This window comes from Bacillus sp. FSL W8-1202 (genome assembly GCF_038006165.1).
Classification (GTDB): Bacteria; Bacillota; Bacilli; order Bacillales; family Bacillaceae; genus Bacillus; species Bacillus subtilis.
Window position 1 is genome coordinate 1 of the sequence record NZ_JBBOUR010000001.1, and the last position, 115,343, is coordinate 115,343.

At 44.1% G+C, this 115,343-nt stretch carries 113 protein-coding genes, 1 tRNA gene and 3 pseudogenes (1 of these 117 running past the window's edge); 39 read left to right on the top strand and 78 right to left on the bottom strand.

Translation table 11 applies throughout. The features are described from left to right. Positions 1-150 precede the first annotated feature (150 nt). The 9 genes from NSQ09_RS00005 to NSQ09_RS00045 all read right to left on the bottom strand — a co-directional run bounded on the left by NSQ09_RS00005 (position 151) and on the right by NSQ09_RS00045 (position 4,779). Complete coding sequence (locus tag NSQ09_RS00005; protein WP_341030231.1) at positions 151-993, bottom strand: recombinase RecT; 843 nt, start codon at positions 991-993, stop codon at positions 151-153. Between the two features lie 2 nt (positions 994-995). Beyond that, positions 996-1,946 (bottom strand): YqaJ viral recombinase family nuclease, encoded by a 951-nt coding sequence (locus NSQ09_RS00010; protein WP_041057275.1) that lies wholly within the window; start codon positions 1,944-1,946, stop codon positions 996-998. After that, positions 1,946-2,134 (bottom strand): hypothetical protein, encoded by a 189-nt coding sequence (locus NSQ09_RS00015; protein ID WP_041344346.1) that lies wholly within the window; start codon positions 2,132-2,134, stop codon positions 1,946-1,948. The genes NSQ09_RS00010 and NSQ09_RS00015 overlap by 1 nt, the downstream gene beginning before the upstream one ends. Before the next feature lie 102 nt (positions 2,135-2,236). Beyond that, entirely contained in the window at positions 2,237-2,437 is a 201-nt protein-coding gene (locus tag NSQ09_RS00020) for a YqaI family protein (RefSeq protein ID WP_015382933.1), read from the bottom strand. 129 nt (positions 2,438-2,566) lie between these two features. Then, complete coding sequence (locus NSQ09_RS00025) at positions 2,567-2,824, bottom strand: YqaH family protein (RefSeq protein WP_033884313.1); 258 nt, start codon at positions 2,822-2,824, stop codon at positions 2,567-2,569. Continuing rightward, on the bottom strand, positions 2,821-3,390 hold the full coding sequence (locus tag NSQ09_RS00030; protein WP_121591656.1) for a helix-turn-helix domain-containing protein: 570 nt from the start codon (positions 3,388-3,390) through the stop codon (positions 2,821-2,823). The genes NSQ09_RS00025 and NSQ09_RS00030 overlap by 4 nt, the downstream gene beginning before the upstream one ends. Before the next feature lie 132 nt (positions 3,391-3,522). Further along, entirely contained in the window at positions 3,523-4,284 is a 762-nt protein-coding gene (locus NSQ09_RS00035) for a phage antirepressor (RefSeq protein ID WP_121591655.1), read from the bottom strand. A gap of 64 nt (positions 4,285-4,348) precedes the next feature. Further along, the gene (locus tag NSQ09_RS00040) at positions 4,349-4,540 is read right to left on the bottom strand and encodes a helix-turn-helix domain-containing protein (protein WP_010329848.1); all 192 of its coding nucleotides are present in this window, start codon (positions 4,538-4,540) and stop codon (positions 4,349-4,351) included. A gap of 11 nt (positions 4,541-4,551) precedes the next feature. Continuing rightward, positions 4,552-4,779 (bottom strand): helix-turn-helix transcriptional regulator, encoded by a 228-nt coding sequence (locus NSQ09_RS00045; protein ID WP_010329849.1) that lies wholly within the window; start codon positions 4,777-4,779, stop codon positions 4,552-4,554. A gap of 163 nt (positions 4,780-4,942) precedes the next feature. On the opposite strand from NSQ09_RS00045, the gene NSQ09_RS00050 reads away from it, so the two are divergent. The 5 genes from NSQ09_RS00050 to NSQ09_RS00070 all read left to right on the top strand — a co-directional run bounded on the left by NSQ09_RS00050 (position 4,943) and on the right by NSQ09_RS00070 (position 8,359). Further along, on the top strand, positions 4,943-5,326 hold the full coding sequence (locus NSQ09_RS00050; protein WP_072565180.1) for a helix-turn-helix domain-containing protein: 384 nt from the start codon (positions 4,943-4,945) through the stop codon (positions 5,324-5,326). A gap of 329 nt (positions 5,327-5,655) precedes the next feature. Further along, entirely contained in the window at positions 5,656-6,177 is a 522-nt protein-coding gene (locus NSQ09_RS00055) for a hypothetical protein (RefSeq protein ID WP_033884321.1), read from the top strand. 12 nt (positions 6,178-6,189) lie between these two features. Further along, entirely contained in the window at positions 6,190-6,537 is a 348-nt protein-coding gene (locus NSQ09_RS00060; RefSeq protein WP_072565182.1) for a DUF4064 domain-containing protein, read from the top strand. A 71-nt stretch (positions 6,538-6,608) separates the two neighbouring features. After that, positions 6,609-7,112 carry an ImmA/IrrE family metallo-endopeptidase gene (locus tag NSQ09_RS00065; protein WP_072565183.1) on the top strand — a complete coding sequence of 168 codons (504 nt, stop codon included), beginning with the start codon at positions 6,609-6,611 and terminating at the stop codon, positions 7,110-7,112. A 20-nt stretch (positions 7,113-7,132) separates the two neighbouring features. Beyond that, the gene (locus NSQ09_RS00070; RefSeq protein ID WP_063334566.1) at positions 7,133-8,359 is read left to right on the top strand and encodes a tyrosine-type recombinase/integrase; all 1,227 of its coding nucleotides are present in this window, start codon (positions 7,133-7,135) and stop codon (positions 8,357-8,359) included. Positions 8,360-8,471: 112 nt separating this feature from the next. Here NSQ09_RS00070 and NSQ09_RS00075 read toward each other — a convergent pair. The 3 genes from NSQ09_RS00075 to NSQ09_RS00085 form a co-directional block, all read right to left on the bottom strand. Continuing rightward, positions 8,472-8,544 (bottom strand) — tRNA-Ala (locus NSQ09_RS00075). Between the two features lie 107 nt (positions 8,545-8,651). After that, on the bottom strand, positions 8,652-9,482 hold the full coding sequence (locus NSQ09_RS00080; RefSeq protein WP_014477785.1) for an undecaprenyl-diphosphate phosphatase: 831 nt from the start codon (positions 9,480-9,482) through the stop codon (positions 8,652-8,654). Between the two features lie 92 nt (positions 9,483-9,574). Next, complete coding sequence (locus NSQ09_RS00085; RefSeq protein ID WP_341030245.1) at positions 9,575-10,741, bottom strand: AI-2E family transporter; 1,167 nt, start codon at positions 10,739-10,741, stop codon at positions 9,575-9,577. A 181-nt stretch (positions 10,742-10,922) separates the two neighbouring features. Here NSQ09_RS00085 and iolU point away from each other — a divergent pair, with 181 nt between their 5' ends. After that, entirely contained in the window at positions 10,923-11,909 is a 987-nt protein-coding gene (gene iolU / locus NSQ09_RS00090) for a scyllo-inositol 2-dehydrogenase (RefSeq protein WP_017695496.1), read from the top strand. A 40-nt stretch (positions 11,910-11,949) separates the two neighbouring features. Here the strand turns inward: iolU and rhaA are convergent, their stop codons facing one another. The 9 genes from rhaA to mcpB form a co-directional block, all read right to left on the bottom strand. Further along, the gene (rhaA, locus tag NSQ09_RS00095) at positions 11,950-13,224 is read right to left on the bottom strand and encodes an L-rhamnose isomerase (RefSeq protein ID WP_017695497.1); all 1,275 of its coding nucleotides are present in this window, start codon (positions 13,222-13,224) and stop codon (positions 11,950-11,952) included. 25 nt (positions 13,225-13,249) lie between these two features. Then, positions 13,250-13,564, bottom strand: a complete 315-nt coding sequence (gene rhaM / locus NSQ09_RS00100; protein ID WP_014480666.1) for an L-rhamnose mutarotase — start codon at positions 13,562-13,564, stop codon at positions 13,250-13,252. Positions 13,565-13,581: 17 nt separating this feature from the next. Continuing rightward, positions 13,582-15,039, bottom strand: a complete 1,458-nt coding sequence (gene rhaB, locus NSQ09_RS00105; protein WP_003228920.1) for a rhamnulokinase — start codon at positions 15,037-15,039, stop codon at positions 13,582-13,584. Between the two features lie 4 nt (positions 15,040-15,043). After that, a complete protein-coding gene (gene rhaR / locus NSQ09_RS00110) occupies positions 15,044-15,820 on the bottom strand; it encodes a rhamnose catabolism operon transcriptional regulator RhaR (RefSeq protein ID WP_009968057.1) in 777 nt (258 codons plus the stop codon). Positions 15,821-15,877: 57 nt separating this feature from the next. Then, positions 15,878-17,947: a bifunctional rhamnulose-1-phosphate aldolase/short-chain dehydrogenase gene (locus NSQ09_RS00115; RefSeq protein WP_014480667.1), complete on the bottom strand. Its 2,070-nt coding sequence runs from the start codon at positions 17,945-17,947 to the stop codon at positions 15,878-15,880. 135 nt (positions 17,948-18,082) lie between these two features. Beyond that, a complete protein-coding gene (gene tlpB, locus NSQ09_RS00120; RefSeq protein ID WP_341030248.1) occupies positions 18,083-20,071 on the bottom strand; it encodes a methyl-accepting chemotaxis protein TlpB in 1,989 nt (662 codons plus the stop codon). A 113-nt stretch (positions 20,072-20,184) separates the two neighbouring features. After that, complete coding sequence (mcpA, locus tag NSQ09_RS00125; protein ID WP_438800802.1) at positions 20,185-22,173, bottom strand: methyl-accepting chemotaxis protein; 1,989 nt, start codon at positions 22,171-22,173, stop codon at positions 20,185-20,187. Between the two features lie 122 nt (positions 22,174-22,295). Beyond that, entirely contained in the window at positions 22,296-24,287 is a 1,992-nt protein-coding gene (tlpA, locus tag NSQ09_RS00130) for a methyl-accepting chemotaxis protein TlpA (RefSeq protein WP_341030252.1), read from the bottom strand. A 174-nt stretch (positions 24,288-24,461) separates the two neighbouring features. Continuing rightward, complete coding sequence (mcpB, locus tag NSQ09_RS00135; RefSeq protein WP_041054291.1) at positions 24,462-26,450, bottom strand: methyl-accepting chemotaxis protein McpB; 1,989 nt, start codon at positions 26,448-26,450, stop codon at positions 24,462-24,464. A 157-nt stretch (positions 26,451-26,607) separates the two neighbouring features. Here mcpB and NSQ09_RS00140 point away from each other — a divergent pair, with 157 nt between their 5' ends. After that, a complete protein-coding gene (locus tag NSQ09_RS00140; RefSeq protein WP_017695504.1) occupies positions 26,608-27,345 on the top strand; it encodes a protein-glutamine gamma-glutamyltransferase in 738 nt (245 codons plus the stop codon). A gap of 13 nt (positions 27,346-27,358) precedes the next feature. Here NSQ09_RS00140 and NSQ09_RS00145 read toward each other — a convergent pair whose 3' ends face one another. From NSQ09_RS00145 to NSQ09_RS00180, 8 genes are all read right to left on the bottom strand, one after another. Continuing rightward, a complete protein-coding gene (locus NSQ09_RS00145) occupies positions 27,359-27,613 on the bottom strand; it encodes a hypothetical protein (RefSeq protein WP_038828455.1) in 255 nt (84 codons plus the stop codon). Positions 27,614-27,704: 91 nt separating this feature from the next. Then, positions 27,705-27,842: a hypothetical protein gene (locus NSQ09_RS00150; protein WP_157794908.1), complete on the bottom strand. Its 138-nt coding sequence runs from the start codon at positions 27,840-27,842 to the stop codon at positions 27,705-27,707. Between the two features lie 23 nt (positions 27,843-27,865). Beyond that, positions 27,866-28,264 carry a secondary thiamine-phosphate synthase enzyme YjbQ gene (locus tag NSQ09_RS00155; RefSeq protein WP_003243483.1) on the bottom strand — a complete coding sequence of 133 codons (399 nt, stop codon included), beginning with the start codon at positions 28,262-28,264 and terminating at the stop codon, positions 27,866-27,868. After that, entirely contained in the window at positions 28,224-28,358 is a 135-nt protein-coding gene (locus tag NSQ09_RS00160; protein ID WP_003243642.1) for a hypothetical protein, read from the bottom strand. The genes NSQ09_RS00155 and NSQ09_RS00160 overlap by 41 nt, the downstream gene beginning before the upstream one ends. Positions 28,359-28,383: 25 nt before the next feature. Next, positions 28,384-30,048: a glycoside hydrolase family 13 protein gene (locus NSQ09_RS00165; RefSeq protein ID WP_017695506.1), complete on the bottom strand. Its 1,665-nt coding sequence runs from the start codon at positions 30,046-30,048 to the stop codon at positions 28,384-28,386. A 126-nt stretch (positions 30,049-30,174) separates the two neighbouring features. Next, a complete protein-coding gene (locus NSQ09_RS00170; RefSeq protein ID WP_341030260.1) occupies positions 30,175-31,464 on the bottom strand; it encodes a hemolysin family protein in 1,290 nt (429 codons plus the stop codon). A gap of 43 nt (positions 31,465-31,507) precedes the next feature. After that, complete coding sequence (locus NSQ09_RS00175; RefSeq protein WP_003228889.1) at positions 31,508-32,185, bottom strand: zinc metallopeptidase; 678 nt, start codon at positions 32,183-32,185, stop codon at positions 31,508-31,510. Positions 32,186-32,226: 41 nt separating this feature from the next. Further along, entirely contained in the window at positions 32,227-32,490 is a 264-nt protein-coding gene (locus NSQ09_RS00180; RefSeq protein ID WP_015483620.1) for a membrane protein, read from the bottom strand. A 46-nt stretch (positions 32,491-32,536) separates the two neighbouring features. Between NSQ09_RS00180 and mstX the strand changes: the two genes are divergently transcribed. Then, on the top strand, positions 32,537-32,869 hold the full coding sequence (gene mstX / locus NSQ09_RS00185) for a biofilm formation protein MstX (protein WP_003228886.1): 333 nt from the start codon (positions 32,537-32,539) through the stop codon (positions 32,867-32,869). After that, positions 32,866-33,852 carry a potassium channel protein KbfO gene (kbfO, locus tag NSQ09_RS00190; protein WP_341030264.1) on the top strand — a complete coding sequence of 329 codons (987 nt, stop codon included), beginning with the start codon at positions 32,866-32,868 and terminating at the stop codon, positions 33,850-33,852. Before mstX ends, kbfO begins: the two co-directional genes overlap by 4 nt. Here kbfO and NSQ09_RS00195 read toward each other — a convergent pair. The 5 genes from NSQ09_RS00195 to NSQ09_RS00215 form a co-directional block, all read right to left on the bottom strand. Then, a complete protein-coding gene (locus NSQ09_RS00195; RefSeq protein WP_272516017.1) occupies positions 33,849-34,253 on the bottom strand; it encodes a YugN-like family protein in 405 nt (134 codons plus the stop codon). The two genes, kbfO and NSQ09_RS00195, sit on opposite strands and share 4 nt — an antisense overlap. A gap of 59 nt (positions 34,254-34,312) precedes the next feature. Next, positions 34,313-34,684 (bottom strand): hypothetical protein, encoded by a 372-nt coding sequence (locus tag NSQ09_RS00200; RefSeq protein WP_080031058.1) that lies wholly within the window; start codon positions 34,682-34,684, stop codon positions 34,313-34,315. Between the two features lie 58 nt (positions 34,685-34,742). Next, positions 34,743-36,095 (bottom strand): glucose-6-phosphate isomerase, encoded by a 1,353-nt coding sequence (locus NSQ09_RS00205; protein ID WP_003243401.1) that lies wholly within the window; start codon positions 36,093-36,095, stop codon positions 34,743-34,745. Between the two features lie 111 nt (positions 36,096-36,206). After that, positions 36,207-37,379 (bottom strand): iron-containing alcohol dehydrogenase, encoded by a 1,173-nt coding sequence (locus NSQ09_RS00210; RefSeq protein WP_003228872.1) that lies wholly within the window; start codon positions 37,377-37,379, stop codon positions 36,207-36,209. A 101-nt stretch (positions 37,380-37,480) separates the two neighbouring features. Next, entirely contained in the window at positions 37,481-38,644 is a 1,164-nt protein-coding gene (locus NSQ09_RS00215) for an iron-containing alcohol dehydrogenase (protein ID WP_017695513.1), read from the bottom strand. A 229-nt stretch (positions 38,645-38,873) separates the two neighbouring features. Between NSQ09_RS00215 and NSQ09_RS00220 the strand changes: the two genes are divergently transcribed. Further along, positions 38,874-39,110 (top strand): DUF378 domain-containing protein, encoded by a 237-nt coding sequence (locus tag NSQ09_RS00220; RefSeq protein ID WP_003220771.1) that lies wholly within the window; start codon positions 38,874-38,876, stop codon positions 39,108-39,110. Between the two features lie 78 nt (positions 39,111-39,188). On the opposite strand, the gene yugI is transcribed toward NSQ09_RS00220, so the two are convergent. The 3 genes from yugI to NSQ09_RS00235 all read right to left on the bottom strand — a co-directional run bounded on the left by yugI (position 39,189) and on the right by NSQ09_RS00235 (position 41,443). Further along, positions 39,189-39,581, bottom strand: coding sequence for a S1 domain-containing post-transcriptional regulator GSP13 (gene yugI / locus NSQ09_RS00225; RefSeq protein WP_003228864.1), 393 nt, complete (start codon positions 39,579-39,581; stop codon positions 39,189-39,191). A gap of 200 nt (positions 39,582-39,781) precedes the next feature. Beyond that, positions 39,782-40,942, bottom strand: a complete 1,161-nt coding sequence (locus NSQ09_RS00230; RefSeq protein ID WP_003228862.1) for an aminotransferase — start codon at positions 40,940-40,942, stop codon at positions 39,782-39,784. After that, positions 40,943-41,443 carry an Lrp/AsnC family transcriptional regulator gene (locus NSQ09_RS00235; protein ID WP_009968070.1) on the bottom strand — a complete coding sequence of 167 codons (501 nt, stop codon included), beginning with the start codon at positions 41,441-41,443 and terminating at the stop codon, positions 40,943-40,945. Positions 41,444-41,590: 147 nt separating this feature from the next. Between NSQ09_RS00235 and NSQ09_RS00240 the strand changes: the two genes are divergently transcribed. Next, a complete protein-coding gene (locus NSQ09_RS00240) occupies positions 41,591-42,412 on the top strand; it encodes an alpha/beta fold hydrolase (protein WP_014480683.1) in 822 nt (273 codons plus the stop codon). A 25-nt stretch (positions 42,413-42,437) separates the two neighbouring features. On the opposite strand, the gene NSQ09_RS00245 is transcribed toward NSQ09_RS00240, so the two are convergent. Beyond that, the gene (locus NSQ09_RS00245; protein WP_032722422.1) at positions 42,438-42,698 is read right to left on the bottom strand and encodes a YugE family protein; all 261 of its coding nucleotides are present in this window, start codon (positions 42,696-42,698) and stop codon (positions 42,438-42,440) included. A gap of 86 nt (positions 42,699-42,784) precedes the next feature. On the opposite strand from NSQ09_RS00245, the gene patB reads away from it, so the two are divergent. The 3 genes from patB to kapB all read left to right on the top strand — a co-directional run bounded on the left by patB (position 42,785) and on the right by kapB (position 45,792). After that, positions 42,785-43,948 carry a cystathionine beta-lyase PatB gene (gene patB, locus NSQ09_RS00250; protein ID WP_041052872.1) on the top strand — a complete coding sequence of 388 codons (1,164 nt, stop codon included), beginning with the start codon at positions 42,785-42,787 and terminating at the stop codon, positions 43,946-43,948. 125 nt (positions 43,949-44,073) lie between these two features. Next, a complete protein-coding gene (gene kinB, locus NSQ09_RS00255) occupies positions 44,074-45,360 on the top strand; it encodes a sporulation sensor histidine kinase KinB (RefSeq protein ID WP_341030276.1) in 1,287 nt (428 codons plus the stop codon). Between the two features lie 45 nt (positions 45,361-45,405). After that, complete coding sequence (kapB, locus tag NSQ09_RS00260; protein ID WP_041052868.1) at positions 45,406-45,792, top strand: kinase-associated lipoprotein KapB; 387 nt, start codon at positions 45,406-45,408, stop codon at positions 45,790-45,792. Positions 45,793-45,818: 26 nt separating this feature from the next. Here kapB and kapD read toward each other — a convergent pair whose 3' ends face one another. Both kapD and NSQ09_RS00270 read right to left on the bottom strand, forming a co-directional pair. Next, positions 45,819-46,436 (bottom strand): 3'-5' exonuclease KapD, encoded by a 618-nt coding sequence (kapD, locus tag NSQ09_RS00265; RefSeq protein ID WP_041052866.1) that lies wholly within the window; start codon positions 46,434-46,436, stop codon positions 45,819-45,821. Between the two features lie 75 nt (positions 46,437-46,511). Further along, complete coding sequence (locus NSQ09_RS00270; protein ID WP_003243502.1) at positions 46,512-46,715, bottom strand: hypothetical protein; 204 nt, start codon at positions 46,713-46,715, stop codon at positions 46,512-46,514. Here NSQ09_RS00270 and NSQ09_RS00275 point away from each other — a divergent pair. The 3 genes from NSQ09_RS00275 to NSQ09_RS00285 all read left to right on the top strand — a co-directional run bounded on the left by NSQ09_RS00275 (position 46,618) and on the right by NSQ09_RS00285 (position 50,227). Further along, positions 46,618-47,826, top strand: coding sequence for a multidrug efflux MFS transporter (locus NSQ09_RS00275; protein WP_371929879.1), 1,209 nt, complete (start codon positions 46,618-46,620; stop codon positions 47,824-47,826). The genes NSQ09_RS00270 and NSQ09_RS00275 overlap by 98 nt on opposite strands. A gap of 92 nt (positions 47,827-47,918) precedes the next feature. Further along, positions 47,919-49,793 (top strand): transglycosylase domain-containing protein, encoded by a 1,875-nt coding sequence (locus tag NSQ09_RS00280; RefSeq protein WP_341030282.1) that lies wholly within the window; start codon positions 47,919-47,921, stop codon positions 49,791-49,793. Positions 49,794-49,813: 20 nt separating this feature from the next. After that, a complete protein-coding gene (locus NSQ09_RS00285) occupies positions 49,814-50,227 on the top strand; it encodes a thiol-disulfide oxidoreductase DCC family protein (RefSeq protein ID WP_014480691.1) in 414 nt (137 codons plus the stop codon). Between the two features lie 202 nt (positions 50,228-50,429). Here the strand turns inward: NSQ09_RS00285 and NSQ09_RS00290 are convergent, their stop codons facing one another. Continuing rightward, on the bottom strand, positions 50,430-50,987 hold the full coding sequence (locus NSQ09_RS00290) for a YufK family protein (RefSeq protein WP_017695520.1): 558 nt from the start codon (positions 50,985-50,987) through the stop codon (positions 50,430-50,432). 177 nt (positions 50,988-51,164) lie between these two features. On the opposite strand from NSQ09_RS00290, the gene maeL reads away from it, so the two are divergent. From maeL to maeN, 7 genes are all read left to right on the top strand, one after another. Next, positions 51,165-52,766, top strand: coding sequence for a two-component system sensor histidine kinase MaeL (maeL, locus tag NSQ09_RS00295; RefSeq protein ID WP_021480489.1), 1,602 nt, complete (start codon positions 51,165-51,167; stop codon positions 52,764-52,766). Beyond that, positions 52,759-53,466, top strand: a complete 708-nt coding sequence (maeM, locus tag NSQ09_RS00300; RefSeq protein ID WP_014477821.1) for a two-component system response regulator MaeM — start codon at positions 52,759-52,761, stop codon at positions 53,464-53,466. Before maeL ends, maeM begins: the two co-directional genes overlap by 8 nt. Positions 53,467-53,937: 471 nt before the next feature. Continuing rightward, on the top strand, positions 53,938-55,017 hold the full coding sequence (nupN, locus tag NSQ09_RS00305) for a guanosine ABC transporter substrate-binding protein NupN (protein ID WP_041052879.1): 1,080 nt from the start codon (positions 53,938-53,940) through the stop codon (positions 55,015-55,017). 75 nt (positions 55,018-55,092) lie between these two features. Beyond that, entirely contained in the window at positions 55,093-56,625 is a 1,533-nt protein-coding gene (gene nupO, locus NSQ09_RS00310; RefSeq protein WP_121572473.1) for a guanosine ABC transporter ATP-binding protein NupO, read from the top strand. Beyond that, entirely contained in the window at positions 56,618-57,664 is a 1,047-nt protein-coding gene (nupP, locus tag NSQ09_RS00315; RefSeq protein WP_101501414.1) for a guanosine ABC transporter permease NupP, read from the top strand. Before nupO ends, nupP begins: the two co-directional genes overlap by 8 nt. Continuing rightward, a complete protein-coding gene (gene nupQ / locus NSQ09_RS00320) occupies positions 57,665-58,624 on the top strand; it encodes a guanosine ABC transporter permease NupQ (protein WP_017695525.1) in 960 nt (319 codons plus the stop codon). It begins immediately after the preceding gene. A 153-nt stretch (positions 58,625-58,777) separates the two neighbouring features. After that, positions 58,778-60,124 (top strand): sodium/malate symporter MaeN, encoded by a 1,347-nt coding sequence (maeN, locus tag NSQ09_RS00325; protein ID WP_129137871.1) that lies wholly within the window; start codon positions 58,778-58,780, stop codon positions 60,122-60,124. A gap of 35 nt (positions 60,125-60,159) precedes the next feature. Here the strand turns inward: maeN and NSQ09_RS00330 are convergent, their stop codons facing one another. After that, positions 60,160-60,375, bottom strand: a complete 216-nt coding sequence (locus NSQ09_RS00330) for a hypothetical protein (protein ID WP_015251336.1) — start codon at positions 60,373-60,375, stop codon at positions 60,160-60,162. A gap of 229 nt (positions 60,376-60,604) precedes the next feature. Between NSQ09_RS00330 and NSQ09_RS00335 the strand changes: the two genes are divergently transcribed. Genes NSQ09_RS00335 through mnhG form a run of 7 tightly spaced genes read left to right on the top strand, consistent with a single transcriptional unit; the run spans position 60,605 to position 66,373 of the window. Further along, on the top strand, positions 60,605-63,010 hold the full coding sequence (locus tag NSQ09_RS00335; protein ID WP_341030294.1) for a Na+/H+ antiporter subunit A: 2,406 nt from the start codon (positions 60,605-60,607) through the stop codon (positions 63,008-63,010). Continuing rightward, positions 63,003-63,434 (top strand): Na(+)/H(+) antiporter subunit B, encoded by a 432-nt coding sequence (locus tag NSQ09_RS00340; RefSeq protein WP_003228819.1) that lies wholly within the window; start codon positions 63,003-63,005, stop codon positions 63,432-63,434. Before NSQ09_RS00335 ends, NSQ09_RS00340 begins: the two co-directional genes overlap by 8 nt. Further along, complete coding sequence (locus NSQ09_RS00345; protein WP_003220730.1) at positions 63,434-63,775, top strand: Na(+)/H(+) antiporter subunit C; 342 nt, start codon at positions 63,434-63,436, stop codon at positions 63,773-63,775. The genes NSQ09_RS00340 and NSQ09_RS00345 overlap by 1 nt, the downstream gene beginning before the upstream one ends. After that, positions 63,768-65,249, top strand: a complete 1,482-nt coding sequence (locus NSQ09_RS00350; RefSeq protein WP_129137872.1) for a Na+/H+ antiporter subunit D — start codon at positions 63,768-63,770, stop codon at positions 65,247-65,249. Before NSQ09_RS00345 ends, NSQ09_RS00350 begins: the two co-directional genes overlap by 8 nt. Positions 65,250-65,254: 5 nt before the next feature. Beyond that, a complete protein-coding gene (locus NSQ09_RS00355) occupies positions 65,255-65,731 on the top strand; it encodes a Na+/H+ antiporter subunit E (protein ID WP_003228815.1) in 477 nt (158 codons plus the stop codon). Continuing rightward, on the top strand, positions 65,731-66,015 hold the full coding sequence (locus NSQ09_RS00360) for a Na(+)/H(+) antiporter subunit F1 (protein WP_003228814.1): 285 nt from the start codon (positions 65,731-65,733) through the stop codon (positions 66,013-66,015). The genes NSQ09_RS00355 and NSQ09_RS00360 overlap by 1 nt, the downstream gene beginning before the upstream one ends. Next, positions 65,999-66,373 (top strand): monovalent cation/H(+) antiporter subunit G, encoded by a 375-nt coding sequence (gene mnhG / locus NSQ09_RS00365; RefSeq protein ID WP_041332992.1) that lies wholly within the window; start codon positions 65,999-66,001, stop codon positions 66,371-66,373. Before NSQ09_RS00360 ends, mnhG begins: the two co-directional genes overlap by 17 nt. A gap of 38 nt (positions 66,374-66,411) precedes the next feature. Here the strand turns inward: mnhG and NSQ09_RS00370 are convergent, their stop codons facing one another. The 7 genes and pseudogenes from NSQ09_RS00370 to degQ all read right to left on the bottom strand — a co-directional run bounded on the left by NSQ09_RS00370 (position 66,412) and on the right by degQ (position 72,818). Then, positions 66,412-66,792 carry a hotdog fold thioesterase gene (locus NSQ09_RS00370; protein ID WP_017695528.1) on the bottom strand — a complete coding sequence of 127 codons (381 nt, stop codon included), beginning with the start codon at positions 66,790-66,792 and terminating at the stop codon, positions 66,412-66,414. Positions 66,793-66,810: 18 nt separating this feature from the next. Further along, on the bottom strand, positions 66,811-67,455 hold the full coding sequence (gene comA / locus NSQ09_RS00375) for a two-component system response regulator ComA (RefSeq protein WP_003220716.1): 645 nt from the start codon (positions 67,453-67,455) through the stop codon (positions 66,811-66,813). 173 nt (positions 67,456-67,628) lie between these two features. Then, a complete protein-coding gene (locus NSQ09_RS00380) occupies positions 67,629-68,987 on the bottom strand; it encodes an IS1182 family transposase (RefSeq protein WP_041339714.1) in 1,359 nt (452 codons plus the stop codon). 128 nt (positions 68,988-69,115) lie between these two features. Beyond that, positions 69,116-71,425, bottom strand: coding sequence for a two-component system sensor histidine kinase ComP (gene comP / locus NSQ09_RS00385; protein ID WP_341030300.1), 2,310 nt, complete (start codon positions 71,423-71,425; stop codon positions 69,116-69,118). Between the two features lie 14 nt (positions 71,426-71,439). Next, positions 71,440-71,607 carry a competence pheromone ComX gene (gene comX / locus NSQ09_RS00390; protein WP_100505762.1) on the bottom strand — a complete coding sequence of 56 codons (168 nt, stop codon included), beginning with the start codon at positions 71,605-71,607 and terminating at the stop codon, positions 71,440-71,442. Next, positions 71,595-72,493, bottom strand: a pseudogene (locus NSQ09_RS00395) (polyprenyl synthetase family protein). The gene comX and the pseudogene NSQ09_RS00395 overlap by 13 nt, the downstream one beginning before the upstream one ends. A 184-nt stretch (positions 72,494-72,677) precedes the next feature. Further along, on the bottom strand, positions 72,678-72,818 hold the full coding sequence (gene degQ, locus NSQ09_RS00400) for a degradation enzyme regulation protein DegQ (RefSeq protein WP_003220708.1): 141 nt from the start codon (positions 72,816-72,818) through the stop codon (positions 72,678-72,680). A gap of 221 nt (positions 72,819-73,039) precedes the next feature. Here degQ and NSQ09_RS00405 point away from each other — a divergent pair, with 221 nt between their 5' ends. Continuing rightward, the gene (locus NSQ09_RS00405; RefSeq protein WP_003228793.1) at positions 73,040-73,165 is read left to right on the top strand and encodes a hypothetical protein; all 126 of its coding nucleotides are present in this window, start codon (positions 73,040-73,042) and stop codon (positions 73,163-73,165) included. Positions 73,166-73,278: 113 nt separating this feature from the next. Beyond that, entirely contained in the window at positions 73,279-73,647 is a 369-nt protein-coding gene (locus NSQ09_RS00410) for a hypothetical protein (protein ID WP_014477834.1), read from the top strand. On the opposite strand, the gene pdeH is transcribed toward NSQ09_RS00410, so the two are convergent. From pdeH to NSQ09_RS00445, 7 genes are all read right to left on the bottom strand, one after another. Next, positions 73,623-74,852, bottom strand: coding sequence for a cyclic di-GMP phosphodiesterase (gene pdeH, locus NSQ09_RS00415; protein ID WP_014480707.1), 1,230 nt, complete (start codon positions 74,850-74,852; stop codon positions 73,623-73,625). The genes NSQ09_RS00410 and pdeH overlap by 25 nt on opposite strands. Positions 74,853-74,988: 136 nt before the next feature. Then, entirely contained in the window at positions 74,989-76,461 is a 1,473-nt protein-coding gene (locus NSQ09_RS00420; RefSeq protein ID WP_003228788.1) for a nicotinate phosphoribosyltransferase, read from the bottom strand. A gap of 15 nt (positions 76,462-76,476) precedes the next feature. Beyond that, positions 76,477-77,028 (bottom strand): cysteine hydrolase family protein, encoded by a 552-nt coding sequence (locus tag NSQ09_RS00425; RefSeq protein WP_014480709.1) that lies wholly within the window; start codon positions 77,026-77,028, stop codon positions 76,477-76,479. 96 nt (positions 77,029-77,124) lie between these two features. Beyond that, positions 77,125-77,523, bottom strand: a complete 399-nt coding sequence (locus NSQ09_RS00430) for a YueI family protein (protein ID WP_017695530.1) — start codon at positions 77,521-77,523, stop codon at positions 77,125-77,127. Between the two features lie 71 nt (positions 77,524-77,594). Next, complete coding sequence (locus tag NSQ09_RS00435) at positions 77,595-77,843, bottom strand: YueH family protein (protein ID WP_003228783.1); 249 nt, start codon at positions 77,841-77,843, stop codon at positions 77,595-77,597. A 72-nt stretch (positions 77,844-77,915) separates the two neighbouring features. After that, complete coding sequence (locus tag NSQ09_RS00440) at positions 77,916-78,137, bottom strand: spore germination protein (RefSeq protein ID WP_014480711.1); 222 nt, start codon at positions 78,135-78,137, stop codon at positions 77,916-77,918. An 89-nt stretch (positions 78,138-78,226) separates the two neighbouring features. Continuing rightward, a complete protein-coding gene (locus NSQ09_RS00445; RefSeq protein ID WP_341030312.1) occupies positions 78,227-79,306 on the bottom strand; it encodes an AI-2E family transporter in 1,080 nt (359 codons plus the stop codon). Between the two features lie 114 nt (positions 79,307-79,420). Here NSQ09_RS00445 and NSQ09_RS00450 point away from each other — a divergent pair, with 114 nt between their 5' ends. Further along, positions 79,421-79,810 carry a DUF2283 domain-containing protein gene (locus tag NSQ09_RS00450; protein ID WP_015251329.1) on the top strand — a complete coding sequence of 130 codons (390 nt, stop codon included), beginning with the start codon at positions 79,421-79,423 and terminating at the stop codon, positions 79,808-79,810. Positions 79,811-79,850: 40 nt separating this feature from the next. On the opposite strand, the pseudogene NSQ09_RS00455 reads toward NSQ09_RS00450, so the two are convergent. The 9 genes and pseudogenes from NSQ09_RS00455 to NSQ09_RS00495 form a co-directional block, all read right to left on the bottom strand. Next, positions 79,851-80,087: pseudogene (locus tag NSQ09_RS00455) on the bottom strand (YuzF family protein). 176 nt (positions 80,088-80,263) lie between these two features. Continuing rightward, positions 80,264-80,794, bottom strand: a complete 531-nt coding sequence (locus NSQ09_RS00460; protein WP_017695534.1) for an HD domain-containing protein — start codon at positions 80,792-80,794, stop codon at positions 80,264-80,266. Positions 80,795-80,991: 197 nt separating this feature from the next. After that, positions 80,992-81,723 (bottom strand): (S)-benzoin forming benzil reductase, encoded by a 732-nt coding sequence (locus tag NSQ09_RS00465; protein WP_017695535.1) that lies wholly within the window; start codon positions 81,721-81,723, stop codon positions 80,992-80,994. A gap of 62 nt (positions 81,724-81,785) precedes the next feature. Continuing rightward, positions 81,786-82,241, bottom strand: a complete 456-nt coding sequence (gene essA / locus NSQ09_RS00470; RefSeq protein ID WP_010886603.1) for a type VII secretion protein EssA — start codon at positions 82,239-82,241, stop codon at positions 81,786-81,788. Between the two features lie 31 nt (positions 82,242-82,272). After that, positions 82,273-85,519, bottom strand: a pseudogene (esaA, locus tag NSQ09_RS00475) (type VII secretion protein EsaA). Then, positions 85,516-90,003 carry a type VII secretion protein EssC gene (gene essC, locus NSQ09_RS00480; protein WP_341030315.1) on the bottom strand — a complete coding sequence of 1,496 codons (4,488 nt, stop codon included), beginning with the start codon at positions 90,001-90,003 and terminating at the stop codon, positions 85,516-85,518. The pseudogene esaA and the gene essC overlap by 4 nt, the downstream one beginning before the upstream one ends. A 60-nt stretch (positions 90,004-90,063) precedes the next feature. Then, on the bottom strand, positions 90,064-91,419 hold the full coding sequence (essB, locus tag NSQ09_RS00485) for a type VII secretion protein EssB (RefSeq protein ID WP_341030316.1): 1,356 nt from the start codon (positions 91,417-91,419) through the stop codon (positions 90,064-90,066). Positions 91,420-91,433: 14 nt separating this feature from the next. Then, a complete protein-coding gene (gene yukD / locus NSQ09_RS00490) occupies positions 91,434-91,673 on the bottom strand; it encodes an ESX secretion system protein YukD (RefSeq protein ID WP_003228763.1) in 240 nt (79 codons plus the stop codon). 69 nt (positions 91,674-91,742) lie between these two features. Continuing rightward, entirely contained in the window at positions 91,743-92,036 is a 294-nt protein-coding gene (locus NSQ09_RS00495) for a WXG100 family type VII secretion target (protein ID WP_003220661.1), read from the bottom strand. Positions 92,037-92,557: 521 nt separating this feature from the next. On the opposite strand from NSQ09_RS00495, the gene adeR reads away from it, so the two are divergent. The 3 genes from adeR (at position 92,558) to NSQ09_RS00510 (ending at position 95,853) form a co-directional block, all read left to right on the top strand. Continuing rightward, positions 92,558-93,826, top strand: coding sequence for a sporulation transcriptional activator AdeR (gene adeR, locus NSQ09_RS00500; protein WP_341030317.1), 1,269 nt, complete (start codon positions 92,558-92,560; stop codon positions 93,824-93,826). A 101-nt stretch (positions 93,827-93,927) separates the two neighbouring features. After that, positions 93,928-95,064, top strand: a complete 1,137-nt coding sequence (ald, locus tag NSQ09_RS00505) for an alanine dehydrogenase (protein ID WP_341030319.1) — start codon at positions 93,928-93,930, stop codon at positions 95,062-95,064. 111 nt (positions 95,065-95,175) lie between these two features. Beyond that, complete coding sequence (locus tag NSQ09_RS00510) at positions 95,176-95,853, top strand: YukJ family protein (protein WP_341030322.1); 678 nt, start codon at positions 95,176-95,178, stop codon at positions 95,851-95,853. Between the two features lie 43 nt (positions 95,854-95,896). On the opposite strand, the gene NSQ09_RS00515 is transcribed toward NSQ09_RS00510, so the two are convergent. The 8 genes from NSQ09_RS00515 to NSQ09_RS00550 all read right to left on the bottom strand — a co-directional run bounded on the left by NSQ09_RS00515 (position 95,897) and on the right by NSQ09_RS00550 (position 109,760). Continuing rightward, the gene (locus NSQ09_RS00515; protein WP_015384531.1) at positions 95,897-96,106 is read right to left on the bottom strand and encodes an MbtH family protein; all 210 of its coding nucleotides are present in this window, start codon (positions 96,104-96,106) and stop codon (positions 95,897-95,899) included. Between the two features lie 15 nt (positions 96,107-96,121). After that, positions 96,122-103,258 (bottom strand): non-ribosomal peptide synthetase DhbF, encoded by a 7,137-nt coding sequence (dhbF, locus tag NSQ09_RS00520; RefSeq protein ID WP_341030325.1) that lies wholly within the window; start codon positions 103,256-103,258, stop codon positions 96,122-96,124. A gap of 19 nt (positions 103,259-103,277) precedes the next feature. Continuing rightward, positions 103,278-104,216 (bottom strand): isochorismatase, encoded by a 939-nt coding sequence (locus NSQ09_RS00525; protein ID WP_124059018.1) that lies wholly within the window; start codon positions 104,214-104,216, stop codon positions 103,278-103,280. Between the two features lie 27 nt (positions 104,217-104,243). Next, positions 104,244-105,863 carry a (2,3-dihydroxybenzoyl)adenylate synthase gene (locus NSQ09_RS00530; protein WP_341030328.1) on the bottom strand — a complete coding sequence of 540 codons (1,620 nt, stop codon included), beginning with the start codon at positions 105,861-105,863 and terminating at the stop codon, positions 104,244-104,246. Positions 105,864-105,880: 17 nt separating this feature from the next. Then, on the bottom strand, positions 105,881-107,077 hold the full coding sequence (dhbC, locus tag NSQ09_RS00535; RefSeq protein WP_017695545.1) for an isochorismate synthase DhbC: 1,197 nt from the start codon (positions 107,075-107,077) through the stop codon (positions 105,881-105,883). 25 nt (positions 107,078-107,102) lie between these two features. Next, entirely contained in the window at positions 107,103-107,888 is a 786-nt protein-coding gene (locus NSQ09_RS00540; protein ID WP_069837731.1) for a 2,3-dihydro-2,3-dihydroxybenzoate dehydrogenase, read from the bottom strand. A gap of 192 nt (positions 107,889-108,080) precedes the next feature. After that, entirely contained in the window at positions 108,081-108,950 is an 870-nt protein-coding gene (gene besA, locus NSQ09_RS00545) for a ferri-bacillibactin esterase BesA (RefSeq protein ID WP_144453004.1), read from the bottom strand. Between the two features lie 213 nt (positions 108,951-109,163). Continuing rightward, complete coding sequence (locus NSQ09_RS00550; protein ID WP_144453006.1) at positions 109,164-109,760, bottom strand: sulfite oxidase-like oxidoreductase; 597 nt, start codon at positions 109,758-109,760, stop codon at positions 109,164-109,166. 102 nt (positions 109,761-109,862) lie between these two features. On the opposite strand from NSQ09_RS00550, the gene NSQ09_RS00555 reads away from it, so the two are divergent. Beyond that, positions 109,863-110,465, top strand: coding sequence for a biotin transporter BioY (locus NSQ09_RS00555; RefSeq protein WP_144453008.1), 603 nt, complete (start codon positions 109,863-109,865; stop codon positions 110,463-110,465). A 68-nt stretch (positions 110,466-110,533) separates the two neighbouring features. On the opposite strand, the gene NSQ09_RS00560 is transcribed toward NSQ09_RS00555, so the two are convergent. After that, positions 110,534-111,862 (bottom strand): Na+/H+ antiporter family protein, encoded by a 1,329-nt coding sequence (locus tag NSQ09_RS00560; RefSeq protein ID WP_003228736.1) that lies wholly within the window; start codon positions 111,860-111,862, stop codon positions 110,534-110,536. Positions 111,863-112,008: 146 nt separating this feature from the next. Then, positions 112,009-113,511 (bottom strand): leucyl aminopeptidase, encoded by a 1,503-nt coding sequence (locus tag NSQ09_RS00565; protein ID WP_015251314.1) that lies wholly within the window; start codon positions 113,509-113,511, stop codon positions 112,009-112,011. 157 nt (positions 113,512-113,668) lie between these two features. Between NSQ09_RS00565 and NSQ09_RS00570 the strand changes: the two genes are divergently transcribed. Beyond that, the gene (locus tag NSQ09_RS00570; RefSeq protein ID WP_003228732.1) at positions 113,669-114,145 is read left to right on the top strand and encodes a divergent PAP2 family protein; all 477 of its coding nucleotides are present in this window, start codon (positions 113,669-113,671) and stop codon (positions 114,143-114,145) included. Positions 114,146-114,174: 29 nt separating this feature from the next. Here NSQ09_RS00570 and spsC read toward each other — a convergent pair whose 3' ends face one another. The 3 genes from spsC to NSQ09_RS00585 form a co-directional block, all read right to left on the bottom strand. After that, entirely contained in the window at positions 114,175-114,831 is a 657-nt protein-coding gene (spsC, locus tag NSQ09_RS00575) for a stationary phase survival protein SpsC (RefSeq protein WP_072557257.1), read from the bottom strand. A gap of 103 nt (positions 114,832-114,934) precedes the next feature. Beyond that, positions 114,935-115,255, bottom strand: a complete 321-nt coding sequence (locus NSQ09_RS00580; RefSeq protein ID WP_003228728.1) for a YuiB family protein — start codon at positions 115,253-115,255, stop codon at positions 114,935-114,937. Positions 115,256-115,308: 53 nt separating this feature from the next. Further along, positions 115,309-115,343, bottom strand: partial view of a YuiA family protein gene (locus NSQ09_RS00585; RefSeq protein WP_003243733.1) — the end only. 109 nt of this gene lie beyond the right edge of the window; only the last 35 of its 144 coding nucleotides appear in the window; the start codon falls outside the window, past its right edge; its stop codon occupies positions 115,309-115,311.

The following is a 115,343-nucleotide window of genomic DNA, read 5'->3' on the forward strand; positions in this document are numbered from 1 at the left end:
ACACAGTGCTGTCATTCCGCTGATGCGGACTAAACGTAAGCCAGGTTCATTTGTTCTGAGATAGCCTTCGACATAAGCACGGAACAGCTGCGCGCGATTGGGCGCCCCTTCCCTTCCGTCAGCCACTTGTAACAGAAGGGGATGCTGACCTTAATCAAATGGGAGGTCATCGTCGCTGATGTCTACAGGTTTGCCATCAAAGGGATCAGCATCCTGCGCACTTGGTTTTTCCTCTGATACTTCTGCGTCAATGATTTCTGGCTCAGACATTTCGTCAGTGATGTCAATGCGGTCTCGTGCCTCATCGTCCTCAATGACAGCCTTCTGCATTTCTACTGATAAGATGCCCCATTTGCTCAGAATTGCTTTCAAAACAGTTTTTAATGCCATTGCATCCCAATCGTTTTTCCAGCCGAAGTCCGACTTACTAAACTTCTTTTTATGCTTTTCAACTTGCGCCTTTGTCCAATACACTGTTTTCCGGAAACCGTTTAAAAGCTCAAAGTAAGCAGCGTAACCAATAACCGCATCTGATTCCCGTTTTTCAAAATCAATTTCTATTTCCTCAGTTAATGGGTTCCACTTTTGCAATTCTCCTTCATGGACCGGTATGCAATTGATGAATTTATACTGACCCGTACGTAAAGCCAACTGAATGTACCCTTTGTAACCAAGCTGAAATTGTGCACGGCCACCATACGGAACGATCCAGGCATAACCCAAGTTTTTATCCACTGGCAGATCAAGCGTAGCCGCCACCATAGCCGATGAAATTACGCTCATAGGCTCTGCCTTTTGGAGCATTTTTTCACCGTTGTAAAGGCTCAGAATTGACGCTGTGAATTGGGAAGCCCTTTTCCCTAGAACTTCTTCGAAACGATTCATGACTGCCGGAGAAGAAAGCAGACCTTTCATTGTTGTTCCTTGCTGTTGTGCTGGGGCACTGTTTTGTTTCTTCTGGATATTGCTTTTTAGCGATTGATTTGTAGCCATATTCAGCTAACCTCCTTGATTCCAAAGCGTCTAAATTGGACTTCTTTAGTGACTTTCTCGTATACGTCCGGAAACTGCTCTTTTAGTTTCTTAGAGTCGATCCGATTAGTTGAAACTGACTTCCAACTAGTTTGATAGTTTCCGATGAAGCCGTATTCAGCTTCCTTCATTTCGTGCTTAATCTGATTTTCTAATTCCTTCGCTTGCAATTGGAGTTCGTTTATCTGATCTTTAAGCTGCAAATATTGCTGAATGCGTGTTTTATTCGCTGAAGTGAGATCAACGACTCTACCGCCCTCTGCCTCGGCATAACGTTGCTTGAGATATTCTTCTGCTGCACTCGAACCATCAAGCACAGGGGCCTGTCCGCCCAATACATTTTCATTCCAAAATTCAATCTCAGCTTGAAAGATCATCGCAATGAGCTCATCATCACGCTCAATCTCTTTCCAAATGAATTTATTGCCGCCGATTAGGACAGCGAAGTATGCTTTTTTATATTCAGGCCCCAGCACTCCTAAATAGTGTTGAACCTGCACAATATAGCTGTCGGGAATCTCGTCATCTTCCCACTCTTTCAGGTTGTATGCCGACGTGGTTTTGCACTCCAAAATGGCTTTTTCACCAACAATCATTCGGTCAACATTCGCCAGTATAAAATCGTGCTTGGGATGCCTGAGCATTGCTTTTTTCCGTCTAACTTTTTTGCCGCTACGAATCTCAAACTCTTTTGCAACAACGTCTTCAAGAAGCGAGCCAAAGTATGCTGCTTCACTGCCTGATTCACTTACAGGTACTTGGCCTGTTTTGTCTAACCACAATTCAAACGGTGTTTGCCATTTGTTTATGCCTAAAATAACGGAAGCATCAGAACCGCCTATGCCCTTCCGTCGCTCAAGAAGCCATTCGTCCCGACTCATGTCCGCTGTCGAAGCGAAAACCTCTGCTTGCATCAGAGCAGCCCCACCTTTCTTTTGTAAGCTTCTGTTCCAAGCCGCTGCCATTCCCGATAGTGATCCATAGAAGGGAAACTAAACTGCGCCTTACCGTTTTTGGCGAATACAATAGAACCTCCAACCTGTCTTAAACGTTGCTGATCCTCCCCACGCTCGCTGAATGCCACTTTAACTGCTTTAGCCATGTATAAAACCTCCATTGATTTTCTTGAGGCTATCTGGTAGAATATTCTTACTTGAGTTTTCAGAAAGCCTTTAATTAAGTCCACTTGCCAGAGTGGGCTTTTTTAATGCTCATTTCTAAATTCAAAACCAAGATGCTCCTTTAGATAACGTTCAAGGTTTTCCCTCAAGATGACTTCACCCTCGGCACTATCTATCACGTAATCATCGAAAGGCGTCACTTCATCCCCGAAAAAATCCTTTTTCGTTTCCGGCTCAGTCAGCTTGTCGTGCCAGTTGTTTAGAATCATTGGATTTTCGATCATTCATAATCTCCTTTCTGTAATTTGCTGTGCGTTTATCCCAAATCAAGTACAGTTCGCTATGATTTCGGATTCTTTCACACCATGCTCTGACCTCCAACGCTGTTGCTGGTTTGTGGACAAAGTGAACCATCATCCCAAACACCTACTTATCACTGCCAAGTTGATGCCACGCTGTTGCATTTTCATAGCTGTTTCATATAAACGTCCTTTATTAGCCAGTCGGCTGATATCCTCTGTAAGAACTTTGATACTTCCAGCAAGACTGATCGCCTCTTCATAATCACCATCACGTAATGCCTCCGAAAGCATGATAGAGAGCTCTTCTGCTGATTCGATTTTTCTTTTCGCCGCATCTACATCTGACTTCAAAAACTGATTAGTTTTCATGCGAAAACCGCCTTCCTTTCTTCTTGTTTTGACATAGCTACCTGATCCATCAACGCTTTGCGGGTCCACCTATCGGCCAGCTCTTGCATGCTTAAACCGTGACTCCGCACTAATGAATAAATCAGCGTTTTATTTGCTGGGATCAGATCAAATATTTGTTTAATATCTCCCATCGGTAGATCGTTTGAACGGCCCGGTCGATCACTTGCCAACCATCGTGCCAACTGCTTAGTAGCCTGCAATGCTTCTTCAAGCTGATGAATCATATTTATTACTGCAGCGCTTGCGCTTTCATTTAATGCGGGATCAATCGGTGCAACCGCTGTCGGATGTAGCTTAAACAAGTAATGTACGAGATCAATATGTTCGTAGGCTTCGCAGGCTTCAAACCACTTAATGCACAACTCAGGTGTTAGCCTGCTAAAACCGTTTTCAACATCTGAGACATAACGCTGATCTTTTCCACCGATTAGAATTCCTATTTGATACTGTGCAAGACCTGCAGTCTTGCGGGCTTTGCGCATAATCTGCGGTAAATTCCGCAAATTGTATGGGTTGTTCTCCATATGTTTGCCTCCTGATATATAAGTTATTTATTGGTAAAATTTAATTAATGAAGGGATGGGGTTGTCCCTTGCTGCATCTCCCCAAAATTGTGGAGATCAGCTCACTCCTCAAAGTTGTGGAGTGAAGTGCGATTAAGCCGATTGAGACGACATGAATTTATTCACAAAATAAATCTGACCTTTACCGGTTACCTTTGGTGTGCGTGTGGTCCTGATAGAACCGTCAAGATTGCTTACAGTTCTTTTCTTGATTTCAAAAAGGCCCATATCCATACTGCGTTGGGTCGGGAGGTTAAATGATTCACCCTTTTTACGAATCAGATATCCATTGTCGCGCAACCATTGAAATAATTTGTTCGGCCCGATATCTACACCGTTTTGCTGAATGATTTTCGCTAATTCTCCAACAAGAACAGAGGACTCAGACGATTCAACCGCCTCAGCGAAAATCACTTTCGGTTTCATGGTTTCTATTTGCTTGCTTTGCTCTTTCATAGTGTGAAGAGTAGTTTTGAAAAGCAGCTTTATATGTTCATCAGCTTGCGGCAAATATGTTTGGATGAATAACTCGTCATTTGCAACGTAGCCGCCTGTTTTTCTGATTGCCGGGATAACTTCATGAGTGATCCAGCGTTTGAACTGTTTGGCTTCGGGTTTGCGGCTACTCAGAATTAAAGTGTAAAGCCCCGGCTCGTTCACAATATTTGTATTGCCTTGTCGACCTATGTTCAACATAGCCCGTTCGTCATTATCCAGTTTTGATACTGCTTGGGTGGCGTTTTTAATCCCTAGAATCTCGCAGACATCTTTTGCGACAAACCAAGGTTGTCCATCCTTTACAACTGTCCGAACCTGGTGATCTTGATAATTGAATACTTTTTGTAATTGATTCATTCGTGAACCTCCTTAATAGAGTTGTCATTCACTAAACGGAAATTTTCGTTCAGTAGGTCCTTTGCTATTGCGCTTGTTTCATATTTGCTTGTTCCTGTGCTTCGATCCACGCATCTATGTTGTGCTTAGTGAAGAAAATACGTGTGCGCACTCGGAAGTGTGGAATTTCTTTTTCACGAACCATTGTGTAAATCGTATCGTGGTGAACACCGAGGTATTCAGCAGCTTCCTGCACGGTCATTGTATTGCGTGTCATTTCGTAACCTCCTATGCTGTATTTGTCGTTTGAGTTTCTTGGACTTTCAAATTTAAAAAAAGCTCGTTTATATCACGTCCAAGTTTTTCAGATAGCTTAAATGCGATAGGCAATGTAGGATTTGATACCCCGTTCTCCCAGTTGCTTATTGTTGTCTTTTTGCAATTTAAAATCAAAGCTAATTCATCCTGGGTATAGCCTTTTGCCTTTCTAGCTAAAATCAAATTTTGGTTTTTCATTATTTCACCACCTAAAATCCAAGTTTGTTGAACTGTTAAGCTTAGTATAAATCCAACTTTCTTGGATGTCAACCTAAAAGTTTGATTTTTTTGGACTTATATTTATTTTACATTATATTGATGTACAATATATTTGAACTTATGTGATAGGTTGTGGTAGATAATGCTTCCTAAAAGATTAAAACAACGAAGAAAAGATTTGGGTTTAACCCAAACCCAACTGGCAGAAAAAGTTAATACGAAGAAAACTACAATCTCAAACTATGAGACTGGATACAGCACTCCTTCTAACGAAATGCTTAGTGATTTAGCAGACGCTTTACAAACTACAGCAGATTATTTACTTGGAAGAACGGATAATGATTCAATGACCGTTAACACTCCGGTTTCTCCAGACCTCATTAATGATCCGGATCTGCAAATAGCTTTTAAAGAAGCAGCAGATTTTTCTGAGGAAGCACGCAGACAAACTATTGACTTTATCAATTACCTGAAAGAGAAAGAAAAGGCGAAAGGTCGTAAAATTCCAAATTCATCTGATGAGTAAACAGAAGCAAAAAATAATTACATAACAAACACATTATTCTTTATTTATTATTATTGTTTTGTTTAGTTTAATTAATGCTGAACACTTCACCTCAAAATTTGAGGTGAACTATTCAGTTGAAATCATTTCAACCTCAAAAATTGAGGTGATCTTTGAGGTTATATTCTCTTTCAACCGCAAATTTTGAGGTGATCCGTTAAGTGAATTCACCATCTTACCCCCGTTAATATTATGAATCTATTAACATTTTTGGCAAAATCCTCTTGAATTTTTGGCAGTTTTAGTCGATTATTAATAAGTATTCTAATTTATGAACTGGGGGAATTAGGTTGAAAAAGTGGTTCGTTTTATTCATGTCTTTGGGACTAGCACTTGCGTTAGCAGCATGTAGCTCGACAGATGATGTCTCTACAGGGAGTAGTGATTCAAAAGACAAAAAAACTGAAGAGACTAAAGATGACGGCTCTAAAAAAGTCGATGCGAGTAAGCAATCTGCTGAAGTTCTCGGAATGAAAGTTAACTTGGGCGACGTAAAGATCATGAAAGACAAAATAAACGTTGGACTAAACATTGAAAATACTACCGACAAGGTCCTAACTTTCTATCCTGACCAAGGAAATGCAGTTATTGGCAGCATGCAGTTATCTGCAAACATGTTCTTAACAGATGGAGAAGTTGGTGGAGAAGTTCAAGGTGGCGTTAAACAAGAAGGAGTTCTTGAATTTACGGCTCCTGAAGGAAAAGAGATTGACGTTGATAGCGTTAAAGAAATCAAATTGAACTTTGGTGAAGTTATAACTGAAGACTTTATGAATAACAAAGCAGTATCAATCACAGTACCAGTTAAATAAGGAGATTTTGAAATGAAGAGAACAACTGAATTTGTTTTAGGTCTAATCGGGAGTATTTTTGGTTTTTTCGGAGCAATAATCGCTTTATTTGTAGGTGGAATTGATGCCTCTATTAATTCGACTGGAACAAGTGAAATTATTGGATTAGGTTGGGGCGCCGTGTTCCTATCAATTCTTGGTATTGTTGCCTCTATCCTTGTCAAAAGCAAACCTAAACTAGGTGGAGTTTTACTTATTATTTCTGGTGTTGGCGGATTAATATGCATATTCTTGTTCTACTTACTGCCTGCTGTACTTCTTATTATCCCTGGTATCATGGGACTCGTTAGAAAAGACAAATCTCAGACAACAGCAGCGTAACGAAGAGCCCTTCAAAGGGCTTTTCTTTCACACCAAAAACAGAACATACATTCCCATCAGGTGGTGCTATTATGACAATTCAGTTATCTCATCTAGAAGAAGAAGTAAAGAAGATTTATACAAAATTGAATATGTTTACTCCTGAAGAGGTTGACATGGAACGGATTGCGGCTGCTTTTCAGATTTGGATTCACTACGAAAGAAAAGGCAGCAGCATGTTTTGTATAAATGGTCTTTATAGCATGGTTTTGGATTCAAGGACTTCTCGTCAACAACAATGGGAGGACTTTGTACATGAGCTCGGGCATGTGATTAAACACTGCGGGAACCAATTCAATATGAATCGTATGTTCCGCCAGTTGCAAGAGTATCAGGCCAATAGTTTCATGTATCACTTTTGTGTACCGACATTCATGCTCGAAAAGATTTCGTTGCCGCGCATGCAATCGGAGGCTATAAAGTTAATTGGAGATACCTTTAACGTCACATACCCTTTCGCAGCTAAACGGCTTGAAATGTACAAAAGAAAACAGTTTTCTATTCTCTGGCATCAAAAGCTCTATCAACTAAATTAATAGAACAAGGAGGTAGCCACATGGCTAGTATTGAAAGACGCAGTGAAAAATCTTTTAGATTAATAGTCGAAAATGGTTATGACGCAAACGGTAAAAGAGATAGAAAAAAGAAATCGATTCGTATCGAAGATCCAAAAATATTAAAGTCTAAACGGAAATTACAGGAGTATCTAGAAGATCAGCTGCACCGTTTCAGAATTGAAGTAGAGGCCGGCGAGTATATTGCTCCTGAAAAAGCTACTTTTGAATCATTTGCGGAGAAATGGGTTGAAAAGAAACTCTTTAATAAAAGTGGAAAACCTTACTCTTATAAAGCATCTGAGAAACACTCAGGTCACTTACACAATCACATCCTCCCTGCATTTGGGCATAAACAAATAGACAAAATAAAAACACTTCACGTTGTTGATTTTATAGATGATTTATCTAAAGATGGAGCTCGAAAAGATGGAAAGCCTGGCGGGCTTGGTGATAGAACAATTCTTGATGTATTTCAAACGTTACAGGCAATGTTCAAGACAGCTACAGAAGAATGGAAACTCATTAAAGACAATCCTATGGAGGGATTAAGTCAGCCGCATGTGGAACCAAAAGAAATGCAATATTTTCAGACTGACGAAGCAGAAGAATGCATCCGGGTTTTGTACGAAATTGATATAAAATGGCGCTTGTACTTTTTAGGCGCAATGATTGGTGGGTTACGTCGTGGTGAAGGACTCGCCTTTCAATGGCACTTGGATGTGGATTGGGACAGAGGTGGCTTCTATGTAAATCGCTCAATTTCTAAAACAGTCAACGGGCAGCCGCTTGTAAAAGCACCTAAATCTCGTAGTTCCAAACGTTTTGTTAAAATGCCAGATTTCTATATGGAGGATTTAGCAAAGTATTATCGCATGTGGAAGAAAGAAAAACTTATGCTCGGTGATGCCTGGGAAGGTGGAGACAATCAATACATTTTTCACAGTGGCACAGGAAAGCCATATTACTACACCACCCCAACTGCAAAGTGGGCTAAAATAAAAAAGAAGTATGGACTTAAAGATATTAGGCTCCATGATCTGCGGCACACGATGGTAGCTCTACTTATAGAAGCCGGCGAAAATATGAGTGCAATTCAAAAACGTGCCGGTCACGCAAGCAGACGAATAACATCTGATATTTATGGCCACGTTACCGAAAAACTTGAAAATGAGACAGCTCAATATTTTGATCAATTTAACCCTAATTTGAAGGTGAAAAGCAACTAAATGACCCCAAAATAAAATTTTCGTCCCCAAATTGTCCCCAATTGCTTTTTTGGGTTATTGGCTCTGTTCCTGACAAACAAAAAAACCCTTATAGAATAAGGGTTTAAAGGTATGGAGCCAAGGGGGCTCGAACCCCTGACCTCTACGCTGCCAGCGTAGCGCTCTCCCAGCTGAGCTATGGCCCCGTATGTAACGTCATGTTTATTATAGATGATTTTTTTTTGAAAAACAAGCAGTTTCCTCTTGAATTGACAGAAAAAATAAGGCTCGGAAAAGAGCCTTATTTTTCGACTTACATCATGATCAAAAGTAAAATCACACCGAGAATAATTCGATAGATTGCAAATGGGACAAGTTTGATTTTGTTAATCAGCCTTAAAAAGAAACGGACGACAAACAGTGCAACCACAAAGGCACAGATAAAGCCGACGATGAAAAATGGCATCAGATCCGAGCTTAAGCTGTCCCAATGCTTCACGAGGCTTAGAAAACTGGCTCCCATCATGATCGGCATCGCCATAATAAACGTAAAGTCGGCTGCAGCTCGGTGGTTTAATCCTAGAATAACACCGCCGGAAATGGTTGAACCTGAACGCGAGAAACCCGGCCAAAGGGCAAGACATTGGAATAAGCCGACTGCTATCGCCTGTTTATAGGAAATGCGGTCGAGTGTGTCTGTCGCTGTTTTCCGCTTATTGACCCAGTCAGCAAAAAGCATCAGGATTGCCCCGGCAATTAAACCGATGGCCACAGTTTTAACGGAAAATAAATATTCATCAATGTAATCTTCAAACAAAAAGCCGAGAACAGCTGCAGGCACGAGTCCGACGGCAATTTGGGCAATGCTTAATTTATGTCCCTGCTCCTGGTCGCTTGTAATATTTTTTTTCAAGCCGAGTAAATTTAAAATTCGGTCTTTAAACACGATAGCTACTGCTAAAATGGAGCCTAGCTGAATAACCACCTTGAATGAGTTAGCAGCTTCTTCTGACATCAGATTACTTGATTTAAGCCAGATGTCATCTACTATGATCATATGTCCTGTCGAAGAAACCGGCGCGTACTCTGTTAATCCTTCTACGATTCCTAAAATGGCGGCTACAAACAATTCCCATAGAGTCATGATTTTGATTCTCCCCATTAGACATTTATTTTTTTACATAACGGGAGCTTCCCATAAATGGAAAGCCCGTCTTATATAACTATAAACGAAAATCACACTTTATGACCCGACGTATTTTCATTTTTTTCTTCATCGTATAAATGTGACCGCATTTTAAACCAGTCAAATAAATGTGTCGTAATGACTTTGGCAACCGCATAGCCGGGAATGGCAAGAATGATTCCAACAACGCCAAACAGCTTGCCGGCTGTTAATAGCAGAAAAATAATCGTGATCGGGTGGATGTGAAGGTTTTTTCCCATAATTTGCGGAGAGATCAGCTTCCCTTCAATCAGCTGAACAATGGTCCAAACGATCACCAGCTTAAGCAGCATGAGCGGCGATGTCACTATGGCAATGATAATCGCAGGCGTAATGGCAATCGTTGGCCCTAAATACGGAACGATGCTTGTGCAAGCCGCAATGACTGCAAGCAATGAAGCATAATCCAGCCCGATAATCAAATAACCGATAAACAGCAAAAACCCGATACAGAAGCTGACAATGATCTGGCCTCTGATATAAGAGCTTAACCGATGATTCATTTCGCTTAAGACTGTGTATGTCTGTTCTTTCAATTGCGTCGGAACAAACTTCAGTATGTAGACCGGCAATTTTTTTCCGTCCTTTAACAAATAGAAAAGGATAAACGGAACCGTAACGATTGAAATGATAATCTCAGTCAGGGCGCCGATAAAATTCCCAACGCCGGTAAAGGTGCTGTTCACAATTGTCGCTGCCTGATCTGAAACCTTTGTTGCGAGATCAGATATATTGATGTTCGTCGTTTGCTGGGCCTGATTGACGAAGTTGCTGCCGATCAGCTGTTTCGTCTGATTTTCAACGATATCCACATATCTTGGGATGTTGTCGATTAAACTCATAATTTGTTCTTTTAAGAAGGGAATGATCGACACGATTGTGATCGTGATCAGCCCGATAACCAATAGATATAGCAGCAATATAGAATAGATTCTTCTTATTCTTCTTCTCTCCAGAAAATCGACGACTGGGTTTAACAGATAAAAAACAATGCCTGTCAAAATAATCGGAAGTGATATCGTTTTGAGAAGAACAATAATCGGGGTGAAAATAAATGATGTTTTTGTAAATACTAGAATATTTAAACCAATCAGCAGCAGCACAAGCAAAAATAAAACAAACTTATTGTCCAAGAAGAATCGCTTGAATCTGCCGCTCCATGTTTGCAACGTCTCCACTATCGTTCCTCCGTCATACATAGTTTAATTAAATTGTACACTATCGTCCCTATAATGAAAAATAAAAACCGTTAATTGCTGGAAAAGCTTTCACGGTTTTAACATTCTATTTATATCTATCATGTGATTTTGTTCTTTTTAAGCTATAATTTAGCTATATCATGCAAAAGGAGCGATACGAGTGATACGTTTTGCAATAATAGGAACCAACTGGATTACAGACCGCTTTCTTGAGTCAGCAGCGGATATCGAAGATTTTCAGCTGACTGCTGTTTATTCAAGATCGGCTGAACGCGCTGGCGAGTTTGCTGCTAAACACAACGCTGCGCATGCCTTCTCAGACCTTCAGGAAATGGCGGCGAGCGATTGCTTTGATGCCGTATACATAGCGAGCCCGAACGCTCTTCACAAGGAACAAGCCGTTCTCTTTATGAACCATGGCAAGCATGTGCTTTGTGAGAAGCCGTTTACTTCGAATACAAAAGAAACAGAAGAGATGATCTCAGCGGCTAAGGCAAACGGCGTTGTTCTCATGGAAGCAATGAAGACCACTTTCCTGCCGAATTTCAAAGAGCTGAAAAAACACCTGCATAAAATCGGCACTGTCCGCAGATTTACCGCAAGCTACTGCCAGTATTCCTCACGATATGACGCGTTCAGAAGCGGAACTGTTTTGAATGCGTTTCAGCCTGAGCTTTCCAATGGGTCATTAATGGATATTGGCGTCTATTGTATTTATCCGGCTGTTGTGTTGTTTGGCGCGCCGAAGGATGTAAAAGCAAACGGATATGCTTTATCCTCCGGAGTGGACGGCGAAGGAACTGTCATTCTGTCTTACGACGGGTTCGAAGCCGTTCTGATGCATTCCAAAATCTCTACTTCCTATGCCCCGGCGGAAATCCAGGGTGAAGACGGGACGATTGTAATCGATACGATTCACCGGCCTGAACGTGTTGAAATCCGCTACCGGGACGGCCGCCTTGAAAACATCGCGATCCCTGATCCTAAACCGGCGATGTTCTATGAAGCAGAAGAATTTGTCACGCTTATAAAAGAGAATAAGCTGGAATCTGAAGAAAATACATTTGAACGGTCTTTGACCACCGCAAAAATTATGGAGGAAGCAAGAAAGCAAATGGGAATTGTATACCCTGCTGATCAAGCTTAAAAAAATCCGCACGCGTGCAAATGCCGCGGCGGATTTTTTATTAGACAATCGGAGAAGATGCCTTCCTTTTTAAAAGCACCTGTTGCTCATATTCTTTGATGTCATGAAGCCATGCCTCTTTTACCGGAACGCCCATTTGCTCACAGTAGGAATCCCAGATGGCTCCGAAAGGATATGTTTTGAATTCCTCCATCAGGGCCAGCCTTTCTGTATAGCGGCCCTCTTCCTGCAATTGTTTTAAATATCCGTTCGGGAGAAGCAGGGCATACAATAAAGCTTTGATCATATTTCTCGTTCCGATGGTCCAGGCGGCTACACGGTTAATGCTGGCATCGAAAAAATCCAGACCGATGGCGACCTTCTCAAGAGCATGATTTCGTACAATTTCAAGAGCGATTTCTCTCAATTCATCATCCAAAACCACTACATGGTCGCTATCCCAACGTACAGGCCGAGATACATGCAAGGCAAGCTTGTCTGTGTAAAGCAGCATGGACGAGATCTTGTTTGATACCGTCTCAGTCGGATGGAAATGGCCTGTATCAAGTAAACAAAGCTTATGATTCGTCAAAGCATAAGCTAAATAAAATTCATGAGATCCGACAACATATGATTCGGAGCCAAGCCCGAACAGCTTGCTCTCGATTGCATCAAGATTGTGTTGTTCACTGATCTCCTCTGCGAAGATCCGATCCAGTGATTCTTTTAGTCTTTTACGCGGTGTCAGCCTATCACTCGGGATATCCTTATAGCCGTCGGGAATCCAAATATTCGTCAAGCAAGGTGTTCCTAATTCTTTCCCGAAGTATTCCCCGATACGGCGGCAAGCGATGCAATGCCTGATCCAAAATTCTCTGATATCCGGATCAGGGTGTGAAAGGGTGAGTCCGTCAGCCGCTTTCTCATGCGAAAACAAGGTTGGATTAAAATCTAAACCGAGACCAAGGTTTTTTGCCCATTTCACCCAGTTTTCAAAATGCTGCGGCTTCAATTCGTCACGTTCTACCGCTTCCCTGTTTGTTTCTGCGTATATCGCATGCAGGTTTACGCGGTGCTTTCCAGGAATGAGAGAAAGAGCCTTCTCCAAATCTCTTCTTAATTCTTCAGGAGTTTGCGCTTTTCCGGGATAATTGCCAGTCACGTCAATTCCGCCTGAAAGCTCGCCCTTATTTACTTCAAAGCCTTCAATGTCGTCACCCTGCCAGCAATGGATCGAAATGGGCACTTGCTCTAATTGCCGAAGCGCCTCTTCAACATCAATTCCCCATTTTTCATATGCCTGTTTTGCACTGTCATAATTGGCTTTTATGGTCATACGGCTCTCTCCCTTTATCAGTTTTTTAATCCAAATAAAAAACTTCCTTTAGATCTATCGAAACAGGACTGAAATCCGAATTTGTTTTCATTAATGGCGCCATCGATTTCCACCATCTTCGGCAAACTTCCGTGTCCGCCATCTTTCTCCATTTCTCTTCATCCTCTATTTCTAAATATGCAAAAAGCCTGCCTGTTTCCTCGTCTAGAAAAATGGAATAATGGTGTGCTCCATGAGCTTTGAGTGCTTCTGCCATCTCAGGCCAAATGTCATCATGCCGCTGTTTGTATTCTTCGTACTTGTCTTGATGGACAAACATGATACTGGCTTTTCTTTTCAAACCTTTTCACCTCTTCATCATTTAGATAGCGCTTTCAAAACAGTTTGCTGAAATGACTGAATGATCGTGCTTCTGTCAATGTCTTTAGGTGTAAACACTTTGATCGGAAAGGAATTTCTGACGACTTGCCGGGCTTCTTTTATGTCTTTGACTTCTTTGGCAGCAATCATTTGCATCAAAAGATTTCCGGTGGCAGTTGCCTCTATCGGCCCTGCATATACCGCTTTTCCACTCATGTCTGCCGTTAATTGATTTAAGAAATCATTCCGGGCTCCGCCGCCGATGATATGAAATTGCTCGATCGGTTTTTCTGTGATTGTTTCGAGCTCTTTGATGGCTATCGCATAGATGATGGCTAAATTGCTGTAGATGCAGCAGGCAAGTTCGCCTGCAGTGCGAGGAGTCTTTTGGCGGGTTTGTCTGCAATAATGTTGTATTTCCTTTATCATGTTTTCTGGATTCAGGAAACGTTTATCATTTAAGTTTATAAATTGCTGGAATGGTTCTGTTTTTTTGGCTTCTTCTGCAAGCTGCTGGAAAGAGTAATCTGCTTGTAACTGTTGTCTGACTTCTTGTATCACCCACATGCCGATAATGTTTTTGAGAAAGCGAATGGTGTTGTTTGCGCCGCGTTCATTTGTATAGTTGTTTTCTAAAGCAAGATCAGTTATTATCGGTGTTTTGTTTTCAACCCCGATTAACGACCATGTTCCGCTGCTGATATACGCCCAGCCATCATTTATTCCTGGCGCTGCAATGACGGCCGAGGCCGTATCATGTGTTGCGACTGTCATCACCTTGCACGCCGGGAGATCATAATCCGGGAACCACTCATTTCTTAGCTTCCCGAGTTCACACCCCGGTTCAGTCAGCGGGGCAAATTGCTGTTCCTGAACGGACACGGCTTCAAGCAATTCAGGATCAAGATTTCCCGTTGAGGCGTTTAAAAGCTGTGTTGTGGACGCATTTGTGATTTCCGTTACAGCTTTTCCGGTTAAACAATAGCCTAAATAATCAGGAATCATCATAATTTTGTCTGTCTTTATCAGCAGCTCACGGTCTTCCTCATACAATTGATAGATCGTGTTGAAAGGCTGAAATTGTATTCCTGTTTTTTGATAAATTGCGGCTTTTGAGAGGGTATGTTCCAGTTTGTCTATTGTGTGATCTGTTCTTCTATCACGGTAGGAGATTGCTTCCCGCAACCGATCGCCTTTTTCGTCCAGTAAGACATAATCAACTGCCCATGTATCAATGCCTACGGTGCAGTGTTCATACCCAAGCGTCTTTACTTTTTGCAGTCCTTGCAGGATTTGTTTTAGCAAATGATCAATATCCCAAAAGCAATGCCCGTCTCTTTGACTGAAACCGTTAGCGAACCTGTGAATCTCTTGTATGTCAAGCTTCCCTTCATTCAGTTCACCTACCATGATTCTCCCGCTTGATGCGCCTATATCAATGGCAGTATAAATCATTCTTTCACCCTCTCTTCGAAAGAGGAACAGCTGTCACCTTCACCTTTTTGTCCTCAAGAGCTTTTACCGATGCCGGATCAAGTCCAGAATCCGTAATAAGGCGGCTGACATCTTGCAGCGAGGCGATATGTGAAAACTCGCGGTTCCCCCATTTGCTTGAATCGGCCATCAAAATGGTCTGGTCCGACCTTTCGATCATCCGTTTTTTGAGCAGCGCCTGCCACTCATTTGAATCACTCATCCCGTTGTGTACGTCAAATCCCTTACATGACAGAAAGGTTTTATTGACATGATAGGTCTCAAGTGAACGCTCTGCTAACGGGCCGGCAAACGATAATGATTTTTCCAGCAAAATGCCGCCTGTTGAAATGACTGATATGTTTTCTTTATTGCTGAGTTCAATAGCTGCTTTCATTGAGTTTGTAATCACGGTGAGCTCAATGTCAGGGAGTATTTTCGCCATGTACCAGGCAGTTGTGCTTGCATCGAGAATAATTCGGTCTCCGCTTTTTACATATTTGGCCGCTTCGTGAGCGATGGCTTTTTTTTCGATGACATTCGTGATTTCCCGTTCAGAAAAATGAATTTCTGATTCCTTCTGCTGAATACTGACCGCTCCTCCGTGGCTCCGGCTCAGTTTATGTTCTTTTTCAAGCTTTTCAAGATCACGCCGAATGGTTTCCTCTGTGACTGAAAATATGTCACTTAATTCGGAAACGCGGATGCTTGAACGCATATTTACTATTTCCACTATTTTTTGCTGCCGTTCTGCTACTAGCATCGGTAACGCCCTTCCTCATATCGTAGTCCGTCTTTTATTTTTTATCATAGCATATTTCTAACGCGTAAAAGCAGCAGGGACGCCGCCGTCTACCGTGATCATGCAGCCCGTTGTTTTTTCGGCTTTAGAAGAAGCGAAGAATGCAATGGCTTCGGCAATATCCTCCGGGTAAATATTGACGAGCAATGCTGTCCGTTTCCGGTAATGTTCCTCCAGCTGATCTGGTTCAATCCCGTACGCCGCGGCTCGTTCCTCCCGCCAGCTTGAACCCCAGATTGCCGATCCTTGAAGAACCGCATCAGGCAAAACAGAGTTGACCCTAATGCCGAATTCTCCGCCTTCTGCAGCAATGCATCTTGCTAAATGGGTTTCAAGCGCCTTAACCGAGCTGTAGGCAGAGGCGTTTTTGCCCGCATAAACCGAATTTTTCGATCCGACAAATACCATGCTTCCGCCTCTATTTTGGTGTTTCATCTGTTTAAACGCTTCACGGGCTACAAGGAAATAGCCTGTTCCTAAAACATTCATATTAAGATTCCATTCTTTTAGACTTGTTTCGTCAAATGGGCTTGATGTGGCCAGCCCGGCATTATTGACGACGATATCAATGCCGCCGTAAGCAAGCGCCGCTCGTTCAAAAGCTGATTGTACGTCTTCCTCCTTTGTCACATCCATTTTGACAGCCATTGCCCGTCCTTCTCCGTATGCATCGTTTATTTCCCCGGCAATTTTCTGTGCACCTTCTATATTCAGATCAGCTACGATCACGTGCCCTCCCTCAGCTGCAAATCGGCGGCATGCTGCACTGCCGATTCCGCCGGCTCCTCCAGTTATCAACGCTACTTTTCGGGAAAATTCTGCTTCCGGCGGGGCCAGCGTGAGTTTATATAGTTCGAGCGGCCAATATTCGACATGGTAGGATTCATTTTCATGTAAAGAAACAAATTGCCCCAGAGCGGTTGCTCCTTTCATCACGGCGATGGCCCTCCGATATAAAGCCCCGCTTACTTTAGACATGGCATAACTTTTTCCTGTATTCACCATTCCGATTCCAGGAATCAATATCACCCGCGGGGCGGATTCAAAGATTTGATCCCCATCCTGCTGATTGCGTGTAAAGTAAGCCTGATACTCTGATGTAAAGGTCTCGACTCCTGACTTGATCAGATCTGCAAGCTTGTGCACATCTTGAGTTTCCGGATTCCAATCAATGTACAGCGGAACCCGTTTTGTGTGAACAAGGTGATCCGGGCATGCCGCACCGATTTGCGAAAGTGCTGGCGCTTGGACACTGTTTACAAATTCCAAGACATCGTCATGATCATCATAGGAAAGGATCATTTTCTTTTCTTCACTTACTGCTCCTCTGATCACAGGCATGATGCCTGCCAAGATTTGTTTTCTTTTATCCTCCGGCAGCGGCTGATACCTTTTGCCTCCGAATACCTCATGCTGATTGATACGATCGTTAACATACTGCTCGGCTTCTTGAATGATGGATATCGTTTTTTGATAACATGTTTCAGACGTCTCTCCCCAAGTGACTAAGCCGTGTTTCTCCATTAATATAAGCTCGGCGTGGGGATTGTTTGCTACGCCTTCAGCGATCATTTTAGACAAAGTAAATCCAGGGCGAACGTATGGCACCCATACAAATCGGTTTCCGTAAATGTCTTCAGCGATTTGTTTTCCATTATCTGCACAGCATATGCTGATAATCGCATCTGGATGGGTATGGTCAACATGTTTGTATGGCAGAAAAGCGTGTAATAGCGTTTCAATTGAAGGGCGGGGATGTTTGCTGTCTATCATACAATGAGACAGGTAGTCTACCATTTCTTCATCTGGCATTTGGTCCCTTTTAATCAGCGGGCGGATATCATCTAATTTCAAACCGGTAAAGTTATGCGTTTTCATTGTTGCCAAATCCGAACCGCTTCCTTTTACCCACATGACTTCTATTTCACGGCCTCTAAAATCCTTTTCCGTTGTTTTCATAGATGTATTCCCCCCGCCCCAGTTGCAGACAGTGCGGTCTGACCCGATCAAATTGGACCTATACACCAATTCCTCTACACCTTTAGGCAGCTTTGCAGCTCGGTCTGAATCCCATATATGCTTCACCATATTTGATATTCCTCCATCCCCTTTTATTTGTATCCGTTTTCATTATATATGATTTCTGTTTGTTTTTGAATTGTTTTTGTTTATTTTTGTTTTCGACAAAAAAGAAAGCAGCAGATATGCCGCTTTCTCGTTTCATTATGATTCAATTTTAAATTTCTTCGTAATGCCCTGAAGTTCTTCCGCCATGTTTGCCAACGTTTCCGCTGAAGAGCTGATTTCTTCCATGGACGCAAGCTGTTCTTCCGCCGAAGCTGCGATATCCTGAATGCCTGCTGAGCTTTCTTTCGCCACCGCAGAAATATCTTCAACAGCACTTGACACTTCCTGTGATCCGGCTGACAGTTGTTCAACCGTCTCGTTCAAGTTTTGCAATTCGCCAGAAATTTGGGTTGTCATCTCATAGATTTGTTTAAAGCTTTCCGCTGTTTGATCCGTAATCTGCAAGCCTTCTTTCACTTCATGATTCACGGATTGGAACATCGAAAGTGAGGTGCTGATTTCCCTGACAATCTCTTGAATTAATCCTTCAATTTCCTTGGCTGAGTCTGCTGATTGTACAGCAAGTTTTCTAACCTCTTCCGCAACTACTGAGAAACCTCTTCCGTACTCTCCCGCTCTTGCCGCCTCAATCGCAGCATTTAATGCAAGCAGGTTGGTTTGATCAGCAATGCCATTAATCACATTCAAGATGCTTGTGATGTCTTGCGATTTTGTTTCAAGACCCTTTACAACCGCTTCCGCTTTTTGAACGGATTGGTCAATTGTTTTCATCTGGCCGACTGTATGCTCCACCAGCTTTTCTCCGCTGCCCGCTGCCTCAGAGGACTGAATCGATGATTTCGTAATGGTTGAAGAGGCCTGAGCCACTTTTGAAATCCCCTCGTTCATTTGAGAAAGATGATTTGAGCTTGTTTCCAGTTTCTCGCTTTGTGCCTCGTTGCCATCTGAGAACTGTTCGATGGCAAGTGTAATATGTTCAGTTGCCTTGCTTGTTTGGGCTGCGCTTGCTGTCAGCTCCTCAGAAGATGAAGCAACTTTTTCTACAGACGTTTGAATAACGCCGATTACAGAACGCAATGATGCAGACATTTCATTAAAGCTTTCGCCAAGCTGGCCAAACTCGTTTTTCGAGTGAATGTCAATGACTTCTGTGAGATCTCCGCTGCTGATTGTTGCAGACGTTGAGACAAGTTTTCTTAACGGCTTGGTGATGGCACGGATAATATAGAGTTTGAGTATGCCGCCGATTACAATTGACACGCATAGAATGATAACCGCAGTGTTCAGCACCGGACTTGAAGCATCTTGCAATTCACTGACAAAATATGTGCCTGCGATTTTCCAGCCAGTCAGTTTATTTGTCGTAAAGGCCATTTTCTTTTCTTTGCCTTCGAATGTATATTCAAATGAGCCTTCTTTTTTGGAATATACTTGGTTTGTCCAATCGCCGGAACCGGTTGTCCCCGGCTTAATGGTCGGATGGGCGATATATTTTTTGTTGCCTGTCGTAATAAATGCAAAGCCTTCTTTACCGATTTTGATTCTTTGTGATGCAGTAAGCACTTCATCCAGGTTTAAATCAAGCGCTATAACCCCTGAACCGTCTTTTAATTGTTTTGAAATTGTGACAACGATATCTCCTGTCGCTTCATCAGTATACGGTTCTGAGAAAACAGCTTGTCCTTTTTCCGCAACCGCCTGTTTGTACCAGTCACGTCCTGTCGGATCGAAACCTTTTGGAACACCGCTATCCGGATATTTATAAAGCTTCTTATCTTCTGAAGCAGCATAGATTGCGCCTACATCGTCGTTAAGTGTCGTGTACTGCTTAAATTTCTCTTTCAGTAATGTTTTGTTTTTGCCTAGCAATATGTCTTTATCGACTGTCTCACTATAATAATCTATTGCTTTTACTTTATCTTCTAATTTATTTTGCAGCGTACTGTTTAGTTCTTCAACATTTCCCTTCGCACTGCTTATAAGCTCTCTGTCTAACGCGTTCCAAGCTGATTGATAACTGAAATATGCTAAAACCCCAACCGGCAAAATAAGCACTGCCAGAAACGCAGCGATTAGCGGTTTGCTGATCGATGGCTGTTTGATCCATTGTATGAATTTTCCCATTCTTGTTGACTCCTCCTTTAAGATAAATCTAATATAGTCAAACTAGGATAAAAGGTTTAATAAAAAAACTAAAAAAAACACCCAAGCGCAACAAGCTTGGGTGTTAAGGGTTATTATTCGATTTTGAATCGTTTGGTCATATCGCGAAGCTCTTCCGCCATAGACGAAAGGGTCTCTGCAGAAGAGCTGATTTCTTCCATGGAAGCAAGCTGCTCTTCGGCTGACGCCGCGATATCTTGTATATGCGCTGAGCTTTCTTTTGAAATCGATGCAATGTGCTCAGACGCTCCCGAAACTTCTTCGGAGCTGGCAGAAAGCTGCTGAACCGTCGCACTCATATTTTGCAGTTCGCCGGCGATTTGGTTCGTCATTTCAGAAATGCGCTTAAAGCTCATTTCTGTTTTATCTGTGATGTCAAGGCCTGTCTGCACCTCTTGATTGACAGATTGGAACATGCCGAGTGATGTATTGATTTCCTTCACAATTTCGATGATTAATCCTTCAATCTCTTTTGCTGAATCTGCTGACTGTACTGCCAGTTTTCTTACTTCTTCCGCTACAACGGAGAAGCCGCGGCCGTACTCGCCTGCGCGCGCTGCTTCAATTGCTGCGTTTAAGGCAAGCAGGTTCGTCTGGTCTGCGATGCCGTTGATCACACGCAAAATGTTTGTAATATCTTTCGATTTCGTTTCCAATCCGCGTACGACTTGCTCCGCTTCTTTAACGGACTTGTCAATGACATTCATTTGGCCGACGGTTTGATGAACAAGCTTGCCGCCTTCACTTGCAATTTCTGTCGATTGAACAGATGAATCAGTGATCACTTCAGAAGCTTGAGCCATATTCGTCAACCCGTCATTCATTTGATAAATGTGCTCTGCTGCCGTTTCAATGTTTTCGTTTTGTTTTTCATTGCCGTTAGAAAATTGTTCAATCGCCAATGTAATGTGCTCTGTTGCCTTGCTCGTTTGCGCAGCTGATGCAGTGAGCTCCTCAGAGGAAGCGGCAACATTATCTACCGAATCCTGGATGGCGTGTATGAGAGAACGAAGTGACGACGCCATATTGTTAAAGCTTTTGCCGAGCTCGCCCAATTCATCTTTTGAACGGATATCAATGGTTTCCGTCAAATCTCCCTCGCTGATCCGCTTAGAGGAACCGACAAGCTGTTTCAGCGGTGTTGTAATCGACCGAATGATCAAAGTCATGACGATAATCCCTATGATAATAGCTGCGGCCAAGACAATTAAAGCAAGGTGAAGGACAGGCTGGGCTGCCTCATGGATTTCATCCAAATACATGGTGCCGCCGATCTTCCATCCCGTCAACTTGTTTGTGTCAAAGGCCATTTTTTTCTTATCGCCGTCCATGGTGTATTGAAAATCGCCTTTATCAGCGTTCAGCATCTTATCGAGCCAGTCGCCTTTTAATTCAGTTCCTGATTTTTCATTAGGATGAGCGACAACTTTTTTGTCCTTCGTCATGATAAATGCGTAGCCTTGTGTGCCGATGTTGACTTTTTTGGTTGTTTTCAACAGATTTTCAATCGTCATGTTGATTGCGATAACGCCTGAACCATCTTTTGTCTGCTGGGCGATTGTCACAACCATCGTATTTGTAGAAGCAGTTTTATAAGGATCTGTCACAACGACTTTTCCTTTATTCGCAACCGCTTTTTTGTACCAGTCGCGTTCAACCGGATTATAGCCGCTTGGCATCGGAAGATCCGGATAGCGGGTAAAGTGCCCTTTTGTGTCGCTTGTATAAATGGATTCTACATCCTTGTTAAGGCTGATATATTGTGAGAATTTCTCTGCAATGCTTGCATTGCTTTTTGCATTGTATTTCTCTTTTGTCAGCCATTCGCTGAAATAATCAGCACTGTTTTCTTTTTCGCCGATGCTGGTGTTGATGATTTCGTTTAATTGCTGTACATTTTCCAATGCGCTCCCCATCATCTGTCTGTCGAGTGAGCTGCTAGCCGATTGATACGCAAAGATCGCCAATATGACAACCGGTATGATGAGGATCGACAGAAAGGAAACGAGAAGCTTCCGTGTAATTGATCTTTGTTTTATGAGTTGGAGTATTTTTTTCATCATTCATTTCTCCTTTTTTATGCTACCCTTCATATCGGCTGGAAATGGGTAAATATATACAGCAAAAAAGAAGAAATTTAACAAAAGTAACTAATTTCCCATAAATAAATAGTATTTTAGACCTATTATTTATCTGCTTTAAATTGTTTTGTCAGATCACGGAGTTCTTCAGACATTCTTTCAAGCGTCAGTGCAGATGAACTAATCTCCTCCATGGATGCCAGCTGTTCCTCAGCTGAAGCAGCGATATCTTGGATGCCATCCGAGCTTTCCTTAGAAATGGCTGTGATATCATTTGAAGCTGCGGAAATTTCTTGAGCTCCCGCTGACAGCTCCTCAACCGTCGCATTCATGTTTTGCAGCTCGGAAGCAATTTGATTGGTCATTTGCGATATATGTTTGAAGCTCTGTTTAGTTTCATCCGTCATGACAAGCCCTGTTTCAACTTCTTTGTTTACGGACTGAAGCACATTCAGTGATGTGTGAATTTCTTTTACTATTTCACTGATCAGCGATTCAATTTCTTTTGCCGAGTCAGCCGACTGTACCGCGAGCTTTCTCACTTCCTCAGCGACGACTGAGAAGCCCCGTCGTCCGTATTCACCCGCTCTGGCCGCTTCAATGGCGGCATTTAAAGCCAAAAGATTGGTTTGATCCGCAATGCCGTTGATGACACGCAAAATATTCGTGATATCCTTTGATTTGATCTCCAGCCCTTTCACCACTTGTTCCGCTGCTTTTACAGAATGGTCAATTGTGTTCATTTGGCCGGCTGTTTTCTGGACGAGTGTCTCCCCTTTACTTGACACTTCTGTTGAATCTGCGGATGTTTCTGTAATCACTGCTGCAGCCCGCGCCAGCTCTGCCAATCCGTCATTCATTTCATTAATTTGTTCGGTTGTCGTTTCTATTTTCTCGCTTTGGCTTTCGCTGCCGTTTGAAAATTGCTCGATAGCCATCGTAATGTGTTCAGTGGCTCTGCTTGTCTGGTCTGCCGATGCAGTCAGCTCTTCGGACGATGAGGCAACGTGTTCTACTGAGTCTTTGATCCCCTGAATGAGCGAGCGAAGCGAGTGTGCCATATGATTGAAGCTCTCGCTCAGAACGCCGAGTTCATCTTTTGAATTGATTTCAATCGTTTCGGTTAGATCGCCTTCACTAATTTTTTCAGCGGATGCGACAATGCGTCTCAATGGCTTTGTGATGGATCGAATCACAAAATAAATCGCCGTCATTCCAGCTCCGATGGCAATCGCCAGAACGATTGAAGCCATGATCAGAACCCTGCTTGCAGCATCGTGAATCTCGTTTGCATACATCGTGCCGCTGATTTTCCAGCCTGTTGTTTCGCTTGTTGCAAATGCCATTTTTTTCTTTTTGCCTTTGTACGTATATTCAAAGTCCCCGCTTATATCCTTGTAGAGCTTATCAACCCAGTCCCCTTTTAGCTCTGTTCCCGCTTTTTCTCCGGAGTAGGCGATGACTTTCTTGTTTTGGCTCAAAATAAAAGCATAGCCTTCTTTTCCGATATTGATTCCTTTCGCGGTAGTGACTAAGTCATCAATTTTCATATCAATGGCGACAACGCCTGACCCATCCACCGTTTGACGGGCGATGGTGACGACCATTTTTCCTGATGAAATCGATTCATAAGGCTCAGTGACAATTGTTTTGCCTTTATTGGCCATTGCTTCTTTGTACCAATCTCGTTCTAAAGCATTAAAGTCGCTTGGCATGTCAGCGTACGGATAACGTGTGAAGTCCCCGTCTTTGCTGCTTGAAAATACCGCAGCGACATTATCATTCATTTGGATAAATTGTTTAAATTCCTGTTTCAGCTCTGATTTCTTTTTATCCTGAAATTTTTCTGCTGTAGCCCAATCGCTGAAATACGCGAGGCTTTTTTCAGTCGTGCTGATTTTATCATCAATGATGTGATCTAATATCTGAACGTTTTCCTTTGCGCTTTGCGTCATCTGTACATCAAGTGAGGCAACTGCTGATTGATAAGCGCTTACCGAAAGGGCGGTTATCGGAACAATTAAGATCAGCAGGAAAGAAATACTAAGTCTCCTTGCAATTGATGATCTGCGAATAGTGGTGAGTGTTTTTTTCATTTCCTTTTGAACCTTCTTTCAATAATTTACAAATTATACCGGCGGATCTTCTTTAAATTACATTGAAAATGAAGGTAAAAATGAAAAATAGTTCTAAATTCACCGGTTAAACTAGGCCTTTATTATTGTTTACCATATAAAAAACAGCGCTTTGATAGCGCTGTTTTTCGGTTTTTACTCGATTTTAAATTGTTTCGTCAGATCACGAAGCTCTTCTGCCATCTGCGCAAGAGTGGTCGCTGAGGAACTGATTTCTTCCATGGAAGCAAGCTGTTCTTCAGCTGATGCGGCAATGTCCTGGATGCTAGCCGAGCTTTCTTTCGACACGTCTGCAATGCCGCTGACTGCTGCTGAAACATGCTGTGAACGGTCTGACAGCTGCTCGACGGTGGAATTCATCGTCTGCAGCTTGCCCGCGATTTCGTTTGTCATGCTGAAAATGCTCTGGAAGCTTTCTTTTGTATTGTCTGTGACAACAAGTCCGGACTGTACTTCCTGATTGACCTCTTTAAACATGTGAAGAGAGGTGTCGATTTCTGCGACGATTTCTTGGATCAGCTTTTCGATTTCTTTCGCTGAATCAGCTGATTGGACAGCCAGCTTGCGCACTTCCTCCGCTACGACAGAGAAGCCGCGTCCTGACTCTCCGGCACGCGCCGCTTCAATGGCTGCATTTAGTGCAAGCAGATTTGTTTGGTCAGCGATTCCGTTGATGACTCTCAAAATGCTTGTGATGTCTTTTGATTTTCCTTCTAAGCCTTTGACAACAGCTTCAGCCTGCTGAACAGATTGATTAATCGAGTTCATTTGTCCGACTGTCTGCTGCACAAACTTCTCACCCGTTCCGGCGATTTCCGTTGATTGGATAGATGCCTTTGTAATATCTGACGATGTTTGTGAGACTTGCTGGAGTCCTTCATTCATTAAGTTCAGCTGATGAGAGCTGGATTCAACCTTTTCGCTTTGCTCCTCGTTTCCGTTTGAGAACTGCTCAATCGCCATCGTAATATGCTCGGTGGCTTTACTCGTCTGCCCGGCAGATGCGGTAAGCTGTTCGGAAGATGCGGCCACATTGTTCACCGAGTCCTGAATAGCGCTGATCAGCGAGCGGAGAGATTGTCCCATTTCATTGAAGCTTTCCCCAAGCTCCCCAAGCTCATCCTTTGAATGGATTTCGATCGTTTCGGTCAGATCCCCCCTGCTGATCGTTTTCGATGATTGAACAAGACGTTTTAACGGTTTTGTAATCGAACGAACGATAAACAGAATTAAAATTCCGCCTGCCACAATGGAAGCAATCAGCACAATCATTCCTGTTGTCAGCACAGACTTTGAGGCATCCTTAATTTCATCCATATACATTGTGCCGGCTATTTTCCAACCAGTCAGTTCGTTTGTAGTATAGGTCATCTTTTTATCTTCGTTATTAAGAGTATACTGGAGTTCACCGCTGTCATTCGCATACATTTTGGCTACCCAGTCGCCTGAAAGCTTTTCTCCAGCCTTATGGTTCTTGTGGGCGACATAGGTTTTGTTTTTTGTTGCAATGAAAGCATAACCTTCTTTTCCGACCTTGATTTGTTTCATTTGTTCTAACAATTTATCAATGGTAATATCCATGGCGACAACGCCAGATCCGTCTTTCAGCTCCTGTGCAATGGTAATGACCATGCTTCCGTCACTCGCAGCCACGTAAGGATCTGTCACGACAATTTCACCGCCGGCCTTCATCGCATCCTGGTACCAAGGGCGTTGTCTAGGGTCGTATCCGTCCGGCAATTTCTCTTTAGGCGCTTGTACGTAAGTGCCGTTATCTGCGCCTCCATAAATTCTGGCTACGCCTTGATTAATAGATACATATTGAGAAAATTTAGCTTTGATCTCTTCTTGATTCGATTTTCCTTTGAATGCGGATCTTTTAAGAGATTCACTGAAAAAGGTAACTGCTTTCGCTTTTTCTCTCAGATCATTTGTAACGGTTGTATTAAATGTATCGACACTGTTTTTCGCATTTCCCATAATTTCCTGATCCAGCTTTCCGCTGGCGCTTCGGTAAGAGCTAAATTCTAATATAAGAATAGGGATAATGAGAATCGCAATAAATGAGACGATTAATTTCTTTGAAATAGACGGTTTCTTCAGCCAATTGATAAAAGTCTTCATGTCACTTGCTCCTTCAGGTTTGATACAGTATATATCGGCTGCTTAAAAAAGTTTTAAAATAAAAAATGGAAGAAGTTCTTTTTGGCTGTCTTCTGCCTTTTTAACTTTCATTGCCCAAGCTCTTTGCATATCCTATAAAAAACAAGGGGGGCTAAACATGATTATTGTATCAGGACAATTGCTCCGTCCCCAGGATATTGAAAATTGGCAGATTGATCAAAATCTGAATCCGCTGTTAAAAGAGATGATTGAGACGCCTGTTCAGTTTGATTATCATTCAATTGCTGAACTGATGTTTGAGCTTAAACTGCGGATGAATATTGTAGCAGCGGCAAAGACGCTGCACAAAAGCGGGGCGAAGTTTGCCACTTTTTTAAAAACATACGGGAATACAACGTATTGGAGGGTTTCACCGGAGGGCGCCTTGGAGCTGAAATACAGAATGCCGCCTTCAAAAGCGATTCGTGACATTGCTGAGAACGGCCCGTTTTATGCGTTTGAATGCGCAACCGCAATCGTTATCATTTATTACTTGGCTTTAATCGATACAATCGGAGAAGATAAATTCAATGCCAGCTTTGACAGAATTATTTTATATGACTGGCATTATGAGAAATTGCCGATATATACGGAAACAGGACCCCACTTTTTCCTTGGAGATTGTTTGTATTTTAAGAATCCTGAATTTGATCCGCAAAAGGCGCAATGGAGAGGCGAAAATGTGATTTTACTGGGGGAGGATAAATATTTTGCCCATGGTCTTGGAATCTTAAACGGACAGCAAATTATTGATAAGCTGAATTCTTTTAGGAAAAAAGGAGCCTTACAGTCAGCCTACCTTCTGTCTCAGGCGACCAGACTGGATGTTCCGTCTCTTTTCCGCATCGTCCGCTAAAAAGCCCCATCGCCTATTTTCCGGACGATGGGGTTTCAAATGCCTTTCGTTTTCGATAGAAAGGGGCTGTGCCGAAATATTGGTTCACAGCCCACTCCATTTTTTCAAGGTCATTTCTTGTCACGATTGGATCCTGGCTGCTCCATTTGATAAAGCGGACAAAATAGTAGCCTTTGATAGGAACCATTGTAACTTTTGAGTGAGGCCAGCCTTCAAATACAAACTCAATTTTCCCTCTTTTTTTATAAGAATATTGAAGAATGTTCATATCTGTCACCTCAGTTTATCAAGTTACGTTCGGCAAAGCTCGGTACGTTTACATCCATTGATTGACTATCCCTCATGCAAGGCTTTCCTTTTTATTTCGCATATGGATTAGCTTTTTGAGCATGTCTTGACTGAGATAGCCGAATGCCAAGCGCGCCTTCATTCGATAAAGCGGCAGCCGGGGCGGGTGTGACAAGCCCTCCGGCTATCGGCGTTTGTTCAGCGATCATGCTTTTGTCAAAAAAACAGCCTATTATCCCATCATTTTGATATAGCATGTCCGGGTGCGAGGGCCGTCAAATTCGCAGAAATAAATGCCCTGCCAAGTTCCAAGAATGAGCCGGCCGTTTTCCACAATGACATGCTGTGAAGCTCCGACTGTACTCGACTTCATGTGTGCAGCTGTATTGCCCTCCATATGGCGGTCCAGCTCATGTTCCCACGGATATACCTCATCAAACCTTCTGAGCATATCTTTTTTGACGTCCGGATCGGCATTTTCATTAATTGTAATGCCCGCAGTCGTATGCGGACAGTAAATCAGCGCTGCGCCGCTCGTTATACCTGTTTCTTGAAGAAACGCTTCCACCTCCCGGGTGATATCAATCATTTCATCTCGTTTGGTTGTTTTGATTTGCAGTGTTTTCAGCATTTGTTTCTCCTTTCGTTTGTCCGCTCTCATCGCTTAATTCGTTCTGTGTTCTTTTTTTTCCTGTTAAACCGCTCTCATAAACCCGATAAAACAAAAAAACTCCAGTCTAAGGCTGGAGTTTAGCACCATAGATATATTCTTGCTTCATACGGCTTTAAGAGTACTGATGTCATATGCTTGTGCGGCTCTGTTTCAATATTTGACAAGACGAGTGCATCTGATGACAATGGCAATCCAGAGTGCCTGAACAACGCCGGTGTTCCTGTCAGATTGGCCGCAATCAGTGCAGTATGGCTCTCGTTTTTCCGAAGATATGCAAAGATTTGCTGATCTTCCGGTAAAATGAGCTCGTATGTCCCGTTAATAAAAACATCATATGTTTGGCGCAGCTTGATCAAGCTTTTGTAAAAATGGTAAACGGATGTTTTATCGTTTTTTTGCGCCTCGGCATTCAGCCATTTGTAATTCTCATTGATTCCGATCCACGGTTTGGCCTCAGAAAATCCGGCGTATGGACCTGCATTCCATTGCATCGGCGTTCTTGAATTGTCTCTTCCCTTTTTCCAGACAATCTTCATCACATCCTCGTGTGATGTGCCTTTCGCTGTTTTTGTTTCATACAGGCGTTTCATTGCGACATCATCATAGTCCTCAATAGAGGGAAAAGCCACGTTCGTCATCCCGAGTTCCTGTCCCTGATAAATAAACGGTGTGCCTTTCATGAGAAAATAAACAGCGGAAAGCGCTTTTGCACTTTCTTTCAGGTACACTCCGTCGTCTCCCCACACAGAAACTGAACGGGGCTGGTCGTGATTCTCCATAAACAAAGCATTCCAGCCGATCCCTTCCAGACTGTCCTGCCAGTCAGTTAAAATTCGTTTAAATGCAACGATATCAATACTTTCATTGATCTCTACATCCCACAGGCCGAGATGCTCAAATTGAAAAATCATGCTGAATATGCCGTTTTTTTCTCCAGCCCAATCAGCTGCTTCTTTTGCAGCGACGCCGTTTGCTTCACCAACTGTCATAATCGGATAGCGGGAAAATGTGTTTTCCTTCAGCTCTGTTAACAAATCCATAATGCCGTCAGCATTCATATGATAAGGAAAGGAAGGGACATAGTCCAATCCCTTTGGATTCGGCATGTCGGGAAGCCCTTCTTTTTTCTTAATATGCGTAATGGCATCCACCCGAAATCCGTCAATTCCTTTATCAAGCCACCAATTGATCATGTCATAAACGGCATTCCTCACCTGTTCATTTTCCCAATTCAAATCAGGCTGTTTTTTATCAAAAAGGTGCAGATAATACTGGCTTGTCTTTTGATCATACTCCCAAGCCGGCCCGCCGAAAATGCTTTCCCAATTGTTGGGCGCTTTTCCGTTTTTGCCGTCTTTCCAAATATACCAGTCGCGCTTTTCCGAGTGTATGGATGAACGGGATTCTATGAACCATGGATGTTCGTCGCTTGTGTGGTTCACAACGAGATCCATAATCAGCTTCATCCCCAGATCATGAATGTCACCAAGCAGTTCATCAAAATCTTCCATGGTGCCAAACTCGCTTAATATGTTTTGATAATCCCGGATATCATAGCCATTATCGGCATTCGGTGAATCATACAGCGGACAAATCCATATGACGTCAGCGCCCAGCTCTTTTATGTAAGAAAGCTTGGATCTGATTCCTTGAATATCCCCGATTCCGTCGCCATTTGAATCTTTAAAACTGCGGGGGTAAATTTGGTAAACAACGGCTTCCTTCCACCAAGCCTTTTTCATACAGCCACTCCTTCCCAGTGTACCGGTCTTATATATCCTATGTAGAAAAAAGGCTTTACAGCATTGCTTTTTAAGAAATGACTTGATGACACAAAAAACAGCCGTTTGTTCCCCGGCTGTTTTTTATCAAAAATCAGTTTTTTTAATTTCTACAAAACGGATGTGATGATCTTCGGCGTCGAGGATTTTAAATTCACAGCCCTCCGCGTGTATGATGTCCCCTGCTTTCAGCTCCATTTTTTGCGTTAGAAGCCAGCCTGCAATCGTATCAATGTCTTCATTTTCAATCGCAATGTCGAGAAGGTCATTCACTTCGTCTATTAGCGCTTTTCCATCCATCACATAATGGTGCTCGCCCTTTTTCAGGATGTGCGGTGTTTCATCCTGATCATACTCGTCTCGGATTTCCCCGACGATTTCCTCGATAATATCCTCTACAGTGACAAGCCCCGCCGTTCCCCCGTATTCATCTACGAGAATCGCCATGTGAATCCGCTCCTTCTGCATGCGGATTAAAAGCTGCTGAACAGGAATGCTTTCAATGACTCTGATAACGGGCCTCATGATTTGATTCAGCTTTATCGGCTGGCCGAGAAAATAAGCTTTAAACATATCTTTGCTGTTGATGATCCCTAAAATATGATCCTTGTCATCTTTGATGACAGGGTAGCGCGTATACCGTTCATTAATGATGTGATGAATCGCCTCTTCAAGCGACTGCTCCAGAGAGATAACCGCAATTTCTGTCCGCGGAATCATAATCTCTCTCGCTACCCGGTTGTCAAATTCAAAAATCTTATTTACATAGCGGAATTCCGACTGATTGATTTCTCCCTTTTCATAGCTTTCAGAAAGGATCAGTCTTAGTTCCTCCTCGCTGATGACAACCTCATGCTCCTTTACTGAATGAAAGCCAAACAATTTCACAAGAAAGCTTGCAGAGCCGTTTAATGCTTTAATAAACGGGTACGTGATTTTATAAAACCAGATCAGCGGCTTTGCAATCCATAAGCTTACAGCTTCAGCTTTTTGAATAGAAACCGTTTTCGGGGCAAGCTCCCCCATCACCACATGCAAAAAAGTGACGATGATAAATGCAACTACAAATGTGACAATGCGGTTAAACGGTTCCGGCATGCCTGTCATTGTAAATAAGGGATGAAGAAAACGTTCAAATGTAGGTTCACCAAGCCATCCAAGGCCGAGGGCTGTAATCGTAATCCCGAGCTGGCAGGCTGATAAATACTCGTCAAGATTGGAGATGATTTTATGTGCGGCTAGTGCTCGGCTGTCACCGCTTTCGATGAGCTGATTGATTTTTGAACCTCTGATTTTGACGATCGCAAATTCCGCTGCAACGAAAACAGCCGTAATGCCAATCAAAACAAAAATGGCGATCAATTGTAAAATAAGCAAAAAAAGCCCTTACCATAAATGGTAAGGGGCCACCTCCTTAACGTTAATTCTCATCACGACCGTTTAAGAAAATCATCACAAAACGAAGTAGTTCAAACAGGGAAACCAGAGCGGCGGCCACATACGTTAAGGCAGCAGCACTCAGCACTTTATTTACCCCATTTTCTTCATTGTTTCGGATGAATCCTTCTGACACAATAATCTGCTTCGCACGTGAACTTGCATTGAATTCGACAGGCAATGTAATCAGCTGGAAAAAGACAGCCGCTGAAAACAGTATGATGCCAAGCCCGATCAAATTCAGGCTGCCGAGAAGCATGCCTCCTAAGAAAAGCAAAGGAGCTACACCGGATGCAAAATTCACGACTGGGAAGATTTTATGTCTCAGCACAAGCGCACCATATGACTCCTGATGCTGCAAGGCATGTCCGACTTCATGGGAAGCTACGGATATGGCGGAAATTGAGCGGCCGTAATAGACCGGCTCAGATAAACGCACCACCCGTCTTGTCGGGTCGTAATGGTCTGTTAAAGTGCCTCTTACCGGTTCGACCGGCACGTCGTAAAGACCGTTTATATCTAAAATCCGTCTTGCCGTTTCTGCCCCTGTACGTCCGCTTGAGGCTTCCACTTTTGAATATTTTTCAAAGTTGCTCTTTACTTTAAATTGTGCCCAAAACGACAATCCCAATGCGGCTATTGTTAAAAATATAAACAGCATTTTTTCATCATCCTTTTTCCATGATCATTTCTCTATTACGATTATTTTAATGAGTTTTCTTTCCCGTGTACAGAAATGCGCTTTTTCTTCCGGCTTGGAGCACACAATCCAATCAGCAAAAAGAACAGGCCTGCTGAAAACAAATAAAAGGCGAAACTGCCGGCCAGTTCTTTCAGAAAATGAAGCCAGGAGAAGCTGCCGGAAAAGTGATTATATGAATTCAAATCGAAAATAAACAAAATCACCGCGGATGCCGCCAGCTGCGTACCGATCAAAACCACGATCGTTCTTTGAAAGATCGTCATCTTTTTCATCCTTTTTGTTTTAGTTTATGGAGAAATCCGGTTTTATATGTTTTGTACATTTTTTGAAAAACATCACCGGAAGTGGGACATACTGTTAGAAAAAAGCACGGGTGTGATGGAAGCTATGAAAGTGACGAGTGAGGAAAAGGAACAGCTGAGCACAGCAATCGACCGAATGAATGAAGGACTGGACGCGTTTATCCAGCTTTATAATGAATCGGAAATTGATGAACCGCTTATTCAGCTTGATGATGATACAGCCGAGTTAATGAAGCAGGCCCGAGATATGTACGGCCAGGAAAAGCTAAATGAAAAATTAAATACAATTATTAAACAGATTTTATCCATCTCAGTATCTGAAGAAGGAGAAAAAGAATGAAATCAAATCGGATATTTATTTCATGGCTCATGTGGCCGTTATTTATCCGAATCGGGGTTATTATTTTATGTCTGATTCTTTTGTTCGGCCAAATCATTTATATACTTGAGCCTAAGCAGTTCACTTCGGTATTCGAAGGCATTTGGTGGGCTGTCGTTACGGTTTCGACAGTCGGTTATGGAGACTATGTGCCGCACACGCCGCTGGGACAGGCAGCCGGAATACTGCTGATTTTGAGCGGAGCAAGCTTTGTCACAGCATATTTCGCTACGTTATCAGCGGCCGCATTCAGCAGACAGCATCGCTACATCGAAGGAAAAGTTGCTTACAAAGGCCGGGACCACATCATTCTGATCGGGTGGAATGAAAAAACAAACCGGCTTTTGAAGGACCTTCAGCTTGCCGCCCCTTCCAAAACAGTCGTACTAATCGATGAATCCTTAACAGAAGGCCCGCTTATTGAAAACGTTCATTTCATACGCGGGCACGCTGCCGATGATGGGACACTGAAACGGGCCAATATTACTGAAGCGGAATCAGTGATGATTACTGCCGATCAGTATAAAAGTGAAACTGATGCTGATATGCTGTCAGTGCTGACTCTTTTATCTGTTAAAGGGCTTAATCCCCTTGCTTACTGCATCGTCGAGATTTTGACTGACCGTTTTGTCACCAATGCGGAGCGGGCAGGCGCAAACCAAATCATCGGAACTTCGGAATTTATCAGCCGGGCGATGCTGCAGCATTACCAAGTCAAGTTACGGCCGCCTAAACAGCAGAACGGAATCAAGCTGACACTTGATCAGCATGTGGAGCTTCTTGCTGTTCCTGACGAACTAAAGGGAGCGGCTTACAAAACCTGTGTTCTCTATTTCCTTGATCACAACACAACAATTATAGGCGTACAAAAAGAGGAGGGGCCGATGATTTCCCCTCCTCTTACATACAAGGTGCTCGAAACAGACCAATTCCTTGCCATCTAGTGTAACAGAACATCCTCCAATTCTTTCACGAGAGAGGCGCCGATATCCAAAAATGCCGGATCAATTTCCGCGTCCCGCCTTTCCGGTTCGGAAAATTGATTAAACAGTGATTGGAAAGGCCCTCCCTCGGCTTGATCATCAACATCAGTCTGAAGCACCTGCCTCAGCATAAACGGCGTTCCGATCCGGACGGCCGCCCCACGTTCATCGAGACTGCCCTGTACCGCATTGACAGGAACTCTTAAAAATAAATAGCCGTCTCTATCATCAATTTTATAATCAAAGTAGCCATGATGGTATTCCCAGCCGCCATTTACCACATAACCGAGCGGCTTCATCACTTGTTCCAGTTCTTGAAGCAGAAAAAACTGCCCATCTATCGCGGAAGGTATTGGTATCATCAGAATGCCCCTTTTTTCACTTATCCTGTCCCGCCGAACAAGACTTCATTCAGAGGCGCCTACATGGAAATCGTTGTTTCTTTCGCGCGGCCAGCAGAAAAGAAAGCGCATTCAATTAAGAAGTAAACAGCCATTGCCGCTGCAAGCCATGCAGCTGAATCCCAAGACACATAAACAACCGTTGCATAGAGTCCTAATTTAGTGAAAAGAGTATGGGTTCGTTTTAAATGCAAAATCCGATGTACCGCATCGGTAAAAAGGGCAAGCGGCAAACCAATGAGAAGAAAGGCGTGGATGAAAACATGTGACAGCGTGCCGTCAAAGCTTGAAGAAAACTCTGTATACACGGCATCAAAGGAGATAAGGAAACTTAAAACAGCTGCAGAAAAACCGGCAATGATGAGATGTTTAACCAATTGTTTCATGAACATCAGCACCTTTCTGATTTTATAAAAAGCCGACCGGCAAATGCCAGTCAGCTTTCTCACATTAATCTTCCAGACGTTTTTCAAGCTCTGCTTTTTTCTCTTCAAAGCCAGGTTTGCCGAGTAACGCAAACATATTGACTTTATACGCTTCTACACCAGGCTGGTCAAACGGATTGACGCCAAGGAGGTAACCGCTCATCGCGCAGGCTTTTTCGAAGAAATATACAAGGTATCCAAAAGTATATGCATTCAGCTCAGGAATGTTAACGATTAAGTTCGGAACATTTCCGTCTGTATGGGCAAGCATCGTGCCTTGGAATGCTTTTTTGTTAACGAAATCAACAGTTTTACCTGCTAAATAGTTCAAGCCGTCAAGATCGTTATCCGCTTCCTCAATTGTCAGTTCATGTTTAGGTTTCTCTACGTTCAGGACCGTTTCGAATAAATCTCTGCGGCCTTCTTGTACATACTGGCCTAAAGAATGAAGGTCTGTTGAATAGTTCGCTGAAGAAGGATAAATGCCCTTCTCATCTTTCCCTTCGCTTTCTCCGAACAGCTGCTTCCACCATTCCGCAAAGTATTGAAGCGCCGGTTCGTAGTTGATGAGCATTTCAATTGTTTTGCCCTTATTATAAAGGACATTGCGAACAACCGCATATTGGTATGCTGGGTTATCTTCCAGTTCAGATGTTGCAAAATCTTTGCTCGCATCCAGGGCGCCTTTCATCATGTCATCAATGTTGACGCCGCTGACAGCAATCGGCAAGAGACCTACAGCTGTTAAAACTGAATAACGGCCGCCGACATCGTCAGGAATAACAAATGATTCGAAGCCTTCTTCGTTAGAAAGCGTTTTTAATGCGCCGCGCTCTTTATCAGTTGTTGCATAAATCCGCGCTTTCGCTTCTTCTTTACCGTATTTCTCTTCAAGAAGCTTGCGGAAAATACGGAAAGCGATTGCAGGTTCAGTTGTCGTACCTGATTTAGAAATCACATTAATAGAGAAGTCAACATCTTCAAGAAGATCCATGACGTCTCTCATATAAGATGAACTGATGTTGTTCCCGATAAAAATGACTTGCGGATTGCCGCGTTTTGCTTTTGGCAAAGTGTTATAAAACGCGTGATTCAGCGCTTCAATCGCTGCCCGCGCTCCAAGATAAGAACCGCCAATGCCGACAACAAGCAAGACATCAGAGTCAGATTTGATTTTTTCCGCGCTTTTTTTGATGCGCGCGAATTCTTCTTTATCATAATGTTCAGGGAGGTCCACCCAGCCTAGAAAATCGCTGCCCGCGCCTGTTTTTTCATGGATATTATGGTGTGCTGTTTTTACAAAGTCCCGCAGATATGTAAGTTCATGTTCGTTGAAGAAAGTCAACGCTTTTGAGTAGTCAAAGCGTACATGCGTCATTGCTTGTCCCTCCATAACGGTATAATGTTTTCATCTTTCACTTTATATGAACTTATCTGTGAAATCAAGTCAAGAAGAAAGGGCGGAATGACTGGATTCCGCCCTTTGAGTTTATAGAGACGCGCGAAGGATGGCAAGCACGTCATCTTTGTTCAGTTTTTGGAAGTTGCCGAAGCCGCCGTGTTCCATTTCCTTGGCTGCGATATCAGCAATCAGCTCAAGTTTTTCTTCTCCAATATTGTAATCAGCAAGACGAGAAGGCGCACCGAGGCTTGTCCAGAACGCAGATAGTTTATCGATTCCTTCAAGCGCAATTTCTTTATCTGTTTTGCCTTCAGTATCAATGTCAAACATGTTGAGCATGAGGTTTTTGAAGCGGCCTACATTTGTATCAAGAGTATATCTCATCCAGTTCGGGAACAGTATCGCCAAACCGCCCGCGTGCGGAATATCATACACAGCTGAAACGGCGTGTTCCATTGTATGAGAAGCCCAGTCACCAAAGTAGCCCATTTGGAGCGTGCCGTTTAAAGCGATTGTACCAGCATACAAAATCGTTTCACGAAGCTCGTAGTTTTCCAGATCTTCAAGAAGCTTAGGAGCTGTTTCGATGACCGTCTGCAAAACAGCAAAGCACATTCTATCCTGAAGCGGCGTATTTTCAACATTATGGAAGTATTGTTCGAATACGTGGCTCATCATGTCAACCATGCCGTATACTGTTTGATTTTCCGGAACCGTGAACGTATTTTCAGGGTCTAAAATAGAGAAACGCGGATGAGTGACATTGCTGCCCCATACAAATTTCTCGTTTGTTTCCCAGTTTGTAATCACGGAATCAGGGTTCATTTCAGAGCCTGTTGCAGCAAGCGTTAAAACAGTGCCAAACGGCAGCGCATCCTCCGCTGTTACTTTTTTGCTGAAAATATCCCAAGCGTCGCCATCGTATTTGACGCCAGCTGCGATTGCCTTTGTACAGTCAATCACACTGCCTCCGCCGACAGCAAGCAGAAAATCAATGTCATGCTCTCTGCAAAGGCCTATGCCTTTTTCCACTGTTGCAAGACGCGGGTTCGGCTCTACACCTGACAGCTCATGAACAACAGCGCCCTCTTCTTTTAAAATGCCTGTGACTTGATCATAAAGGCCGTTGCGTTTAATGCTGCCGCCCCCGTAAACAAGCAGTACATTTTTGCCGTATCGTTTGAATTCTTTTCTTAATTGTTCAAGCTGACCTTTTCCAAAAATCAGCTTTGTCGGATTATAATAAGTGAAATTTTCCATAGTAAAACCTCCAAATGATGCTGGTGAAAAACAGATTTTCCATTGTAACATAAGTTGACAAAAAGAAAAAGGGAAGCAGCCAAACGGCTATTTCCCCTTTTTTATAGTGATGCTTTCAAAATTGACAGCACATCTTCTTTGTTGAGTGATTTAAATTGGCCGAATGTACCGTTAGCCATTGCCTTGTCAGCAATTGTGTCAAGCTGCTCATCATTAATATCATAATCAGCAAGACGGTTCGGAGCGCCAAGGCTTGTCCAGAATGCGGACAGCTTATCGATACCTTCAAGTGCGATTTCTTCATCTGTTTTACCTGCTTCTTCAACATCAAACACGCGAACTGCAAGCTGTTTCATGCGGGCAGGGTTTTCAGACAATGTGTGTCTCATCCAGTTCGGGAACAAAATCGCCAGTCCGCCGGCATGCGGAATATCATAAACGGCTGATACTGCATGTTCAATATTATGAGTAGCCCAATCCCCTCTTGCACCCATAGAAAGCATGCCGTTTAATGCAATTGTTCCTGTGTACAGGATCGTCTCACGCAATTCGTAATTTTCGAGATCATTAATCAGCTTAGGTGCTGTTTCAATGACTGTACGCAGAAGTGATTCACACATGCGGTCCTGATACGGCGTGTTTGATACATGATGGAAGTATTGTTCGAATACGTGGCTCATCATGTCAACCATCCCGTAGATCGTGTGGTTTTTAGGTACGGTAAATGTATTCACCGGATCAAGAATCGAGAATTTAGGGAATACGAGCGGGCTGCCCCAGCCGTATTTTTCTTTTGTTTCCCAGTTTGTAATAACAGATCCTGAGTTCATTTCTGAACCAGTCGCAGCGAGAGTCAATACCGTTCCGAATGGCAAAGCATCTTTTGGCTGATGCTTTTTCGTAACGATATCCCACGCATCACCATCATACTTCGCTCCTGCGGCAATCGCTTTTGTACAGTCGATTACGCTTCCGCCTCCGACAGCCAGCAAGAAATCAATGTTTTGTTCTTTACAGATGGCAACACCTCTATTAACAGTTGACACACGAGGATTCGGTTCCACACCTGCTAATTCATGCACGGTCGCTCCGGCTTTATTCAGCTGTTCAATCACTTGATCATACAGGCCGCTGCGTTTAATGCTGCCGCCTCCGTACACAAGCAATACGTTTTTTCCGTAAGGTTTGAGTTCCTCCGGAAGTCTTTCCACTTCGCCGCGCCCGAAAATTAATTTGGTCGGATTCCAGTATGTAAAGTTTTGCATGACATCTCCTCCTTAGATTTTTTATTATGCAGAATGTCCTCACCACATGTAAAGCAATCAGCTCTCACCGGTCAGCATACCAGATGGTTTTATTTTGCAAGATGCTGGGAAAGAAGCTGGTATAAGCGAGGGCAGGCCAGCTTCCCTCATATGGAGAATGCATGTATAGATTCTCCAATATGTCACAATCTATAACTGTTTTAATAATTCATGGAGGAGGTTGCAAAACATGAGTACCATTCAAAGAATTTGTCTTGTATTAACCATCATTGGCGCCATTAACTGGGGACTGATCGGATTTTTCCAATTTGACTTAGTAGCGGCTATCTTCGGCGGCCAAGGGTCAGCTCTTTCCCGAATCATTTACGGACTAGTCGGAATCGCCGGCTTAATCAACCTCGGTCTGCTATTTAAGCCAAACGAGGAAAGATCACGTGAAGAAGCAGCAAATCCTGAAATGCGATAGGATATCAATCACGCTGAAATAGGATTTTGCATGAAATCAAAAGCACCGAACATTCCTGTCCGGTGCTTTTTTTCATACTTATTTTTTGATAAGGTCTTTGCGGTTGGACATTTCGATCCACTCTTCAAGCTTATCTTTTAATGTGTTGAAACCTTGTGGTGTAGAAGCTTCTTCGCTTACTTGAGCAGCTTTAGGTTTTCTTGGTTTGCTTTCTTTTTTCTCAGGCGCAGCTTGTGTCGCACGAATTGAAAGGCTGATTTTGCCTTTTTCTTCATCAACAGCAAGTACTTTTACTTGTACTTCGTCGCCAACTGAAAGGTGCTCGTTGATATCTTTTACGAAACCGTGAGTCACTTCAGAAATGTGTACTAAACCTTGAGTTTCTTCATCTAATGCAACAAACGCACCATACGCTTGTAATCCTGTAACTTTACCAGTGTAAACACTGCCCACTTCAAATTTTGCTGCCATTCGTAACAACTCCTAAGTTAAATTAAATATCTGTTTATACGCAATTTAAAATTATATCACACATGTCTTATTTCCGCAAAGAAAACTTTTTATAAAAAATCAGGTTTATGCACAGCAAAAAGGGGGTAAACTGAAAATACCAAAGGCTTTCTAGTATTCCCCCCTTTTATTGGATGCGAACAAAAGGTTCGTATCTTTTTTTATGTTGTTTTGTGCAGGAAGCGTTTCATTCTGACTAACGCTTCTTGAAGCTGTTCAATCGAGGTTGCGTATGAACAACGGATATAACCCTCACCGCTCGGACCAAACACACTTCCAGGAACAACGGCCACTTTTTCCTGCGTAAGAAGCTCCTCGGCAAACTGTTCTGAACTCATTCCCGTGCTTTTAATAGATGGAAAAGCATAGAAAGCGCCGCCCGGATGATGACAGCTGAGACCGATTTCATTGAGCGATTCTACAAACAGATTCCGTCTTCTTCGATAGCTTTTTTTCATTTTTTCTACGTCTTCCATGCCGTTCTTCAGGCCTTCAAGGGCGGCAAACTGCGCCATTGCGGGCGCGCACATCATCGCATACTGATGAATTTTAAGCATGGCATCCCGAAGCAAGGATGGTGCCGCGGCAAAACCGAGCCTCCAGCCCGTCATTGCAAATGCTTTTGAAAAGCCTGAGATGACTACCGTCCGTTCCTTCATTCCCGGTAATGCCGCTATACTTGTAAATTCCTCATCATATGTCAGCTCCGCGTAGATCTCGTCGGCTAAGACGATGACATCATGTTTTTTGGCAAACTCAGCAATCTCATTCAGCTCTTCCTTCGAATAAACCGAACCTGTTGGATTCGATGGTGAGCAGATGAGAATGGCCTTTGTTTTTTCAGTGACTGCCGCTTCAAAATCAGCAGCCGTTGCTTTAAATCCTTTGTCTGCCGTTGTATGAACGTGAACCGGGATACCGCCTGCCAAAGAAACAAGCGCATCGTACGCCACAAAACACGGCTCAGGAATGATGACTTCCTCACCTGGATTCACAATGGCGCGGATCGCAATATCCAAAGCCTGACTTGCCCCCACTGTCACAATCAGCTCATTATCTGGCGAGTAGCTAAGGTCAAACCTGTTGCTCAAATAACGGCTGATTTCCTCCCGCAATGAGTATAAACCCGCATTGGCCGTGTATGACGTATATCCTTGTTCAAGAGAGAGAATGCTTGCTTCGCGGACATTCCACGCGGTGACAAAGTCAGGCTCGCCGACGCCTAAAGAAATGACGCCTTCCATCGTTGCCGCCAAATCAAAGAATTTGCGGATGCCGGATGGTTTTATTTGTTGTACATAGTCTGATAAATACGAAGTCATTTACGGTGACACCACGATTCTTTTGTCGTCGTCTCCTGTTTCAAACACTTTGCCGTCATGCTTGTATTTTTTCAGGATAAAATGGGTTGTCGTAGATACAACTGAATCAAGCGTTGACAGTTTATCCGAAACAAAACGCGCTACGTCAGACATTGAATTGCCGCGAATCACGACAGACAAATCGTATACGCCTGACATCAGGTAAACTGATTCAACCTCTTGGAATCGGTAAATCCGTTCTGCCACTTCATCAAAACCGACGCCCCGCTTCGGCGTTACTTTGACGTCGATCATGGCCGTAACGCCCTCATGTCCGTCTACTTTTCGCCAATCAATCATAGCGGAATAATCGATAATAACCTTTTCTTTCTCCAGTTTGTCAATAATTGTTTTTACTTCATTTACAGGAATGCCCGCCATCTTTGCGATTGTTTCTAAATCGGCGCGGCTGTTTTCGTCTAAAATTTCTAATATTTCTGTTTCTTTTTCTGTCAATTTCATTTGATTCACACCTTTGCAATGTCAAGAAATCTCATGACATTATATCACGTTTTTTGACGAATGCTAAGAAAAAACGAGGAGAAACTTCCGCTAGAATTGACAATTTCAGGGCATAATACAACCATCAAAAAAAGGGAGTGACACAGAATGGAGGCGGTTTCACCAATAAGGCGGTTTACGGTCGATGGAGTCAATGTATACTACGAACATTATCAAAATCCCGGCAGGCAAACGCTGGTTTGCGTACACGGTTTTTTATCATCTGCATTCAGCTTCAGAAAAGTAATCCCTCTCCTTCGGGACAAGTACGACATCATCGCGCTTGATTTGCCTCCTTTCGGCCAATCTGAAAAATCAAGAACGTTTATCTATACCTATCAAAACCTTGCTAAGCTTGTCATTGGGATTTTGGAGCACTTGCAAGTGAAACAGGCTGTGCTTGTCGGGCATTCTATGGGCGGACAGATATCGCTGTCTGCTGCTCTCCAAAAACCTGAGCTTTTTTCAAAGGTTGTGCTGCTTTGCAGTTCAGGGTATTTAAAACGTTCACACCCGACGATCATTTTCGGGACCCATATCCCGTATTTTCATCTTTACATCAAACGCTGGCTCTCGAAAGAAGGCGTGATGAAAAATTTATTAAATGTGGTGCATGACAAATCGCTGATTGATGAGGAGATGATCGACGGCTATGGCAGACCATTTCAGGACGAGCAGATTTTCAAAGCCATGACAAGGTTTATCCGCCACAGAGAAGGAGATTTAGAACCCGAGCAATTGAAGAAAATGAACAAGCCTGCTCTATTGATTTGGGGCGAGGAGGATCGAATTGTCCCAATGGAGATCGGTAAACGGCTGCACGCAGATTTGCCTAATTCCGTGCTGTACTCACTTGGCCAGACCGGACATCTGGTGCCTGAAGAACGGCCTGAACTTGTTTCTGAACACATTGCTGATTTTATCAATTAAAAAAACCGGTGCTGAACCGGTTTTTTTAAGGCGTGCAGGAGCTGCTGTTTTTAATGAATAAAAGCTGGCCAGCCACTTCCCGGCAGCTGGCGATCGGCAGCGTTTGTTCAAAAGAAGTTTCAAATATTTGCTGAATGCTTTTCGCCAGCACGTCGGGATCGTCTTCATCATAGACTGCCTGCACGACATCAACAGCCTCCGTTTCGTAAAACTCTTCTCCATATTTAAACGGGTCCCATTTGGCAATGATCTTAATCATTTCCCTGACCGCTTGACTTTCTTCCATATTCATCACCGCTTATAATAAAATTTGCAGTTCTATCTTATCATAGTGAAGCTTAGAAGAATAAACATACATGAGGGGGTAACAGAATGAACTTTGATAAACGAGAAGAACGCCTTGGCACCCAATCGGTCAAATGGGACAAAACAGGCGAATTATTTGGCGTGACAGACGCACTCCCGATGTGGGTGGCGGATATGGATTTTCGCGCGCCAGAAGCGATAACTAAAGCGTTAAAAGAGCGTCTTGACCACGGTATTTTTGGTTATACAACTCCAGATCAAAAAACGAGGGATGCTGTGTCCGGATGGATGCAAAACAGGCACGGCTGGAAGGTGAATCCGGAAAGCATCACATTCAGCCCCGGCGTTGTAACGGCTTTGAGCATGGCGGTACAAGCTTTTACGGAGCCGGGCGATCAAGTAGTTGTTCAGCCTCCAGTTTATACGCCTTTTTACCATATGGTGGAGAAAAACGGCCGGCACATTTTACATAATCCGCTGCTAGAAAAAGAAGGCGCATATGCAATGGATTTTGAAGATTTGGAGACGAAGCTTCGTGACCCAAGCGTTACATTGTTTATTTTATGCAATCCTCATAACCCTTCTGGGCGTTCATGGGGCCGGGAAGATTTACTGAAGCTAGGCGAATTGTGCCTTGAGCATGGCGTAACAGTTGTATCGGATGAAATCCATTCCGATTTAATGCTGTACGGACACAAACACACGCCGTTCGCTTCGCTCTCTGACGATTTCGCTGATATTTCTGTGACATGTGCTGCTCCAAGCAAAACATTTAATATCGCCGGATTGCAGGCTTCAGCGATCATTATTCCGGATCGCCTGAAGCGCGCCAAGTTTTCCGCAAGCCTTCAGCGCAATGGTTTAGGCGGACTGAACGCGTTTGCCGTCACTGCAATCGAAGCCGCGTATTCAAAAGGCGGACCGTGGCTTGATGAATTGATCACTTACATTGAGAAAAACATGAACGAAGCGGAAGCCTTTTTGAGCACCGAGCTGCCAAAGGTCAAAATGATGAAGCCGGATGCATCATACTTGATTTGGCTCGACTTCAGCGCTTACGGCTTGTCCGATACAGAGCTTCAGCAAAGAATGCTAAAAAAAGGAAAAGTTATTTTAGAGCCCGGGACGAAATACGGGCCTGGCGGAGAAGGATTTATGCGCCTGAACGCGGGATGCTCTCTTGCAACCCTGCAGGACGGCCTGCGCCGCATCAAAGCCGCATTATCGTAAATATAGCTGTAAACGCCTTTACGTCTTCATTTGTAAAGGCGTTCTTAATAAAGGAATTTTATATTTTACTTCTAATATTTAGTGTTATAATAGATTCATATTTTATATGAAAGGATTTTACACGAATGGAAATTCTAAAAGACTATCTTCTGCACATCTGCTTTATTTTGTTTCCTATTCTTCTTTACCAAGTGTTTTGGCTTGGAAAACCTGCGATTCTTGTGCCAAAAATAAACAGCGGTTTGGTCACGCTCTTCGCCTACGGCGCCTCCGTTTTATGCATTATTTTCCCGATTCATGAAATGGACTACATACAATACGGCCTTCAGATGATTCCCGTTATCATTTGTTTATTTTACATTAGTACCGCTTCCGGACTTACAGTCGCCGCATCTGTCCTATGTTTTGAACTGCTTTTTTACGAACCTTCCGCAATGTTTGTTTTCACTTTGCTGCCTTTTCTTATCATTATCCCAATCTTATTTCAGAAAAAATGGCCATTCATGTCCAAAGCGAAAAAACTGCTGCTGTCTTTATTGATCAGCTGCGTGGAGATTTTCCTATTTTTCGCCTCAAGCGGGATTCTATCCGCCTTGAATATTTTAAATTTTCAAAAATCAGGAATTTTCGTTTACGAGGCGGCAGTCTCAGGGCTTTTCCGCTCCAGTGTTCTTCTATTAAGCATCTATATTATCGAAAGCATCGCCGAAAATATCGCCCTCCGCTCACAGCTTATCCATTCTGAAAAAATGACGATTGTGAGTGAACTGGCAGCGAGCGTCGCCCATGAGGTCAGGAATCCGCTGACAGTTGTCCGCGGGTTTGTCCAGCTGCTTTTTAATGACGAAACCCTACAAAACAAGTCGAGTGCGGATTACAAAAAGCTTGTACTGTCAGAGCTTGACCGGGCGCAAGGCATTATTACAAACTATCTCGATATGGCCAAACAGCAATTATACGAAAAAGAGGTTTTTGACCTATCAGCCCTTATCAAAGAGACAAGCTCCCTTATGGTGTCGTACGCCAATTACAAGTCAGTAACCGTCGAGGCTGAAACAGAACCGGACCTTTTGATATACGGAGACGCAACAAAGCTGAAGCAGGCTGTCATTAACCTGATGAAAAACAGTATTGAAGCGGTTCCTCACGGGAAGGGGATGATCCACATATCAGCCAAAAGAAACGGCCATACGATCATGATTAACATCACAGACAATGGGGTCGGGATGACAGACCATCAAATGCAAAAACTCGGCGAACCTTATTATTCCTTAAAAACGAACGGAACGGGACTCGGCCTCAACGTAACCTTTTCCATTATTGAACATCATCACGGGACCATTTCATTTAACAGCAGCTTCCAAAAAGGCACTACGGTGACCATTAAGCTTCCCGCTGATCTTCCTCACTAGCAAATCGATTGGAACTTTAATAGAATGAATGCGAGGTGATGACAGATGAGCACGTTTGAGACAGGCTCTATCGTTAAAGGATTTTACAAAACAGGTGTATACATAGGAGAAATCACGGCTTGCAGGCCGCAGCACTATTTAGTGAAAGTGAAAGCGGTTCTTACCCATCCCTCTCAAGGAGACCTTCATCATCCAAAACAGGCGGATGTGCCATTTTTCCATGAGAGAAAAGCGCTCGCATATGGTGAACAGACCAATATCCCCCACCATATGGTGAAGCCTTATGACGGTGAAGTGCCGGATTATACCGAATCTCTGCGGGAGGCGACAGCACAGCTGAGAGCCAAATTAAATGAGGATGGTTCGGAGTGGGCAAAACGCTCCCTTCATAATCTGGACATTTTAGAAAAAGAATATTTTAACCAGCCATAACCCAGTCTGACAAAAGATTGGGTTTCTCACGTCGCGCGCTTGAACAGTTCGGTTAAATCGATTCTTTCGCCGATTGTGGGCGGTTTCGGCTTTTCGAGATACTGCTTATCCTGCTCAACAAGCTTAAAAAGTTTATATGCTGTGAGGGCATCATCAAGCGCTTTATGATGGGTGCCGGTTCCGGAATCTCCATACTCTTCGGCAGCTTTCCATAAACCCGTCAATGTCCGGTCTCCAAAAAAGTTTTTGTATTCAAGCGATAAATCTTTCATTTCTCCCTTAAACGGGAAAGGGATATGGTTAAACATACAGTTTTGCTTCAGCACTTTCATATCCATGTTTCCCCACGTAATAATTGTACTGTTTTTCTCAGGATCCAGCTCGTTTAGTTTACGGATGAAATCCTCGAATCTCATTCCTTCGTCTACCTGTTTTTGGGTTATTTTTAAAAATGATTTGCAGCGTTTCGTAAGCTTCGGGAACTTTTTCGGTCTAACATAGCTAGAAAACGTCTCAACCACTTCATCATCAATCGACTTTACAATTCCGGCTTCAATGATTTCCGGGAAGAAGTTTTGAGGGCTGTACTTTCCATCGGGCATTGTAAATTCGAAATCAATAATGAGTAAGCTGTTTGTCGTCACCTTTTTACACCTGCCTTTCCTCCGATCAGAAAATGCTATCTTTATAGTATATCAATTCCCCTTCTCGACATTTCTTCATTTTCTAAAAATAATGAATTTTCCCAGCCGCTTCGTTTCTTTTAAATTGTGAATCGTTTCTTTATAATTAGTAAGGAACCCGAAATAATAAGAAGGTGATGTTATTTCTATCCGTAAGAAAAACTTTGTCATTGTGTGGCTGGCGAACTTTTTTGTCTCCGCTAGCACAACGATGATCGTTCCTTTTCTCTCCTTATACATTGAGACGCTCAGCTCTTTTTCAAACGGCTTTGTGCAAAGGTGGAGCGGCTATGTGTTCGGCATTACATTTCTCATGGCGTTTTTGGTATCCCCGTTTTGGGGACGGTTCGGAGACAAACGCGGATACAAGAAAATCCTTATGGCAACCGGAACGGGCATTGCCCTCAGCATTTTCTTCATGGGCTTTGTTACATCGGTGTACCAATTGTTTTTTCTGCGTATGGCAATGGGTCTTGTAACCGGATTCATCCCGACATCTCTTGCGATGATTTCGGCACAGACTCCGAAGAGCTCAGCCGGCAAAACGCTTGGCACGCTGCAAATGGGGCAAGTGTCCGGAAGCTTGTTCGGCCCGCTTTTGGGAGGCATGCTTGCTGATCGTTTCGGCTTTACGTATACCTTTTTTATCACATCCTTTGTAATTTTCTCGTCTGTTCTTCTCGTGTTATTTGGTGTCAAAGAAAAGCCTCTTGCAGAGAAAACAGCCAAACGTACGTCATACTCGAGAAAAGAAGTGCTCTCCTATATTTTTCACCATCCGGCGCTGTGGGTCATGATGCTGTTAACCATGCTGATTCAAACAGGCAATTTCAGTATCCAGCCCCTGCTCGCTTTATATGTAAATGAGCTGCATGGACCTGTCAATCTTGCCTTTTTCTCCGGCATGGCATTTTCAGCAACGGGGCTCGGAAGTTTGCTGCTGGCTAGAAAATGGGGTGATCTGGGCGACCGCTACGGCCACCGCCGCATTTTAATCGGACTTTTGCTTGCCGCCTCTTTCTTTTTTATTCCGCAGGCGCTCGCGTCCTCACTCAGCGTGCTCCTTGTTTTCAGATTTTTATTCGGAATGGCGATGGGCGGTTTGCTGCCATGCATCACGGCAGCGATCCGCGTTCAGGCTCCCGGCAGCATTCAGGGTGAAGTTCTCGGCTACAATGTCAGCTTTCGCTTTTTAGGAAACGTGCTCGGGCCTCTGCTCGGCGGAATCATATCGAGCCATTTTACCATTTCGGCCACCTTTTACGTCACGGCGTTTCTCTTTTTCGCCGGCGCCTGCATGCTTTGGATCATGCAGAAACTTCGGAAAGATTCTTATGCCAAAGCAAGCTGATTCCGAGAAAAAACTGAGGAATCTTCTAAATTTAACCTTCTCGTAATCTCAAAAGAATGGTACGATATGGCTAGAATTTAGGAGAAAAGAGAGTGACCATGTTACGAAAAATAATCGGATGGATTTTGCTCCTTTGCATAATCCCATTGTTTGCATTTACAGTTATCGCTTCCGGAAAAGAAGTAAAACAAATGAAGTCCCTGGATCAGGTGCTTGATAAAAATATTAATCTGAAAGATATCAGCCTTGTTCAGAACAGCTACATGTATGACAGGGACGGCTCCCTTGTCTCGGAAATCGTCAGCGACCACGAAAACCGTGTGCTCGTTCCATTTAACAACATTCCCGAGGAAGTCAAACAGATTTTCTTAACATCTGAGGACCGCCATTTTTACGAGCATAAAGGCTTTGACTTTATGGGAATGGTGCGGGCTACTGCTTCTAACGTAAAAGACAAGAAAATTGACCAGGGTGCCAGCACCATCACACAGCAGCTTTCAAGAAACTTATATTTGAGCCACGAACGCTCCTTCAGCCGCAAGCTGACAGAGCTCGCGTATTCCTATCAGCTGGAGAAAAAATATACGAAAAATGAAATTCTTGAAGCTTACTTAAATACCATTTATTTCAACAATGGTGTTTATGGCGTCGGTTCAGCAGCTCAATTCTATTTCAGCAAACCGCTGAAATCTCTCACAGTGGGAGAAATGGCTTTTATCTGTGCTATACCTAATAATCCTACATTATATGATCCTCTCAAGCATTTTGACTACACGAAAAGCCGTCAAGAACGTTTGCTTAAAGGGCTAAAAGATGCCGGGGTCATTACGGACAAAGAGCTGAAAAAAGCCGTAAAACAAAAAATCAAACTGGATGTTGAAAAAAGAGAAGACAAATATCCTGACTACGTTTCCTACGTCAATGATGAATTCACTCAGCTGGCGTCTGAATCAGAAGGCTTTGATAAACGCCTTCAAAAAGCATCAGGAAAACAAAAAGAAAAGATCGAAAACGAGCTGTCCGCAAGAGTCAGCACGCTGATGAAAGACGGCGTGAAAATTTATACTGCACTTGATCCGTACATGCAAAATCAAGTCGTGGCACAAATGAATTCCAAGCTCCCGTATGCAGACGTACAGGGCGGAGCGGCTGTGATTAATCACCAGACGCATCAAATCATCGCTCTATCCGGCGGGAAAAACTATCAAAAATATGACTTTAACCGCGCCTACCAGGCGTACAGGCAGCCGGGTTCATCCATTAAGCCGCTTCTTGATTACGGCCCTTATATTGAACAGACCGGCGCGACAGCAAGCAGCACAATTGATGCCAGCAAGTTTTGCAGCAAAGACTACTGTCCGCAAAACTACAATAACCGCACTTACGGCACAGTGACGCTTGATACGGCGTTTAAAAATTCATATAATACCCCGGCTATTAGAATGCTCGACCGCGTCGGCATCCAAAAGGCATTCAGTTATATTGAGCCGTATCATTTTGCCAAACTTGTCGACAGTGACTATCTTCTTCCGGCGGCGCTTGGCGGATTTACAAACGGCATGACGCCTCTTGAGATGACAAAGGCTTATACGACATTCGGCAACAGCGGAAGCTATACGCCGAGCCATGCGATTACAAAGGTGACAGACCTAAAAGGAAAAACGCTTTATAAATGGAATGATAAAGCGACTCAAATATTCAGCGTCCGCACGAACATGCAGCTGAAAAAACTGATGTCGTCCGTTGTGAAAAGCGGAACAGGGAAAAAAGCATATTTCAATGCGCCTTACATCGGCGGTAAAACCGGAACATCAAATGATTATCACGATATGTGGTTTGTCGGCCTGACTGATACGTATACAATGGGTGTCTGGGTCGGAAAGGACACACCGACCAGCGTTGAATATCTTCACAGCATCAGCCCTCAGCTTTCCATCTGGAAAGGAACGCTGCAAGCGGCTTATTAAAGGATCGGAGGGGATATGGGGTGACTTCAGAACAAATTCCAAATCGCGTTTTGCTGTTTGACGGTGTCTGCAATCTATGCAATGGCGCCGTGCAATTTATCATTAAACGTGATCCGGACGGATTGATTTCTTTCACATCGCTGCAGTCGGAAACAGGGCAGAGCCTGCTGAAAAAAAGCGGGCTCCCGACTGATCGGTTTGACAGCTTTGTCTTTATTGAAGACGGCCAAGTGCACACAAAGTCAACTGCAGCCATTAAGGTTTTCAGGCATCTGCGAGGCCCATGGCGGCTCTTCGTCCTGTTTTTCGCAGTACCGAAGCCTGTCAGAGATATGGTCTATTCTTTCATTGCCAAAAACCGCTATAAGTGGTTTGGCAAAAAAAATGAATGTATGCTCCCCTCCCCTTCTATTAAAAAAAGATTTTTACCGTAAATAAAAAATGGCTAGGAAGCTAGCCATCACAGATTGTTGACAAAATCCTAAAACGGCTTCGTTTTAGGATTTTGTCATCTATTCAGCGTGATTGAAAACTTTTGAAGTTGTGAAACGGCGGAAACCTGAGAATCTAGCCGCCGTTTCATTGCGCACAGAGCACGAAGCGCAAATCTGACCACCAAACGCTGAAATGGATAGCTTACACAGGTAAGCTATCCATTATGCTATTATAAAGCTTGATAAATATGAACAGAATACCGATAACAAAGGTAAACCAAAACAGCAGTTCCAATAGAATGAATCCGACTAATGACATGAGAGAAAGCGTCGAATAAATCCGGTATACGGTAAACACAAAGTAAGCGAGCGTGACGACCGCAAACCAGATCACAATCCAAATGACATTTTGCAAGAGCACAAAGGATAAAATCCCGCCGCCCAAATAAATCATGGAACCCATTCTGAGTTTTTTCAGGTTGTTCCCTTCCGGATCATTAGCAAAAAACAGCAATGACAGCTCGGTCACGGTATTTGCAATTAATTTCAGAGCGGACAGAACCATAAAATATAAAAGTGCAAAGGCAGCAAATAACGCAAGCCTGATTCCTTTCTCTGAAAAATAATCGAGCATTCCATCATACATTCCAAATGAAGACAGCATCTTCAACGCATAAAGTGAAGTTGAGATGGATAAGGACGAACTAAAAAGCAGGATCGCAATCAGCGGAAAATATCCTGTCAAATAAGTATTTTTCATATAAAAAAGTCCCTTTCTATAATCTACCTCATTTATTATGGAGGACTTAAAACACATTGACAAGATAAATTATTCCATTTTTTCTCCTTTTTACGAATTACGGTCCCAAATCTTCACAAAGCAGCATTTTGAGAGTAAAGTAGTACGCAGGAATCATAAAACGTAAGGAAGTTTTATATGAAAAAAACATTAAAACTGCAAACCAGACTCACCATATTTGTTTGTATCGTTGTATTAATCGCATTGCTCATTACGTTTTTTACAGTCGGTGCCCAAACCACCAAACGAATTAGAGATCAGGAAAAGGCCACTGCGCTGCAGACTGCTGAAATGGTAGCTGAAGCGCCGATGACAGCCGCTGCTTTAGAAAACGGAAAAAAACAAAAGGAACTGCAGAGCTACACAAAGCGGGTTCAGAAAATTACCGGCACGGAATTTGTTGTCGTCATGGATATGAACGGTATCCGCAAAACTCATCCTGACCCGAGCAAAATCGGAAAAAAATTCAGAGGCGGTGATGAGTCCGAGGTATTAAAAGGGCATGTCCATATCAGCACAGCCTCTGGCACGCTCGGGAAATCGCAGAGAGCGTTCGTCCCTGTCTACGCGGAGAATGGGAAACAAGTCGGTGCAGTCGCGGTCGGCATCACCGTAAATGAAATTGATGAAGTGATCAGCCATAGCTTACGGCCGCTTTACTTTATTATTTGCGTCAGCATCTTCGTCGGTGTGATCGGAGCCGTTATCGTCGCCCGTACAGTGAAAAATATCATGTACGGACTTGAACCTTATGAAATTGCGACTCTGCTTGAAGAACGGAGCGCGATGCTGGAATCGACGAAGGAAGGAATACTCGCTGTCGATGAACATGGCAAAATTAAACTTGCCAACGCGGAAGCAAAACGCCTATTCGTCAAAATGGGCATCAACACAAATCCCATTGATCAGGATGTAGATGACATCTTGCCGAAAAGCCGCTTGAAAAAGGTCATTGAGACAAAAAAACCTCTTCAAGACAGAGACGTCCGCATTAACGGACTGGAGCTTGTGTTTAATGAAGTTCCTATCCAGCTGAAAGGACAAACTGTCGGAGCGATTGCAACATTCCGCGACAAGACCGAGGTAAAACATTTAGCTGAACAGCTTTCCGGTGTTAAAATGTATGCAAACGCACTGAGAGCGCAGTCTCATGAATTTATGAACAAACTGCATGTGATATTAGGTCTCGTCCAGCTGAAAGAGTATGATGATCTTGGAGATTATATTAAAGATATAGCCATACAGCAAAAATCAGAAACAAGTGAAATTATAAATGATGTCAAAAGCTCCGTACTGGCCGGTTTTCTGCTCGGAAAGCAAAGCTTTATACGTGAGCAGGGCGCAAATCTTGATATTGAATGCAACGGTGTCATCCCGAACGCGGCAGACCCTTCTGTCATCCATGAACTTATTACAATCATCGGAAATCTCATCAACAATGGCTTAGACGCCGTTGCGGATATGCCGAAAAAACAAATCACCATGTCCATGCGCTTCCATAACAGCATACTTGATATTGAAATTACCGATACTGGAGCAGGCATGTCTGAAGAAGACCAAGCCAAAGTATTTGAACAAGGCTATTCAACAAAGGGCAAAAACCGGGGATTCGGCCTTTATTTCACACAGCAAAGCATCGAAAATTTAAAAGGCCAAATGATCCTCACAAGCGAAAAGAATGAAGGAACGACATTCAGTATTCGCATCCCGTACGAACCGAAGGAGGAAAATCATGATTAATGTACTAATAGTTGAAGATGACCCCATGGTGGGTGAATTAAATAAACGATACTTAAGCCAAATAGATGGCTTTCAGCTGAAAGGCATCGCTTCTTCCTTTCAAAGCGCTCTGCATATTTTAGGCGAGCACCATATCGACCTCATTTTGCTTGATATTTATATGCCGGGAAAAAACGGGCTGGAACTGCTGACGGAATTGAGAGCCCAAAATGAAGCGGTTGACGTGATTGTCATCTCAGCGGCCAGCGAGCTTGACGTAATCAAGAAAACACTTCGGTACGGAGCTGTCGATTATTTAATCAAACCGTTTGAATTTGAACGTTTCCAAACGGCTCTGTCTGATTACAGACGAAAACAAAAGGTGTATTCAACCCATCGCAACATGAGCCAAAAAGAACTGGACGCCGAGCTTTTTCAAAAGAAAGAAGCAACAGAAAAAGTGCAGCTTCCTAAAGGCCTGACAAAAAGCACGCTGAAGCTGATCTGGTCCAGTATCCAGTCATTTGAAAATGAATCTTTTACGACAGAAGACTTGGCAAAGCACACAGAAATCTCTCAAGTATCCATACGAAAATACTTAAAGTTTCTTGAAGATATACAAGTTCTGAATGTAGAAATGGCGTACGGAACGATCGGAAGACCTGTGTTTCAGTACAACGTCAACAACAGTAACCTTAACGGAATAAAGCAATATCTATAAGAAAACGCACTGCTTGCTTTGAGCAGTGCGTTTTTCTGTCATATCTCTTGCCAAGATGCTTGATTCTATTGTTGATAAGTTATACAAGAATAACAAAGGGCTTTCACATTTTTAAGCAAATAATTCTAAAAATAGATACTTTTTAAAAAATTATGCGAAATTCTATTTATTTCTTATTAGTTAAATGATAAATTATGATTGGTTAGTTGATCCCGAAAAACTAAGTCATAAGTCTTACTTCAGAAAACGATGTCACGGTTTTCCGCCCGGAACGCCTTCCGCATCCTTCTCTTCCCCGCCTTTCGAAGGAAATACTCACACCACGCTTATTCAGGGAAGAATAGAACTGTCTCAGCGCATTCCATTTGTTATTATCAGAAAATTTTATCGATTCTAAGAAATTGTTCAGGACAGCCCATCACATGACTGGCCGGATCAGCTTTGAACCAAATTTTTCTGGGGGGTTATATCTTGAATAAACGAAAAATCGGATTGGCGATGTCACTTGTGATCGCAGCAGGCACCATATTAGGAGCATGCGGAAACAGCGAAAAAAGCAGCGGCTCAGGCGAAGGCAAAAACAAATTCAGTGTGGCGATGGTTACTGACGTAGGCGGAGTGGATGACAAATCCTTCAACCAATCAGCCTGGGAAGGCATCCAAGCCTTTGGAAAAGAGAATGGGCTGAAAAAAGGCAAAAACGGTTACGACTATCTTCAATCCAAATCAGATGCAGACTATACAACGAACTTAAATAAATTGGCGCGTGAGAATTTTGACTTGATTTACGGCGTCGGCTACTTAATGGAGGATTCAATCAGCGAAATTGCTGAGCAGCGCAAAAATACAAACTTTGCGATTATAGATGCTGTTGTCGATAAAGACAACGTCGCAAGTATTACGTTTAAAGAGCAGGAAGGCTCATTTCTCGTCGGAGTGGCCGCAGCCCTATCAAGCAAATCAGGAAAAATCGGCTTTGTAGGCGGCATGGAATCAGAGTTAATCAAAAAATTCGAGGTCGGCTTCCGTGCCGGCGTGCAAGCAGTTAACCCTAAAGCCGTTGTAAAAGTGAAATACGCAGGGGGGTTCGATAAAGCCGATGTCGGTAAAGCAACCGCCGAAAGCATGTATAAATCAGGCGTAGATGTTATTTATCACTCTGCGGGCGCCACTGGCACAGGCGTCTTTACTGAAGCGAAAAACCTGAAAAAAGAAGATCCAAAACGCGATGTCTGGGTCATCGGTGTCGATAAAGACCAATACGCAGAAGGCCAGGTAGAAGGAACAGATGATAACGTGACCCTCACTTCCATGGTGAAAAAAGTAGATACAGTCGTTGAAGATGTAACGAAAAAAGCGAGTGACGGAAAGTTCCCGGGCGGCGAAACACTTACCTACGGGCTTAATCAAGACGGAGTCGGCATTTCTCCATCTAAACAAAATCTATCGGATGATGTGATCAAAGCGGTCGATAAATGGAAGAAAAAAATCATCGACGGATTGGAAGTCCCGGCAACTGAGAAAGAGCTGAAAACCTTCAAAGCTGAATAAGAATCGCAGGGATAAGGAGGTCGAGCCCTTATCCCTTGTTTTTCTTTTATTTTGAAATAAAGGAGCGGTCAATCAATGGAATATGTCATTGAAATGCTCAATATCCGCAAGGCGTTTCCAGGTATCGTCGCCAATGACAATATCAATCTTCAAGTCAAAAAAGGCGAAATACACGCGTTGCTCGGTGAAAACGGAGCGGGGAAATCAACGTTGATGAATGTCCTTTTCGGGCTGTATCAGCCGGAGCGGGGTGAAATTCGGGTGCGCGGCGAGAAGGTGCACATCAACAGCCCGAACAAAGCGAATGACCTTGGAATTGGAATGGTGCACCAGCACTTTATGCTTGTTGACACCTTTACAGTTGCTGAAAATATTATTCTCGGGAAGGAGCCAAAGAAGTTTGGCAGAATTGACCGGAAGCGTGCTGGCCAAGAGGTGCAAGACATTTCCGATCGATACGGCCTGCAGATCCATCCTGAAGCAAAAGCAGCTGACATATCAGTCGGTATGCAGCAGCGCGCAGAAATATTAAAAACCCTCTACCGCGGTGCCGACATTCTGATTTTTGATGAACCGACGGCTGTTTTGACGCCTCATGAAATTAAGGAACTGATGCAAATTATGAAGAACCTGGTCAAAGAAGGAAAGTCCATCATCTTAATCACCCATAAGCTGAAAGAGATTATGGAGATTTGTGACCGCGTTACGGTTATCCGTAAAGGAAAAGGCATCAAAACCCTTGATGTCCGTGATACAAACCAAGACGAACTCGCCAGTCTAATGGTCGGCCGTGAGGTATCGTTCAAAACTGAAAAGAGAGCTGCTCAGCCGGGAGCGGAAGTGCTTGCGATTGACGGCATAACTGTAAAGGATACCCGCGGAATAGAGACAGTCAGAGATTTGTCTCTTTCTGTCAAAGCGGGAGAAATAGTCGGCATAGCCGGCGTCGACGGAAACGGGCAATCAGAGCTGATCGAAGCGGTGACAGGACTCCGCAAAACAGATTCAGGAACAATCACCTTAAACGGAAAACAGATCCAAAACCTGACGCCAAGAAAAATCACTGAATCCGGGATCGGCCATATCCCTCAGGATCGCCATAAACACGGTCTCGTCCTTGATTTTCCAATCGGAGAGAATATCCTGTTGCAAAGCTATTACAAAAAGCCGTATTCAGCATTGGGCGTTTTACATAAAGGCGAAATGTACAAAAAAGCACGCAGCCTGATCACTGAGTACGATGTCAGAACGCCGGATGAATATACACACGCTCGGGCATTGTCAGGCGGAAACCAGCAAAAAGCGATTATCGGGCGGGAAGTAGACAGAAATCCTGATTTATTAATTGCCGCCCAGCCGACTCGCGGCCTTGATGTCGGAGCGATTGAATTTGTCCATAAAAAGCTCATTGAGCAGCGTGATGCCGGGAAAGCCGTTCTTCTCCTCTCGTTTGAGCTTGAAGAAATTATGAATCTCAGTGACAGAATCGCCGTTATTTTTGAAGGACGCATTATCGCCAGCGTTAATCCGCAGGACACCACTGAACAGGAGCTTGGTCTCTTGATGGCAGGAAGCACGCAAAAGGAAGCGGGGAAAGCAAATGGTTAAACGACTCTCTCATTTACTCGTGCCGCTCATCGCAATCATCCTTGGTCTTGCGGCCGGCGCGTTGATTATGCTTGTGAGCGGCTACAGTGTGGCCAGCGGATATTCGGCTTTGTGGAATGGGATATTCGGAGAAATCTATTATGTCGGAGAAACAATCCGGCAAATTACGCCTTATATTTTATCCGGATTGGCTGTCGCCTTTGCATTCCGAACCGGACTCTTTAATATCGGCGTCGAGGGCCAGCTGCTCGTCGGCTGGACAGCAGCGGTTTGGGTCGGTACGGCGTTTGACGGACCGGCATATATTCACTTGCCGCTCGCATTGATTACAGCAGCAGCTGCAGGAGGATTATGGGGGTTTATTCCCGGCATTTTGAAAGCGCGATTTTACGTTCATGAAGTCATTGTCACCATTATGATGAATTATATCGCGCTGCACATGACCAATTACATCATTTCAAACGTCTTGACAGATCATCAGGACAAGACGGGGAAAATTCACGAATCCGCCTCCCTCCGCTCTCCTTTTCTTGAACAGCTCACCGATTACTCACGGCTGCATTTGGGAATCATCGTTGCCCTTCTCGCAGCAGTTATCATGTGGTTTATCATCAACAAAACTACAAAAGGATTTGAGCTCCGGGCGGTCGGATTTAACCAGCACGCTTCCCAGTATGCCGGCATGAGCGTGCGGAAGAATATCATGTCCTCCATGCTTATCTCCGGCGCTTTTGCAGGCCTTGCCGGAGCCATGGAGGGCCTAGGAACATTCGAATACGCAGCAGTGAAAGGCGCATTTACCGGCGTAGGCTTTGACGGTATCGCTGTCGCTCTTCTTGGGGGAAACACAGCCGTAGGCGTTGTACTGGCAGCATGCCTGCTTGGCGGGCTAAAAATCGGCGCATTAAATATGCCGATTGAATCAGGCGTTCCATCAGAGGTCGTTGATATTGTGATTGCTATTATTATTCTATTTGTGGCTTCAAGCTATGCGATTCGTTTCGTCATGGGCAAATTGAAGAAAAAGGGGGCGAACTAAGTGGACATTGTGCAGATTTTATCTATCATTGTCCCTGCCACACTCGTCTACGCGGCCCCGCTTATTTTAACTGCTCTCGGCGGCGTGTTTTCCGAAAGATCAGGTGTGGTGAATATCGGCTTAGAAGGCCTCATGATTATCGGGGCGTTCACCAGCGTGTTATTTAATTTATTTTTTGGTCCGGAATTAGGTGCCGCCGCACCTTGGATTTCGCTCCTTGCCGCCATGGCAGCAGGCGCCCTGTTTTCACTGATTCACGCGGCAGCGGCGATTTCGTTTCGCGCCGACCAGACAGTCAGCGGTGTCGCCATTAACATGCTGGCGCTTGGGGCAACTTTATTTATCGTCAAACTGATCTACGGCAAAGCGCAGACAGACAAAATTCCAGAGCCTTTTTATAAGACGAAAATCCCCGGTTTGGGCGATATTCCCGTCTTGGGAAAGATCTTCTTTTCGGATGTCTATTATACGTCTATTCTTGCAATAGCACTTGCCTTTATTTCCTGGTTTATCTTGTTCAAAACGCCGTTCGGCCTTCGTATCCGTTCTGTCGGAGAGCATCCGATGGCGGCCGATACGATGGGAATCAACGTATATAAAATGCGCTACGTCGGCGTGATGATCAGCGGATTGTTCGGTGGTCTCGGCGGCGGCGTATATGCCTCCACTATTGCGCTTGATTTCACGCACTCTACCATCTCCGGGCAAGGCTTTATCGCCCTGGCAGCGCTTGTATTCGGAAAATGGCATCCGATCGGAGCACTGGGGGCCGCCCTGTTTTTCGGATTCGCCCAAAGCTTAAGCATCATTGGATCGCTGCTCCCTCTTTTTAAAGACATACCAAATGTGTATATGCTGATGGCTCCTTATGTCTTAACGATTCTCGCTTTAACCGGCTTTATCGGGCGGGCAGATGCGCCAAAAGCCAATGGCGTGCCTTATATTAAAGGAAAAAGATAAACATTCTCCCCTGGGAAGACGATTCTCAGGGGTTTTTTTCTAATTCAAAAGACCCTCTTAATTTAATTGTTTATTAGTTTTTTAACTTAAAAAAATATGAAGTGTTAACGCTTTCTTGTAGACTGTAACAAACAATACATGGGGGTGTATGACATGGGAGCAATTCCAAAAACGGGGACAATTTCACCTGAGCAAAAAGACTCACAGGAGAAAAACCTGTTTCAAAAAATTTGGTCTTGGGAAATCGGTGTGATTCCTTTGCCATTATACACAGTATTAGCTGTTATTATTATTCTTGCAGCCTATTACAATGAGCTGCCGGCAAATATGCTTGGCGGGTTTGCCATCATTATGATTCTTGGTGTGTTTCTCGGAGACATAGGCCAACGCATACCGATATTGAAGGATATAGGCGGCCCTGCTATTTTATCTTTGTTTGTTCCTTCATTTTTAGTCTTTTACAATGTACTGAATTCAACATCTTTAGACGCTGTAACCAACTTGATGAAAACGTCTAACTTCCTTTATTTCTATATCGCTTGCCTTGTTGTGGGAAGTATCCTCGGTATGAACAGAATTGTTTTAATACAGGGGTTTATCAGAATGTTCGTTCCACTGGTTGCAGGAACGATCGCGGCCGTTGCAGCCGGCATCCTTGTCGGATTTATTTTTGGCTATAGTGCCTATGATTCCTTTTTCTTTGTTGTTGTCCCGATTATTGCCGGGGGAATAGGCGAAGGAATTTTGCCGCTTTCAATCGCCTACTCACAAATACTGGGCTCATCTGCTGATGTATTTGTGTCTCAGCTGGTTCCAGCCGCAATTATAGGAAATGTTTTTGCTATCATATGTGCAGCCTTAATGAAAAAGCTTGGCGATAAGCGTCCAGATCTAAATGGGAACGGACGTCTCGTAAAATCTAAAAAAGCAAATGAGATTTTCAATCAAAAAGAAGTCGAAGCAAAAATTGATTTCAAATTAATGGGAGCAGGAGTTCTGCTCGCGTGTACATTCTTTATTTTTGGCGGGTTATTGGAGAAATTCATCTTCATCCCGGGCGCGATCTTAATGATTATTTCAGCTGCGGCTGTCAAGTATGCAAATATTCTTCCGAAAAAAATGGAAGAAGGCGCTTACCAGCTTTATAAGTTTATTTCTTCAAGCTTTACATGGCCGCTGATGGTCGGTCTCGGCATCCTCTTTATTCCGTTAGATGACGTAGCGTCTGTGATTTCTATTCCGTTTGTCATCATTTGTATTTCAGTTGTTATCGCGATGATTGGTTCTGGATATTTTGTAGGCAAGCTGATGAACATGTATCCGGTTGAATCCGCAATCGTTACCTGCTGCCACAGCGGCCTCGGTGGAACAGGTGATGTTGCCATTTTATCAGCATCAGGAAGAATGGGCCTTATGCCGTTTGCCCAAATTTCAACCCGTCTCGGCGGTGCAGGCACAGTTATTTGCGCGACAGTGCTGCTTCGTTTTTTCACTTCATAAACAGAAAGAGTTCCGTTTTATGCGGAACTCTTTTTTTATTTATTCACAATCCGAATATACTCTCGGGGACCAAACGGCAGATCCTTTGATTCCATCTCACTCATTCTGGCTGACAGGTGGTGCTCCAGTAAATACAGCTCCCACTCATCACTAGCCGCCACACCGCTGCGCCCGTCATATTGATTCAACATGAATGCCCCTGCAAATACTGAGCAGAATAAACCTGAGCACATCACGACTTTTCTTTTCACATGACCAGCTCCTTACCTTCAGCTTGATCAGGATTGATTTTAAATATACAAATAACCTCTTTTTTGTTAGACTTATTTTGAGGTCAAAAGAACTCATAAAACCCATTACAGCAGTTCGAAGCGTGGCAGCTTGCAGAAAAGTGCGATATAATTTGGACTAGGTCGTTTGACCGTATATTTCATACATAGCGCATTTTTCAATTGAGAACGAGAAAAGGAGGTCTTATCTTTGCAGCTCTTACATCTTGCTATTTTATCGCCTTTTTTATTTGCTTTTATCATTCCCTTCTTGGCAAAATACGCAAAAAGAGTGCATACGGGCTGGTTTGTGTTGATCCTGCCCGTCTTGCTGTTTATATACTTTCTCCCAATGATCAGGATGACACAGTCTGGAGAAACACTTCGATCGGTATTAGAGTGGATTCCGTCACTCGGCATTAACTTTACCGTTTATATAGACGGCCTCGGGTTATTATTCGCTTTACTGATCACAGGCATTGGCTCTTTGGTCACTCTTTACAGCATTTTTTATTTATCGAAAGAAAAAGAACAGCTTGGGCCCTTTTATGTCTACTTATTGATGTTCATGGGCGCCATGCTCGGCGTCGTTCTAGTAGACAATGTCATGGTTCTCTACATGTTCTGGGAGCTTACTAGCCTTTCATCCTTTTTGCTGATCGGCTATTGGTATAAGCGGGAAAAGTCGCGCTATGGCGCAGCCAAATCACTTTTGATTACGGTCAGCGGCGGGCTGTGCATACTCGGCGGATTTATTCTCCTTTATTTGATAACGGATTCCTTCAGTATTCGAGAGATGGTTCACCAGGTTCAATTAATTGCCGGCCACGAATTGTTTATCCCGGCTATGATTCTCATTTTATTAGGGGCTTTTACGAAATCAGCGCAATTTCCTTTTTACATCTGGCTCCCTGACGCGATGGAAGCTCCGACGCCTGTCAGCGCTTATCTCCATTCAGCTACTATGGTAAAAGCCGGCATTTATGTGATTGCGAGATTCAGTCCTATTTTCGCCTTTTCAGCTCAGTGGTTTTGGATCGTGTCCCTCGTTGGCCTCTTTACGATGGTTTGGGGTTCATTCCATGCCGTGAAACAAACTGATTTAAAATCGATTTTGGCGTTTTCAACCGTCAGCCAGCTCGGCATGATCATCTCCATGCTCGGAGTCAGTGCTGCGGCCCTTCATTACGGACATACAGAATATTATACAGTTGCCGCTATGGCTGCCATTTTTCATTTGATCAACCACGCAACCTTTAAAGGAAGCTTGTTTATGGCAGTCGGGATTATCGATCACGAAACAGGCACACGGGATATCCGGAAGCTAGGCGGCCTGATGGCGATTATGCCGATTACTTTTACCATTTCCTTAATCGGGACATTTTCAATGGCCGGCCTACCGCCGTTTAACGGATTTTTGAGTAAAGAAATATTTTTCACAAGCATGCTTCGCGTGACACATTTCGACCTGTTCAACGTGCAGACATGGGGCGTTCTGTTCCCTGTTCTCGCCTGGATCGGAAGTGTATTTACGTTTATCTACAGCATGAAATTGCTGTTTAAAACATTCAGAGGAAATTACCAGCCTGAACAGCTTGAAAAACAGGCTCACGAAGCGCCTGTCGGCATGCTCGTACCACCGGTCATTCTTGTCGCTTTGGCTGTCAGTCTCTTCTTTTTCCCGAATATATTGTCGTACAGCCTGATAGAGCCTGCGATGAACTCAATCTATCCGACACTGCTTGCCGGCCATGAGAAATTCCACGTTCACATTTCACAGTGGCATGGGGTTACAGCGGAATTGCTCATGACTGCGGGTATTGTTGTGATCGGAACAATTGGTTATTTGTCGCTGAATAAGTGGAAAGGAATCTATAAACTGTTTCCTTCGAAACTCACACTCAATCGGTTATACGATAAGCTTTTGACTCTGATGGAGAAAGGCTCTTACCGGGTCACAAAACAATATATGACCGGGTTTTTAAGAGATTATTTGCTGTATATCTTCGCTGGTTTCATCATTCTGATAGGCGGAGCTTTTGCCATTAAAGGCGGATTTTCATTTAAAACGGAAGGCATGGCTAAAATCGGTGTATACGAAATCATTTTGACGCTTGTCATGATCAGCGCCACAGTGGCGACTGTTTTTGCTAGGTCAAGACTGACGGCGATCATTGCACTCGGTGTTGTCGGTTATACGCTTGCATTGTTTTTTGTCATTTTCAGAGCGCCGGACTTGGCATTGACTCAGCTCGTCATTGAAACGATTTCTGTGGCACTGTTTCTGCTTTGCTTCTACCATTTGCCGAAACTGAGGCTGAAAACAAAAACGAGAACGTTCCGGATGACGAATTTTATCATTTCTTTAGGCGTCGGTGTTATCGTTACTCTGCTCGGTATCGCATCCTCAAGCCAGCGGACAAAAGACAGCATTGCGTCCTTCTTTGTCAAACACAGCCACGATCTCGGCGGAGGGGATAATGTCGTCAATGTCATTCTTGTTGATTTCAGGGGATTTGATACAATGTTTGAAATTACGGTATTAACAATAGCCGCTCTCGGCATTTACAGCATGATTAAAACAAAAGTAAAAGAGGAGGGGAAAAGCGGTGAATGAACAAAAAACAAATGACTTGATTCTTCAAACCGCGACAAAGCTTGTATCCTTTATCATTTTGCTTTTCTCTTTCTATTTATTTTTATCAGGGCATAACGCGCCCGGAGGAGGCTTTGTCGGCGGACTGATCACGTCCTCTTCCATCGTTCTCTTGCTCTTGGCGTATGATTTAAAAACCGTGCGTTCCCTTTTGCCGGTCAATTTCATTTATGTCGCGGGAGCCGGCCTTCTGCTCGCTGTATTAACAGGCGTTGGCTCCTTTGTCTTCGGGGCTCCTTTTTTAACCCACACATTCGGATACTTTCAGCTGCCGATCCTTGGGAAAACGGAGCTCGCCACAGCGACGATATTTGATTTAGGCGTTTATCTTGTTGTCGTAGGCATAACGATGACCATTATTCAAACGATTGGAGAGGAAGAATAATGGAAATCTTAATGGCTGTATTAGCCGGTATTATTTTTATGGCTGCTACGTATTTGCTGCTGTCTAAAAGCCTGCTTCGCGTCATTATCGGAACAGCACTGTTAAGCCATGGCGTTCATTTAATGCTTTTGACTATGGGAGGATTAAAGAAAGGCGCCGCTCCGATTTTGAGCGAGCATGCCAAATCATTTGTCGATCCGCTTCCGCAAGCCCTGATTTTGACCGCAATTGTCATTTCTTTTGGCGTTACGTCATTCATCCTCGTCATGGCCTTTCGCGCTTATCAGGAATTGAAATCGGACGATATGGATCAAATGAGGGGAAATGATCAACATGAATAATTTTGTTATTTTGCCAATCCTGATCCCGCTTTTGTCGGCTATTCTGCTGATTTTCATGACGAAGAATCTTATGCTCATGAGAATCTTCAGCACGGCGGCATCGGCCATCGGGATTGTGATTAGCGGCATACTTGTACAGACTGTCTTCACAAAAGGTATCCAGACACTCAGCCTAGGCGGATGGAAAGCGCCGTACGGCATTGTGCTTGCCGCAGACCAATTCGCCAGCCTTCTCGTTCTCACAACAGCGATCATCGGTTTATTGGTTGGGCTTTATTCCTTCCGTTCTATCGGTGAAAAACGGGAGCGCTCCTTTTACTACTCCGGCATTCAGTTCTTGCTTGCCGGCGTCAGCGGAGCGTTTTTAACAGGCGATTTATTTAATATGTACGTATTTTTTGAGCTTCTGCTTATTGCTTCCTATATGCTGATTGTATTAGGCGGCACAAAAATTCAGCTGCGGGAATCCCTTAAATATATTGTGTTTAATATCGTATCGTCTGCCCTGTTTGTCATAGGGGTCGGCTTTTTATACGCTGTAACCGGCACGTTAAACATGGCGGATCTTAGCGTGAAAATCAGCGAATCAGGACAAACCGGGCTGATCACTGTGATTGGTGTCCTGCTGCTTTTGGTATTTGGCATGAAGGGCGGAATCTTCCCCCTCTACTTTTGGCTTCCAGGCTCTTATTACGCGCCACCGGCGGCAATCTCCGCGTTGTTCGGCGCTTTGCTGACAAAAGTCGGGTTATATGCGATTGCGAGGGTTTTCACATTGATTTTTATTCACGATACAGCCTTTACCCATCAGCTGATGATTTGGCTGGCGACGCTGACTGTGATTTTTGGTGTCATCGGTTCACTCGCTTATTCGAATGTCATGAAAATTGTGATCTATAACATTATTACCGCTGTCGGCGTGATTTTGTTCGGTGTGGCAGTACACACCCCCGCATCCATTCAGGGCGCGATCTACTATCTGATTCACGATATGCTGATTAAGGGCGCTTTGTTTATGCTGGCAGGTACGCTGATCGCATTGACTGGAACCGCGAGCCTGCATAAAATGGGCGGGCTGATCAAACGCTATCCTGTTCTTGGATGGATGTTTTTCATTTCCGCTATTTCTCTTGCAGGCATTCCGCCACTGAGCGGATTTGTCGGCAAATTTAAAATTGCAGAGGGCGGCTTCGCAGAAGGTGAATTTACGATATCCATGCTGATTCTGCTTTCGAGTCTGCTCGTACTGTACTCTGTGCTGAGGATCTTTATACATGCGTTTTGGGGCGAAGAAAAAGAAACGCCAAAACCAAATCATCGAACAGCTAAAGGACTTCTTTATCCGGCAGCTATTTTTCTCTTGCTGTCTCTTCTCTTCGGGTTGGGTACAGAATGGGTGTCGCCTTACGTTGATCAAGCGGCCGAGACGCTGCTGAATCCGGAAAAATATATCGAAGCTGTTCTGAAGGAGTAGATCGCATGGCATTTCAAATTTTATTAAATGTGTTTCTCGCTTTTTGCTGGATGTTCTTAAGCAACAGTCCAAGCGCCGCAGGATTCATTACAGGCTATATTCTGGGCATGCTCTCTCTCTTTTTCTTCCGGCGCTTTTTCACTCGCCAGTTTTATCTATGGAAATTGATTTCTATCATCAAGCTCTGTTTCATTTTTATAAAGGAACTGTACCTTGCCAATGTCAGTGTGATGAAATCAGTCTTATCTCCAAAACTGAATATCAGACCGGGTATTTTTGCTTTTAAAACTGAACTGACGAAGGACTGGGAAATCACCCTGCTTTCTCTGCTCATTACATTAACGCCGGGAACCTTGGTGATGGATATTTCAGATGACAGAACAATACTTTATATTCATGCAATGGATATCGAGGATGCGGAAAAAGCGATTTTTGATATTCGGGAGTCATTTGAAAAAGCCATACAGGAGGTGAGCCGGTGATGTTTACGCTGATCCTGCAAATCGCGCTCGGCATTATGGCAGTGTCTACCTTTTTGTATGTCATTCGTGTCATTAAAGGGCCGACTGTGCCTGACCGGGTCGTGGCTCTGGATGCAATCGGCATCAATCTGATCGCAATCACGGCGCTTGTCTCCATTTTGCTGAAAACAAGTGCGTTTTTGGATATTATTTTGCTGCTGGGGATTTTATCGTTTATCGGAACGATCGCATTTTCCAAGTTCCTGGAGAAAGGAGAGATTATCGAAAATGATCGAAACCGCTAAAGTCGTTGTGGCTGTATTCATTTTGCTGGGTGCTCTTGTATGCCTCATTGCTTCATTTGGCGTACTTCGCCTTCCCGATGTGTTTACACGCGCTCATGCTGCTTCTAAAGGCTCAACATTGGGTGTCAATATGATTCTGCTTGGTGTCTTCTTCTATTTGTGGTTTGTGACGGGGGAACTCTCCGCTAAAATCCTGCTTGGGATTCTCTTTATCTTTATTACGTCGCCTATCGGCGGGCACTTGATCTGCCGTGCTGCGTATAACTCCGGCGTCAAGCTTGATGAGAGAAGCGTACAGGATGACTATAACGGAATCAGAAACTTTGTGATTAAACGAAAAGAGGATTATTATTTATAAAAATAAGCAGCCGGACAGGCAGAGTTCCGGCTGTTTTTTTATTTCTTGATGACAGCCAGCGTGCATCTGGATATACAGATCAGCCTCTCTTGCTCGTCATATATGTGAATGTGATAGACAATCGTCGTTCTGCCGATATGAACGGGCTCGGCTATCGCCTTTACCGTTCCTTCCTTTACAGATTTTAAATGGTTGGCGTTAATCTCCAAACCGACACAAGCCTGTGTTGAATGATCAATCAGGTTCTGTGCACCTGCGCTCGCCGCTGTTTCCGCCAGGGCCACTGAAGCGCCCCCATGCAAATATCCGAACGGCTGCACCGTCCGATGATCCACCGGCATGACCGCAACGCATCGTTCCGCTGTGTTTTCAACAATCTCTATACCAAGCGCTTCAAGCAATGTGTGTTTCGTATCCATCATCTACACCCCCAACATTTAAAGTACACCGTCTGATTTCGCAATCAAAACCGCTTCCGTCCGTGAACCGACATTCAGCTTATTAAAAATCGATGTCAAGCTGTATTCAATGGACCGCTTGCTTAAATGAAGGGCATCTGCGATTTCTTGGTTTGTAAATCCTTTTTCAACTTCTTGAAGAATCAGGCATTCTCTAGGTGTGAGCACATCTTGTTCTTTTTGAGAGGAAGGAGCCGGCTTTGTTTTTTGCTGAGTCATCAGCTGTTTAAAGTAAGCAAAATCGACTAAAATTTCTCCGTTGAGTACGTGGTATATGTATTGGGTGATCTTTTCTTTAGATTCCGTTTTGCTGATGGCACCGTGCAGACCCGCACGAATCGCTTCCTCGAAATAATCCTCGACCTCATAACCGGTATACACGATAATTTTACAATGAGGATTCTCTTGTAAAATCTGTTTAGAAAGCTCCATCCCATTGACCTCGCCGCCTAGATTCAGATCCATTAAAATGAGATCATATGACGAGAAATCATGCTGCTTGATAAACTGTTCGCTCGGTTCAGGACTGAGACAATCAACAGACAAATTCGAATCCGTTTCCAAAATTGTCTTGGTGCCTTCCATGACAGCCGGATGGTCATCAATCACTAGTATCTTTTTCATGTTTTCCTCCCTTTTACTCACTCTTTTCCATTTTATAAAAAAGACTTGGCCTGTGCCAAGTCGCAGTTTGTCGACAAAAGGGGTTCGGAATGGTCTCATTCCGAACCCCTTTTTAGCTTTTTATGGGATTTTAAGCTATTTAATAAAAAGACAGACCTCTTCGAGTTCATCATTTAGGCCATTTTTGGACCTTGCCACGTCCAGTTGGCCATCTTCTTCAGGTTCATGGCAGCGAAAGTAAGCATCGCCTGCATCGACAATTTTTTAAGTCCCCTTAACGTTGTCCAACGCATGCCATGCTTTTCTTTTCCATCTGCGAATACACGCTCAATGGTTTCTTTACGTTTGGCATAAATCTCTTTCACCTCTGCGTGATAGCGAAGATGGTCTGCCTCTTCTACGTATTCCTGCCAAATATGACGCGTCACCACTTTCTGGTGGTCTTTACTCTCCGTACATCTGGCTAAAAATGGGCATGTCGCACAAATCTGTTTTGGCGATTTGTACTCCCGATATCCTTCTTTATTCGTTGTCGAGTAGGCCAAGATCTCACCTGCCGGGCAAAGATAACAGTCAAAGTATTCGTCATACACATAGTCATGTTTTCGGAAAAAACCTTTTTTCGTACGTGGTCGTGTGTATGGCAAGGCAGGGGTCATCCCCTGTTCCAATAAGTAACGGGTAATCGCAGGAGTTTTGTACGCGGCATCTGCGGCGACCGCTTCAGGCTTTCCGACTCTCTCTATGACCTTTCCGACCAATGGCTCTAAAATCTGACTATCATGTGTGTTGCCAGGTGTGACCATGGTGCCAAGCACAAAACCGTTACGATCCGCGGCTGCGTGAAAAGAATAGGCGAACTGCTTCGTCCGTTCATCCTTCACATAGTAACCACTCTCTGGATCGGTGGTGCTTTCTTTGATTTCTTTCTTCTCTTCCTTCTCAAACTTGTCCGGAGGAAATGTTTTTTTTCCGTGATCTTCCCGGTCCTGGTTAATCTCTTCTTGAAGGCGTTCCTGATACGCGCGTGTCTCTTTGCGAACGACTTTCTTTTCAAATTTGCGTTTGTTCGCACTCGCTTTAACATGGGTCGAATCCACGAAAACGTGCTCGGCACTGATTAGCTTTTTCTCGGCAGCTTCCTTTAAGATGCGATAGAAAATCTGTTCAAACAGATCGGTATCTTTAAAACGGCGTTCATAGTTTTTTCCGAACGTAGAGAAATGAGGCACTTTATCGTGAAAACCATACCCAAGGAACCAGCGATAGGCCATATTGGTTTCCACTTGTTCAATCGTTTGGCGCATGGACCGGATTCCAAACGTGTATTGAAGGAAGGTCAATTTAATTAAGATGACAGGATCAATACTGGGACGACCGATTTCTGAATACATGTCCTTCACCAAGTCATAGATGAACGAAAAATCAAGTGCTGCCTCTATTTTACGAACCAAGTGGCTGGCCGGTACCAATTGATTTAACGTAATCATTTCTAATTGATCTCGTTGAATGGGATTATGTTTCGAAAGCATGTCAATCACCTCAAGTTATGTAGTACTTCCATTGTAAAATAAAAAAGACTGTAGGCAAACTGGATTTCTTCCAGTTTGTCTACAGTCTGAGACTTGGCCTGTGCCAAGTCGTTTCCGTTATAAATCCATTACAATTCGATTTCAATATCAGCCTTAAAGCCCTTTCCTTCACTTGTTTCAATCCGAAGGCGCCCATCTAAAGCCCTGACTCTCTCCTTAATGCCAGAAAGCCCCATGCTCATGGAATGCTCAGTATTCTTTTCCTGATCAAACCCTACGCCATCATCCTCATAATGAAGAACGATTTTGTTTTGAATACTGATGAGCATAATCAGCACATCCGTCGCCTGAGAGTGCTTGACCGCATTAGACAGAAACTCTTGAATGATCCGGTACAAATTCAGCTGCGAATCCAGATCAAGGGAAGCCGTAAATCTCCCGGTATTTAAACGGATATGAAACGGAACCCGCTCCTGCTGCTGCGCCACCAGCTTCGACAGCGCCTTCACCAGCCCAAGATCATACAGAAGCTGCGGCCGCAGCTCATGACACGTCTCCCTCGTCATCGAAATCACATCAGACATCTGCTCATTCATCTGTACAAGCTTGTCCTGCACCTCTTCACGGCACGGATTATCATCCTTCTTGAAATCACCCAAAAACAGCTCACACTGGCGTTTTAAGGAAATCAAATCCTGAAGAACCGAATCGTGGAGATCGCGGGCGAGTCCTGAACGCTGTTTTTCTTCGATTGCAAACATTAGCTTTTTCAGCCAGATGGGGTTGGTTCCCTCTTGTTTTAAGTCCTTCAAATGTTCCATGAGCTCCTCAATATGCATAACATTTTCCATGGACACACTTGTATAGAAGGACAGTGTTTTCAACCATGATATCTCATCCCGTGTTAGCCGAGGAGTGTTAATATTAGATAAACAAAGCAGAACATAAGAACTTCCGCCTCGTTCACCAACTTTCATAAGAAAGCCTTGATTGACTTCTATAATTTTCCCGATTTCTGATGTTACATTTTCAAACTCCTCTTGATAAAGATGCCAGTCCGGTCCGATTTCATGCTTATCTAAAAATATCACTTTGTGATCAGGAGTAACCTCAAAGGTATAAGCTTTGCTTACAAGCAAAACATCCAGTATAGTATTTTTCAGTTCTTTAAAAACTTGTTGAAGAGAAGTTACACCCCTCATTAGCTGAGTATATTTAAAAATACTGTCCTGATAGTTGAATTTTTCGGAGAAACGTTTTAACCGAAATTTAAAATCCATGACCTCTTTAAAATAAAAGACAGCGAACATGACAACGAAAAAAAATACCGTTTGGCGCACAGGGTTCATCTGAATTTTCATTACATCTAACCAAACTAATGCTCCAACTATAAATAGAGTTGGTATCATAGCAAGTAGAGCGTAATATCTCATTCTTCCTAAAATAAACTCTATATCAAACATTTTATTCGCTACAAATTGATACACTAAACCAAACGGAATAAGTACCAGTAATGATGCAGAGACTAATGCAGGGAAAACATAATTACCAGTAAATATTATTGGAAGAACATAAAATATCAAAAATGGAGCAAATGATAGAGTGTTTGTTAAAATTAATAATTTAAGAATAAACGAATGCTCAGCATATTTATATTTATTAAGATGAAAGTATATCGACGAAAAAGCAAATAGAGTCAATATCGCAAAAGAAACCAAGTTAACAGTCGCTAAAAAATCAATATCAACTTGTAAATAGGCTCGGAAAAACTCAATTCCAAGATTAAATATTGGTATGATATAAAGAAAATAGATTCTATTCAAAAAAGCTTTTCCTATTTCTCTAAGATATCCTTGGATAAATTGAAGATAAAGAATAGGAGAAGATATAAAAGTAAACAAGTTAATATACCGATTGATTCTATGTCCTCTAAATGGTCCGCCTGCACTTATATAAGCAATAGAAATGTCTAATAACAATAGAATAAGAATATAACCAGCAAATGATCTTCTTATTTTATTTACCTTAAGTATATAAAAAATACATATTATGCTTAAAAAATAAAAAACCAAAGGAAGTACGAACAGAAAAAAACTATAAGGTCTATTTAGCGTAACTAAATCAAAATCTTTGAGATGAATCTTTTTTCCACTTCTCAAATTATCCAGACTGTTAATATGACTCAAATATCCCCATTTCAAATGTTTGTCTGAAGGTTTTTCTTCATTAATTTTTAATATGATATCTCCCTGTCTCAAACCAACAAATTGTCCATATGAAGATTCTGATATTTCTTCTATCACAAATTGACTTTTATCATTTTTAAGAACCTTAGTTCCAATAATAATTCCATTCATTGTTATATAAGTTATATAGAATATATAGAGGATGCTCAACACAATTACAGCTAATGTGAATTTTTTTATTAAGTTCTTCAATGTAAATCCACCTATTAACCATCCCATTCACGGGTTATTGGGCCAGACAAATAATAATCATTATAAGCTTTAATTATTGTTTCTGTTTCTTGCACATCAAAACCTATAAGGCAGGCTTCTTTATTTTTCAATTTTTTTAAAACCTCAGGATAATTTAAAAAGTAGTTAATTAGGTCTTGCATCTTTATCCCCCTTTTTATAACTCAATAAGCCTTCCTTTATTAACTCTTTTTTTTCTTTTTCTAAATTTAATTGTTCTATAGCAGAAAAACATTTCTGTATGTATATCTGCAATAATACCGAAATGTATTGAGTAACTCCTGCCTTAATTAATTTTTCTTCGAATTTATCTTTTTCTAATAATGCTTTATAATATAAATCTTTATGTGAAAATAAGTATAATAATTCTTCCGAAGCATTATTAAATAATCGCTTAAGATATAAGTAAATCAGTGTTTGTTTCTTTTTTTCAATATCACTGCGTTTCCCGGATAAAAGAACATGATAGTCTCCAGAAATTTGAGCTATAATCCCTTTATAGTAGGAATATCTTTCAACTGTTTCATTATATTCTCCTGTAGCCAATAAAACACCTGCTACATTTGCTAGTGCAATCAGACTTCCACATTTTAATCTAATTACTTCTAAACTTTCATCTTCTGTTTTAGATTTATTAGTGATATCGTCATGTTGACCTTGCATGGCCTCGTTTACGTATTTTAAAACATATTTAAAAATTAGAGGATTGTTATTTAATGAATAAATACTCGTTAATCCTACTGTATACAAGGAAAGTGCTGCATTTAACGACTCTGAGCGATTAATTTTCATCCATAATGCATGGTGATTATCTTCATCTTCAAGATCATCCATAATATCTGATGAAAGAATGAGAATTTCTATTCCCGCGCCAAGCCTTGTTGCAACATCTAAATTCTCCCCTCCAAAAACAACATAATGTAAGATTGCGGATTCAGCAAAGGAGAATGTTTCTTTAGCATCAATAAATGAGTAAAGAAGTTGTGACAAATCCTCGTTAAATATGTTTTGCTCCACAATCTCCTTCATTTTCTCCTTGATCCGGACAGAATCTAAACATATCTGCTCAATAACGACTTCCCCCCTCCCATTCCATTTTACTAAATGGGACATTTAAAGGACAGCAGGTTTTTCGTTTTTTAACAATCATATAATACTTTATCCATTTATTGTATCGGTAGAACGAAAAAAAAGACTTGTTTCCAAGTCTTTTTCACGAAATTTTCATTGCATAATTGTATTTATCGAGTTGATCAATGCTTTTGTTAATGTTTCGTAATGAATCTGTCGTTTCTTTAATATCAAGTTCGAGTCGGAATAACAATTGTTTTACTTCTTCAAGTTTCTTTTCCATCGTTTCCACACTCCTTTTTTTGAAAGATCAATGAATTGTGTATGGTGAACGAGTCCTAGGTATTTGATCTGTTACTAATAGTGTATCTGCTTTCGGCTTATTTTTCACCGAAAAGTATACAAAAAAGTCCTGCGTGACACCGCAAATCTAAATAGGTCCTTATACTCAAAGGAATCACAACAAGAACGGGACTATCTTTCTATGTGAAAGAGCGTTTATATGTGCTGAAATTGAGAAAGATTCTTAATCTCCTTGATTTTAACGGGTTTCGCATTTTCACTAAGCAAGACTATAGTCCTTCATACCGTATTTTCAAAATTGAATATGCGATTCTTGGCGTTTCCTGACCGACAAACACCGAAAAAGACCGCAACGCTAAAGTTGTGGCCTTTTCGCTTTGTCATATTCGGCAATTAGGGATCTATACATATAGAAACATCCTTTTTTGCGAGGTGCTCCCATGAGATATCGTTATCCCTGGTTTTACGTGTATCCGTATGAGGTACGCCGTCCGCCCGCTCCTGCCAACAATATTGATACCTTTATCCGTTCAGCGAGGCAGGCCGCAGGGATATTTGCGGATGCCCAGCTCGTTCTCGGCCGCATTGCGGGCTCGCGGGAGCTCTCGCGCCGCATTCTGACCGCAGCCGAGCAGTCCGATAAACAAACCATCAAGCGCCTGATCAAACAAATGGGCGTCCGGCATGAAGTGGATACGGTCTTTAATCCCGACGGCATCTATATCAGCCTTATCGGAACGCAAAGCCGAATCATTCTTGCTTTGCGGTGGTCAGAGGACCGCAATCATTTTGCGTCCATAAGATTATGACACCATTCCAGAGCCTCAAGATAACATTCATACGCTTCTTCTTTGTCGAGTTGATTGCCTAATTCCGAGCAAGTGTCCCAGTTGTTGCTTTCAATTAATTTCACAAGCTCAAGCATTTGGTAGTAGTCGTTTTGATGGCCTAATAATGCTTGCCCGACTTCATCTTTTAAAGGCAATTCTTGAACAATTTCCTCTATTCCTCTATGCAGGAGGGTGTCTATGAGAGAAAACATTCCGATCAGCATATAAGAAGCAGGCTGCGGCCGGAATGTCTTTCTCGCCAACAGTTCGCAAAGCTTTGCTCTTATCAGAGAAATCTTAATGATTTCGTGCTTGCTGGAATGCCCTTTCCTGCTTAAATCCTTAAAGGAAAGAATATATATCCACCGTTTGATTTCATTAAATCCCAGCAGCATTATGGCCTGTTGAATGCTTTCAATTTTCTGGCTCAAACGGCTGTGGGATGAGTTTAAAAATTTTAAAATTTGATAGGACAGTGATAAATCCCGCTCTATGTACTCTGTCACACGCTTTATGTTAGGCTGCTCTTTGCTCAGTTCGTTAAGCAGTTCATAGTAAGAATAGAAATGAGTCGATAGGTCATGCCCGCTGATGATGCGCGGCTCGCTGAAAAAGTAGCCTTGGAATAATTGAAAGCCGTCTTGGACCGCCTGTTTATATTCTTTTCGGGTCTCTACTTTTTCCGCTAAAAAAATCAGGCCGCGGCAGCCGTAGGTTTGCAAAATTGTTCTGCGTTCCATTCGTGTTGTTTTGAGAAAATCAATTTTCAATATATCAATATAGCTCATGAGTTTTTCCAGTAAGTCCTCATCTTGCGGATTTATTGCATAAAAATCATCAAGCGCCAGCATATACCCCATTTTTTTCAATTCTTTGCATCTAGAAATGAGGGCCGGCGTGATCGGTATATCTTCAAGGATTTCAATGACAAGCTGTTTCGGATTGAAGGAGGTGGGAAGATTCGAAAACATCAGGCTTTCCGTAAAATTAACAAAACAGCGTTTCCCTTCCGTCAGCTTCTCAATTCCGATGTTTAAAAAGCTGTTGATCACCAAATCTGTTGTTGCCTGATCGCCGTCTTTAGCGCTATACACGTTCTCTTCGCTTTCTCTATACAGCAGTTCATAAGCAACAACCTGTTCTTTTCTATTAAAAATAGGCTGTCTTGCAACAAACACCCTCATTGATTTATCCCCCTTACAATACGCGCGGCTTTCACCCCTAAGTATATCAAATAATTTGACGAAAATTGTCTAAACATGAAAAATAATATATACATAAAGAAAACTGGCCCTTCGCGAATGAAAGGCCAGTTTTTCTTTATTCTTCCTCAAGCTCTTCTTCAATTCTGCTTTTCACTTCGTGGATCCGCTGCATTTTATTGCTCCAGCAGTCCTCGCTTAAATCAACCGGGTATTCCTCCGGCTTGCTGATTCTCTTATATTCCTCCCAAAGCAGGCTGAGGTTATCCTGCACATACTGCTGTATGTCTGAAATCTCAGGGTTTTGGTAGCAAAGAATACCCTTCTCAAAAATCAGCTCATGAAGATCCTTCGCATAAAAATTCGTGACAAATTTGCTGATGAATGTATGAACCGGGTGGAACATTCTGAGCCGCTTCTGATCATTCACCTGCTCATCATAAAGCGCAATATAGTCGCCTTCAGAATGATGGTTGGACTGATTAATAATGCGGTAGACTTTCTTTCTGCCCGGTGTCGTCACTTTTTCAGGATTGGACGAAATTTTGATCGTGTCGACCATTTTCCCGTCTTCTTCGATGGCAACAAGTTTATAAACTGCGCCGAGAGCCGGCTGGTCATAGGCAGTGATCAGCTTCGTACCGACACCCCAGACATCAATGCGCGCTCCCTGAGCCTTTAAATTCATAATGGTGTGCTCATCCAAATCGCTTGAAGCAATCACCTTCGCATCTGTAAATCCTGCTTCATCAAGCATTTTCCGGGCTTTTTTTGACAGGTACGCCAAATCGCCGCTGTCCAGACGGATGCCAATGAAATTAATGCGGTCGCCGAATTCCTTGGCAACCCTAATCGCGTTCGGCATGCCTGAACGAAGCGTGTCATACGTGTCAACTAAGAAGACGCAATCCTTATGTGTTTCCGCGTATTTTTTGAAAGCTGTATATTCATCGCGGTAAGCCTGCACAAGCGCATGCGCATGTGTGCCGGAAACCGGGATATTAAAGCGCTTTCCGGCTCTTACATTGCTTGTCGCGCTAAAGCCGCCGATTAAGGCTGCTCTCGCTCCCCACATGGCCGCATCCATTTCGTGCGCCCGTCTTGTTCCGAATTCAAGCGCAACTTCATCACCAATGACGCCTTTAATCCGGGCAGCCTTTGTTGCAATTAATGTTTGATAGTTCACAATGTTGAGCAAAGCTGTTTCAATCAGCTGCGCTTCTACCAGGGGTGCCTCCACCCTCATAATCGGCTCATTGTTAAAAACGAGCTCTCCTTCTTTCATAGAGTAAAGTGAACCTGTAAAAGATAAGCCGCGCAAATATTCAATAAAATCTTCATGATACCCGAGTTCATCCTGTAAATAACTCAAATCGCTATCCGTAAACTTGAAATTTTCCAAGTATTCAATGGCTTTTTCCAAGCCCGCAAATACGGCATAGCCATTTTCAAACGGAAGCCTTCTGAAAAACAGCTCAAAAATCGCTTTCTTTTCATGAATGCCGTCTCTCCAGTACGTTTCCGCCATATTGATCTGATAAAGGTCTGTATGTAATGACAGGCTGTCATCTTTAAATCCGTACTCTAACACTGTTTTTCCCCTTCCTTACTCTGCCACTTGCGCTCCGATGCTGTTTGCAAAATGGGAAAGAGCCCATGCGTGCCCCTCCTGATTAAAGCTGGCAACAGCTTGTTTATGCACAACAATCCGAAAACCTTTGTTGTATGCGTCAACAGCTGTATGCAACACACAAATATCTGTGCAGACACCGGCAAGATGCAGTTCGCCAATCTGCCGTTCTCTGAGTTTGAGCTCTAAATCAGTTCCCGCAAAAGCAGAATATCTCGTTTTTTCCATGTAGTAAACATTAGGTTCATGTTCATGTTTCTGATATAGAGGCAAAAGCTTTCCGTACAGATCTTTTCCTTCCGTGCCTTTTATATTATGCGGAGGAAAAAGACGGGTTTCGGGGTGATATTGATCCCCTTCAGCATGAGAATCTACTGCTAATACGACGTAATCACCGTTTGTGATGAATTCTTCGGTTAAATTGACGATCGCCTCTTCAATCATTCTGCCGGGCTCCCCGCAGGTCAATTTTCCGTCACTCGCCACAAAATCATTCGTATAATCAATACAAATAAGTGCTTTTTTCATAGCCGGCCTCCCCGCCATCAGTATGAGAACATTATATCTTATCTCCAGTTGTAAGTGAATTGCCATGAACAAAAAGACAAACGGTCCGTTTGTCTCTTAAGATTTCAGCACTGACCGATTATAAATGTCGTCCTGAATATATATCAATTCACGATTCACGGCGATGTCAGCCGCAATGACGATTCCTAAAGGCGTATGAAACTGAAGATCAGATACAATCTTGAAGGGCACTCCGTACCGGTTCGCCATTTGGATATAAGAAGAGTAAGACTGATACTGAAGCTCTCCATTAATCAAAAGGGTGACGTTATGGCTGTTTTTCAGCTCGTGCTCCGCCTCTTTATACGGTTTGCTTCTAAGCACCTGTCCTTTCGTCAGTGCCAAAACGACTCTTTCTCTTAAAGAGCCTAAAAACAAATGGCGCTCGTCAGGCTTTGTCTCCAAAGGCCCATACATTCCTTGCTGCAAATAGAGATCCATTTTGTCTTCACTCAAAAGCCTGTCCTCCCGTCTTGTTTGTCTTCATTATCACCTGATCAGGCAGGAGCTAAACTTTCAAGCGCCGTTTACATTTCTGTTACCCAATGAATGATTTTTTTGGCCAGCTCACCAGCAGGGGTTTCCTCTGTATGCCGGCGCAACGACGCTTCCAGCCGTTCAGGCAGAGTTGCTTTATCTTCTTCATAGGAAATGATCGTGCTCCACTCCAGCTGCGGTACCGCTACAAGCGTGCGCAGTTCTTTTCTGTTTTCATGCAGATACACGTCCGTGATCATTCCGGTTTGCGTATTGATATTTGCTTTTCTGATTTTCATAACATGACCTCTCTATTTAAAGACTACCCATATTATACAATAAAAAAGCAACAGCCTCTTGTGAAAAGGCTGTTACCCGTTAAACGAAACTGTTTCATCAGTGATATCGGCATCTTCGAAGAGAGTTTTACTCGTTTGGTTGTTAATCTTCACAAAATCACCAAGCTGAAATGCGCCTGACCCCGCCCCTGAATGAGCGACGCTTTTGGGCGAAATCGCAAATATGTCTCCAAAGCTTGCCGCGGCATTACCCGTAACTGACATGATATAAATCGGCCCCACAATTGCAGGCATTTCCCCACCTCCGCATTGATTTACAGCATCATATGCAAAGAGCCGATAATGGTGCCCGCCTATTCAGCTGGCTTTGCGTTTTCTTCGAGTCATGACCGCTGGCGAAGCTTGATCAAGCGGACAATATTCAGGAAGAACGCCTTCACTACCGCATAAACCGGCACCGCTAAAATCATGCCGAGAATTCCGCCGAAGCTTCCCGCTCCGATTAACAGCAAAATAATCGTAAGCGGATGGGTATTCAGCCGCTTCCCGATCACAAGAGGAGACAGCAGGTTTCCGTCCAGCTGCTGAACGATGACGACCACAATAATCGCAAACAGCGCTTTGGCCGGCGAGTCCATAAAACCGACAATGACAGCCGGCGCGGCACCGAGAAAAGGCCCGACATAGGGAATGATATTGGTAATCGCCATGACAATCCCAAGAATCAGGGCATACGGCAGTCCGGCAATTAAATAGCCGATAAAACACGCTGTCCCGACAAAAAGACAAATTAACAGCTGACCCTGGAAGTATGCCGCAAGCGTATCGGATAAATCTTTAAAAATCTTTAAGCCTTCTGTCCGATAAGAAGCCGGAAGAATTTTTACTGCCAGATGCGGAAAGCGGTGTCCGTCTTTCAGCATGTAAAAAAGGATAAATGGAACAGTAATAATAACAAGCGTGATGTTTGTCACGACGCCAAACACCGCAGATAAACTGGACGTGATATTTTGCGGCAGGTTTTGGAGAAAACTTGTCAATGACTGTTCAATTTTTGATATCGATACATAATCCTGGTTCATCATCCAGGTAAACCATTGAGAATGGGACAAATCCTTTGTCAGCGCCTGAATCTGTTTTATATAATCAGGAAGGTTGTTAAACAGCCCTGTCACCTGTGAGGTGATGATAGGTCCGACTGACGCTGAAATAAAGGCAAGCAAACCGATAAACAGTAAATAGATCAATAGAATGGATAATGTCCGCGGAATTTTTTTCTCAAGCAAGCGGACGACCGGATTAAATATGAAATACAAAATTCCCGCAATCAGCATCGGGAAAAACAATGTCGAGATAAAAACAATAAACGGCTGAAATACAAATGAAACTTTTGTTGCTACATAAATAATCAGCAAAACAAATAAAATCTGCAATGTCCAAAAATGGACTTTTGATTTCAACAAGCTTTGTTCCTCCTAGTTTTTCTTTGTCTGTCAGATAAAAGAACTTATACCCCATCATTGTAACAAAAATGAACTCATATCAGAACTCTTAATATAATGAAAGGAGTGTTGGTGATGAAGGCCGTGACATACGATACAGATTCAGAACTGGCTTATATCTATGTTCTTCCTCCGAAAAAGAACAGGAATGTACGGACTGAGGAGCTCAGAGTCAATGATTGTCTCCTGCTGGATATCAGCCAAGATGGCAAAATCGCCGGATTCGAATGTTTTGGTGAGGCAGCACACCTCTGTGCCCCATTTGCCGGGAAATCCCGGCTGTATGTAAAAGATTCAGACGGTTATCATTTTCGGGTCTGCCAGCATGCTTCAGTCCGTTCCTGCTATACGGTGTACGGTGTCACTTTCTGTTTTTCAGATGGTGACTATCAGGAATTTGCTGGCTTTGACCTTGATGGAACAATGTATCATAGTGCGTTTTTACAGCGCTTAACTGAAAAATAGGACGTCCCGGTGTACGCCTATTTTTCATGCGCAAGCACTGTTAGACCCGCTCACTGTAATCTGGGATGACGGAAATCATGTGCTGGATTCTGATCAAACAAACAGAATTTCGGGCTCCTTCAATTGTGATATGGTCAGGTTTTACATCGATCAGTCTGCCTCTGACCGTATCTCGTACTGTCTATATAACGAACCTTGAGCCGATGAGCTTTTTAATGGTCTGATAGACATAAGGATCGACTAAAGAGACCAGTTGCGGACTACCTTGGTTGACCATACTTTTATCCCCTTTGTGTGTTCTATCTCAGCTTATGCCGCGCTTATGGATAATGACACAGGCTTACCTGATAAAACAAAGGGGTGCGGAGATTTTAGGAGAATACGTTTGGAAGCGGGTGTAAAGGAAGTATCGATGAAGCGGAGACAGCGAAGAAAGCTGGCGCTGTTCCGTACTTATACAGGCTTTATCACGGATGCCTGGGCTTGGTCGATTAATTGGTCCAGCTTTTCTATTTTTTTTCGTGCGGTTGAAGGATCAATTTGGCGGTAATGATGGTGGCCGCCCGGCTCTTCATCCAGTTCGTCCGCTTTTTTGACAATCTGCTGCAGTGTGTTTTTATCTAATTCGCCTTCAGGCAAATAGGAATCTGTATGAAGCAAAATGGCTAGTGCAATCTCTTTTGCTGCTTTCGGTTCCTCGCCAAGCCGAATCAGAAGTTTATGCGCCCGTTCCGCCCCTTTAATGGCATGAATGTCATTTCTTTTGTATTTCTCATAATCCCACTTTCCGTCTGTATACCATTCATAATGGCCAATGTCATGAAGCAGTGCCGCTTTTACTGCTAAATCAGGATTAATGTCAGCCTTCACAGACAGCCTGTATGCATGATAAGCGCAGGCAATCGCATGTGCCACGCCGGAACGCTGAAGATATTTTTGTGCAATTGGATGGGTGAAAACATCCATTAATGTAACCTTTCTCATGGAAACCCCTCCTTTAGATATTTTTAGAATCCTAACATAATTTGCAGAGAAACTCAATTCTTATGTCACATCATTTTGATCTTCTTATCATCATTGTTATACCCTAAAAGCAGCGTTTCAGTCAGTATATGCGGCTGTTCAATAAAATGCGCTGGCTGCAGCCTTTTGTATAAAAAAAAGAGCAGAAAATATCTGCTCTACAAAAACTCTTTAATATCATAAATGCGGCCGTTTTCCGTCCCTTTTTCTAGTAAAGAAAGCAGCGTGCCGGCAATAAAGTCCGGACTGCGAAGGCTTCCTGTTTCATTTAATTTCCGGAATCGTTCAATGTGGTGGAAATCCTTTTTCGATGAAGAACGGATGACGGCCTGCATCTCAGTGTCCATCACTCCAGGTGAGAACGAAATCATGTTCACCGGCCGCTCTTCATCCTCCTGTTCAAATCCGAATGTCCTCGTAAACATGTCGAGCCCGGCTTTTGAACTGCAATACGCGCTCCATCCCTTATATGGATTTTTGGCGGCTCCTGAAGTAATGTTGACAACCGTCTTTTTGCCGCTGTATGAAGCAAACCGTTTTGTAAACAGCTGACTCAAAAGCACGGGCGCAGTCAGGTTCAGCTGATAATGGCGCTGAAGCTCGTCAAGAGACGCTTCGCCGGCACGTTTGATCGGCGTTACCATTCCGGCGTTATTAACCAGGGTAATACCAGAATAACGATCTGGATCGATGGATGAGAGCAATGTTTCAAATTGCTGTTCAGCTTCTTCGAGATTGATGAGGTCTATTTGATGCTGCGTTAGTTTTTCATGAGAGACATCCGTTTTCGTTCTGGATAAGGCATGGACTTCATGCCCCTGTTCTAAAGCCTGTAATGCAATGGCTTGACCTAGCCCTTTTGATGCTCCGGTGATGATATAAAGTTCCATTGGAAACCTCCTTTTCCGTTATTATTGTACGGCACCGCTTTTACACAACACAAGCACGCGGCCTACGCCTTCTTGTTTTCCTGCGCTGTGACTTTTGGGATGAGGAACACGATGCCTGCAATTCCGAGCAGGATCAGTACGACATAGATCATCGGCAGCAGCAATGATGATGTTTCTTGTTCATCTTCTGTTTCCGTTGATGATGTCTTTGTCATTGGTTTTTCAGCAAATGTAATTCCAAGCTGTTTCGACTGGGCCGCAATCGTGTTGGAATCCTCGGCATTTGTTGATGTAAACAAATCTTTTATCAGCTCGGCGTCCTTGTCCTTTGGTTTATCAAAAGTAATATCCTTCTGTTCCTCAGGCAGTTCTGTTTTTTCTTCATAGTAGGTATCTTCATGCAAATAATTCGTATCGATTTCGATGTCTTTTTTCTCATACTGGTTTGGCGCGACATCTGTATTTTCTTCAGTTTGGGCAGCCGCGGCAGAGGGTATGAAAAGGGAAAAGGAGAGCATACAAATCATGATCCCCTTTTCCATGCTGCGATTACGCTTCATACGTTTCATCGCTTTCTGCTGTGTGTTCAGCCATCAGCCGGATAATCAGCGGCAGAGCCGCGGCAATCACCGTAATGATCAGCAGAACTGTTATTCCCATTGTAAACAAGTGCCCAGTACCGTACTGGATGTCGATATATACTTTCGAAACCGGATCTTCAAATGTAAAGTTCGGCATGATCAAATCAATAAGCGGTGCGACATAGAATAGAATCATAGCTGCTGAAGCAACCCATCCAGGGATTGATCCGAATCTGAATGCCGTCCGGATGAAGGCAGAGCTTGCGACCAGCAATAGAATCGTGAACACCGACCACTTAATCGTCTGATCGTCCGGCAGTGAATAAATATTCAAACCGAACAAGCTGATCATAAGTCCGACAAGGATATTCAGAATTCCGAATAACGCTCCTTTGACGAGAAGCGGTGCGTTTTGGTAATACGAGCTGAAATAGCCGATTAACAGACTGCTGATCAACACAATGACAAGGATGACAACCGGCGGTACCGTCTGAATTTTTTCTTCCGGAACCTCTCCGCTGATTTTAAGCGGATTCGCTAAGTAATCATATACATAGCCATTGTTTTGCCCGTCTACTAATGTATTTCCGAGTATGCCGTATACGTCATTGCGCACGAGTTTCGTGGAGGCGACATTTTTCCCCCAGTTGTTGTTTAAGGTGTCGGCTTTCGCTTGAACATCATTGACGCTTTGCTGCATGTTGGTTGTGTAATCAATGATGCCTGACTGGCGATCAGACAATGAACCCATCATATCTGACATTTGCAGCACTTCCTGGCCGACCGTATCTTGGACACTCAGTGCCATGGTGCCAGACAGCCCGTCGTTGCTGAACGTCGCAGATTCCTGTGTTGCGCCTGTTACCAGCTGTTCTGTCGCTTTTGCGGCACTTTCAGAGATTTTCGTCAGTTCGTCGAGAACACCTGCTTGAGAGTCACGGATAAAGCCGCTGTAGTCGTCCGCAAACTTGGTCATTCCGTCGATGAAGCTGTTAATGTCTTCATCAGTTTGCATCGTGTTGTTCTTGAGAGCTTCCCAGCTGGCTGATTCTGCAGGTGAGAGAGCTAGGACTGATTGGACGTTGCCATCTTGCTCTTGGATGACTTCACCTTTAATAATAGTCAAAGAGCCTAGATCCAGATTATCATTTAGCGTAGACTTATATAAATTTAAAGAGTTGTAATACTTCATCAAGTTAGAAATATTATCAGTTTCAATTCTACTTGAAAAAATTGAACTTAGTTTTTCTTTCTGATCTACATAGCCTCTACTCTGCAAAGTTTGTATTATTTCGTCTTCCAAATTGTATATTAACCTATAAGCATCATTGACATTATTATCAAAATCAACCAACTTTTTTGTTAAGTCACCAATTTGATCATTTAATTTTGAAACTGTTTTATTTAACTCTTTAATTTCTTGATTTAACTCATCAATATGTTTCTCTAGTTTGTTGTTATGTTCCTCTTGTTTTTCTTGAAGTGCATTTTCTATTTCCTCTAATTTTATCGCTGCTTCGTTCAGACGTTTTTTTGCACCTGAAATATCAGTTTCACCGTCAGCTCCGTCACCCTGTAGCCCATCACTTTGATTTGAGCCATCGTTTTCATCTGCGAGTTCAATCAAAGAGAAATCTGTTTTAGAGGTTCCTGTATTCTCCGTGTTTGTATCTTGTTCAGGAACGTTTTTTGAAGATTCTTGATGTTTTTGTCCCGTTTCAATGTTAGTTTGAACATCATTTTGTGATCCATTATCTTGAGTACCCTCTTCTGATGAGCCAGTATCTTCATTTGTTGGCTGATCATCGGATGTTGGAATATCATTCGACGGTTCTTCAGTATTAGGAGAATCATCGGTTGATGGTTCTTCAGCATCGGGTGTTGTTGGTTTTTCTTGTTCAGGTTCTTTTAACCCTTCAGAGATATCTTTAATTTCAGTTGCAACATTTTTGAGCTCATCCCGCTGCTTCTCTAAATCCAATTTTATATTTATTATCAGATGTGTCTTCTCCATCTTCCTTATCTGTGTCATCTTTATTATCAGATGTGTCTTCTCCATCTTCCTTTTCGTCGCTTTCCTTAGGTTTAAGTAAACTAAGGCGGTTCTTCCCGATATTCTCTTGCAATTGATTTAAATTTTGATATTTAATAGCTTCATATTGACTTTTATATCGAGATAGAAATGCATTAAACATGTCATTCTCAATTTTTTTCATACCCATTTCTTGCAATGGCACTTGATTTTGCCTTAACTTTTCAGCATTGTTCAACGCAAGGTTTGTCAGTCCTATTTGTGTCTTAGCTTGGCTGATCCCAGTTGCCAATCCGCTCATGCGTTCGCTGAACTGATTCGCCTTTTGCTGTGCCTGGATGGCATCCAGACCTGTCCGGATTTGCTGCTGTGTTGAATCCTGGGCTGCCAAAAGCAGCTTTTTCTGATTTTCTTGATATTCCTTGTATCTTTCAACTGTTTCAATGAATTCTTTTAACGTGTTTTTAGCTTCCTCCGCTGTAGAAGCTTTTTCTTTTGTCGTGCCTTGCGCTTCATTCATTGATTTCTTCAGCTCATCGATTAAGTCTTTTTGCTGTTTGATTTCACCTGCTAAATCATTAGAGCTTGGTTTGTAAAAGTTGTACATGACATTCTGGAATTCAAATTCTTTATTGACGATCTTGTCAAATTCTCCTCTGATGTTGTCCACTTTTTGTGAAACAAAATTCCAGTATAAGGCCGACATTTTTTTGTTCATTGTCTTTTGGGCATCCTCAAGCTCCCGCTGAACTTTTTCTTTGTTAACCGCATTCAGGTTATCTTGAATGCTGAATTCGAGCGTTGCTTTTTGAGGATGGTCTTTGTCATAGCTCAAAATGTTTTTTGAGAAGTCTGAGGGAATGTAGACGATCGCATCGTATTTCTTTGAAGCGAGACCGGTCTCGGCCGCGCTTCGGTTTACGACTGTCCACGAATAATCAGGACGTTCACCCAGAACGGCCGCTACTTCCTTGCCAAACTGGGCGGATTTGTCCTCTTCTTCAGACTTTACCTCATCACTCAATACGCCTGTGTCTTCATTCACCACCGCGATTTGCCGGGTGGAATTGACTGCTTTTTTCGTCGGGTCGTCTCCGATAAATCGGAAAAACAACACCGGCAGCAGCAAAATGATGATGACGGCGGATATTAACTTGATCAAGCTTTTTCGTTGTTCTGTCATCTAGCACTCTCCCTTTCAGCAGAACATAAAGGAATTTGAACTTTTTGCTCCTTCCCGTTTTCCACAACATATCCGAAGCCCGGCTGAATCTCAGGCTCCTGTCTTTGGTACGGGAGAGGAATGACATTTTGCTCAGACTTTTTCATCAGCAGAATCACGTGGCGGATTTGCTTCATCTCAGTCGTCAAGGAGTCATAGCCTTTTGAGAATTCGCTGTGATTTCCGCCCGGGATAAAGCTGAACCCAAGATGAGCGTATGATTTCATGAAGTTAGCGAGACGGTCTTGTATTCTCGTATCAATCGTCTGCTGGAATCTCGTTATCCCGTCAATCATCAGCACCACTTGTGAGAATCGCAGATTTTGCGCGTCTCCTTGGCGGACGGCTTCCACATACATGGCCTCTCTTGTTTTGAAAATGTCTTCTGCTGTTTCAATCCACTGCTCAATATCTTCTTTCGTTTCCAAATATGAAACAGCTGATTCCTTCGCATAATGAGATAAGCCGCGGTCAATCGAGTCAAACAGGCCGATCATTTCAGTTTCATCATCAATCAGATGTTCGAGCATTACTTTTAAGACGTTTGTTTTCCCGCGCTGAGTCTGGCCTAAAATCAGGCAGTGCTTATGCTTGCCTAAATCAAAATAGACTGGGCTGACTGTTTCTTCATGAAGCCCGATCGGTACAGATAAAGGCTTGCGTTCCAGCTTGAAGCGGAGAGAAAATTCTCTCGTAGACAAGCTCTCAGGCAGCATCGGAATCGGTGCCGGCTGCTCCATTGAAGCAAAGCGCTCTTGAAGTTTCTGAACGTCTGATTTCAGCCCGTTGAACATGCCGATATCATCATCAGCGTCAACAGGCAGGAACATTTGCGCGAAATAAAGCTCTTCCTTTTGAATGATGACGCGTCCCGGAATCGGCTCAAGATTGAATTTCGGACGGCCGTAAATGGAATATCCTTCCGATTGATCCATGAGATAATGGACAACCTTTGTTTTCAAGTTATTTAACAATGACTGGCGGACAGCATTCACCCGCGTTGCTGTCAGCATAAAGTAGATACCCAAGCTTTGTCCGTCTCTGGAAAGCTGGACAAATTCCGATTCAAGCTCATGCATCTCATCCTTGACAATGTCAAAGTTGTCAATGGTGATAAAGATGAACGGAAGCTCTTCTTCGCTCAGCGCATTGTACATTTTGATGTGGCTGATTTCTTTTTCCCGGAACAAACGTTTACGGCGGTCAATTTCTTCTTTGATGCGAATCATGAACTTTTCAATTTTCCTTGACTGGTCCATCAGGAAGTAATCCGCGGTATGCGGGAGCTTCGCTAATGGCAGCAGCGTTCCGTTTCCGAAATCAAAGATATAGACATGAAGCTCTTCAGGTGTGTATACGTCCGCAAAACTCATCAGGAACGTTGCGGCTGCAATCGATTTTCCGTAGCCCGAAGAGCCGAAGATGCCGATATTTCCATCTTCCATCATCTTATAAGCAATTGGCGCCTGTCTTTGCAAATCAGGTTCATCGACATACGCAAAGTGGAAATGGTCTTTTTCGTTTGAAGGGAAAAGAGTGCGCGGAATACGTTCCGCAAGCGGCGGCAGCCAAGGGCTTGGCAGCTTCTCGATTCCCATTTCATCTTGGATGCGTTCAATTTCGTCAACTACAGCTTCGATTTCGGTTTGAACGTCTTTTTTCGCGTTATCTTCGGTATCAACCTCAGAAAGCGGGATCAGACCCGTATCTGTAACAATCGCGATTTCATCCTCGGTACCGTAGACCTCCTCTAAGTAAGGCGCCCCGCTCCATGCAGATTGGAACAGCTCATACACTTCATTGTTTCCAACCTGCAAATAGCCGCGGCCTGTTACGGTAATGTTTGCGGCATCGCTGTTTTTCAAAATTTCTTTACTGTCGGTGGCATCCTGGACCTTGAGCGCTACTTTAAAGCGCGAGTTACTCCAGATCTGATCGTCGATGATGCCGCCTGGCTTCTGTGTCGCCAAAATCAAATGAACGCCGAGGCTTCGTCCGATACGCGCGGCACTGACAAGCTCCCTGATAAAATCAGGCTCCTCGCTTTTCAGCTCGGCAAACTCATCAGAAATTAAGAACAAGTGAGGCATCGCCACTTCTGCTTTCCCTTGCTTGTACAGCTTTGTATAGTCATTGATGTGATTGACTTGATACTGGTCAAACAGGCGCTGCCTTTTTTTCAGCTCGCTTTTAATGGAAGCAAGCGCACGCATACTGAAGTTTTTGCTTCCTTCAATATTTGTGATCGTGCCGAGGAGGTGGGGAATGTTGCGGAACGGCTGCGCCATTCCTCCGCCTTTATAGTCAATTAGTAAGAAAGCCGCTTCATGCGGATGAAAATGCACTGCAAGTGACAAGATGTAGGTCTGGAGAAATTCACTTTTCCCTGATCCCGTTGTCCCCGCAAGCAAGCCGTGCGGACCGTGTGCTTTTTCGTGAAGGTTCAGATACACAATGTCATCTTTCCCTTTATAGCCGATCGGCACTGACAGCGACTTCGACGATTCACTTGTCAGCCATCTTTGCTGAATGCCGATTTCTTTTACTTCCTTCGCATGAAAAAGCTCCAGGAACGATACCGTTTCCGGAATGGAATTCGTAATGCCGACCTGGTGGTTCAGCGTCCGCAGTGTGCGTGAAAACCGTTCGTTGTCCTCACGCTGATGATGATCGAGACGGAACGGAATTCTTACCGCTTTTTTCTTTTGTATTAAAATGTCGCCTTCATGCTCATTAATGTAGCGGACAAGAGTCGTAATGTTTTCCGACAAGCTTTCCTTTGTTTCCGCAGCGACAATTGTCGAGATGCCCAGATGCTCATGCTGTCCTTCTAAATATTCGAGAATGACATGCTCAGAGATCAGCTGCTGATTCGTGATGACAAATACAAAATGCGGTTTGAACTGCAGTTTTTCTTTGTCATCTTCGAGATCACGCTCTCTGATCAATTCGTAAAGTGAAGACAGAAGCTGATCTCGGGTTTGCTCATTATAAATAAATCCTTTTGCATATATATGGGGCATTTGAAATTGCGGAAGCCACTTCATCCACTCCCAGTCTTTATACTCTTCTTCATGAAAAATAAATACAAAACGCAAATCGTGATAGCTGTTAAAGAACGACAGCTGTCCGATCAGCTGGTGAATCTCATTTTTCACAATTTGTGATTTACCGACAAGCCCCATCGGACCTTCTGCCAAATCGACCGTCACCGGCGCATTGCGGATGTCCTTATAGACGCGCTGCATGTGCTGCGATTTCTCCATGAGGTCATCGATATCACGATTCGCCAAGTCTCCGCCGCTCATATTGATTTCATAGCTTGACGGAACTGTTCCCGTCCCAAGCCGCAGCTGGAGATAATCCTTGCTTTCAAGTGATTTTTCCCAGATCCGGTCACTGATTTCACTTGTTAAGTATTTCATTTGTTCAAATGAAGGAAAGTGAAATTCAAGAACCTGCTTTTGCTTTTCAGCAAGTGCCTGAAGCTCTTTCCGCTTATTGTCTAAGTAAAGCTTATATACACGCTCCCGTTTTTCCTCACGTTTTTTCCGCTGGTTTTTATCCCGGAAATATTGCACTGTCGAGGTAATGAGAGTCATCATAAACATCGCCAAAGAAACGAGTATAAATATGCCGCGCGGCTGGATGATGGCAACTACGCCCATCACGATCAGCATCACAAGCGGAGGCAGGATGACGAGCCACAGCCCTCTGTTGGTTTGATCGCTCTCCTGAGAGGGAAAACTGAAAGAAACGCGGTCATCCGGCAGATCGTATACCATCCGCGGCGTTCTTCTGTACTGCGGATATTTTTTCTGCATCTCTGTACTCGGTTTGACCGTTTCTGTTAACGCTGTTTCAAACTGGGCATAATGAACAATTTCTAAAAGGTCTTGTTCCGTCACCCTCATTTGCGTGAAGTTCCAGAATATTTCATCCCCCGGCTTGAGCGGCGTATTGGCGTTGATTTTCTCTCCGTTCAAGAAGATCGTTCCGCTTTCAGGGCGGACCGACCAGCTGCCGCCTGCACGAAGCAAAGAAAACGTGCTTTGTTCTGCAAATGCAAAATCTTGCGGATTCAGATAAATATCTGCATTCGTTTTTTCTGAGGAACATACAATTTCATCCCGATTTCCCGTAAAATAAACGGATTTCTCAGGTTCACTGCCCGTCAATATCAAGCGTATATCCTGCTGATCCGTTTGGAGAGTAAATGATATATCCGTCTCAATCGTGCCGAGACAATCATTTCGCAGGAAAACTTCGTATTGGCCGCCGGATTCCTTTCTTTTAAGAGAAATCACTCCGCTATTAAATGGAATGGAGCTGATCGTAACAGAATCCTTCACATCAGGCCCTATGGTCACCGGATGAGACGACGGGAGGTTAGACAGATTTATTTTTTGAACGTTATTTTGGTAAAAAACCCATAATAGACTCAAATGGCGAACCCCCTTACGGCCGAATGGCAGCATGCGATGACCTGTGCTTCATGTCTCACGTTATTTGTCATCTTTTTTCTCATCTTTCTTTTCTGTTTCTTTTTTCTCGTCTTCTTTTTTCTTCTGTTCTTCTTTTTTCACTTTTTCCTCGGCTGCGGCTTTTTCTTCTGCCGCTTTCTCTTCTGCTTGTTTTTCTTCGTCTGTTTGTGTCTGTTCTTCGCTTGTATCGACTAACGATGTTTCAGAATTAGACTGTTTATTTTCTTGACGTTCTTTTTGGGCTTTTTCAAGCTCACTATTTACTGAGTCAAGTTCTTTTTGTATGTCTTCATCATTTGTATCCTCAGATAAAAGCTGCTGTTTATATTTAGCTAGGGCAAAGTAAATATAATCATTGTATTCAAGCTTACGGCCGATACTGATCGCTTCTTTGTATTCTCCTCGACCATAATCAATCCAATATAAGAAATGCTGAGGGTCTGATTGAAGGGTGACTAAGTTATTTTCTATATTTTTGGTTTTTGCACTCCCCAGGTTTTCGACCTCAACATAGGACGTCGCCAGCTGATACTGCACCGATTCAGGCAGGCTTTCCGCATCGTACTTGGACAGTGTGCTGATGACTTCACTGTACTGCTTGTTTAAGAACGCACGGTTGCTGTCCACTATCGCCTGGTGCTTTGGCTGCGCGAAAAATAAGGCGTACATCGAATAAATAAGTGCCGGTACAAGCAAAACAATAAGCCCCAGGCCGATATATCGCTGGATGTTCCACTTCTTTCTCGGGATATGTATGTATGTTTTTGCTTTGGCTTCGAGCTCATCAATATGGGTTTGAATCAGCTCGAGCAAATCATCATAGGATTCAGCATCTAATATCGCCTTTGGCTCTGCGGAGAACGTCAGCGTTTCATTGAATTTCAGGTAGTCTTCAAACGCAAAAGCGCCGTCAACTGCCAAAGCCGCTGCCGCTTTCAGCTCCTGCCATACTCTTTCCTCATCACGCTCGTAAGGAGGAATGCTTTCTTTTACTCCATAATGGAGAAAATAAGGCGTAAGCCCTTTATCGAATACAATGTTTTCAGGAGCGACAATCAAATTCAGCCTCGACAGATTGTGCTGCTGTACGGCTTGAACAAGCTGATAGGCAAACTGCCATTTACTTTTTTTATCCTTAGCTTTCATGAAGCGGAATGCTTTATAGGAGGAGGGAGGTTGGATTGTGATGATTACTTCATCATCCGTCACATCGATTTCTTTATGAAAAAATGGATTTATATCTTTGATCACGTTAGCTTCAAGACCGTCGAGAAGCTTTATTTTTTCCCGTTGAAAGGTAAATGTATAGCCGGCATCTGTTTTCTCGGCAACAGCTTCTAATTGGTTTTCTAAATATGATTTTTGTTTACCTGACATTCAACCAGATCCTTTCATAATATTTCAAGCCGGTCTCCGTTTGTAATGCCGCAATCAGACAGCTTGCATTCTCCGGAAAACACCTTATCCTTGTTCACCACTCTGATCCAGTGCCCTTCGCGCGGAGGCATAGATACGCTTTGGGCCTGCCAAGCAATATCAATTACTTTTTTCACCGGGTGGTAATCTGACAATCTGAGATCAAAGACACTGCCGTTATAATGTTTCAAATCTATTGTAATATCAATATACATTTAGGATCACCCTTACATAGAAAGAGCGCCGTCTTCTTTTGAATCAGGCGCTCCTTCCCTTTCATACTGTTATCCGCGGATTTGATTTGCGATGTCTTGGTCAGTAGACTCAAGTGTATTTGCTGTTTGATCAAGCTGCTGATTCACATCTTGAAGCAAATCTGACATTTTGATAAATGAAGGTTTGAGCTGCTCGTATTGATCTGCGAACGCTTCGCTTGAAGCACCTTCCCACATGCTTTTCAAATCAGAGATCATTCGGTTTAAACGATCAACCTGATTTAATACTTCTTGGCTTTCAACGCCGTATTGCTTCGCCATCGCTCTTAGCTCTTCGGGTGTGACACGAATTAATCCTGCCATATTCCTCATTACCTCCTGTGCCATCAGCCTAAATATGGGCTAATTCACTTATTTTTAGAACGTCATTATTATAAAAACAGTTTTTCGGCATAGTCAAACAAATATGTTTTAATTTTACAAAATGAGTCCAATGGTTTACCCCGAATCACTTTAAAATGACATATACTGTAAAGCAAATAGGTTTATTTTCTTAATCTTCTCTTCATTCTCCGAATAATCCAAAAGACCCAAATAACTCTCCAACTCCCAAAAAAAACCTTTCAGAAAATTTGATGCTACAGCACCATTTCTGAAAGGTTCAGTTTTTTCTTTCCTTAATTAGTCTCGCCTCCGATGACTTTCTTAGAAGATTAATAGGATAAGCTGTCGTATTATATGAGGCATACAACTGTCCTGCAAAAAGGCGATTACACCGCCAAATGTATATAGAACGTTTCTCTCATGAAATTGTTTTTTTGCTTCTGTTCTTTGTTGTTGATTTTCACAAACAACAACAATCATAATAAAAGGAAGGGGATGAGATGTCAAAGAGAAATCAAGCACGAAAAGTAGGGAGATTTATGACCATGCCGAATGATCCGTTTAAATATAGTTTTGACAGACTTGAAGATGTGGCTGATCATATCAGCGACGTTCTGCGGTGCCCGATCACCATAGAGGATGTTAACCACAAGCTGCTTGCCTACAGTACACACAGCGACTGCACAGACCCTGCCCGGACGTCTACCATTATTGGCAGAAGGGTACCGGAGAAGGTGATTAACAAGTTGTGGAAAGATGGGACAATTCCAGCTCTCTTAAAAACGGACCAGCCGATCAGAGTCAAGCAAATTGATGAAGTCGGGCTGAGCAATCGCGTCGCTATTTCGATTTGGAAAAACAAGCAAGTACTTGGCTTCATATGGGCGCTTGAGATCCAAAAAACATTGTCCGATGAAGATCTGCTGACATTGCAAATGGCAGCAAAAGCAGTGAAAAACAAGCTTCTCAAACTTCAAATCAGAAAAACGAAAAATGAAGAACGCAGCCAAGAATTTTTCTGGAAAATGCTGACCGGACACATCCATCAGGAGGATGATATGGCGGATGGGTTCCATAAGCTTGGAATCGCCGCTCCTTCAGAGTTTTCCGTTATGATCATCCGCATAAATGGCGAGCTGACTGAAAAAATCGAACAGCAGCTGCAATATTTACAGGAAACGACCCAGCAGGTTTACGTGCTGCTGGCGACCGTAGATTCCAATGAACTTATTATATTAACCTCACCCAAAACAGATCATCCTTTTCAAGATTTAAAACAGTTTGCTTTAAGTACGCAAAAACAGCTGAAGGAGCGGTATAAAATAGAAGACGTTTCTATCGCTTTTGGCGGAATATACAACTCTATTTCTTTTGTCTCCCGCTCCTATCAGGAAGCATTGTCCGTCTTAAAAACGAAGGAACGGTTCGCTGAAGAGACCAAACATCTTTTCAGCTTTTCTGAGTTAGGCATTTATCAATACTTAGATGTCTTATATGAAAAACGGAAACAGGCGGGCCATTATAATTACTCGCTTTCCAAACTGGAACAATATGACCAGGATCACCAGTCAAATCTGGTAGAGACACTAGAGCGCTTTATTGAAGCAGACAGCAACGTGAATACCGCTTCTAAGCTGTTAAATATACACGTTAATACGTTGAATTACCGACTCAAGCGGATCAGCCAGATCGCTGAAATTGATTTGAAAAATGTGAATCAAAAATTCACCATCTATTTAGATATCAAACTTCGGCACATGGATTTGTGAAATTTCACAAATCCATGTTTTTTTATTTTCTTAATCAAACAAAGAATTTTCCAAAATATCAAGCTACACTAAAAATATCACAGATACAGGAGGAGACAGATATGATCATAGGGGTTCCTAAAGAGATAAAAAACAATGAAAACCGTGTCGCATTAACACCCGGGGGCGTTTCTCAGCTCATTTCAAACGGCCACCGGGTGCTGGTTGAAACAGGCGCGGGCCTTGGAAGCGGATTTGAAAATGAAGCCTATGAGTCAGCAGGAGCGGAAATCATTGCTGATCCGAAACAGGTCTGGGACGCCGAAATGGTCATGAAGGTAAAAGAACCGCTGCCGGAAGAATATGTTTATTTCCGCAAAGGGCTTGTGCTGTTTACGTACCTTCATTTAGCAGCTGAGCCTGAGCTTGCACAGGCCTTGAAGGATAAAGGAGTAACTGCCATCGCATATGAAACGGTCAGTGAAGGCCGGACATTGCCTCTTCTCACGCCAATGTCAGAGGTTGCGGGCAGAATGGCAGCGCAAATCGGCGCTCAATTCTTAGAAAAGCCTAAAGGCGGAAAAGGCATTCTGCTTGCCGGGGTGCCGGGCGTTTCTCGCGGAAAAGTAACGATTATCGGAGGAGGCGTTGTCGGGACAAACGCGGCGAAAATGGCTGTCGGCCTCGGTGCAGATGTGACGATCATTGACTTAAACGCAGACCGCTTGCGCCAGCTTGATGACATCTTCGGCCATCAGATTAAAACGTTAATTTCTAATCCGGTCAATATTGCTGATGCTGTGGCGGAAGCGGATCTCCTCATTTGCGCGGTATTAATTCCGGGTGCTAAAGCTCCGACTCTTGTCACTGAGGAAATGGTAAAACAAATGAAACCTGGTTCAGTCATTGTTGATGTAGCGATCGATCAAGGCGGTATCGTCGAAACTGTCGACCATATCACAACACATGATCAGCCAACATATGAAAAACACGGGGTTGTGCATTATGCTGTAGCGAACATGCCGGGCGCAGTCCCTCGTACGTCAACAATCGCCCTGACTAACGTTACTGTTCCATACGCGCTGCAAATCGCGAACAAAGGGGCAGTAAAAGCGCTCGCAGACAATGCGGCACTGAGAGCGGGTTTAAACACCGCAAACGGACACGTGACCTATGAAGCTGTAGCAAGAGATCTAGGCTATGAGTATGTTCCTGCCGGGAAAGCTTTACAGGATGAATCATCTGTGGCGGGTGCTTAATTCACAATGAGCTTGCAGAAAGATTTCTGCAGGCTTTTTTATTTTTTAAAAGGAAAAAAGAGACCATTTCACGAATTATGACTATGAAGTTGATCATAAAGGAGGATTCATATGGCTGTTCAGCAATATGGCGTGTTAAAAGGCATAGTCTTAGACATGAAGCGGGAAATAGATGATGACAGTCCTCATTTCCAAGTCAAAATGCTCGGTGAAGAGAATACGTATTACAGGTGCGCCATCAATGTGATGTCCAGTTCTGAGGAATCTGAAGTATTGTATTTGGCTGACGATCAGTTTGATTCGGGCTCAATTACCATCCTTCCGAACATGCCGTATGGATATACAAGGATCAATGAAGCAAACCGTGAAGTGGCACTGGATTATGTGCGGGGCAATTTGTTTGACCCGCGGGAAATGAAGCCTTTGCCTCATGAAATCACAGGACCTGATAATGATTTAAATGATTTTATTGAAACCTATATGAAGAAAGCACAAGATGAGAAAGCGCCGGTTTATATATTCGGTTCAAAATTCGGACCTGAACAGGCTGCAGATAAAATATTCGGCTTTACCCCGACCAACGGAATGCACAATATCCATATGAATCAAGGGAATGCAATGGATACCCGCTGGAAAAAAGACAACGGCTCTTGGCATGACGGGGGTATTCTGATTCAGTTTGCAGATCAGTGGGCCGCTGTGTTTTTAGCGTTTTTATCCCAATCTTGGTGTACAGATGAAAACGGAAACCCGGTCAGAGATTGTGATCATACCCAAACGCCTGCGTAAGATAGAAAAAGAGACTGCAGCGAGCAGTCTCTTTTTGATACGATTACACATTTTCAACAGTCTTTAGGCTGTTTGGCCTCATATCGCTCCAATGCGATTGGATATAGTCCAAACAAGCTTCACGCCCTTTTTCCTCATGAACGACTGTCCAGCCGCTCGGCACATCTATAAAACCGGGCCATAGGGAATATTGGCCTTCTTCATTGATCAGCACCAAATACGTGCCATCCGCATTTTCAAAAGGATTTGCCATTCTATTTCTCCTCCCTTATTTATTCAACTCTTCCAGTTTGACAGCGAGAACCTTGCCGATTTGAGCCAGAGGTTCCGGCTGACATAAATCTTTATGACGGCAGTCGATGTCGATTTGTTCAATCTGTCCGTTAATATAAGGCTTCCACGAATCAGGTTCAATCGGATCAAACCATTCAGGAATGATTGTTGATCTGAAAAACAAAACATTTCCACGGAAGGTTTTCGGCTTATAGGAGCCTAAAATGCCGACAGAATTGACATACGTATTCTTCAAATTTAAAATGACCGTTTCATCCAAGCTCGCAAGCGCACTGCCGTCACTGCGAAGAATCTCAATCGCTGCTTCAAAATCTAGCGGTTTGTCCCCTAAGCTGTCCGGATCGTACCCGCCTAACGCCAGAAGGGCAATAAGCGCTTCCTCATCATCCGGCGCCTCTTTTATAGGAAGGAAGTGGTTTGGATAGGCATCCAGCATCACCAACAGGGAAACTTCTTCTCCTTGATTTTGCAGCTGGGTGGCCATCGCTTGAACGACATTCCCGCCCAGAGACCAGCCTAGCAGATGGTACGGGCCTTTCGGCTGAACCGTTCGGATTTGTTTAATGTAATCGGCAGCCATGTCATCAAGTGTTTTCGGAAGCTCCTCGCGCAGCCCGATTCCCCGTGCCTGCAAGCCGTAGATCGGATAATCCGTTCCTATATTCGTCATCAAACCGGCATAGCACCAGCTGAGTCCCCCTGCTGGATGAACACAGAATAAAGGAGGCTTGTCTCCGCTTGTTCGGAGCGGCAGCAGAACGTTAAGAGCGCTTTGGCTTGATCCCATTTCAAGTCTTTCAGCGAGCCCGGCTACAGTAGGTGCTTCGAACAAGTTGCCGATGCTGAGTTCAACGCCGAGCGCTTCACGAATGCGGCTCATGAGCTGTACAGCAAGCAAGGAATGTCCGCCTAAATCAAAGAAACGGTCATCAATGCCGACACGCGGCAAGTGAAGCACCTCCATAAAGAGGTCACAGAGAATTTCTTCCTGCGGCGTTCTCGGTCCTCGTCCTGTCACTGCCGCTGCGAAATCCGGAGCGGGCAGCGCTTTACGATCAAGCTTTCCATTCGGTGTCAGCGGCAATTCTTTCATCGTCATAAAGGCAGCAGGCACCATGTAATCCGGCAGTCTCTCCGCAGCATATTTGCGCAGTTCCGCCGTATCAAATGTTTCTTCCGAAGGGATGACATAAGCTGCCAACCGTTTATCTCCCGGCTGATCCTCACGAACGATCACTGCCGCATCTTCAAGCTGCGGATGCTGAACAAGTGCGGCTTTAATTTCTCCCAATTCAATTCGGAATCCCCGAATTTTCACTTGATGGTCTGCACGGCCGACATAGTCGAGGGAACCGTCAGCGCGGAGGCGGGCCACATCCCCAGTGCGGTACATCCGGGTGCCTGGAGGACCGAACGGATCAGCTATGAAGCGTTCAGATGTTAAACCAGGCCGGCCTAGATAACCTCGTGCTAACCCCGCTCCTGATACATACAGCTCTCCGGCAACACCCGGCGGGACCGGCTGCAGGCGTTCATCCAGCACGTATACACCAAGATCGGGAATGCCGCAGCCGATCAAGCTGTTTGCCCGTAAAGCTGCCATGCTTCGGTCTAATTCGATATAGCTCACATGCACCGTCGTTTCTGTAATCCCATACATATTGATAAGCTGCGGTCTATTTTCAGGGTGGCGGTTGTACCAATCCTCTAAACGGCTGAGTTCAAGCGCTTCTCCGCCAAAAATGACATAGCGCAGACTGAGTGCCTGTCCGAGATCCGGCTGTTCCCGTTCCGCCTGCATAAACTGATAGAAAGCAGACGGTGTCTGGTTCAGAACAGTCACACCCTCTTTGACAAGCAGGCGCAGAAACGCTTCTGGCGATCTGCTGACGTGGTGAGGCACGATCACAAGACGTCCGCCATGCAGCAGAGGACCCCAGATCTCCCACACCGAAAAATCAAACGCATAGGAATGGAACATGGTCCAGATATCGTCTGAGCTGAAACGGAACCAGTGCTCGGTCGCTGCAAATAAACGTGTTACATTTTGGTGAGGAATCATCACACCTTTTGGAACACCTGTTGAGCCGGATGTATAAATGACATACGCCGTATTCAAAGGCGAAAGCGGCTGAGTCCTATCCTTATTTTTTGGATTCTCTGCAGGGTACGTGTTTAGTTTCTCTGCCAGCTCGGGATCATCCAGCACGATTTTCGGCACGTTTTCAACTGGCGGAATGTGATTTGCAGCTTTAGTGTTCGTCATGATAAACGCAGGCTGTGCATCTTTTAGCATAAAAGCAATTCGATCAGCCGGATAATCCGGATCAAGAGGGAGATAAGCTGCCCCGGCCTTTAGCACCGCCAATAGGCCGACAGCCATTTCCAACGATCGGGGCAGTGCCAATGCCACAAATTGCTCCGGCCCGACACCTTCACTAATCATCATTCGGGCAAGCCGGTTTGCTCTTTCATTCAGCTCTGCATAGCTCAGTTCCTGATTTTCATATACAACGGCAATAGCTTCAGGACGTAAAGCAGCCTGCTTCTCAAATTGCTCTGGCAAACATGCGTGCGGAATCTTTTCAGATACACTTTGCCAATCAGTCACCATGCTGCTGTGTTCCTCTGGCGCAAGAATATCCAGATTTCCGATTTGCTCGTCAGGATCAGACTCGGCAGCCTCCAACAGGCGCATCAATCGGTCAGCAAGAGCCTGAGCAGTTTCCCGCTTGAAAAGATCAGTGCTGTATTCAAGCAGTCCTTCCATTCCGTTTGGTGTCCCGTCAGCAAGGCGATCTTCACTGATTTCCAGCGTCAAATCAAACTTGGCAGAACCGACACTGTTGATTCGCAGGCTGCTCTCCATATCAGGAAGATGCAGTTCAGCGTCCGGTGTGTTTTGGAACGCAAGCATGATTTGGAATAAAGGATGCGTCGCACGCGAACGAGCCGGATTGAGCACCTCTACAAGTCTCTCAAACGGCAGATCCTGATTGTCATAGGCGGCCAGATTCACTTCCCGTACTCTGTCTAGAAGCTCACGAAAGCTTGGGTCACCGGACGTATCAGTTCTGAGCACCAATGTATTAATGAACAGCCCTACAAGATCGCCCAGCGCATCATCATTCCGTCCCGCGATCGGACTGCCGATCGGAATGTCGGTGCCCGCCCCGAGCCTTGTCAATAAAGCGGCGAGACCGGATTGAAGCACCATAAACAGGCTCACCCTATTTGCGCGAGCCAGCTCCTGCAATCGCTCGTGAAACTCGGGCTCAATACGAAAATGAATCGTATCTCCATCATGACTCGGCTCAGCCGGACGTGAATAATCGGTTGGCAGTTCAAGCTGATCAGGCAGGTTTTTCAAGGTTTCTTTCCAGAAAGCAAGCTGTCCGGCAATCAAGCTATTTGGATCATCCTCGTTTCCAAGCAGTTCTTGCTGCCAAAGCGCATAGTCTGCATACTGCACAGCAAGAGGCGCCCATTCGGGAGATCGTCCGTGGCAGCGAGCCGCATAAGCTGTCCCAAGGTCTCTGGTCAGCGGTGTTAAGGACCAGCCGTCCCCGACAATATGATGGACGAGAAGAAGCAGCACGTACTCGTCAGGACCGATCACAAAAAGCTCGGCACGAAAAGCAGGTTCAGCTGCAAGATCAAAGCTGTAGCGTACAGCTTCGGCAAGCCGATCAGAAAGCTCCTTCTCAGCAATTTCAGTAACATGTAACTCGGGACAGGCTCGATCGGCATCTAAAATATGCTGATAGGATGTCCCCTGTGATTCAGGGAAGATCGTCCGAAGACTTTCATGACGGCGGACGAGGTCATAAAGTGCCGCTTTCAGCAATCCTTGATCCAACTCACCTGACAAACGGACAGCAACCGGAATATTATAAGTAGGACTCGGTCCTTCCAGACAATGCAGGAACCATAGCCGGCGCTGGGCAAATGAGAGCGGGATCTTTTCAGGCCGCTCAGCTCTCTGCAAAGCGGGACGTGCACTCTGCGCCAAATCAAGATGGGCAGCGAGTCCGGCTACTGTCGGTTCGTCAAAGAGCTTGGCGATACCAAGTTCGGCTCCCATTACCTCGCGAATGCGGCTCATCAGACGGGCTGCAAGAAGAGAATGGCCCCCAAGCTCGAAGAAACTGTCATCGATACCGACGCGTGCCAAACCGAGAACCTCTGCAAACAAGTCACACAATATCTCTTCCTGAGGAGTCCGCGGGGCCCGATCACTGACAGATGTGCTGAAGTCTGGTGCCGGCAGTGCTTTCCGGTCAAGCTTGCCATTAGGTGTTAACGGCAGCTCGTCCATCTCCACAAACGCCACCGGTACCATATAATCAGGAAGACTAGCCCCCATATAACGACGAAGCTCTGCAGTATCAATAGCACCATCAGCGACTACATAAGCCGCCAATCGTTTGTCTCCCGGCTGATCTTCCCGTACGACAACCGAGGCCTGTTCAATGTGCGGATGATTGGCAAGCACGGCATCAATTTCTCCAAGTTCAATTCGGAATCCGCGAATTTTGATTTGATGATCCGCCCGCCCGATATAATCCAAAGACCCATCGGCACGCCAGCGGGCCTGGTCTCCGGTCCGATACATCCTAGTTCCCGGCGGTCCGTATGGATCTGCAACGAAGCGCTCCGCCGTTAAATCAGGGCGATGGAAATAACCTCTGGCCAAGCCGGTTCCTGCAATATAAAGCTCTCCGACAACGCCCGGCGGCACCGACTGCAATCCATTATCAAGCACATACACCTGCGTGTTCCAAATCGGTTTCCCAATCGGAGGAACGCCCTTCAGCCCTTCTTCAAGAAAAGCTGCGGCAGACCAAATCGTTGTTTCAGTGGGACCGTATAAGTTCGTGACTGAACAATGAAGGTCTTGAAGCGCCTGCAAAAGACCGCTCGGCAGCGCCTCGCCTCCTACAAGCACTCTAAGCCCCCGAAGTTTCTCAGGTTCACTCGTTACCAAAGCGTGCCACAGTGTCGGTGTCGCCTGCATGATGTTAATATCGAAATTTTCAATCATTTGAGCTAATGCATGCGGCTCACGGATCGTTTCTTTCCTTGCGATCACAATTTGCGCTCCGCTAATCAGCGGAAGATATAACTCCAATGCTGAAATATCAAAAGCGACAGTCGTCACAGCCAACAGCCTGTCTTCTTCGCCTAGAGAAAATGCCTCCTGCATGGACAGCAGAAAATTGCTTAAGCTTTTCTGTGTCACAACGACACCCTTCGGTCTTCCTGTTGATCCTGAGGTATAGATGATATACGCAGGATGGTCAAGAGAAACCGATACATCCGGATTTTCCGGCGAATAGCGTTTTATAATCTCCTGTGTAACAGCCTGATCAAGCACAAGCTCCGGTACAGCCAGGTTATCAGGCAGACTGGCTGCTATTTCCTCAGTCGTTATGATGCATGAAGGTTTCGCATCCTCCAGCATGTAAGAAATGCGGTCGGCTGGAAACTCCGGATCAAGTGGGAGATACGCCGCACCAGTCTTGAGCACACCAAGCATTGAGGCCACCATCTCAGGGGAACGCGGCAGCGCCAAAGCGACAAATTGCTCCGGACCAATCCCTTTTTCGATCAACAGACGCGCGAGACGGTTTGCCTCTTCATTGAGCTTTCGATAGTTGACTTGAATGTCATCACACATGAGAGCGATACGTTCTGGCGTAAGAACTGCCTGCTTTTCGAACATGTCCTGAAGGCTGACCAGCTTCTCTGATTTTGCCGTCTCATTCCATTTAGAAATGACTTTTTCTTTCTCCTCTGGCAACAGAAGCTCCATTTGCCCAATCAGCATGTCCTCTCCGGCAGAAGCCGTTTGCAGCAGCTGCAAAATACGCCGCTGATGAAGCTTAATATCAGACTCACTGTATACCTCAGGATTCGCATCAACATCAATTCGCAGCCCGCTGCCGTCTGTTCTGTCATATACATTGATTGATAGATCATCAACAGGACCGGCTGAAAGATTATGCGTTGTGCCCCGGACGCCGGCAAAGTCGAGACCGTAATCAAACGGCATAAGATTGATTTGAGGGCCAAATAATCTATGATTTTCTCCTATCAATTTCAGATCGCGCCGAAGCTCTTCATGGCGATACTTATGATGTCGCCGAATACTGCGGATTTCCCGGGAAATTTGCTGAATCAGTTCAGAAAAGCTCATCGAAGAGCTTACCGTCAGCCGGAGCGGGAGAAGGTTCATCACCATAGCCGGTACATTCAGTGACGCGGACCCTATCCGACCCATCATGGGCAGGCCGAGCACAACATCCTCAGAGCCGGTCATACGGTGCACATAAACAGCTGACACCGCAATCATGACTTCATGCCAGCTTCCTGAGAAATAGCGCGCCGCTTCTTTTAACGCGTTTACATCAGACGGAGGCAGATATGCCGTATGACGAAGAAAACTGTTAGAGGTTCTTGGCGCCCGATCAGCCAAGCTCACAACTTCAGGTGCATCTGCAAAACGGTCCAGCCAGAATTGACGATCCTTCTCATACTGCTCTGATCCGCGATAATCTGTATCCTCCTCCAAAATGGCCTGGAGAGACCCAAAGGAACGGCTTTTAGCTGTTTGTCCTTTTATAAGCGCAGTATATGTACTTGCCACGCGCTGGGCTATCAGGGAAAAACCGAAGCCGTCGATCGCTATATGGTGAATGCGCTGATACCAAAAGAAACGATCAGGCCCGGCAATAAACAGAGCTTCATTGAACAAAGGGTCATACCCTAAATCAACCGGCTTTGCTAAATCAGCTTTCATCCAGTTTAATGCTGTTTTTTCCGGATCAGGCTCAGAGCTGACGTCAATGACGTGCAGCTGTACATCCGGAGACGGGTTTATCATCTGCCAAGGCCCGTCCATATTTTCACCGAAGCGGACATGCAGCGATTCCGCTTCCTTGATCACGTGCCGCAAAGCTTCTTCAAAAAGAGCAATATTGATTGGTCCATTGATTTCTATATATTCCGCTGTATTGTAGATTGGATTGTCCGGATCAAGCTGCTGAGCAAACCATATGCCAGTTTGCGCCCCGGTCAAAGAATATTGAAGATCTTTTGTATCAGGCATCCGTTTGTTTACCCTCCTTTTATAAATAATCCGCGTTTGGCAGCACTTGCTGGCTGCGGGTTGTGAGCAATTTCTGCCATTCTTCGATCGTTGGGCGTTCAGCCAATTCCACGAAAGTCACCTCTGCCCCTTCACGGCGCCATTGTTCCACCAATGTCATGATCCTTACCGAATCAAGACCACGATCGAGCAAATCCTCTTGATCTGTGATGTCTTCCGATGTTTCTTGTAGAAGCTCAGCAATTTGTTTACGGATATTCTCACATGTAAACACGTTCTTTTTGCCAGGGTTTGCTGACGTTTTTTGAACGTCTGCCGGCGCATTCTGCAGCTGATCAAGAAGACTGTCAGTCATCACGGTAAACGCACAGCGTCCAGCCGCATAGTCCAGCGCCATTTGATGTTTTTCTAATGAAAAATCAGCAACTGCATCTCCCACAAAAAAGGCTTTAATATCTTCCATAAATGCTTCGCATGCTGTAACAAGACAGCCGATATGGGCGTAAATTCCTGTAATGATCAGCTGATCGCGTCCCTCTTTGCGCATCATTTCAAGCAGATTCGTTCTCTTAAACGCGCTGTATCTCCATTTTGTCAGCACAAGATCATCATCCTCCGGTGCCAGCTCGGTTATAATTTTCTCCTCATAAGGACCGCTGTTTAATCCCGGGCCCCAAAAGTCTGTCAGCAGCGCACGGTCATCCGGATTTTGGCTTCCCGGCTGTGCGGTATAGACAACAGGAATCCCAAGCTGAACACATTGATTCTTCAGCTTTCGTATATTCGCTGAAAGCTCTATTACCGGAGATGCTTCCGCTGTGAAAGCATCGACAAAATAGTTTTGCATATCGTGTATTAATAGGACCGCCCGATTTGGATCAGGCACCCATGAGACTTTGTTTTGCGGCATATCAGATGCTGTCGGCATTTGATACGGCTGAATGGCAGGTATAGCCATATGAACACTTCCTCTCAAATTGTTGATTTATTTTTTTGACCCTGCAAGAAGTTTCTCGGAAATAGCTTCACGAAGAGCCTTTTTGCTTACCTTTCCTACCCCTGTCTGCGGAAAGGATTCGACAAATTCAACTCGATCAGGGATTTTATATGCCGCCAGTCCGCGCTCTCTCAAAAATGCTTTAAGCTCTGCGGCTTTTGGGGCTTCATCCCTGGGAATAATGAACACACAAGATCTTTCGCCAAGAAATTGATCAGGCATGGAGACCATTGCCGCATCATGGACAGCCGGATGCGCCAGCAGATGATTTTCTACCTCTTCAGCCGCAACCTTTTCTCCTCCACGGTTAATTTGATCCTTCGCCCGGCCTTCAACGACAATATAGCCGTCTCGTGTCAGCCTGACGATATCACCCGTACGGTAAAAACCGTCCTCAGTAAATGAAGCGGCGTTATGCTCTTCTGCCTTATAGTAACCTCGAATTGTATACGGTCCCCGCGTCAGCAGATGGCCTGTTTCACCAGGTTTTACGTCGCGATCCTGATCATCCCAAACACGCACTTCATCATATGGAGACATCGGTTTTCCTTGGGTGTTGACAATGATCTCCTCAGGATCATCCAATCTCGTATAATTGACGAGACCCTCTGCCATTCCGAACACCTGCTGCAGCGTGCAGCCGAAAACAGCTTTTACCCTGCGCGCGGCTTCAGCACTAAACTTGGCACCGCCGACCTGCAGCACTTGAAGGCTGGATAAATCATCACGGCGTGAGGATGCCGCATCCATCCATACCATCGCAAGAGGCGGAACAAGAGCGGTTATCGTGACCTTTTCCCGTTCAATTAAAGGAAATGCGTCATCTGGACTTGGAGAAGGAGATAATACCACTCTTCCTCCAGCGTATAATACGCCGAGAACGCCGGGTGAGCTCAGCGGATAATTGTGTGCCATCGGCAGCGCGGCCAAGTACACCGTGCTGTGGTCGAGCCAGCAGACCTCCACACTCCGCTTCAGGCTGTATATGTAGTCATCGTGGGTCCTCGGAATCAGTTTCGATAGCCCGGTGCTCCCGCCAGAAAGCTGGAGGAACGCCACATCCGAAGATTTGACTTCAGGCAGTTTTACAGGTTCTGTATGCAAATCCTCGAGCGGCAAAAATTCCTCTGCCTCACCTGCGACAATGATGTTTTTCAAAGTCGGCAGCTTGCTTTGAACCTGTCTGGCAAGCGTACGATAGTCAAAACCGGAATAAGCGTCGGGAATGATATATGCAGCCGCTTCAGCAAACTCGCAAAAATATGTAATTTCACTGCTTCGATGAGAAGGCAGTGCGAAGACTGGAAGCGCCCCCAGACGGAAAAGCGCGAAAATGACTTCAAAAAACTCTTTGATATTTGGCAGCTGCACCACGACACGATCCATCTGTTGAATGCCGAGCTTCTGAAATCCGGCAGCCAAACGATCAACCCTTGTGTCAAGCTCTTGATAGCTCCAATGGGTGTTTCCGCATGTAATCGCAATGCGGTCGCCATATTTGGCTGCCCGGTCCCTTAACAAATCTCCAAACGTCTCACCGGCCCAGCAGCCGTTCTTTCGATAGGTCTCAGCTAACTCATCAGGCCAAGGCGTAAATCCTTTCAGCATGTTGCATCCCTCCCTGTTCATATGTGATCCACGCCCATTGCCCGCAGCATTGTCCGAAACTTTGCAGACGTCTCCTGAAGCTCGTCCTCAGGCTTTGAACCGGCCACAACACCAGCTCCAGCATACAGGCGGAGTGAGCGTTCTTCTGCCTCTGCACAACGGATGGTCACGATCCATTCTCCGTCACCGGCATCGTCACACCATCCGACCATACCGGTAAAGAAACCGCGGTCAAATGGTTCAATGCTGAGAATCGCTTCTCTTGCAAGATCAGTCGGTGTTCCGCAGACGGCTGGCGTCGGGTGGAGAGCCGCCGCCAATTCAAGTGCGGTTACAGACGGGTCGGAAAGCTCTCCCTTAATCACGCTGGACAGGTGCCACATCGTTTCCGTTTTGATCAGTGAAGGCTTCTCCGGAACCTCCAGCGTCCGGCAGAAAGGTCTCAGCGCTGCCGCAACCGCGTCAGCGACAACCGCGTGCTCATGAAGATCCTTTGCGGAAGAAAGCAATTCAGCTGCCCGGCGCTGGTCTTCAACAGGATCATTACTGCGCGGCCTTGAGCCGGCTAATGGGTTGGAAACGACCTGTGTTCCCATCCTTGAAACGAGAAGCTCCGGACTTGCTCCGAGCAATGTTCGGCGGGGAGACGTTTCCTCCTTACTGGACACGTCTGTGGCAAACGTGTAGCCATGCGTGTTATGCTGAGCCAGATGGCGAAGCAATTCATCCGTCTGAATCGGTTCAGGCGATGTCAAATGCAGCGATCTGGACAGGACGATTTTGCTGAGTGTTCCATCGGCAATGCGCGCCAGCCCTTGTTCAACACCATTTTTATAATCCTCAGGTTCAGGAACAGGCTTTATATGGTATGTATGCCCAGCCTGCTGTTCCTTTTCCTCATGATCAAATTGAAGCGGTCCTGACCAGCGCACTTCTTCAGGTACAACGAGCCGCGCTGGTTTTACTTGATCAAAAGGAACGGCCCCGACAACAAGCGGCCGGCTTTGCCCTGATTGTTTTGCCTGACGCAGCGTCTCTGCAATTCGGCCAGAAAGGGTTTCCATTTGGTTTTGCCCGTCTGCCTCCGGTACGATTTCACATATGCCTTTCGCTAACAGTACACGATGAGGAGACGCTAAGAAAAAGGCGCCCGGCTGATATTCATGAAGCAAATGCTCCGCTTTTGTTTCTGTTATAACGTTTTGATCCAACATTCTCATGAACCTCCTTTAAATTCAGTTACACGCCTAAGGTCGCGCCGCCATCTACGCATAAATTATGCATCGTAATATGCCCTGCCTGGCCAGAAACCAAAAAGAGCACCGCATCCGCAATATCCGAAGGCTTGGCTAGTTTTTTGAGCGGGATCCCTGTTTTAAATGTCTCAAGTGATCCTTTGATGACTTGCTCCGCTCCATTCTCGTCGGCCCATAATGACCACTGCATGTCTGTTTCCGTTGATCCGGGAGATACAATGTTGCAGCGAATATTGTATTCTGCAAGCTCAAGGCCAAGGCATTTCGTAAACATCACAGCCGCAGCCTTTGAAGACGCATATGCCGCCATAGATGTTCTTGGTACACCGGCAGCATTCGATCCGACTGTTACAATCGAACCCGATCTTCGGTCCATCATATATTTGCTGACTGAACGCGAGACGTTAAATACGCCAGTCGAATTCACTGAGAACGTCGCCTCCCATTCCTCATCGCTAAGCGAATGGATCAGTCCCGGGCGAAGGACACCCGCTACATTCACTAAAATATCAATCGGCCCAATTTCACGTTCGATGCGCGCCGTGATCTCATCAATCGCCGCGCTGTCTCTCACATCCGCAGGAAAAGCTTCTGCATGGCGGCCTTCTGCTTTGAGGCTGCTCACAACCTTTTCCAGCTTTTCAGGATTATAATCAACTGCCGCAATATGTGCACCTTGACTGGCAAGCGTCCGCGCAACAGCTTCGCCTATTCCTTGGGCAGCCCCTGTTATAAAAGCAATTTTTCCCTCTATACCCTTTGCATTCATATCATCAATTCCTTTCTTCGCTCTAAATGCCGAACAGACATCCAGCGAAAAAGACTGCTGCGCCTTAAAAACGCAATCTATTGATAATGATTATCATTATCAATTATAAAAATAATCATATCCAAATGTCATGTGACAGTCAAATATAATTTCAGTGACAAATATTTTTTTAAAGGTAAGGCTGAGTATGTCTCAGCCCATTGATAGATGCGGTCCGTCAGGGTGAAGCGCAAAACGCAGCGCCCGGCTGACCAAAACAGGAAGAACTGAAATATGTCCTTCTCCTGAGAACTCGCAAAATTCTGCTCGTATGCCTTGTTCAGATAAAATGGCCAGCCGCTCATAAAGCTCCCTTGCATTATCATTCATCCGGCTTTTATGATGCTGCTCTAATTCTCCTGCGGCAAGAAGGATATTGATAGGCTGATTGTTTTTCTTGGTGAGAGAGACGAAATGGTCCGCTTTCTCGAGAATAAACGGTTTATTCCAATGAATGGACGGACTTCCTGCGATATACGTTTGAAACGCATCGGGCTTTGTTAGCAGCACCTGCAGCACGAAAAGCCCTCCGAGCGAATGGCCAAAGATTGTTTGTCTTTTTTTATCAATCTGGTAATCTCGTTCTATCTCCGGTTTTAAATCCTCTTCAATAAATCTGAAAAAGCCCTCCGCTCCGCCATGCTCCGGCCATTCTCTGCCGTCGGGCCTTTCCGGCAGCTTCGATTGGGCTGTTGGCATTGTAAAATCCCGGTGGCGTGCTGAAGAGAACGGCTCCGCTGTCTCATAGCCAATGCCGACGATCACTGCAGGGATCACCCCGGTTTTTTCGGGGCGGCGTCCCTGTATTCGAACGGCTTCCGTCATCGTTCCGAAGACAGAATTGGCATCCAGCAGATAAATCACAGGATAACCAGCGGGTGGCGGCGGCGTACTAGGTTTCGAGATAAAAATGTGATAGGTACGGTTTTCATTGCGTGAAGACATCATACGCACTTCCGTACCAGGAATCGTAAATGCGTTTGATGTCCCGCCATTTGTCCGGTCTGTTGTTTGCTCTTTCATGCAGTACGACATTCCTCTCCTTAAACTAAACCGCAATGTATGATAATGATTTTCACTATCAACTAGACACCTCAAATAATAGGTTTTCTTCCAAAGAAAGTCAACTTTTTCCCGAATAAAAAAGGCACCTTGATCAAATAAGGTACCTGCAGACTATCAATATGGAAGTAAAAACCCAATAAAAATGCGGATTGTCCTATTTGAAATAGAACCTTAATCCCATGTAAATCTTTGATTTTTCCACGGATCGCCTCTCATGTGATAGCCATTCCGCTCCCAAAAGCCAGGGTGATTTTCTTTCGTAAATTGGATGCCGCGCAGCCACTTGGCGCTTTTCCAAAAATACAGATGCGGAAATACCCCCCGCAGCGGAAAGCCGTATTCTGGGGGTAAAGGTTCGCCATTATGCGCATAAGCCAGAAGGGAAGTTTCCGCTAAGAAATCATCAAGCGGCAGATTGGTCGTCCAGCCCTCTTCAGCATGTAAAATGACGTAGCCCGCTTCTTCTTTTACACCCGCTTTTTCCGCTATATCACAAGCCCGCACGCCTTGCCACACATTATCAAGCCTTGACCATCCCGTGACGCAATGAATGTCGTTTTTCGATTCATACCGTGGAAAGGCTTTGACATCTTCAAAGCTTAGCAGCATCGGATGGTCAACCAAACCGTATACTTGAAGATTCCATTTCGTCATATCTTCGTAATATGGGACATTTCCGGTATGAAGCACAGGAAATGAAGTGGTGACGTTTTGATTTGGCGGCACTCTTCCAGATTGATCGGACTGTCTTGTTTTTCCGAAATACATATGGAGCCCTCCTTTTTGTTAACCTAATTTAAAATCATGTTGACAATCTTTTTGTTCTTTATTACTCTATGATTGTGTATGTCAACCTAAGGGGGAACAACGATGAAACAACGTAAACTTCGTGCGGGAGATATGGCGCTGATTGGCATGTTCGCCGCACTTATGGCTGTCGGGGCCAACATTACATCAGTAGCACCCTTTTTACAAGTAGCCGGCATTCCGCTTTCGATGCAGCCGTTTTTCTGTCTCTTGACAGCTTTGCTTCTTGGCAGCAAACGAGCAGCGATTGCCATGATTGTATATGCACTTGTCGGATTGGCCGGAGCGCCTGTGTTTGCTCAATTTTCAGCAGGCTTCGCACCGTTTGCAGGGAAAAGCGGCGGATTTATTATCTCATACATCCCGGCAGCATTTGCAGCGGGGTGGTTTTTAGAACGAAACATTCAGCCAAGTAAAATTCGATTTCTCATTGCTTCACTTATCGGAACGGCGATCATGTATCTCATCGGCACTACCTATATGTATCTTGCACTGAAGCTGTGGATTCATACGCCAGTGAGCTACGGCACGGCTTGGGGCTTTATGATTTGGTTTATGGTAAAAGATACAGCGCTGGCTGTGATACTGTCGTTTATCGCACCAGCAATCTACCGCTCGATTCATAAAGCAACCGGCTTTAACAGAAATCACATATCGTCCATGTAAAGCCGTTCTATTGGACGGTTTTTTTATCATAACGAGAAAAGGCTCCCCAGTAAAGGGGGGCCTTTTTCCTATAAAACAAGCGCTGCAATCCAGCCAAAGATGACAAGCGGAATATTATAAAATATAAATGTCGGCACACAAGTATCCCAAATGTGGTGATGCTGGCCGTCCGCACTCAAACCTGAAGTCGGCCCAAGCGTACTGTCACTGGCAGGTGAACCGGCATCGCCGAGGGCAGCAGCAGCCCCGATAATCGCAATCGTTGCCATCGGGCTGAATCCAAGCTGCATGCATAGAGGCACGAAAATGGTTGTGATAACAGGAATCGTCGCAAAAGAAGATCCGATCCCCATTGTAATTAATAAACCGACAATGAGCATCAGCAATGCGCCCAAGGACTGACTGTGTCCGATAAAACCAGCTGACGTTTTGACCAGTGACTCGACATCTCCGGTTTTCGTCAATACGTTTGAAAACCCGGCTGCAACAAGCATGACAAAGCCGATAAAGGCCATTAAAACCATTCCATCAGTAATCAGTGAGTCCGCTTCATCACGCTTCATCACACCGCTGACAAACAGAACAATCAGACCAGCGAGCGCCCCCATAATCATTCCTTCTACTCCCAAAGTCTGAGATAAGTAAAGCTGGACGCCGAGTGACACAACAATGGCTAGAACCGCGATACCAATGCTTTTTCTCGTATATGGCGATGCTTCTGCACCTGAAATGTCTTTTGTTTCATATTGTTTCGGTTTACGGTATACGATCACTGATAAAATAAGGCCGACAACCATACCTGCAACTGGAATAATCAGTGCGTACGGAATATCAGCAAGCGGAACGTTTAACCCGGCATCCGCCATATTGTCCTTCAGCATGCCTTGGAAGATTTGGCCGAAACCGACCGGAAGCAAAATATAAGGAGCCGTTAAGCCAAATGTAATTACACACGCGATCAGACGGCGGTCCATTTCAAGTTCATTAAAGATTTTCAAAAGCGGCGGAATCAGCACCGGAATAAACGCGATGTGAACCGGAACGACGTTTTGCGAAAAACAAGATACAATTAAAATAATCAGCACAATCAGCACCTTAGACAGTGCTTTTTTTCGAGAATCTTCTTTATTTCCGATTAATTTAACAGAGGCTTCCACCATTGCGTCCGGAAGACCCGTTTTCGTCAAAGCGGCGGCAAACGCGCCAAGCATGGCGTAGCTGACTGCAACGGTGGCATTTCCGCCGAGACCGTCTGTGAAAGCTTTAACCGTTTCGCCAAGACCAAGCCCGCCTGTTAACCCGCCGGCCAAAGCGCCTATAATTAATGCGATAACAATATTGACACGCAGCAGGCTTAATACAAGCATAAGCAGGACTGCGATGACGACTGCATTCATGATGATACCCCTCCAAAAATCCTTTAGTTTGCTAATGTAGTAGATAAATAAAGTACGAACGTATCGTATCATAACCGATCCACTTTAGTCAACTAAAGATTTCGGAAGAAAAAATCCCTGCCGCATCATACAGCAGGGATTTTTCATTACTCGTTTTTATCTTCTTCCAATGTAAATCGCTCCGCAAGTGTAGCCAGTGTTCTTGCCATAACGCCGGTAGCCCCGGCCGGTCCGAAGCAGGTTGCTTTATTGGCAGTCGCTGTGCCTGCAATATCAAGGTGAACCCAAGGTGTTGACTCAGCGAATTCACCAAGAAACGTTCCTGCCATAATCGCATGTCCCTCGCGTCCCGGTGAATTGTTGAGATCCGCCATTTGGCTGCTTTTCACGCGTTTTTTATCCTTCTCTGTTATCGGCAGCTGCCAGATCGCCTCGCCGCACTCTTGTGCAGCATCAGCTACCTGCTGGTAAAAGCTTTGATCATTTGTCATTGCACCGGTCGTTTCTGTTCCTAATGCCACAACGACGCCGCCGGTAAGCGTAGCTACATCGACAAGAACTGACGCGCCATGCTGTTTCGCGTATGTAATGCCATCTGCAAGCACTAGCCTTCCTTCAGCATCCGTATTAAGGATTTCTATTGTTTTTCCGCTTAAAGATACGATCACGTCATCCGGCTTCATGGCCCCGCCTGAGATCATATTATCGGTTGATGGAATAACGCACAGCACGTTTTGCTCAGGACGAAGCTCTCCGATCGTTTCCATAGCGCCGAGAACCGCAGCTGCTCCTCCCATATCTGATTTCATGCCGACAATTCCAGATTTCGTTTTAATGGAGTAGCCGCCTGTGTCAAAGGTAATTCCTTTCCCGACTAGTCCGACGACGTCTTCCCATTCCTTTTTGCCCTGATATTTCAACACAATCATTTTCGGCGGTTCGGTGGAGCCTTGGTTTACCGCAAGTATTCCGCCCATACCGAGCTCTTCCATCTCTGATTTCTCCAATATCTCACACTCAAAATCATATTTCGCCGCAAGCTCTTCAGCATACGAAGCGAGGTCAGTCGCTGTCAGCATGTTTCCCGGCATATTCACAAGCGTTCTAGCCGAATTTGTCCCTTGTCCGTATGCCTGGCCGACGCGAAGCCCCGCCTGCACTTCCTGTGTATCTTCATCTGTTACAACATACACGGCTTCAATTTGTTTGTCAGGCTCATTTGATTTGTGCTTATAATCCTGCACCTCATAGGAAGCAAGCAGGCAGCTCTCAGCTAAAGCATGAGCGGCATCGGCTGGAGGCACGTCTTCCGAAATAAACGTATCAAGCAGGACAGCAGTTTCTTGTTTTCGATCTTTATGAATGGCTTGAAAAACATGAGCAAAACGTTCCTTCGCCTGTTCAAACGAATAATTTGCTTCTCTCCCCAGACCAACGAAATAAATCCGTTTCATACCCGCAGAAGATGGAGGGAATACTTTTGATACTTGATTCGGTTTCGCAGAGACATCACCCTCTTTTAAAAGCTGTGTCAGATGGCCTTCGAGCATTTCATCAATTTCCAACGCTTTTCCTGTCAGCTGGCTTTTTTGAAAAAGCCCGACCACAAGGGTTTCTGTATGCTCTGATTGTTGAACCGCATAAAACATGAGGCTTACACTCCTAACGTAATGGGTATTTGTAATGAACAATGGTATAATAGGAAAAACATTCTTTCCACTATACTTATTTTAACAAACAACAGTCTAAGACTTGCTTTTTTCTTTTGAAACACGAAGGATTTTTCAAATAGAAAGGATGTCGCCGATGGAACTTTTAACGAATTTTCCTTTATTATCAAGCCTGGCCGCAATTATTTTTGCTCAGGTCATCAAAGTGCCCATACAGTTTATCGTGTCCAGAAAACTGGACTGGTCGCTGGTCACAAGCACAGGCGGCATGCCGAGCTCTCACTCCGCAGCGGTCACTGCGCTTTCTACAGGCGTAGCCTTGGAGCATGGATTAGACTCCTCACTCTTTGCGGTTTCCGCCATTTTCGCCGTCATAACCATGTTTGACGCAACTGGCGTCAGACGCCACGCCGGTGAGCAGGCAACAGTCATTAATAAGCTTGTCATTGATTTTAACCGTTTCGTAAATGAAGCGAAGGACTTCCCTAAGGCTGCAGAGAAAGAAAAGCAAAAAAAGCTGAAAGAGCTTCTCGGACATCAGCCGATCGAAGTCTTTTTCGGAGGACTAACAGGTATTTTACTGACATTGGCACTCGCTTACTTTTTCATGTAAAAAAACGCTCCTGCTTTCGCTGGAGCGTTTTATTCTTTCACAGTTTTATATTGATTTCTGAACACTTGCAAAGATTTTGTTTCATTGAGCTTCTCAAGCTCATCCTCGGTAATCTTTCCCGTTCCCTTTTTAATCACATATACATCAAGGGTTTTTTTGCCCCATTCATTGTATACATCTTTGACTGTCTCAAAGTACAGATCAAGGCGGTTTCCCTTAATAGCTGATCCTGTGTCGGCCACAACTCCGAGACCGTAGTTCGGAATGAATAAAATTGTTCCGATCAGGAAAACGGACGGGTCAGCAGCAACCGTGGAATATAAATCCCGTTTCACTTTCACACCTGAATATGTAAGCCCGTATAATGGATCACCGGGATTTTTGCCCGTCGACTCAGCTCCTGCTGTGTAGCCTGTTGCTGTTACTCTTTGGACTGGATATTCATCCCAATCAAATGCCTCTTCTAACGGTTTTGTTTTATCCTCAGCCGCGGACGTGGTTTGTGTTTGTTTCTGCTGCAATGCTTTTAATGTCAGTCCTGCATGCTTCAAGTGCTTTTCCTGATGTTCCTGCACCCATTTTGACAAGTCCTTCGCTTCAATTCCTGACACTGATAAAAATGTCGTGCCAAATGCAAGCAGAAATAAACAGGTCATCAGCAAACGTCTGATCATATTCAACATCATTCACCTCTCCTCCGCATCATTGTTCCCAAGTGGAGAGAGCATTATTCAAAATGGTGAATGAGCTGAACGCATAAAAAAAGCTTTCTTTAGAAGAAAGCGGCATTTAAAACATTTGATATCCTCTTTTTCTGAGCATGTTGATCGCTATACCGGACACGATGGCGCCGGCCAAACCGCTGGCTAAAATCAGCACATCGGCAGCCGCTAATGATAAGACACGATGAAACAGGCTGGCAAAGGATTCTCCCGGCGACTGGACATAGCTGATCAGCTTTTCTTTGCTGATAATGAAAAGGCATACAATCGGATAAATCACAGCCATAATCCAAGACATTCTCAGCAGCATGTTTAATAAGAAACCGATTCCAAAAAACAAGACAAAAAACAAAACAATTGAGATGATTACGACTGGCAGACTAATCAACCTATTCCACCCCCCTGCGTTGTTTTTAGTGTAACGCGGGGGCTGAAATAAAGTCAACGGCTGGAAAAAGAATGACTGTCTTTTCCTG

What these genes read in the sequence shown, in the direction of transcription:
- NSQ09_RS00560 (WP_003228736.1), bottom strand. Translation starts at nt 111,862, where the DNA reads ATGAATGCAGTCGTCATCGCAGTCCTGCTTATGCTTGTATTAAGCCTG.
- patB (WP_041052872.1), top strand. Translation starts at nt 42,785, where the DNA reads ATGAACTTTGATAAACGAGAAGAACGCCTTGGCACCCAATCGGTCAAA.
- maeM (WP_014477821.1), top strand. Translation starts at nt 52,759, where the DNA reads ATGATTAATGTACTAATAGTTGAAGATGACCCCATGGTGGGTGAATTA.
- NSQ09_RS00215 (WP_017695513.1), bottom strand. Translation starts at nt 38,644, where the DNA reads ATGCAAAACTTTACATACTGGAATCCGACCAAATTAATTTTCGGGCGC.
- NSQ09_RS00345 (WP_003220730.1), top strand. Translation starts at nt 63,434, where the DNA reads ATGGAAATCTTAATGGCTGTATTAGCCGGTATTATTTTTATGGCTGCT.
- NSQ09_RS00230 (WP_003228862.1), bottom strand. Translation starts at nt 40,942, where the DNA reads ATGACTTCGTATTTATCAGACTATGTACAACAAATAAAACCATCCGGC.
- NSQ09_RS00355 (WP_003228815.1), top strand. Translation starts at nt 65,255, where the DNA reads ATGGCATTTCAAATTTTATTAAATGTGTTTCTCGCTTTTTGCTGGATG.
- NSQ09_RS00080 (WP_014477785.1), bottom strand. Translation starts at nt 9,482, where the DNA reads ATGACTCTATGGGAATTGTTTGTAGCCGCCATTTTAGGAATCGTAGAA.
- NSQ09_RS00495 (WP_003220661.1), bottom strand. Translation starts at nt 92,036, where the DNA reads ATGGCAGGATTAATTCGTGTCACACCCGAAGAGCTAAGAGCGATGGCG.
- NSQ09_RS00140 (WP_017695504.1), top strand. Translation starts at nt 26,608, where the DNA reads ATGATTATTGTATCAGGACAATTGCTCCGTCCCCAGGATATTGAAAAT.
- NSQ09_RS00020 (WP_015382933.1), bottom strand. Translation starts at nt 2,437, where the DNA reads ATGATCGAAAATCCAATGATTCTAAACAACTGGCACGACAAGCTGACT.
- maeN (WP_129137871.1), top strand. Translation starts at nt 58,778, where the DNA reads ATGGGAGCAATTCCAAAAACGGGGACAATTTCACCTGAGCAAAAAGAC.
- NSQ09_RS00025 (WP_033884313.1), bottom strand. Translation starts at nt 2,824, where the DNA reads ATGAAAACTAATCAGTTTTTGAAGTCAGATGTAGATGCGGCGAAAAGA.
- NSQ09_RS00370 (WP_017695528.1), bottom strand. Translation starts at nt 66,792, where the DNA reads ATGGATACGAAACACACATTGCTTGAAGCGCTTGGTATAGAGATTGTT.
- ald (WP_341030319.1), top strand. Translation starts at nt 93,928, where the DNA reads ATGATCATAGGGGTTCCTAAAGAGATAAAAAACAATGAAAACCGTGTC.
- NSQ09_RS00155 (WP_003243483.1), bottom strand. Translation starts at nt 28,264, where the DNA reads ATGCTGAAAACACTGCAAATCAAAACAACCAAACGAGATGAAATGATT.
- NSQ09_RS00235 (WP_009968070.1), bottom strand. Translation starts at nt 41,443, where the DNA reads ATGAAATTGACAGAAAAAGAAACAGAAATATTAGAAATTTTAGACGAA.
- essB (WP_341030316.1), bottom strand. Translation starts at nt 91,419, where the DNA reads ATGTCAGGTAAACAAAAATCATATTTAGAAAACCAATTAGAAGCTGTT.
- NSQ09_RS00045 (WP_010329849.1), bottom strand. Translation starts at nt 4,779, where the DNA reads ATGAAAAACCAAAATTTGATTTTAGCTAGAAAGGCAAAAGGCTATACC.
- NSQ09_RS00065 (WP_072565183.1), top strand. Translation starts at nt 6,609, where the DNA reads ATGACAATTCAGTTATCTCATCTAGAAGAAGAAGTAAAGAAGATTTAT.
- NSQ09_RS00175 (WP_003228889.1), bottom strand. Translation starts at nt 32,185, where the DNA reads ATGCTGTTTATATTTTTAACAATAGCCGCATTGGGATTGTCGTTTTGG.
- maeL (WP_021480489.1), top strand. Translation starts at nt 51,165, where the DNA reads ATGAAAAAAACATTAAAACTGCAAACCAGACTCACCATATTTGTTTGT.
- mcpB (WP_041054291.1), bottom strand. Translation starts at nt 26,450, where the DNA reads ATGAAGACTTTTATCAATTGGCTGAAGAAACCGTCTATTTCAAAGAAA.
- NSQ09_RS00115 (WP_014480667.1), bottom strand. Translation starts at nt 17,947, where the DNA reads ATGGTGAAGCATATATGGGATTCAGACCGAGCTGCAAAGCTGCCTAAA.
- NSQ09_RS00150 (WP_157794908.1), bottom strand. Translation starts at nt 27,842, where the DNA reads ATGATCGCTGAACAAACGCCGATAGCCGGAGGGCTTGTCACACCCGCC.
- NSQ09_RS00360 (WP_003228814.1), top strand. Translation starts at nt 65,731, where the DNA reads ATGTTTACGCTGATCCTGCAAATCGCGCTCGGCATTATGGCAGTGTCT.
- kbfO (WP_341030264.1), top strand. Translation starts at nt 32,866, where the DNA reads ATGAAATCAAATCGGATATTTATTTCATGGCTCATGTGGCCGTTATTT.
- dhbC (WP_017695545.1), bottom strand. Translation starts at nt 107,077, where the DNA reads ATGTTGGATCAAAACGTTATAACAGAAACAAAAGCGGAGCATTTGCTT.
- NSQ09_RS00570 (WP_003228732.1), top strand. Translation starts at nt 113,669, where the DNA reads ATGGAACTTTTAACGAATTTTCCTTTATTATCAAGCCTGGCCGCAATT.
- tlpB (WP_341030248.1), bottom strand. Translation starts at nt 20,071, where the DNA reads ATGGGAAAATTCATACAATGGATCAAACAGCCATCGATCAGCAAACCG.
- NSQ09_RS00070 (WP_063334566.1), top strand. Translation starts at nt 7,133, where the DNA reads ATGGCTAGTATTGAAAGACGCAGTGAAAAATCTTTTAGATTAATAGTC.
- rhaR (WP_009968057.1), bottom strand. Translation starts at nt 15,820, where the DNA reads ATGCTAGTAGCAGAACGGCAGCAAAAAATAGTGGAAATAGTAAATATG.
- NSQ09_RS00245 (WP_032722422.1), bottom strand. Translation starts at nt 42,698, where the DNA reads ATGGAAGAAAGTCAAGCGGTCAGGGAAATGATTAAGATCATTGCCAAA.
- mnhG (WP_041332992.1), top strand. Translation starts at nt 65,999, where the DNA reads ATGATCGAAACCGCTAAAGTCGTTGTGGCTGTATTCATTTTGCTGGGT.
- NSQ09_RS00145 (WP_038828455.1), bottom strand. Translation starts at nt 27,613, where the DNA reads ATGAACATTCTTCAATATTCTTATAAAAAAAGAGGGAAAATTGAGTTT.
- nupP (WP_101501414.1), top strand. Translation starts at nt 56,618, where the DNA reads ATGGTTAAACGACTCTCTCATTTACTCGTGCCGCTCATCGCAATCATC.
- NSQ09_RS00240 (WP_014480683.1), top strand. Translation starts at nt 41,591, where the DNA reads ATGGAGGCGGTTTCACCAATAAGGCGGTTTACGGTCGATGGAGTCAAT.
- NSQ09_RS00565 (WP_015251314.1), bottom strand. Translation starts at nt 113,511, where the DNA reads ATGTTTTATGCGGTTCAACAATCAGAGCATACAGAAACCCTTGTGGTC.
- NSQ09_RS00510 (WP_341030322.1), top strand. Translation starts at nt 95,176, where the DNA reads ATGGCTGTTCAGCAATATGGCGTGTTAAAAGGCATAGTCTTAGACATG.
- NSQ09_RS00015 (WP_041344346.1), bottom strand. Translation starts at nt 2,134, where the DNA reads ATGGCTAAAGCAGTTAAAGTGGCATTCAGCGAGCGTGGGGAGGATCAG.
- yukD (WP_003228763.1), bottom strand. Translation starts at nt 91,673, where the DNA reads ATGTATATTGATATTACAATAGATTTGAAACATTATAACGGCAGTGTC.
- NSQ09_RS00380 (WP_041339714.1), bottom strand. Translation starts at nt 68,987, where the DNA reads ATGCTTTCGAAACATAATCCCATTCAACGAGATCAATTAGAAATGATT.
- kapB (WP_041052868.1), top strand. Translation starts at nt 45,406, where the DNA reads ATGAGCACGTTTGAGACAGGCTCTATCGTTAAAGGATTTTACAAAACA.
- dhbF (WP_341030325.1), bottom strand. Translation starts at nt 103,258, where the DNA reads ATGCCTGATACAAAAGATCTTCAATATTCTTTGACCGGGGCGCAAACT.
- NSQ09_RS00530 (WP_341030328.1), bottom strand. Translation starts at nt 105,863, where the DNA reads ATGCTGAAAGGATTTACGCCTTGGCCTGATGAGTTAGCTGAGACCTAT.
- NSQ09_RS00540 (WP_069837731.1), bottom strand. Translation starts at nt 107,888, where the DNA reads ATGAATGCAAAGGGTATAGAGGGAAAAATTGCTTTTATAACAGGGGCT.
- pdeH (WP_014480707.1), bottom strand. Translation starts at nt 74,852, where the DNA reads ATGAGGGTGTTTGTTGCAAGACAGCCTATTTTTAATAGAAAAGAACAG.
- mstX (WP_003228886.1), top strand. Translation starts at nt 32,537, where the DNA reads ATGTTTTGTACATTTTTTGAAAAACATCACCGGAAGTGGGACATACTG.
- rhaA (WP_017695497.1), bottom strand. Translation starts at nt 13,224, where the DNA reads ATGACCATAAAAGCCAATTATGACAGTGCAAAACAGGCATATGAAAAA.
- rhaB (WP_003228920.1), bottom strand. Translation starts at nt 15,039, where the DNA reads ATGATTTATACTGCCATTGATATAGGCGCATCAAGCGGGAGAATCATG.
- nupO (WP_121572473.1), top strand. Translation starts at nt 55,093, where the DNA reads ATGGAATATGTCATTGAAATGCTCAATATCCGCAAGGCGTTTCCAGGT.
- NSQ09_RS00220 (WP_003220771.1), top strand. Translation starts at nt 38,874, where the DNA reads ATGAGTACCATTCAAAGAATTTGTCTTGTATTAACCATCATTGGCGCC.
- comA (WP_003220716.1), bottom strand. Translation starts at nt 67,455, where the DNA reads ATGAAAAAGATACTAGTGATTGATGACCATCCGGCTGTCATGGAAGGC.
- NSQ09_RS00270 (WP_003243502.1), bottom strand. Translation starts at nt 46,715, where the DNA reads ATGTATAAGGAGAGAAAAGGAACGATCATCGTTGTGCTAGCGGAGACA.
- yugI (WP_003228864.1), bottom strand. Translation starts at nt 39,581, where the DNA reads ATGGCAGCAAAATTTGAAGTGGGCAGTGTTTACACTGGTAAAGTTACA.
- NSQ09_RS00410 (WP_014477834.1), top strand. Translation starts at nt 73,279, where the DNA reads ATGAGATATCGTTATCCCTGGTTTTACGTGTATCCGTATGAGGTACGC.
- NSQ09_RS00005 (WP_341030231.1), bottom strand. Translation starts at nt 993, where the DNA reads ATGGCTACAAATCAATCGCTAAAAAGCAATATCCAGAAGAAACAAAAC.
- tlpA (WP_341030252.1), bottom strand. Translation starts at nt 24,287, where the DNA reads ATGAAAAAAACACTCACCACTATTCGCAGATCATCAATTGCAAGGAGA.
- NSQ09_RS00435 (WP_003228783.1), bottom strand. Translation starts at nt 77,843, where the DNA reads ATGAAAATCAGAAAAGCAAATATCAATACGCAAACCGGAATGATCACG.
- NSQ09_RS00210 (WP_003228872.1), bottom strand. Translation starts at nt 37,379, where the DNA reads ATGGAAAATTTCACTTATTATAATCCGACAAAGCTGATTTTTGGAAAA.
- NSQ09_RS00515 (WP_015384531.1), bottom strand. Translation starts at nt 96,106, where the DNA reads ATGGCAAATCCTTTTGAAAATGCGGATGGCACGTATTTGGTGCTGATC.
- kinB (WP_341030276.1), top strand. Translation starts at nt 44,074, where the DNA reads ATGGAAATTCTAAAAGACTATCTTCTGCACATCTGCTTTATTTTGTTT.
- NSQ09_RS00050 (WP_072565180.1), top strand. Translation starts at nt 4,943, where the DNA reads ATGCTTCCTAAAAGATTAAAACAACGAAGAAAAGATTTGGGTTTAACC.
- NSQ09_RS00555 (WP_144453008.1), top strand. Translation starts at nt 109,863, where the DNA reads ATGAAACAACGTAAACTTCGTGCGGGAGATATGGCGCTGATTGGCATG.
- spsC (WP_072557257.1), bottom strand. Translation starts at nt 114,831, where the DNA reads ATGATGTTGAATATGATCAGACGTTTGCTGATGACCTGTTTATTTCTG.
- NSQ09_RS00030 (WP_121591656.1), bottom strand. Translation starts at nt 3,390, where the DNA reads ATGGAGAACAACCCATACAATTTGCGGAATTTACCGCAGATTATGCGC.
- NSQ09_RS00060 (WP_072565182.1), top strand. Translation starts at nt 6,190, where the DNA reads ATGAAGAGAACAACTGAATTTGTTTTAGGTCTAATCGGGAGTATTTTT.
- NSQ09_RS00440 (WP_014480711.1), bottom strand. Translation starts at nt 78,137, where the DNA reads ATGCCTGCAATTGTGGGGCCGATTTATATCATGTCAGTTACGGGTAAT.
- NSQ09_RS00525 (WP_124059018.1), bottom strand. Translation starts at nt 104,216, where the DNA reads ATGGCTATACCTGCCATTCAGCCGTATCAAATGCCGACAGCATCTGAT.
- NSQ09_RS00465 (WP_017695535.1), bottom strand. Translation starts at nt 81,723, where the DNA reads ATGGAACTTTATATCATCACCGGAGCATCAAAAGGGCTAGGTCAAGCC.
- mcpA (WP_438800802.1), bottom strand. Translation starts at nt 22,173, where the DNA reads ATGATGAAAAAAATACTCCAACTCATAAAACAAAGATCAATTACACGG.
- adeR (WP_341030317.1), top strand. Translation starts at nt 92,558, where the DNA reads ATGTCAAAGAGAAATCAAGCACGAAAAGTAGGGAGATTTATGACCATG.
- NSQ09_RS00550 (WP_144453006.1), bottom strand. Translation starts at nt 109,760, where the DNA reads ATGTATTTCGGAAAAACAAGACAGTCCGATCAATCTGGAAGAGTGCCG.
- NSQ09_RS00460 (WP_017695534.1), bottom strand. Translation starts at nt 80,794, where the DNA reads ATGAGAAAGGTTACATTAATGGATGTTTTCACCCATCCAATTGCACAA.
- besA (WP_144453004.1), bottom strand. Translation starts at nt 108,950, where the DNA reads ATGAAAGAGCAAACAACAGACCGGACAAATGGCGGGACATCAAACGCA.
- NSQ09_RS00425 (WP_014480709.1), bottom strand. Translation starts at nt 77,028, where the DNA reads ATGAAAAAAGCACTTATTTGTATTGATTATACGAATGATTTTGTGGCG.
- NSQ09_RS00450 (WP_015251329.1), top strand. Translation starts at nt 79,421, where the DNA reads ATGAAGGCCGTGACATACGATACAGATTCAGAACTGGCTTATATCTAT.
- NSQ09_RS00180 (WP_015483620.1), bottom strand. Translation starts at nt 32,490, where the DNA reads ATGACGATCTTTCAAAGAACGATCGTGGTTTTGATCGGTACGCAGCTG.
- NSQ09_RS00035 (WP_121591655.1), bottom strand. Translation starts at nt 4,284, where the DNA reads ATGAATCAATTACAAAAAGTATTCAATTATCAAGATCACCAGGTTCGG.
- NSQ09_RS00040 (WP_010329848.1), bottom strand. Translation starts at nt 4,540, where the DNA reads ATGACACGCAATACAATGACCGTGCAGGAAGCTGCTGAATACCTCGGT.
- NSQ09_RS00290 (WP_017695520.1), bottom strand. Translation starts at nt 50,987, where the DNA reads ATGAAAAATACTTATTTGACAGGATATTTTCCGCTGATTGCGATCCTG.
- essA (WP_010886603.1), bottom strand. Translation starts at nt 82,241, where the DNA reads ATGCTCTCCTTTTCCCTTTTCATACCCTCTGCCGCGGCTGCCCAAACT.
- NSQ09_RS00205 (WP_003243401.1), bottom strand. Translation starts at nt 36,095, where the DNA reads ATGACGCATGTACGCTTTGACTACTCAAAAGCGTTGACTTTCTTCAAC.
- NSQ09_RS00200 (WP_080031058.1), bottom strand. Translation starts at nt 34,684, where the DNA reads ATGTTCATGAAACAATTGGTTAAACATCTCATCATTGCCGGTTTTTCT.
- NSQ09_RS00010 (WP_041057275.1), bottom strand. Translation starts at nt 1,946, where the DNA reads ATGCAAGCAGAGGTTTTCGCTTCGACAGCGGACATGAGTCGGGACGAA.
- NSQ09_RS00350 (WP_129137872.1), top strand. Translation starts at nt 63,768, where the DNA reads ATGAATAATTTTGTTATTTTGCCAATCCTGATCCCGCTTTTGTCGGCT.
- NSQ09_RS00195 (WP_272516017.1), bottom strand. Translation starts at nt 34,253, where the DNA reads ATGATACCAATACCTTCCGCGATAGATGGGCAGTTTTTTCTGCTTCAA.
- comX (WP_100505762.1), bottom strand. Translation starts at nt 71,607, where the DNA reads ATGCAAGACCTAATTAACTACTTTTTAAATTATCCTGAGGTTTTAAAA.
- NSQ09_RS00165 (WP_017695506.1), bottom strand. Translation starts at nt 30,048, where the DNA reads ATGAAAAAGGCTTGGTGGAAGGAAGCCGTTGTTTACCAAATTTACCCC.
- degQ (WP_003220708.1), bottom strand. Translation starts at nt 72,818, where the DNA reads ATGGAAAAGAAACTTGAAGAAGTAAAACAATTGTTATTCCGACTCGAA.